Source organism: Yersinia kristensenii, assembly GCF_900460525.1.
GTDB classification, from domain to species: domain Bacteria; phylum Pseudomonadota; class Gammaproteobacteria; order Enterobacterales; family Enterobacteriaceae; genus Yersinia; species Yersinia kristensenii.
The window spans coordinates 1-115,343 of the sequence record NZ_UHIY01000001.1 but is presented as its reverse complement, the minus strand read 5'-3'; the positions used below and the strand labels follow the sequence as shown (position 1 = coordinate 115,343).

Below are 115,343 nucleotides of genomic sequence, written 5' to 3'. Positions count from 1 at the left end.
ATTGGTTGGGCTGGAAGTGGATGGTACAGATGATGAGATTGACCAACTGATTCAAGAGGCCGGTAATGTGGCCAGTGACCATGCACCGGATGATGGCCCGGTAGATTTTTGCGTAGTGAATGAGAAAGAGCGGGGAGTCAGTCATTACCTGATGACGCACACCCAAGCATTTTACCAGCGCAGATGGGGCAGTTGGCTGAGAAATATCATTCCTTCGACTAGCCATTAATGAGAAAAGGGAGCCAATTTGGCTCCCTTTTTATGACACATAATCATCATTGCTACATGAAGAAATTACTGTGTAATTTAGAAGGTATAAGCAACGCCCATATTAATAGTCATTGGGGTGGTAATGTTTTTACCTTTAGAAACTTTAACTTCTGAGCCGATAGACAGGTTAGACGTCAGGTTTACATTGATACCCACACCGGCGTTAGCACGAGTCCCTTTCAGGCTATTATCAAACATCTCGTTGTTAATCATCACCTTGTTACTTGCCATCAAGTCATGGTCTACCGAGAAAATTGCATAAGGCCTTATTTCTGCGCCGCTATTCAACACAAAGCGATAACCCGTGTTCATGCCCAGAGTGCCGGTTGTCGTACGTGAACCTTGGTTCTGCGCCTCCATGCCGTTAGACAATTTATATTGGCTTTTACCCGAGCTGAAGGTGTTCAAGGCCACATAAGGGGAAACATACATCGCATCAATATTGATATGTTTACCCGCTTTTACTGCCAGCCCCATGCCGGAGAAGTTAGCTGCTCCAGTCGCGTTATTAGCTTGTGATGTCACACTGAGGTTCTGTTTAAACTGGTTGGTTTTGAACACACCATTCAGGTAATAGCCGCTGTTTGCCAAATATTGGACGTAAGCGCCCAATGAGTTGCTTTCCACACTGCCGCTGCTCTGGTAATCAGATTTGATATTGGCGCTAGTATGGCTGGCGAAGCTACCCACACTGAACACGGCATCACCCAACTCAATGGCTTTATCGCCACCTAAAGTCATGCCACTTAACTTCTGATTGAAGTTGGTTGCGGTGCCTTTCACGTCGTAACTGTCATTCAGGTAAGTTAACCACACCCCACTTTCGTTGGTTGCTGAACTTTGTTTATCTAAGCGATTGTGAATTGAGCTTAATTCGGCGTTAAAGATAACGGGCATGGTATTGGCGACGGCTAAAATACCCGCCGTATTTGACGTCAATTTCGTTTTATCTGCGACCAGTTTGAAGCCGCCTTTACCATCACTGACCAGTGAGTGTTTATAGTTACCTAAGTCTACCGGCCCATTAGCCAGGACGAAGCGGGCAGTATTTTTCCCTTTTACATCAATAACATTCAGATTCGCTGGGGCCACGCCACTGGTGTTTATCTTAATGGAAAAAGCCCCATCGGCACTACCCGTGATATTCAATGGTGCGCTGGTATGATTAACCAGTGTTGAACCCAGATTAAAACTACCGTCACCCGCCAGCGATGCCATAGTCAGTTGAGCCGCAGACCGGCTCATATCAATATTACCACCCGCCAATTTCACATTTTTAAAGGCGAATTGTGCTGGCTTGCCGTTGTTACCAGCAAAAGCAGCGCGGGAAGCCGTGCGCACCGCGGTGAGTGGTGCATCTGCGGAGAACAACTGCATATTACCGGCTAAGTTCAGGTCTGCATTTTGGGTGGTTGCGCCACCCTGCACGCTGAGAATACTGTCTTTATTGGCATCAATAGTGCCGCTAATGTTTGCGGTTCTATCAAAAATGACGGTGCTGCCAGTGAATGCGGCATTCACTAAATGACCTGAAATCAAGGCACGGCCATTTTCAACTACCAGCTTATGCGCTTGTGCACGCGCCATCAGATCAAATTTACCGCCTTTGACCAGACTATTGTTAGCAATGGCACCTTTATTAATCGTCAATTTGCTGCCGTTAACGGTGGTGTTATTGGCAGTTGCCTTGTCAACCAGTGTGAAATCAACTGTATTGAACAGGGTATCTTCGATAGCAGCACCCTCTTGAACATCAAATGTGCCGCCATTGATTGTTGTTGCTGTGGCTTTCGCACCTGCTTTTACGGTGAATTCACCCTCATTCAAGGTGGTCTTGTTGGCTGTGGCACCTTTATTCAGCGCAAATTTGCCGCCTTTAACGGTGGTGTCTTTGGCTGCGCCATCAACAATAAAGTCGCCGGAATTCAAGGTGGTAGTGTTGGCTGTCGCACCTTTATTCAGCGCAAATTTGCCGCCTGTCACGGTGGTGTTATTGGCTGCGCCATCAACAATAAAGTCGCCGGAATTCAAGGTGGTCGTGTTGGCTGTCGCACCTTTATTCAGCGCAAATTTGCCGCCTGTCACGGTGGTGTTATTGGCTGCGCCATCAACAATAAAGTCGCCGCCATGTAAGGTAGTCGTGTTGGCTGTTGCACCTTTATTCAGCGCAAATTTGCCGCCTGTCACGGTGGTGTTATTGGCTGCGCCATCAACAATAAAGTCGCCGCCATTTAAGGTGGTCTTGTTGGCTGTGGCACCTTGATTCAGCGCGAATTTGCCGCCTTTAACGGTGGTGTTATTGGCTGCGCCATCAACAATAAAGCCGCCGCCATTTAAGGTGGTCGTGTTGGCTGTTGCACCTTTATTCAGCGCAAATTTGCCGCCTGTCACGGTGGTGTTATTGGCTGCGCCATCAACAATAAAGTCGCCGGAATTCAAGGTGGTCGTGTTGGCTGTGGCACCTTTATTCAGCGCGAATTTGCCGCCTTTAACGGTGGTGTCTTTGGCTGCGCCATCAACAATAAAGTCGCCGGAATTCAAGGTGGTAGTGTTGGCTGTCGCACCTTTATTCAGCGCAAATTTGCCGCCTGTCACGGTGGTGTTATTGGCTGCGCCATCAACAATAAAGTCGCCGGAATTCAAGGTGGTGCTGCTGGCCGTTGCACTGTCATTAACAAAAAACTGGCTGTGACTGACAACGGTATCTTTAGTTTTTGCACCCTCTTGCAGGGTAAAGACTGAACCTGACGTCAGTTTGGTCGCATCCGCTGTTGCACCTTTTACCAACTCTAATTCGGCAAAGTCCAGCAGAGTGTCAGTGGCTGTGGCACCACTTTCGAGGGTAAATGTGGTAGCTCTATTAGATATATGAGCGTTTTCGACTGTGGCACCAGATTTGAGAATCAGTGTACCTTCACCAGATACATTGACTTCATCCGCACTGGCACCGTCATTAACGGTCATCGTGCCATTGAGCACATGAGTTAAAAAGGCTGACGAACCTTTTTCCAAGGTAAACTCACTATTGTCAGCACGCACCTCAGTTCCGCTGGTTTTAGCATTAGCCTTTAAAGTAAATACCGCGTCTTCACCGACTTTAGTGCTATCAGCCGTTGCTCCCTCGATCAACTCCAGATTGGCTCCATTCAGTGAAGTATGTTGCGAGTTAGCCCCTTTTTCGATAGTCAGCGTGCCACCATCAATAGTGGTTTTAGAGGCTTTGGCACCCTCTTGCAGCTCCACCGTCCCTTTTGTGCTGCTAAGTTTATGAATTTCGGCAAATTTGCCAACCGTTGCAATACCGCCTTCAAGGATTTTCGCGTCGTAGGATTTAGCGGCGTTTATGACATCCTTGCCATTTGCATCTTGTGTCTTTGTCCCTGTTAGTATCAGTTTGCCACCATCATGGATGACTGAATTGTGATCAGTCCCGCCATTGTTATTAATGATACCTTTGTTGATAACCGTGCTATTCGCCAGTGCGCCAGCAGCTAGGTTTATGGTGCCATCTTCGCTAATAATGCTATCAAGGATCTGGCCGCCTTTTTCCACATTTTGCACCCCGCCTGCCACGTGAGTGGCAAATGCAAGAGTGTTTGCTGCGACTGTTTGCTGTTCACTTTTGCCAATGATTTGCTCAAATACCGGCATATCAATAGTAGGATCCGTCGCTTTATCTAACTTAGCGAGCGCTGCTACTGCATTATTCATTTCGGTTGTTTTGGTTGCCAGTTCGGCATTTACGTCAAGTTTATGCTGTTGGGCAGCATTATACTGAGTGGCTGTGTTTTGGGCGGCATTTTCGGCTGCTGTGTGTGCAGTAGTCGCATCCTGAACTAACTGATCTGCAGCTTCTGCTTCTGCGATAGCCTGTTGGGCTGCTTTAGCTTCCGCTATTTTTAACGCGGGAGTCGTTGAGGTATTAATCAGATCCTGTAACTCTTTTGCGAGATTTAACGTATTTACATCCCAATTTTGATCTACCGCTGTAATCGCCGCCGCTTTTTCTTTATTAAGTTTTGTTAACTCATCTTCAGCTTTAGTTTTCGCTTTTTCTGTTTTTGTAGCGAGTGTATCAAGAACGCTTGATTTAACACCGAGAAGAAACTCGTTCGATTTTGCCTTAGTGTTTGCTTGCTTTGCTGCTTCCTGTGCCTGTTTAGCCGCTACTTGCGTATCTAATTTGGCTTTTTTATCGGCGAAGTTGATTGCCAGTTTTTCTTTTTGTTCTGGGGTAATCACACCTTGATTTCGATAATCCTGAAGCTTATCCAGGGTATCAGCGGTTGTTGATGCGGCTATCGCCCCACTCGATACCAACGAAGAGATCAATATCGATAAAGGTAATAAACGCGTATTTAATATATTGCGATGACTCATGATTTTATAATTTCCTATTTAAAAGTTACCATTTAATAAATAGCCACCCAGTAGGGTTAATGGTAAAAATATGAGGGCAATATATTCATGGGGAGGTTATTTTCCTATTTATTAAAATATTAATTTTGGTTTTAATATTAACTTTGTTTTTTGGGTGGTTTTTTTAGCGATCTTAATTGTTGTATCAAGCTGTTTTTAATGTAAAAATTAATTGGTTATTATGGTTTTTATATTATTGTGGGATATTTGTTTAAAATTTTTTTAAAAAAACATTAAATATAAAGTAAGCATGCTGTACATATGAAATTTTAAATTTTACGGCGTAACATAACGTTCAATTTGGCAAGAATAGTCCGGCTCACTCACTCCCTATATTCCCTTTCAGGTGAATGCTATAATCTTGCCATCAACCAGGGAGAGAGATATGAATCACAACGGTTTGCATCGGTTAATGTCGAGAATAAAAGGGCGCCAGATGGCTCTCTTGGTCAGTGCCGTTTTGTTAAGTAGCGTGCTGTTATTAGCGGGCTGTGATGATGAGAGTAAAAATAAGGATGTTGCCGCTCCAGCTGCCCCAGCCACGACACAGACCAGTGAACCTGCAGCCGAAGCAACGGTGAGCAAAATAGACGATGCAAACAAGTTGGCGGAGCTAACAAAACAGCATGCGGGTCAGCCGCTAACTTTACTGGATGCCTCTGAACTACAACTCGATGGTGCCAGTGCCATGGTGCTGACTTTCTCGCAACCATTGGATCCCAAACAAGACTTTTCCTCTCATGTGCATCTGGTTGATACCGTTAGCGGTAAAATCGACGGTGCCTGGGAGTTATCCGACAATCTGATGGAGCTGCGGTTACGTCATCTTAAACCTGAACGTAAATTACTGCTGACCATTGATAGCACTTTGCGAGGGATTGGGGGAGCCCAACTGGGTAAACAACAGCAGCAGCAACTCACTACCCGCGATATCAAACCGAGTGTCGGATTTGCCAGTAAAGGTTCTTTATTGCCGGGTAAATTGGCACAGGGCTTGCCGGTGATGGCGCTCAATGTTGATAGCATTGATGTTAACTTTTTCCGTATTAAGCAAAGCAGCCTGGCTAATTTCCTGGCGAACTGGCAATACCGCAGCGCACTGTCAAATTGGGAATCGGACGAATTACTGAAAATGGCTGATCTGGTGTATACCGGCCGTTTTGATCTCAATCCTGTCGCCAATACTCGCGAAAAACTATTACTCCCCTTAGCCGATATTAAGCCGTTGCAAGAATCTGGTGTCTATCTGGCTGTGATGCAACAAGCCGGGCGTTATAGCTACACCAATGCCGCCACCTTATTTACCCTGAGTGATATAGGTGTTTCGTTACACAGTTACCACGACCGGATGGATGTTTTTACCCAAGCATTAGCTGGTGGGGCAGCCTTGAAAGGGGTGCTGCTGCAATTGCTGGATGAAAAAGGCCAAGTGCTGGCACAGGCTGAAACTGACAGTCAGGGCCATGCGCAGTTGGAAAAGAATGCCAAGGCGAAATTGCTGCTGGCTTCGCAAAACGGCCAAACCAGCTTGATTGATCTCAACACACCGGCGCTGGATCTGGCTGAGTTTGATATCGCCGGGCCGGAAGGTTTCCAGAAGCAGTTTTTTGCTTTTGGCCCGCGAGACCTGTACCGCCCGGGAGAAACCTTAATTGTCAATGGGTTACTGCGTGATGCTGATGGTAAACCACTGACCACTCAGCCGGTTAAAGTCGATATTCTCAAGCCCGATAACCAAGTGGTGCGCAGCTTTGTTTGGCAGCCGCAAGACGGTTTGTATCAATATCAATACGCCATTCCGGAAGGCGGCCCCACCGGTGAATGGTCTTTGCGTATGAATTTGGGCGATAACCAGCCGCGCCTCTACAAATTTAAAGTCGAAGATTTCCTGCCAGAGCGCATGGCACTAGAGATTGCCACCCGTAAAGAACCCATCGCCATCGACAGCGAAGCCAGCTTTGCTATCACTGGCCGCTATCTTTATGGTGCTCCAGCATCCGGTAACCGGCTGCAAGGGCAATTATTCCTGCGCCCACTGCGGGAAGCGGTGGCATCATTACCCGGTTTTGAATTCGGGTCAGTTATTGAAGAAAATCTCTCGCGCACCTTGGATGAGTTTGATACCACACTCGACAGTGATGGTCAGGCTGACATCGAAGTCGATAACAGTTGGCAGAATGCGCAATCGCCGCTGAAACTGATTTTACAGGCCAGTTTGCTGGAATCCGGCGGGCGGCCTGTCACACGGCGCGCTGAGCAAGCATTATGGCCAGCCGATGCGCTAGCGGGTATCCGCCCCTTGTTCAATAAGCAGCAAGTTTATGATTACCGCAGTGACAGCTATAAATCACAGGCTATGGTCGATCAGGACACTACCGCTGATTTCGAGATTGTCTATGCCAATGCCGAGGGTGAAAAACTGGCGGCCAATGGCTTGAAGGTAAAGCTGGTGCGTGAACGCCGCGATTACTATTGGCAGTGGTCGGAAAGTGATGGCTGGCAGTCATTGTATGATAAAAAAGATCTGACATTGGCAGAGCAGTCGGTGAATATTCCCGCCGACGGTAGCGCTAAAGTCAGCTTCCCGGTGGAGTGGGGCGCATATCGGATTGAGGTGAGTAATCCAGATAATGAATTAGTCAGTAGCTCCCGTTTCTGGGCCGGTTATAGCTGGCAGGATAATACCGGCGGCAGTGGCGCGGTTCGGCCTGATCAAGTCAAACTGACACTGGATAAACCGGCTTATCGCCCGGGCGAAAAAGTAAAATTACACATTGAAGCACCGGCTGCTGGTAACGGCTATTTGCTGGTGGAATCCAGTGACGGCCCATTATGGTGGCAGGAAGTGACCATTCCGGCGGGGGGCGCTGAGGTTGAAGTGCCGATTAACACACAGTGGAATCGTCATGACCTGTATTTTAGCGCGACAGTGATTCGCCCCGGTGATAAGTCACAGCAGGCGACCCCAAAACGCGCTATTGGTTTGCTGCATCTGCCGTTGGTGGATGAAACCCGCAAACTGGCGCTAGAGCTGGAATCACCAGCGCGTATTCGTCCGAATCAAACCTTGATGGTCAAAGTGAAAGCCAGCCGCACCGGTGCGCCGTTGCCCGAAAAAGTGCAAGTATTGCTGTCAGCGGTTGACAGTGGAATTCTTAATATCACGGATTACGCCACACCCGATCCCTATGACGCTTTCTTTGGCCGCAAACGCTACAGTGCTGATCAATATGATGTTTATGGGCAGTTAATTGAAGGGCAGGGGCGCTTGGCGAGCTTGCGCTTTGGCGGGGATGGTGATGACGAAGATGCGCTCTCCCGCGGCGGTAAAAAGCCAATCACCGAAGTTACGATTGTGGCGCAACAAGCCCAGCCGGTGACATTAAACGCCCAAGGTGAGGGCACCATCGAACTGGCTATTCCTGACTTTAACGGCGAGCTGCGCTTGATGGCACAAGCCTGGAGCGAAGAAGATTTCGGTAAAGCGGAAGCCAAAGTGGTGGTTGCGGCCCCACTGATTGCCCAACTCGCCACTCCACGTTTCTTGGCGGGCGGGGACAGTACCCAACTGGCATTGGATTTGAGTAATTTATCCGGCCAACCGCAAACGCTATCACTCCAATGGGCCGCTAACGATTTACTGGCACTTAATGGCGCGAAAAACCAATCTATCTCGTTGGCCAATGGTGAGCGCAAAACAGTGCTGATCCCGGTGCGGGCCTTGAATGGCTTTGGGCAGGGTGATATCGGCCTGACCATTACTGGCATGGTTTTACCGAATGAGAAGCTGCCGGATTACCAGCATCATTGGAAAATTGGAGTGCGGCCCGCGTATCCGGCTCAGACTCGCCATTTCGCCAATGTGCTACACAGCGGTGATAGCTGGAGTTTGCCCGCAGAGGCTACCGCAGGGCTGGCCGCTGAAACTCTACAAGGGAAATTGCTGATAAGCAGCCGGCCGCCACTGAATTTAGCGCGTTATATCAGTGAGTTATATGCCTATCCTTATGGCTGTCTGGAACAAACCGTCAGCGGGTTATATCCCTCTTTGTACAGCAATTATGCCCAATTGACGGCGCTCGGTATCAAGGCCGATAGTGATGAAAAACGACGCCAAAGCATTGATGTCGGTATCGAGCATCTGCTCAGTATGCAGCGTTATAACGGCGGTTTTGGCTTGTGGAGCAATGATAGCCCGGAAGAGTTTTGGCTGACGGCCTATGCCACAGACTTCCTCTATCGCGCTAGTCAGCAAGGGTACAGTGTGCCGGTGGCGGCGCTCACGGCGGCGAATAATCGTTTACAGCGCTATTTACAAGACCCAAGTCAAATTGAAATTCGCTACAGCGAACAAACCAAACATACTCGTTTTGCGGTGCAGGCCTATGCTGGCTTGGTATTGGCACAGCAGCAGCAAGCCTCATTGGGCGCTTTGCGCCAATTATATACCCACAGCAATGATGCGCGTTCTGGTTTGCCGTTGGTGCAACTGGGTGTGGCGCTGAAATTGATGGGGGATATGCCACGGGCTAAAGAAGCGATTACCCAAGGGCTGAACACCCGCCGCAGTGATAAAGATTACTGGCTGGAAGATTACGGCAGTTCACTGCGCGATGATGCACTGATTTTAGCATTGCTGACGGACAATAATCTGCAACCACAAGCACGCGATACGCGGCTGTTGGCACTGTCTGATGCGTTGACCAGCCGCAACTATTTGTCCACGCAGGAGAGCAATGCGGTATTCCTCGCGGGTCGCACATTGATGAGTGGCGCTGAAACGCCGTGGCAGATGGCGATAGCTCCGCAAGTTGAGCCGATTGCCTCGGTAGCGGCATTGACGCAAAGCACGGCATTGAACCAAAACTGGTCGGCACAGCAGTTGGCAGGCGGAATGCAATTACAAAACCGTGGCGATGTTGCCCTGTATAGCCGCGTGGATATCGTGGGATATCCGCAGCAAACGCCCGCGCCATTCAGCAATAATTTGCATATCACCCGCAGTTATATTGGGCTTGATGGTCAGCCGTTGCGCTTATCACAGTTGAAAAGTGGCGAGTTGGTTTTGGTGCATTTAGATGTCTGGGCTGATAAACGGGTGCCAGATGCGCTGGTGGTCGATTTGCTGCCTGCCGGTTTGGAGCTGGAAAACCAGAATTTGGGCGACAGCAGCGCCAGCCTGGGGGAAAGCGCCAGCAGTGTGACTGAGTTGATGCAAGATATGCAGCAGTCGGATATCAAGCATCAGGAATTCCGCGATGACCGCTATGTTGCCGCAGTCAATGTCGATGGATATCGCCACACCACCTTGCTCTATCTGGCGCGTGCGGTTACACCGGGAGTCTATCAGGTGCCTGCGCCACAGGTGGAATCTATGTATGTTCCGGACTGGCGAGCGCTGGGCAGCACGGTGTCGCAGCTTGAAATAGTTAAGTAAACACTTACTCCCCTTTTGCCACTACGGGTAAAAGGGGAGGCTAAATCGTCTTGATGCTAAAAATAGGCTTTTCCTGTCATCGCCGTAAACTTTGGCTGCTGGCGCTTATTGTTGTGCTGTTTCCGGCCCTATTGTGGCTGGCGGATAAACGTTGGCCGCTTCCACTGGCTGAAGTACAGGTCGCGCGGGTGGTCACCGCTGAAGATGGTACGCCGTTATGGCGCTTTGCCGATGCTGACGGGGTGTGGCGCTATCCGGTCACCCTAAAACAGGTTTCACCTTATTACTTGCAAGCGCTGCTGACCTTTGAAGACCGCTGGTTTTATGCTCATCCCGGAGTGAACCCCTTGGCGTTGGCCCGCGCGGCCTGGCAGGATGTGCGGGCGGGTAAGATTCTTTCCGGCGGTAGCACACTATCTATGCAAGTTGCCCGCTTAATCGACCCACATCCCCGCACGTTGGCCGGTAAACTGCGCCAAGTTTGGCGAACCTTTCAGTTGGAATGGCACTTTTCTAAAGACCAAATTCTCGAAATTTACCTTAATCGTGCTCCTTTCGGCGGCACGCTACAGGGGATTGGTGCCGCCAGTTGGACTTATTTGGGCAAACCGCCCTCAGAATTAACCCCCGCAGAAGCGGCATTATTGGCCGCGTTGCCGCAAGCACCAAGCCGTTTGCGCCCAGATCGCTATCCGCTGCGGGCTAAAGCTGCACGCGATAAAGTATTAAGTCGGTTGGCGGATTATCAAGTGTGGTCGGCTAAACAAGTGGCTGATATCAAACAAGAAGATATCTGGCTAGCCCCACGTCAGGTGCCGCAATTAGCGCCATTATTGGCTCGGCGCTTGACGACAGGCAATCAGCGGGAAGTGATTCAAACCACAGTAGATGCCGGTTTACAGCGGCAATTGGAAAATATGGCGGCAGGTTGGCGTCACCAACTCCCCGAGAAAACTTCATTGGGGTTGCTGGTGGTAGACCACAGCAACATGAAAGTGCGTGCTTACCTCGGCTCGGTCGATTTTCAAGACAACCGCCGCTTCGGCCATGTGGATATGGTCAGCGCCTGGCGCTCGCCGGGGTCAACACTCAAGCCATTTCTGTATGCGATGGCCTTGGATGATGGCCTGATCCATGCAGAATCACTGTTGCAAGATGTGCCGCGCCGTTTTGGTGATTATCGCCCCGGTAATTTTGATACCGGATTCCACGGCCCGGTGAGTGCCAGCGAGGCATTGGTGCGCTCATTAAATCTACCGGCGGTGCAATTACTGGAAGCCTATGGCCCTAAACGTTTTACAGCTAATTTGCGTAATGGCGGTTTGAACTTACGTTTTCCTCTTCACAGTGAACCCAGTTTGGCGGTGATTTTGGGAGGAACGGGGTCACGGCTGGATCAGTTGGTTGCAGCGTACAGTGCTTTTGCGCGAGGCGGAATGGCCGCTAGTTTGCGGTTCGAACCCCAACAGAAGGTACAGGAACGGCGGTTATTCTCAGCGGGCGCGGCATGGATTACCCGGCGAATTATGGCGGGGGAAGCTCGGCCATTACCGGATGATATTTTACCTGCTACTGTGCCGCTGGCATGGAAAACCGGCACCAGCTATGGCTATCGTGATGCTTGGGCAATTGGCATTAATGCGCGTTATACCATTGGCGTGTGGGTCGGCCGGCCAGATGGCACACCGGTCGCTGGGCAGTTTGGTTACGCCACTGCCATCCCTATTCTCAATCAGGTCAATAATTTACTGATGACGGGGGTACAGCAAAATGGTCGCCAGCTACCTCTTGATCCCCGCCCGTCTTCTGTCAGCCGCGAAGAGATTTGCTGGCCAGGGGGGCAACCGCTCGCTGCGGGTGATAGCAACTGCCGACAGCGGCGGCAAAGCTGGATTCTGGATGGTACTTTGCCTCCAACCTTGGCAGCACCGGGTCAGGAAAATAGGCAGGGTAGCCAACTCAGTGTATGGCTAAATCCCCAGGGCAAGCGAGTTGCGGCAGATTGCCCTGGTGCTAAGCCAGCACAATTAACACTTTGGCCGTTGCCGCTTGAACCTTGGCTACCGCTGGCAGAGCGCCGCAGCCAAAGACTCCCCGTAGCCAGCAGTGAATGTCCGCCACAAGGTGATAGTGAGGCAGCACCCTTGTTGGTTTTAGGTATACGTGATGGTGCGGTTGTAAAGCGATTGCCGGGCCAAAATCGTCTCGATCTCCGTTTAGAAGCACAAGGTGGGCGTGGACAAAGATGGTGGTTCCTCAATGGGGAGCAGGTGGCGGTGACTGAGAATAATCAGTCGTGGGTACAAACACTTACAACTCCGGGCCGCTATCAACTTAATGTATTGGATGAGAGTGGGCAGGTGAGTAATTTGGTATTTAAATTAAATTAGCAATTATGTTTATGACTTTAAATGATAGTCTATTTCTTCTATTTCTTCTATTTCACGAAAATAATATGCTTGTGATAAAAATCATATTAATGACCTTCTTTATTTTAATGTAATATGTTTGAAGTTGTTTTTATATGATTGCCTTTAATTTTAGGTTAATAATTCGCTTAATTTTGTTAATAAATTTACTATAATAAAATAATGCAATTTCATTATAATGAATGAAATATTGGAGGATGTATGATAAGAAATAAATTTCCATTCATATTATTTCCGTTAGTTTCAATGTTAAGTTTTGATGCATTTTCTAATGACCCTAAAATTTGTTTTTTCGTTGATGATAATTATCAAGGGGAATCTCTTTGTACTACAGAGGGTAATGCTATTAATGATATGCCTCTTAAGTGGAATGATCGTATATCGTCAATTTCTGTTCCTCATGGATTAGTGGTTTCTGTTTTTAAAGATATTAACTTTTCTGGCAGAACATTAACATTGAAAGATAGTGTGGATTCATTGTCATCTCTGCGCTGGGCAAATTTAGATGATGAGATTAGTTCTTTTAAGGTCAGAAGTGCCGCGTGTTTTTATGAACTTGATGCATTTGCTGGTGACTCGTTTTGTTTGTCCGGTAATGAGAGTTTAGACCTTTATCATGCTAGTGATCCTGCGGATCGTAAATATCATGTCGTCAATATATTTAATGACAGAATCAGTTCTATAAAGCTACCGCCGGATACTCAAGTAACTCTTTATGAACATGATAGTTTTACTGGGAAATATTATGTAATAACAAATGATTTTTCTGCTGGCGATTTAGAAGCAATTGGTATGAATAAAAATATAACCAGCATGAAGGTTTCTCAACAGGAGTATTTTACTTGTGACCAATATTGTATTGTAAAAGACACAGTTTCTATTCCTCTAGGACATGCGTTTGGGGATTATTGGTTAGATGAGAGAATTAAATATAAAGAGGTGCTAATTAGTTTTAGTCTTAGTGGCGAAGATAATTATGCCCTTGAACTTTTTGATGGCGGCCTTATCAAGGTTATGGGGCTGGTGATATTGTTGGTGCATAAGGCTCACCAAGAAAATAGTTATATATTTGAATTAGATGAGCATAGTGATACACTATCATTTCTATTTAGGTTTAATGGTGGTTATTCTGAAGTTCAGTTTATTGAATCTGTGGGGAGCAAAGCAATATATGTATCACCTTTGGTTGGGGATTTATTTTCTGTTGGGTTTACTAATATAAAATTAGTTATTAAAAATGATAATAATACTAATGGGAGCACACCTCTAATTATTAATAAAATCGTCTTGGCAGCAGAGAAAGTATTGTCTCGACAGGAACGAAGTTTTGTTGGAAATGCTGCCTGTTGGCTTATACCTATCATTAGTATTTATAACTATGTTGTCCAAGGTAACTGCAATCAAGCCGACAGGTTTATAAATAATACTGTTGCTTTCTTTGCTAATAACGACAATAAAATATTACAAATATCTGGTTCTGCAAAGCCGTTGCCGAAAAAAAACACTAATAAAACTATGGAGTTTGAAACGAGCATTACAGATATTGCTTCTGACATTGAGACAACATTAACACATATAAATGTTGATATGTGGAGCAAAGCATTAGCCATACCGGCGACTGCATTAGCCTGCAAGGTGCCGATGAAAGAACAATTATTGCCTAATTTACGTATTCGGCGTGATCTAATCCCGAATTGTGTTGATTGGACATTAAGTATTTTGACTGATTTCACTTTGCTGTTTGGTGACAGTGTAGATCATTGGAATGCTGAAAATTTTGGCCGGATAATTGAACGTATTATTAAAGAGGGGGATCTCGGTCATGGGCCACCGAATAACCCAGTGGAAACGCGTTTGATCGAAAGTGTTCAGATGCATTTGGCTGAAAATGCTGCGGATTTTTTACACATCAAAACGGCGTTTGATTTTTCACAGCTCAGTTATGCCAATTATTTGTTCCACCATGACGTTGACAATAGCGCCCATTCGCCAGCGGTAACACAGGAGTTACCCTTGGGGCGTTATGAATTAGCGCTGCCAAATTTTCAATTTACCGTGACCCCGGCCCGTATACGCCGAGGGGGGAGCTGGGTAGAAGATCCCGAATTAAATTTTGATATCGAGGTTATTAGTGGGACGACGGATGACACACTGGTTGCTCGGCAAAACGTCATACCAGTGATTAACCAATGGCGAGGAGTGTATCGCCATGCTAAGAAACCGCCTGTGGCGGTGTCTGCATTAGGCGGAAATGGGGATGATCCGGTTAGCGGGGATGATAAGGTTGTAGCTGATACTGGTGCTAGCAGTAGTGCCGGTAGGGGGGGAGAAATTGATGATGCGGTCACGGCTGGTGATGGAGTGATTGAGGCTGCGCGCATCGTTAGTGATGTTGCGCAAAGTTGGTTGCGAACCAGCAGTGATGACTATATCTATGTGATTGTCCGCATGTCCGGGCAGATAATTAGCATCACAATGGCTATTGATATCAATGAGTTTGATGTTGGGATCGCGGGTTCACTGACTCATCCGGATTATGTATTACACCCCGAGGCAGAAGGCACAATAAGAGGGGCAGGAACTGCTGCGATCAGGGCTTTGGCTGATTACTTGAGTAAAAAAGGAAAACGCGCTTTGATATCAGACGTTATCAGTAAGCCTTCGGCAATTGTCAAAAAGAAAGTGGGATTTAAGTTTATTGATGAGCTCTGATCCCAGATTTACCTGTGCCGCCAGTATGTTACCTTTAAATGGGTGGCGGTGAGAAAACAGGTTTGTAGGTAAAATGTGAGTTGTGCATAAAAATAAGTAATTAAGATAAATATTTTTTAATAAAATGTTGTAATTCCCGTATGCAAGCGCCAACCACACACATATAATCGGCGACCACTGTACAGGGTCGGCATAATTTTGTAGTAAAAGGAACCATCCGCCAGCCAAGTTTATGTGCTCATTTACTGCACTTATCGGGGTGGATTCCGAGTCCGGTCAATATTAAAAATCCAATAGAGGTTATCATGGCTTTAGAACGTACTTTCTCCATTATCAAACCCAATGCTGTTGCCAATAATGATATCGGTGCCATCTATGCGCGTTTTGAAAGAGCTGGTTTCAAAATCATTGCTGCAAAAATGCTGCATCTGACCAAAGAACAAGCAGAAGGTTTTTACGCTGAACATAAAGGCCGCCCATTCTTCGATGGCTTGGTTGAGTTTATGACCTCAGGCCCAATCATGGTTCAGGTTTTGGAAGGTGAAAATGCCGTTCAGCGCCACCGTGATATTATGGGCGCAACTAACCCTGATAACGCGCTGGCGGGTACTCTGCGTGCTGATTTTGCTGATAGCTTCACTGCTAATGCCGTACACGGTTCTGATGCGGTTGAATCAGCTCAGCGCGAAATTGCTTATTTCTTCGCTGCGGATGAAATTTTTCCCCGCAGCTAATTAATTGATTCGATGCAGAAATGGCCGCTATTTAATCAACTGAAACAATAAAGTTGCTTGTGCGCCTTTCCAATCATGGAATCCCTGCTTTAAAATTCGTACAATGCCGCGCCCCGGTGGAGACAACTCCGCCGGGGCGTTCTATTATTTATTCATCGCCGTTTCGAAAGCCGTACCCGGTTTAAAGCGCAGCGCCGTAAAGTGTAACAACGAGGCCACGACAACTCATGTCTGAACAATTATTAACTGCATCAACGCCAATTGATGCTGCTCCTCAGTCTGACAACGCGGTTGTGACCGCAGCATCAGCCACCAGCAAAATTAATCTGCTGGATTTAAATCGTCAGCAAATGCGCGAATTTTTTGCCGAGATGGGCGAGAAGCCTTTCCGTGCCGACCAGGTCATGAAGTGGATGTATCACTATTGCTACGACGATTTCGAGCAAATGACCGACATTAATAAAGTGCTGCGCGCCAAGTTACAGCGTGTGGCAGAAATCCGTGCACCTGAAGTGGCGGAAGAACAGCGCTCAACCGATGGCACCATTAAATGGGCCATCAAAGTTGGCGATCAACAAGTCGAGACGGTGTACATCCCTGAGGGGGACCGCGCGACCCTGTGCGTGTCATCACAGGTGGGTTGCGCTTTAGAATGTAAATTCTGCTCAACGGCACAGCAAGGTTTTAACCGTAACTTACGGGTATCTGAAATCATCGGCCAGGTGTGGCGTGCGGCCAAGATTATCGGTGCAGTAAAGGCAACCGGTATCCGCCCTATCACTAACGTGGTAATGATGGGCATGGGTGAACCCTTATTGAACCTGAATAATGTGGTACCGGCCATGGATATTATGATGGACGATTTTGGTTTCGGTTTATCCAAACGTCGTGTGACATTGTCCACTTCCGGTGTGGTTCCTGCGCTGGATAAATTGGGCGATATGATTGATGTGGCTTTGGCCATCTCGTTGCATGCCCCTACTGACGATATCCGCGATGAAATTGTGCCTATCAACCGTAAATACAATATTGAAACCTTCCTGGCCGCAGTTCGCCGCTATTTGGCGAAATCAAATGCCAATGGTGGGCGGGTTACGGTTGAATACGTTATGCTGGATCACATCAATGACAGCACCGAGCAAGCTCATCAGCTAGCGGAATGTTTGAAAGATACGCCGTGTAAGATTAACTTGATTCCATGGAACCCGTTCCCGGGGGCACCTTATGGCCGTAGCTCCAACAGCCGGGTGGATCGTTTCTCTAAAGTATTGATGGAATACGGGTTTACGACAATTGTTCGTAAGACGCGTGGTGATGATATTGATGCGGCATGTGGTCAATTGGCCGGTGAAGTCATCGACCGTACTAAACGTACTCTGAAAAAGAAAATGGCCGGTGAACCTATCGCCATTAAAACAGTCTGATTCATAATGCTAATTGTTTGTGTATAACTATTTGTTATTCAACTTATAATTTTGTTATTCAACTTATAATTCGTCGAGTGCGCTATACCCAGAGAGTTTGAAAGATGACGGGTATCTTCACATATAAGGATCATTGAGAGAGCATGAAGCTGATAAGACTGTGGAGAGTTTGCCTGGTGGCGGGCGTATTGGTGGCTGGCTGTTCTGGTTCATCGCCGGAAAAAGTGAGCCAATCCACCGCGGGGCAGACACGTTTGCAACTGGGTTTAGAGTATCTGGCGCAAGGTGATCTTAATGCTGCGCGACAGAACCTTGAGAAAGCTGTAGCGGCAGATCCACAGGATTATCGCGCTCAATTAGGTATGGCTTTTTATGAGCAACGCATCGGTGAAAACAGCGCCGCAGAGCAGCGTTATCAACAAGCGATGAAACTGGCACCGGGAAATGGCACTGTACTGAATAATTACGGTGCGTTTCTGTGTAGTTTAGGGCAGTATGTATCGGCCCAACAACAGTTTAGCGCAGCGGTGCTGTCGCCTGATTACGGTCAGGTTGCAGATAGTCTGGAAAACGCGGGATATTGCTTTTTACGGGCGAATCAAAATGACCAGGCTCGGGTACTGTTGAGCCGGGCATTGAAGTATGATCCGGATAAAGGTGAGCCGCTGCTCGCAGAAGCTCAAAGGCATTTTGGAGAAGGGAATCGCGCTCAGGCGCAATTATTACTGGATGTATATCAACATATCCTTCCAGCCAGTGCTGAAAGTTTATGGTTACAAATTCGTTTCGCCGCGCTAGCAGGCCGTCAAGATAGTGTTCAACGCTATGGCAAGCAGCTTGCGCGAAGTTTTCCACAATCCAAACAGTACCAGCATTTTCTAGCTAATGAATACTGAAGCCTCCCAAGATCAAACTGTTCCAGAGACGACAGGTGTGCGCCTGCGTCAAGCCCGTGAAGCACTAGGGCTAACTCAGCAGATGGTTGCAGAACGTCTGTGTCTGAAAGTATCCACAATCCGTGATATTGAGGAGGATAAAGCACAAGCTAATCTCGCCTCGACATTCCACCGTGGTTACATTCGTTCTTACGCTAAATTGGTTCACCTTCCTGAAGATGAACTTTTGCCGATGTTGGAAAAGCAAGCGCCGATCCGAGCGGCAAAAGTGGCTCCAATGCAAAGTTTCTCATTGGGCAAAAAGCATAAAAAACGTGATGGCTGGTTGATGAGTTTCACCTGGCTTATTGTGTTGGTTGTGCTCGGCCTGACGGGGGCATGGTGGTGGCAAAATCATCAGGCGCAGCAAGCAGAAATAGCCACAATGGCTGATCAATCCTCTGCTCAGTTGTCGCAAAATGACGGGCAATCAGTGCCGCTCACTGATGATAATAGCGATCCTGCGACTCCGGCGGAGACTCAAGCTCCGCTGGCCAATAGCCAATCATCTACTCCAATAGAAAACAGTACTGCGTCAGCGACGAGCAGTGCAGCGCCGGCAGATACGGCGAGTAATCATATTGCCGCAATTGCTCCTCAAGGAACGGCTTCAGCGGAGTCTGCGGTCGTTTCACCCAGTCAGGCACCTATGCCTGATGTCTCTACCGCGCAATCACCATTACCTACAGCAGACGCTGGGGTAACGGGTGCTGCATCATCTGTCGGCTCATTGGTCATGAATTTCACTGCTGACTGCTGGTTACAGGTGGTTGATGCGAGCGGAAAGACATTATTTAGCGGTATCCAAAAAGGAGGCGCGACCCTCAATCTATCAGGAAAATCGCCCTACAAACTGACCATTGGTGCACCTGGTGCATTGACGATTATGTATCAGGGTAACCCAGTAGATTTGAGCAAGTACATTAAGGCTAATCGCGTAGCCCGCCTGACTGTCGGTGTAGAGTAATATTGTGTTTTTGACAAACAACTCTGTGGTTCTAACAAACTGCCATTGTCTTGAGAAAGACAGTCGTTTGGGAAGACCGCTTAGTTGCGAAAACTACACGACTGTAAAGGAGAGTGTGTAATGCATAACGAATCCCCTATTATCCGACGTAAATCGACTCGGATTTACGTCGGTAAAGTACCGATTGGTGATGGTGCACCGATAGCTGTGCAATCGATGACCAATACCAAGACCACTGATGTTGCTGCAACTGTTGCCCAAATAAAGGCGTTGGAACGTGTTGGCGTAGATATCGTGCGAGTCTCAGTACCGACCATGGATGCGGCTGAGGCGTTTAAGTTAATCAAACAGCAGTCAAATGTGCCGCTGGTTGCCGATATCCATTTCGATTACCGTATTGCGCTGAAAGTCGCTGAGTATGGTGTTGATTGCTTGCGAATTAATCCCGGGAATATCGGTTCGGAAGATCGTATTCGTTCTGTGGTTGATTGTGCCCGCCACCACAATATCCCTATCCGTATTGGTATCAATGGTGGATCGCTGGAAAAAGATATTCAGGAACGATATGGCGAACCTACGCCAGAAGCCCTGCTTGAATCCGCGATGCGCCATGTTGATATCTTGGATCGCCTCAATTTTGATCAGTTTAAAGTCAGCGTAAAAGCCTCCGATGTTTTCCTGGCGGTAAATTCCTACCGTTTGTTGGCCAAGCAAATTAATAACCCTTTGCACTTGGGAATAACTGAAGCGGGTGGTGCGCGCAGTGGCTCGGTAAAATCAGCTGTAGGATTGGGCTTGTTGCTGTCAGAAGGCATTGGCGACACTTTGCGCATCTCGTTGGCTGCCGATCCGGTCGAAGAAGTCAAAGTCGGCTTTGATATCCTGAAATCGCTGCGGATCCGTTCTCGTGGGATTAACTTTATCGCCTGCCCAACCTGCTCCCGCCAAGAGTTTGATGTCATCGGTACTGTTAATGCGCTGGAGCAGCGGTTAGAAGATCTGATTACCCCAATGGATGTCTCTATTATTGGTTGCGTGGTCAATGGGCCGGGCGAAGCATTGGTGTCGACTATCGGTGTGACGGGTGCACATAATAAGAGTGGTTTCTACGAAGATGGTGTTCGTCAGAAAGAACGTTTTGATAACGAAAAGATGATCGACCAGTTAGAAGCGAAAATTCGTGCAAAGGCATCGATGCTTGATGCGAATAACCGTATAGTTATCAATATGCTGGATGATAAATAAGTATATCGGGCTATTTATCATCAATGAATACAAAAAAGCGGGCACGGCCCGCTTTATATTGAGCCTGTAGAGCTATACCCTAAATAATTCGAGTTGCAGGAAGGCGGCAAGCGAGATAATCCCAGTGAGCTTACATCAGTAAGTGATTCGGGTGATTGAATGTCGTCAACGTATATGTTGCTTGAAGTCTGACGGGTATAACAAACTGTTGCCATTGAATATGTGGGTGGCAAGCCTCTATAATCGGCTTTATTTTTTGCACTATGCCCAATGTCATTGGCGTTGCTGCCGATACCGCTGCAACATCAAGTAGACCGGACATAAAACTACAGAGAACAGACGTGGCAAAGAACATTCAAGCCATCCGTGGTATGAACGATTACCTGCCAGCCGATACGGCGATATGGCAGCGTATTGAAGGCATTTTAAAACAAGTGCTGGCGGGCTACGGTTATAGCGAAATCCGCATGCCGATTGTAGAGCAGACCCCGTTATTCAAGCGCGCTATCGGTGAAGTGACCGACGTGGTTGAGAAGGAAATGTATACCTTCGACGATCGCAATGGCGAAAGTCTGACCCTGCGCCCTGAAGGCACTGCAGGGTGCGTGCGCGCAGGCATTGAACATGGTCTGCTGTACAATCAAGAACAGCGTCTGTGGTATATCGGCCCGATGTTCCGCTATGAGCGTCCACAAAAGGGCCGCTACCGTCAGTTCCATCAGTTGGGGGCAGAGGTCTTCGGTCTACAAGGGCCAGATATTGATGCAGAATTGATTCTATTGACCGCCCGCTGGTGGCGCGCTTTGGGGATCTCAGAGCATGTACAGCTTGAATTGAACTCCATTGGTTCATTGGATGCGCGCGCAGACTATCGCGAAGCATTGGTCACTTTCCTGGAACAACATGTTGACGTGTTGGACGAAGATTGTAAGCGCCGCATGTACAGCAACCCGTTGCGGGTGCTGGATTCTAAGAATCCAGATGTCCAGTTGTTACTTAATGATGCGCCTAAGCTGTCTGATTATCTGGATGACGAATCAAAACAACATTTTGCGGGCTTGTGTGAACTTTTAGACCAGGCCAGTATCCCATATACCGTCAATGAGCGTTTGGTTCGTGGTTTGGATTATTACAACCGCACGGTATTTGAGTGGGTGACCAACAGTTTGGGCGCGCAAGGTACAGTGTGTGCCGGTGGGCGTTATGACGGTTTGGTAGAGCAACTGGGTGGTCGTGCAACACCTGCTGTTGGTTTTGCTATGGGGCTTGAACGTTTAGTCTTATTGGTGCAGGCAGTGAATCCTGACTTCCAAGTGCCAGCAACAATTGATGTGTATCTCATTTCATCGGGCGAGGGGGCACAAAGTGCTGCGATGCAACTTGCTGAGCGCCTGCGTGATGATTTACCCACGCTAAAGTTGATGACTAACTACGGCGGCGGTAATTTCAAAAAGCAAATTACTCGCGCTGATAAATGGGGTGCCCGCATAGCATTAATACTTGGCGAAAGCGAAGTGGCCGCACAGCAAGTGGTCGTAAAAGATTTGCGAAAGGGTGAACAAGAAACGCTGGCGCAAGCGGATGTTGCTGCGCGTCTGGCTTTGATGTTGGTTTAAGGAGAGAGACACCGTGGAAGTCTATACCACTGATAATGACCAGGTTGATGCAGTGCGCCGTTTCTTTAGTGAGAATGGTAAAGCGCTGGCCGTGGGTGTGGTGCTCGGGATTGGTGCATTAGTGGGTTGGCGTTACTGGCAGAGTCATCAGAACACTGTCTTGACGGAAGCCTCCTCTGCCTATCAGCAAGCCAGTGATGCTTTATTAGCCAATAGTGCTGATAGCGTTGCTCTTGCTGAAAAATTTGTTCAGGGCAATAAAAATAACTACGGCGTACTGGCCGGGTTAGAGCTGGCTCACCACTTTGTTGAGCAAAACGAGTTTGATAAAGCGGCGCAGCAACTTACCCAAGCATTGGGCCAGACAAAAGATGAAAACCTGTTGTCGCTGATTAACCTGCGTCTTGCTCGTTTGCAACTGCAATTGAAAAAACCAGATGAGGCATTGAAAACACTGGATGCAGTGCAAGGTGATGGTTGGACTGCGATGGCGCAAGATGTTCGTGGCGATGCATTATTAAGCAAAGGTGATACCGCAGGTGCACGGGCAGCTTACAGTAAAGGCGTCGAATCAAATGCTTCTCAGGCGCTGCAAGCTTTGCTGCGCATGAAATTGAATAATTTGTCCAGCTAAGGGGTATTCCCATGCAATTGCGTAAAACACTCTTAGTAGGACTGGTATCTGTTGCCCTATTGAGTGGTTGTTCACTGTTCAACAGTGAAGAAGATGTGGTTACCATGTCGCCACTGCCAAAAGTTGAGAATCAATTCACACCGACTAAAGTGTGGAGTACTTCTGTAGGGGGCGGGGTCGGTGATTATTACTCTCATTTGCGCCCCGCGTGGCAGGGAACTTCTGTCTTTGCGGCAGACCGTAAAGGTCTGGTGAAAGCCATGGAAGCTGATACAGGTAAGCCAATTTGGCAAACCGACCTGTCCGAGAAAACCAACTTCCTCTCCAGTAACCGCTCTGCAATGTTATCTGGTGGTGTAACCGCTTCAGGTGCTCATGTATATGTTGGCAGTGAAAAAGCGGTAGTTTATGCTCTTAATTCTGACGATGGTAAGGTTGCATGGCAGACAGTAGTCGCGGGCGAAGCTTTGTCCCGCCCGGTAGTCAGCGACGGCGTGGTATTGATCCATACCTCCAATGGTATGCTGCAAGCATTGAATGAGTCTGACGGCGCGATTAAGTGGACTCTAAACCTCGATACTCCAGCATTGTCTCTACGTGGTGAATCAGCACCAACAGTGGCATTCGGTGCAGCTATTGTTGGTGGCGATAATGGCCGCGTCAGTGCAGTGATGATGGAACAGGGCCAGTTGATTTGGCAGCAACGTATTTCCCAGGTGACCGGGACCACTGAAATTGACCGTCTGAATGATGTTGATACCACCCCAGTCGTTGTTGATGGTGTGGTTTATGCTCTGGCATACAACGGTAATCTGACCGCACTGGATCTGCGCTCTGGCCAGATTTTGTGGAAGCGTGAAATGGGCTCAGTCAATGACATTATTGTCGATGGTGGTCGTATTTATCTGGTCGATCAGAATGACCGTATTGTTGCGCTGAAAACAGATGGTGGCATAACCCTTTGGAGTCAAAGCGATTTATTACATCGTAACTTGACTGCGCCAGTGATGTATAATGGTTATCTGGTTGTAGGTGATGCCGAAGGTTATCTGCACTGGGTGAATACCGATGATGGCCGTTTTGTCGCTCAGCAGAGTGTAGACAGCTCCGGCTTCCTGAGTGCGCCTGTGGTTGCCAGCGATAAGTTGCTGGTGCAGGCAAGAGGCGGCACGGTATACGCGTTCACCCGTTAATCCTGATTTAGCGCCTGTCTAACAGGTCAGCAATAGATCAATACCTAAAGTCATTGGCGTTGCAGCAAGGCAGCAAACGAATAAATCCCGATGAGTTGACACCGGTCAGTGACTCGGGTGAGTGAGCGCCGCTAATACTGCTGCAACTTCAAGGACAAAGGTTTTTAAACGGCTCCTGAGGTTCAGGGGCCGTTTGTATTCTAAAAACTGCGCTGTTGAATATTCGATACAGCGCTGTAACGCTTTGAAAATTAAGTAATGAGGCTTCAAAAATGATACCTGTCATCGCGCTGGTCGGGCGCCCGAATGTGGGTAAATCCACTTTATTTAACCGCTTAACGCACACCCGTGATGCGCTAGTTGCGGACTTTCCCGGGCTAACGCGTGACCGTAAGTATGGTCGTGCCGAGGTCGAGGGTCATGAGTTTATTGTTATCGATACCGGAGGTATTGATGGCACAGAAGATGGCGTAGAAACCAAGATGGCGGGTCAATCGTTATTGGCGATTGAAGAAGCCGATATTGTCCTGTTTATGGTTGATGCGCGCGCCGGGTTGATGCCAGCGGATCAGGGCATTGCCCAGCATTTACGCAGTCGTGAGAAAGCCACCTTCCTGGTTGCCAACAAAACTGATGGTATTGACGCAGATACTGCCGCCGCTGATTTCTATTCATTAGGCTTAGGTGAAGTTCATGCGATTGCGGCTTCCCATGGCCGTGGTGTGACTCAGCTGATTGAAGATGTTATGGCGCCTTATATGGACGCCGAAGAGCCTGAAGTTGAGTTGACAGATGAAGAAGCTAATGCGGCCTATTGGGCCGCGCAGGAAGCTGACGAAGACGAAATCCCAGAAGACGAAGAAGATGATTTCGACCCGCGAACTCTGCCAATCAAGCTGGCAATCGTGGGGCGTCCCAATGTGGGTAAGTCCACACTAACTAACCGTATCCTCGGTGAAGATCGTGTGGTGGTTTATGACCTGCCGGGTACCACCCGTGACAGTATTTATATTCCAATGACCCGTGATGAGCGCGAATATATTCTGATTGATACTGCGGGTGTGCGTAAACGCGGTAAAATTACTGAAACAGTTGAAAAATTCTCAGTGATTAAAACGTTACAGGCAATTGAAGATTCCAACGTGGTGCTGTTGGTTATTGATGCCCGTGATGGTATTTCAGATCAGGATTTGTCTCTATTAGGCTTTATCCTCAATAGTGGGCGCTCACTTGTTATTGCTGTCAATAAATGGGATGGCATGACAGAAGAAGCGCGTGCTCAGGTTAAAGATATGCTTGACCTGCGCCTTGGCTTTGTCGATTTTGCCCGCATTCACTTTATCTCTGCCTTGCACGGCAGTGGCGTGGGTAACCTGTTTGAATCTATTCAGGAAGCTTATGACTGTTCAACCAAGCGAGTGGGTACTTCCTTACTGACTCGCATCATGCAAATGGCAGAAGAAGACCATCAGCCTCCGTTAGTGCGTGGTCGTCGTGTTAAGTTGAAATATGCTCACGCCGGTGGCTATAACCCGCCTATCGTGGTTATCCATGGCAATCAGGTTACTGATTTGTCTGACTCTTATAAACGCTACCTGATGAATTACTTCCGTCGTTCATTGAAGGTTATGGGTACGCCCATCCGTATTCAGTTTAAAGAGGGTGAGAACCCGTTTGCGGGTAAGCGCAATACCCTGACGCCAAATCAGATGCGGAAACGTAAGCGCTTGATGTCGCACCTGAAAAAAGGCAAATAAAAACAGCAAAGCGCGGATATCCCGCGCTTTTTGCATTTTTAGCGCACCATCTTAGGGGATTGCTCTCAGGGATGAGTTGCGCAAAATAAAAGGAGTTGAACGTCGGCCATGTCTTGGGAAACCTGGAGTTTCGCGTTTAGTGTAACAGTACCCAACTTATTGATGATGTTACTCGGCGTGTTATTACGGCGCTGTGGCCTGATGGATGATCGATTTTGCGATGGTGCGACCCGGGTGGTCTTCAACCTGGCGCTTCCTTGCCTGTTGTTTTTCAGTGTTGCGACTAATCATGTCAGCTTGATGGATAACTTGCCTTTAGTTATCTATGGTGCTGTTGGCACGTTAGTGACATTTTTATTACTCGAAATTGCGGCCAAGTGGCTGGTAAAAGACCCGCGTGAACGCGGTGTGTTCGTACAGGGCGGTTTCAGAGCCAATACTGCGATTGTCGGTTTGGCATTTGCCATGACAGCCTATGGCGCTGAAGGGGTTGCTCTGGGGTCGATGTATCTGACGGTGACAGTGATATTATTTAATATGCTGTCCGTGATAACACTGACCCGCAGCTTACAAGGTGGGCAGGGCGGGAAAATCAGCCAATTGGCATTGCTACGCAGCATTGTCACCAATCCTCTGATTATTGGTTTGGTGTGCGGTTTGGCCTATGCTCAAACCCGTTTACCTATTCCGCAGGTCATTGTCCAGACAGGCAGTTATATCTCTGCCTTGGCACTCCCACTGGCATTACTCTGTACTGGCGCGAGCCTGGATTGGCACGCGATGTTCCGCTCTTCTAATGTGGCTGCATTATCCTCGGTGGCAAAACTATTCGTCGTACCAATATTGATGACTTTTGGCGGCTTACTGATGGGATTCCGTGGTGCAACCTTAGGGATTGTTTTTCTATTTTCTGCTACCCCGACCGCCGCGGGTAGTTATGTCATGACCCGGGCGATGGGGGGGAATGCTACGCTGGCCGCGAATATTATTGCGATTACTACTGTCGGCTCATTTTTCACGACTGCTATTGGGATTTATTTCTTACGCGCGCTGGGCGTGATGTGAGTTTTTGAGTGAAATCGAGGAGATAAATAATGGATGCGTTATGTCCAATTTGTCAGCAGGCAATGACGCAAGTGAGTGGTCACTTTCACTGCTCAAGCTGTCACGGCAACTATCAGCAACAGGCCGATTGTCCTGATTGCGCCAAACCGCTCCAAGTGTTGAAAGCGTGTGGGGCCGTTGATTATTTTTGCCAGAATGGCCATGGGTTGATTTCGAAAAGCCGCGTTCGTTTTAGTTATCTGCCGATTGTCTGATTGAGCACCCGAATCACTTATTTAGATAAATGATTCGGAATTGATGAGCTTCATCCTGCGGGCGAGCATAAATGCTGTTCAAATCGGTTCCCGACCAATTTGTCTCTCTTGCCGTCTACCTGAAACATCAAATTCTTTCAAAGATGGCAACTTTTCTAATTGGTCTGCTTACGCTGACGGGGCTTTTTTGCCACATTGATTTGAGTGATTTCACTTTCCACCCAGCCATCTTGTAGCCGAGTTGTCAGCTTGTCGCCGGTATGCACTTGTTTGGTGGTCTTAAGTAAGGTGCCTTCGGGGGTCTGTGTGACACTGTAGCCGCGGGCCAAGGTGGCCAATGGGCTGACCGCCTCTAATTGCGAGCAAGCAATACCAAAGCGCTGACGATAACCATTAAGCTGGCGCTCAAAGGCTTGGCGCAAGCGGTATTCCTGCTGTTGTACTCGCTGGTTATAACGGTGAATTTGCCCTTGCGGTTGAACTTGAATCAAGCGCTGTTGCAGCCGTTCAGTGCGCCGACCTAATGAGCGAATTTGGTTTTGTGCACTGTCTTCCAGGCGGCGCTGCAACTTCAACAAGAGGGTTTGCTGACGAGCCAAGCGCAAGTGCGGATGTTGCTGTTGGAGCCGATGCTCAAGGTGGGTAAATTGCTGGCTACGTTGCGCCAGATAATAATCCATCGCCATTTCCATGCGCTGCTGCTGGCCCTGAATTTGCCTGATCAACTCAATCTGGTTGCGGCTGACCAGCTCTGCTGCAGCTGAAGGGGTTGGGGCGCGTAAATCTGCGACGAAGTCCGCAATGGTGACATCGGTTTCATGGCCGACCGCACTGACAATAGGAATACGGCTGTTAAAAATGGCGCGGGCGACCCGCTCGTCATTAAAACTCCACAAATCTTCCAGTGAACCGCCACCCCGCCCGACGATCAATACATCACATTCTCCGCGCAGATTAGCCAAGTGAATGGCTCGGACTATCTGTAGTGGGGCATCGGCACCTTGCACTGCTGTAGGGTAAATAATCACTGGCAGTGATGGGTCACGGCGCTGTAAAACGTGTAAAACATCGTGCAGTGCAGCGCCGCTAGATGAGGTAATCACCCCAACTTGTTTGGCTGGGCTGGGCAGTGATTGCTTGTGACTTTGATCAAAAAGTCCTTCTGCGGCCAGTTGTTGTTTAAGCTGCTCAAACTGTTGTTGCAGTAATCCGTCACCGGCAGGTTGCATACTTTCGGCAATTAACTGGTAGTCACCGCGCGGTTCATACAGGGTGATGGATGCCCTGACCAAAACTTGCTGGCCATTTTGCGGGCGGAAAGTGGTTCGGCGATTACTGTTGCGAAACATTGCACAGCGTACCTGCGCCCGGTCATCTTTTAAGGTGAAATACCAGTGACCAGACGACGGCTGAGAAAAATTAGAAATCTCGGCCGTGAGCCAAATTTGGCCCATTTCCATTTCCAGCAGTTGTCGCACCGTCTGATTAAGGCGGCTGACGGTAAAAATTGATGACGCAGAAGTTTGTGACATGTGACCTGGATCAAATTTTAAAACAAGTACTTAATTGATCGATATTACCTGCCTCAAACCGCATAGCAAGAAAAATAATGAGAAAGTGCTGGAGGCAACCGATTACGCTCTGTATAATGCCACGGCAATATTTTATCTTTTTCACATTCACCTTGGTGAGATATTGCCCATGCTACGTATCGCGAAAGAAGCTCTAACATTTGACGACGTTCTCCTGGTTCCAGCCCACTCCACAGTCTTGCCTAATACGGCAGAACTTGGTACCCAACTGACTGCAACTATCCGCCTGAATATCCCTATGCTGTCCGCAGCAATGGATACCGTAACCGAAGCTCGTCTGGCCATTGCGCTGGCACAAGAGGGCGGTTTAGGTTTCATCCACAAAAATATGTCCATTGAGCGCCAGGCTGAAGAAGTCAGCCGCGTGAAAAAACACGAAAGTGGCGTTGTGACTGAGCCACAGACTGTAACGCCAACAACAACTCTCCGTCAGGTTAAAGAACTGACCGCCCGTAACGGTTTCGCCGGTTATCCGGTAGTGACCGAAGACTACGAGCTGGTTGGAATCATTACTGGCCGTGATGTGCGCTTTGTGACTGATCTGGACCAACCGGTGACGGCGGTGATGACACCGAAAGAGCGTTTGGTGACGGTCAAAGAAGGTGAAGCCCGCGAAGTTGTATTGCAAAAAATGCATGAAAAACGTGTCGAGAAAGCACTGGTCGTGGACGATAGCTTCCATCTGCGCGGCATGATTACCGTTAAAGATTTCCAAAAAGCAGAACGCAAGCCAAACGCCTGTAAAGACGAGCATGGCCGCCTGCGTGTTGGTGCTGCTGTGGGTGCTGGTGCAGGCAATGAAGAGCGTATCGATGCGCTGGTCGCTGCGGGTGTTGATGTTTTACTCATCGACTCATCCCATGGTCACTCCGAAGGCGTGTTACAGCGTATTCGCGAAACGCGCGCCAAATATCCTAACCTGCAAATCGTGGGCGGCAATGTTGCGACAGGGGCTGGTGCGAAAGCATTGGCCGATGCTGGCGTGAGTGCGGTCAAAGTGGGTATCGGCCCTGGTTCAATCTGTACCACTCGCATTGTGACTGGCGTTGGTGTGCCACAGATTACTGCGATTGCTGATGCCGTCGAAGCGCTGGAAGGCACCGGTATCCCGGTTATTGCGGATGGTGGTATTCGTTTCTCTGGTGATATTGCTAAAGCCATTGCTGCGGGTGCTTCATGTGTCATGGTCGGCTCGATGCTGGCAGGGACTGAAGAGTCACCCGGCGAAATCGAACTTTATCAAGGCCGTTCATTCAAATCTTACCGCGGTATGGGGTCATTGGGCGCGATGTCCAAAGGTTCCTCAGATCGCTACTTCCAAACCGATAATGCGGCCGATAAATTAGTGCCGGAAGGTATTGAAGGGCGTGTGGCATACAAAGGTTTGTTGAAAGAGATTGTGCATCAGCAAATGGGGGGCTTGCGCTCCTGTATGGGGCTGACCGGCTGCGGCACTATCAATGAATTGCGCACCAAAGCTGAGTTTGTGCGTATCAGTGGTGCTGGGATTCAAGAAAGCCATGTGCATGATGTGACTATCACCAAAGAGTCACCAAACTACCGCATGGGCTAATAACAAGTTAATTAGTCATCTGGTGCTAGTCATCAGATGACTATTTTTTATTTTAATATTTGGAATACGCCGCACATGACAAAAAATATCCATAAGCATCGCATCCTTATCCTCGATTTCGGCTCGCAGTACACTCAACTGGTGGCGCGCCGCGTTCGTGAAATTGGTGTCTATTGTGAACTTTGGGCGTGGGACGTGACTGAAGCCCAGATCCGCGAATTTAATCCAAGCGGCATCATTCTTTCTGGCGGCCCTGAAAGCACCACTGAACACGACAGCCCACGTGCGCCGGATTACGTGTTCACTGCCGGTGTCCCTGTGCTGGGTGTGTGTTATGGCATGCAGACCATGGCCATGCAACTGGGCGGTAAGGTTGAAGGTTCAAACCAGCGCGAATTTGGTTATGCGCAGGTCGAAATTAAAACTGACAGTGCACTGATTCGTGATATCAAAGATGCCATTAATCCAGCCGGTGAAGCCGTATTGGATGTGTGGATGAGCCATGGCGACAAAGTGACTGCGATCCCGTCTGATTTTGTGACGGTTGCCAGCACTGATACCTGCCCGTTTGCCATTATGGCCAACGAAGAAAAACGTTTTTACGGTGTGCAATTCCACCCTGAAGTGACACACACCAAGCAAGGCCAACGCCTGCTGGAGCGCTTTGTGCTGGATATCTGTGCTTGTGAAGCACTGTGGACACCGGCCACCATTATTGAAGATGCTATCGTGCGCCTGCGTGAGCAAATCGGTGAAGACCACGTGATTTTGGGGCTATCCGGTGGGGTTGATTCATCCGTCACTGCAATGCTGTTACACCGTGCGATTGGCAAACGCCTGACGTGTGTGTTTGTTGATAACGGTCTGTTGCGCTTGAACGAAGCCGATCAAGTGTTAGAAATGTTCGGCGATAAATTTGGTCTGAATATTGTCCATGTGGCAGCGGAAGATCGTTTCCTTTCCGCGCTGGCGGGTGTTGATGAACCAGAAGCAAAACGCAAAATCATTGGTCGCGTGTTTGTTGAGCTGTTTGATGAAGAAGCGTGCAAACAAGAGCAGGTGAAATGGCTGGCGCAGGGCACTATCTATCCAGATGTGATTGAATCAGCAGCCTCCGCTACCGGTAAAGCCCATGTGATTAAATCTCACCACAATGTGGGCGGCTTGCCGAAAGAGATGAAGCTGGGCTTGGTCGAGCCGTTAAAAGAGCTGTTTAAAGACGAAGTGCGTAAAATTGGTCTGGAATTGGGACTGCCGTACGACATGTTATATCGTCATCCATTCCCAGGCCCAGGTTTGGGTGTGCGCGTATTGGGCGAAGTGAAGAAAGAATATTGCGATTTACTGCGCCGCGCCGACGCCATCTTTATCGAGGAGCTGCACAAAGCGGACCTGTACAATAAAGTCAGCCAGGCCTTTACTGTCTTCCTGCCGGTTCGTTCCGTCGGCGTGATGGGTGATGGCCGTAAATATGACTGGGTTGTTTCACTGCGTGCAGTTGAAACCATTGATTTCATGACTGCGCATTGGGCGCATCTGCCCTATGATTTCCTTGGCCGCGTATCAAACCGCATCATTAATGAAGTGAATGGTATTTCTCGCGTAGTTTACGATATCAGTGGTAAACCACCCGCGACAATTGAGTGGGAATAAGCTTTACCCCTAAACATTGTCGCTAGTGTAGATGAAGCCTCCGATAGTTCGGGGGCTTTTTACTTTGTATTTCAGTTGTAAGAAAAACTGTATTTATTATTTTTTCTTTAAATATCAATAAAAAATGAATTCATTTTATGTGGATTGTTCTTTGTCGTCGTTTATGTCTGTGTGAATATAAAAAATCAAATTATTACATATTGGCTCATACAAAATAGCCTGTATTTGCCAGCTTACTCTTTAAAGGTGATACATGAATATCAATAATCAGGTGAGCAAGATACTTTATAGTTTAATTTTTATCTCATTCAGTGCGATATCCAATCATTTTAATGATGACAATGTTTGTTTTTATTCTGGTGATAATTATACTGAAAAGGGGGACTCTAAAAAATTTTGTGTGCCCTCCTACACTGAAGATGAATGGCTATTTAGTCAGTGGAATAATAATATTTCATCTATCAAAATACCGTTAAATTTTCAGGTTGATGTTTTTAGTGATTTTTCATTTTCCGGAAAATCAGTTTCGCTTTATAAAAGTACTAATGCCGCTGAGTTGGAAAAGTATGGGCTGATCTCTGATATCAGTTCTTATCGTGTGTCACCCAAAAGTTTATACCCGAGTAATAAACGAGTTATCTTTAACTATCACTCTAATTTGTTCCCAGAAAAGTATATTGGCTACAATTATTATTTGAGCCGCGGGCACAGTATTTTATTAAGTCGAAAAGATAAACCTTCAGATATCGACAGCAAAAGTTCCTCCGTTTTTTATAGCTATACCGGGCAGATCATGACGGCCTTTAGTGGGCAAGGGTTTGATCGCAATCTCTATTGTTTATTACCAACAGATCTGAGGGCTGGCAAATTAACGGCTGATGTGGCATTTAGTTATTGTGATTTTGGTACTCCTGGGCAGAGGTGGTTTCCGCAAAAAATAGCGGAGAAAATAGTATTAGTTAATCAGGGGACAGGTACGGCATTGTCACTGGATGAAGAAGGGTTTTATGTTAGTTTAAAAATCAGGTCCAATATAAATAATCAGTTGCCCGGCCGAGAAAAACAGGATTATCAACCGGAGGTTGAAGTTAACAGCAATACAGTGGAGTTTAATGACAAATATATTGAGGAAATGAAGTCTTCCGCAGTAAGGCCTTTTTTGCAATATAAAGAGACATTCGCGTCGTTAAATGAATTTGGTCATAGAGATTTTGTAGTTAATCATTTAGATAAGACGGATGATACTAATATCTATTTGGGAGGGGATAAAATTGGGGAGCATGTTTACTATAATTCAGAGACCAAGTCTTTAATTGCTTATAATAAATCGAATAATGAACAGATGTTAACAGAGTCATCCTGTCTTTCATTGGTTAATAATCCTGTAGGACCATATTTACCGGTCAGTTTTACTTATAATCGCAGTAGTTATAGCGACAACTCCATTGAGTATCGTTGTGATAATGGTATCGCCTATAATCCTTATACTCAGCAGTGGCGTTTTATAGCGGACCATCAATCTCTTTATTTAGTTAATGGCCATGAAAATAAAGTTCTACATTTCCATAACAATGAAAACCCGCAGAAAATGAATTATCGCGGTGTATTGTTCGGCCCTGAATTAGGCGCTCTTATTGGTTATGCCGTTAATTTTAATGAACGAAAGCCTGAGGGGGCGATATTTATCAGTAGTCTGCCATTAGGATATATTTTGGATATGGAACAGGGGGTTTGTGAACTGAGAGTCATGCGCGATAAAAATGGCGATCAATGTGGAGGGCGAGATACCACTTGGTCTTCAACTGATTATCAGGTACAAAATATTAGCCTCAGCCGCGATTATATCCCCTGGTTGCTGCCGCGAATAGCAAATAGGCTACATAGCGATGAATGGACGGATGAACTGGCTGCTTTCTTGCAAGAAGTTGAAACACTGGAAACTCTTTTTGAAAAAAATAGCAACCAGCCAGCTAGCAAAGCGGCGCTGGAAAAAACAAAAGCGCTATTAGTCACGTTTTTACACACTTACAACTCAACTGAGTACACCCAAATTTGGCATCAGGCTGCGCATGTCCTTAATCGTGTTGATGTATTAATCGAATGGGGTAATAACTCGGCATCATAGTTACAAAATGTGACTTGCGTCACATTTAACTTTACCCTCCCATTAAGAGGGGTATAATCTTGACGAATCTTTACAACTAAACTAAATGTTTAACATCTTCATCTTATAATTCACATCGCCATAAGGCGGGAATTCCATTCATTATTCGTCAAGATTGCCACTGCCGAGAGGATTTACTCGGTGGTTTAGCCCGCAGTCACCCGTATCTGTTAGCGCCATGTCGATTAACAGCATGGTCACATAATCAACAGATAAACACTGCGTGTGTGCTCTTTTGTGGAGAAAAAATATGTCGGTAACTCGTACTCCGCTCCCTCAGTTACGTGGTATTTCACGTCGACGTTTGCTGGGGTATGTCGGTGTCGGGCTGGTCAGCAGCCTGATGAATCCTCTTTCTTTAGATGCTTTCGCAGCATCAACTCAAACTTCGCCGCAGAACTTTGAAAGATTCATGTTGGTCTCCCGCGCCCTGACCGGCAAGCGCCAACTTAATGCGCAGGTTGGGCAGCGCCTCTATCAGGTTTTACTCGGTAAAATCGGTGGTTTTGACCAGAAACTGGCCTTATTACAACCTTTACCTGGCGGTGAACCGCAGCAATGGCCGCCATTACAACAGCAGATTGCCCGGCAAATTTTGCAAGGTTGGTATGTGGGAGTGATTGGTGAAGGAACTGATGCGGCAGTCATCAGTTATGAAAATGCATTAATGTTCGATGCGGTATCCGATGTGTTGGTTATTCGCTCTTATTGCCCGAATAAACCCGGATACTGGGCTGTAAAGCCTGATGTCGCCTTATAATTTTGGAGGATACATTTATGGCTGACACACTCAAGGCGGACATCGTCATTATTGGTTCGGGCGTTGCTGGCGGTTTAGTTGCACATCAATTGGCGATGGCTGGCAAGTCAGTATTGGTTTTAGAAGCGGGTCCGCGTCTTTCTCGCTGGGAAATTGTGGAAAACTTCCGCAATCAGCCCGATAAATCAGACAATATGGCACCTTACCCTTCAACATCTTATGCCCCTCATCCTGAATCTAACCCTAATAATAACTATTTGATTCAAAAGGGGGAACACCCCTACGATGTACAATATATTCGCGCTGTAGGGGGGACTACTTGGCACTGGGCGGCATCGGCCTGGCGTTTTCTGCCGAATGATTTCAAGCTAAAAACCATTTATGGCGTCGGGCGCGATTGGCCGATTGACTATGCGACGTTGGAAAAATGGTATTTACGCGCAGAGCAGGAACTGGGTGTTTGGGGGCCGAGTGATGAAGATCTTGGCTCCCCGCGTAGTGCGCCTTACCCGATGGCACCGCTGCCGTTATCGTGGAATGAACAGCGTATTAAAACCGTGCTCAATAGTCACACTTTTAATGGCAGTCATTTTGATGTGGTGACTGAGCCGGTGGCGCGCAACAGTCGCCCTTATGATGGCCGTCCCACTTGCTGCGGCAACAATAACTGTATGCCAATTTGCCCGATAGGGGCGATGTATAATGCCATTACTCATGTTGAAAAAGCCGAGCTAGCGGGGGCGATTATCCGCCCACAAGCCGTGGTTTATAAACTAGAAGTGGATGATCAGCAGCAAATTACCGCCGCCCTGTTTAAGGATGCACAAGGTAATGAGCACCGTGCTGAGGGCAAGTATTTTGTGTTGGCAGCCAATGGCATTGAAACGCCGAAACTGATGCTGATGTCCACCAGTGATAAAAATCCGCTCGGTGTGGGGAATAGCTCCGATATGGTCGGGCGTAATCTGATGGATCACCCTGGCACTGGCGTCACCTTTATGGCTAGTGAGCCGCTCTGGCCGGGGCGTGGCCCGCAGGAAATGACCTCTTTGATTGGGTTCCGCGATGGCGCATTCCGTGCTGAATATGCGGCGAAAAAGATTCATTTATCTAATTTGTCCCGCACAGATCAAGTCACCATTGAGTTGCTCAAGCAGGGTGAATTGCAACTCGGGCCGCAGCTTGACGCCAAAATCCGCGACCGGGCGGCGCGTTTTGTGCAATTCGACAGTTTCCATGAAATCTTGCCGCATGTGGAAAATCGTATTATTCCCAGCTCGACAGAGAAAGACGCGATTGGCATTCCGAAGCCGGAATTTTACTATGCAATGGATGATTATGTGCGCAAAAGTGCAGTGCATACTCAGCAAGTCTATGCCGAAGCGGCCAGATTGATGGGCGGCACTGAAGTGCAGTTCCACAATAACTTTGCCAATAATAACCATATTACTGGCACCACCATTATGGGCAATGACCCCAAAGATTCTGTGGTGGACAGTGATTGCCGCACCCATGACCACAAAAATTTGTTTATCGCCAGCAGCAGTGTGATGCCAACTGTCGGTTCAGTGAACTGTACTTTGACGATTGCCGCACTCTCTCTGCGCATTGCTGAAACGCTCAAGGCCGAGGTGTAATATGAAAAAGCAAACCCTGGGTCACTCAGTGAAATTCTTGTTTATAGCATTAGGATTAGCTGCAACCGGATATGCCAATGCGGACGCTAACCTGATTGCGCGTGGTGAGTATCTGACCCAAGCTGCGGACTGTGTGGCGTGCCACACCACCAAAGATGGCAAACCCTTTGCCGGTGGATTAGCCTTTAAAACCCCGATGGGCACCTTATATTCGCCGAATATTACCCCCGATAAAGAAACTGGAATTGGCAGTTGGACGGATGAAGAGTTTTTGCGCGCATTGCATGAAGGGAAAGGTAAAAACGGCGAGAATCTTTATCCTGCTTTCCCTTATACCTCATATACCTTGCTGACCGATGACGATGTCAAAGCCATCAAAGCTTATTTATTCAGTTTACCGGCGGTGCATCAGCCAAACCGCGAAAATGACATGCCATTCCCATTCAATCAGCGCTGGGGGTTGTGGTTCTGGAATTTGGTGAACTTTGAGGGGCAGCGCTTCCAGCCTGATGCGAGCAAAGATGCACAATGGAATCAGGGCGCATATTTTGTTGAGGCGCTGGGGCATTGTGGTGAATGTCATACTCCGCGTAATATCACCATGGGAATGAAAGACAGTAAAGCTTATTCCGGTGCGGATATTGATGGCTGGACGGCATTCAATATTACCTCAGACCCACATGCTGGGATTGGGGGCTGGAGTCAGCAGCAGGTGGTGCAATATCTGCGCAGTGGCCATGTCGATGGTAAAGCGCAAGCCGCTGGGCCGATGGCGGAAGTGATTGAAAACAGCACCCGGCATTTGACTGACAGTGATCTGAATGCAATGGCAGTTTATTTGCGCACCCTGAAGCCATTGAATCCAAATGACGAAACTAAGAGCCGTTCGGATTGGGGGCAGTCGGCGACCAGTGTTAATACATTACGTGGCGTACCTTTCACGGCGAATAATAACACTGACGGCGCGCGCTTGTATTTGGGAAACTGTGCCAGTTGCCACAGCTTTACCGGTGAGGGCGTAAAAGACGGTTATTATCCATCATTGATGAAAAATTCGGCGGTGGGTGCTTCCACACCTAATAATATGATTAACGTGATATTGCATGGCGTATCGCGCAAAACTAATGACGGCGAAGTCTTTATGCCCGGTTTTGCCAACACATTAACGGATGAGCAGGTTGTCAGTTTGAGCAATTATCTATTGCAACAGTTTGGCCAACCCACTCTGAATATCAAAGCCGATGATGTTAAAGCATTACGCGGAGAATAGAAGATAAAACAAAGGGAACCAAGTTCCCTTTGTTTGCTTAACCATTTTTTTCAAGTTCATTTACCAGTTTGTGTGCATTGATTTGCATATTGGGTGTGACTGTATCGGTGCTATCAAAGATTTTGGGGAATTCCTCACAAAGTTTTACCGCATCCTTACTGGAACAATTGATGTTTCTGGAGGTGCAGTTTTTTAATAACTGTATTAATTCTGGTTTTTTTTCATTAATAATACTATTTATTAATTTTGACTTTTGTTTTATTTCATTTTCGTCAAGTCGTGATTCATGTAACGCGAATTTAATTGTCTGGTGGCAGTGTACATAATAAATATCGTCAATTTCTTCTGTCTTTTCGGTCGAAAGATTCATGCCAATGGGAAAGGTATTGGAAGAGAATTCAGAGCCGAAAATAAAAACCACGTGACGTATGTTATAGTCTGTAATAGATAAATCCTTCATATTCCATTGATTGTCAAAGCTATCTTCAATATAGAAATATTTCCTGGGATCCATTTTGGCCGTAGCAAAATATTGCTTTTCACCACTCGCGAGTTCAATCGACCTTAGTGGGACTTCTGTTTTACCATTTAAGCTGCCAATAGTGTTTTCCACTTCAAATAGTTCGCCATATTTATCATGGGTCAAGGTCTTAATATGGTCTATTGCTTCATATCGAGTGCCAATTTTCTGCTGTTCACTATTTATTCCCGATGAGATGTTATTGATTTTGGCGAGATTTACTGTGAATGAATTTGAACTTCCAGATACGGTCAGCATAGTTATCCTTAATTAAGTTTATTCAAGTGACATTTGAGTTTAACTGTAGCATGACGTGTTATAGGGAGGTAGCCAACTGCACATTAATCAGGTTTTTACCTTATTTAAATTTCTACTCAATATTATCAATATTATCCTTATTTAACTTTTTAATTATGCCAATGCATCAAAATATAGTCGCCATCATGGCTTTTCCCCGTAGCAATTTCCACCCAACCATGCTTTTGATAAAATACCCGTGCTTGCTGGTTTTTTGTCAGGCACTTTAATGAACCCTGGCCGGTAAATAGATTTTGTGCCGCCAGCAATAAAGCCTTACCGACCCCACGTTGCTGAATGTGAGGGGCAACAAATAGATTATGCAGGAAGTTCTCCGCTATAAATATGGAAGCAAAACCCAGATGATTATCGCCGTCAATAGCGACCAAAATGGTCTCGTCAAGGATGGCGCTATCAAAATCCTCCAGATGAAAACGCTCCCCATCCAGCCAGCTAAAAGCTGCCCGACGTGATGCCAAATACAAAGTGCGCAAAAATGGCCGGTCACTTTCCTGATACTGACGAATCTGGATGCTCATTCTTCGGTTATCTCTCCAAGATTGCTGAGTTGAACATTGATTTGGTGAATGCATGATTGATCTTCTATCACTTGCCCGTGATAATAACAATTCTGACTCGGGGTGCCTCCACAAAGAGTGGTATGGCTGAGATATTACCCGTATTACCTGATCTGGATTATGCCAGCGTAGGGAAGTATATTAATGAAGCGAATCAATGTGTTAACTATTGCCGGAACTGACCCAAGCGGCGGTGCCGGTATCCAGGCTGATCTAAAAACCTTTTCTGCATTACAGGCCTACGGCACCAGTGTTATTACCGCTTTAGTGGCGCAAAATACCCGTGGTGTGCAGTCGGTCTATCCCATCGAACCGGCCTTTGTTGCTGCTCAATTAGATTCTGTTCTCAGTGATGTGCGTATCGATAGCGCTAAAATCGGCATGCTGGCAAATGCGGAAATTGTCGATATTGTTGCTATGCAACTGCGCCGTTATCCTATCCCATTTGTAGTGTTAGATACCGTAATGGTTGCCAAAAGCGGGGATCCGTTGCTCGCACCTGAGGCCGTTGATGCCGTGCGCCGCTTACTGCTCCCGCAAGTTGCTTTGATTACACCTAATTTGCCGGAAGCCGCAGCACTACTTGATTGTCAGCCCGCACATAATGAGCAAGAAATGTGTGAACAGGGACGAGCGCTGTTGGCTCTGGGCTGTCAGGGGGTATTGATGAAAGGCGGGCATCTGAGCGGCCAAGAAAGCCCTGATTGGTTATTTACCGCGCAGGGTGAGCAGCGCTTTGTGACGCGCCGGGTTAATACCCGACATACCCACGGCACCGGTTGCACCTTATCGGCAGCACTGGCGGCATTGCGCCCACGGCACGCGAGTTGGGCCGACACCGTGAGAGCAGCCAAAGACTATCTACAAGGGGCGCTGGAGCAGGCCGATACCCTCGAAGTGGGGCAGGGGATCGGGCCGGTGCACCATTTCCACCCATGGTGGTGATACCCTGCTCCCTTGAAGCCGCAGGGGTGTTAGCTGCGCTCACGTACCCGAATCACTGACTGATGTCAGCTCATCGGGATGTATTCACTTGCCGCCTACCTGCAACTCCAATGGCTTTGGGTATCTTTTTGCCCTTGAAGCCGCAGGGGTGTTAGCTGTGCTCATGTACCCGAATCACTGACTGATGTCAGCTCATCGGGATGTATTCACTTGCCGCCTACCTGCAACTCCAATGGCTTTGGGTATCTTTTTGCCCTTGAAGCCGCAGGGGGGTTAGCTGTGCTCATGTACCCGAATCACTGACTCTGGGTGCTGAAGCCGATGGGATTATTACGCCAGTAAATAGCGCTGTGTCATGGTAAACATCGCGACGGCACGCTGCAAATGCTGAGCATCAAAACGGTTAAGCAGGTAACTTTTAGCCCCTTTGCGCGGGCGAATGCACAATAGCAACTTCGGCTCGCCTGCTTCATCTTTTATCAGATCGAACTGATAGCTACCGATGTCTTTTTCGCCTTCCCGCCAGGAAATTTGCATCGCTGGCAAGGGGTTATCTGCCGTAGGTTGTCTGACGGCAAAAAAGTATTCTCCCGCCCAGAAACCGGCATAATTACCATCAGTTTGCAAATGTTTGGTCCGAAAAATGGAGGCTGCCGCGAGTTGGTTGATGGCATCCAAAGTTATTTCTCGATGCGCTTGCTGCCACAAAGGAACATTATTTTCGATTTGCCAACAAGCCGCGCCCAGATAATCGTTCAGTTCGCGCCAATCTTCATCCAGTTGCTGGCGTAATTCCTCTTCGAGAATATTACGATATTGCTGCATACCACTGGGTTGGTCGCCTAATGTTTCGTAAGTTATTAACTCCATGGTGCGGGGCTTGCGGCGAAAACTCATCCACAACACCATCTTGGGGATACGAAACTCAATCGACTGAATACTCAGCCGATATTGATCCCCTTTGTTCAGCACAAAACCATTGGCGGTACCGCGCTTATTTTGATAATTCCGTATCACCACCACGCTATTTAGCCCCATCCAGCCGGTAACATAGTGCTCACTGTCAGAGTTGGCAACATCCAGGTCGATCACCATTTGGACGATTTTATCGCTCTCAAGCTTATCTAGCGGATGGGCATCCCCAGCAGAGTAATACAGCTTCTTGGGGGCTTCGGGCAACTCAAGGGTCAACATAGCAGGGCCTTCTGGAGTAGGTTTATCAACTGAACATTGTCTGGTTTATAGCTTACATCAAGCTGTCATACAGATTGCGCTATAACGAGAATTAGGATGAAAATTCGTGCTATAGATCAACTTTTCCTACAGTTAAGGGTCATAGACATGCAAACTACTATCACGCATGCCAATGAGGCCTATTCAATACTTGGCGAGTAGATTAACCAGATAATAAGGATTTCGATAATGAAAGGTCACAAAACCCTCCATTGTCTTGTTGCTGCGGCGATACTCAGTGCCAGCTCCTGGGCTTTCGCGCAGCCAGCGATGAATGTTACTTCGGCTCCATCAAATTCAACGCCTGTTCAGCCCGAGCCAGATAAACTCCCTCCTACCACAGCAGACTTACTGCAACAGCCGGTGTATAAAAATAGCTGGCAAAAAATGGTGAAGAGCCAGAAAAATTTGCCCGCATGGGCGCGTAAAGGGGTAGGGACATCCGCGCCGTATGAAATCATCAACTGGGAAGGGCAGCAGTATAAAGTGGGGCGAATTTGTAAACCTCATGATTGCAGTTATAACTTTATGTGGGTGGCTTTTAGCAAGGATAAAAAACAAGTTTGGCAGGCATGGGGAATGCGAGTGTCGGTAGAGGATAAGCCAGAAGCGATCAATACTCCGAGCAAGTTCGCCACTTATCAATGGCTTGGCCGCCCGAGTGAGAGGGTTCAGGCGCTGTTGAAAAAACAATTAGAGCAAGATCCTAACTGGCACTGATTGTTGATGGTGTTCAAGTTGCAGGTAAGCAGCCAACAAAAGTTTCCGATAAGCTGACATCAGTCAGTGATTCGGGTAAGTGAGAGCAGCCAACACACCTGCAACTTGAAAGATGACAACAAACATATCCCCAATAGATTTCAAATTGCAGGAAGGCGGCCAACGAGAATATCCCGATGAGCTTACACGAGTAAGTGATTCGGGTAAGTGAGAGCAGCCAACACACCTGCAACTTGAAAGATGACGGGGATATCAACCGACGCCCGCCTGGTGCAAGTCATGCAGATTGATCGCGCCGACCAATTTCCCATCAAGGTTAACCACCGGTGCCGCACTGATATGATGCTGATGCAGTGCTTCCAATGCTTCTCCTGCCCGCCATTGTTCTGGCAAGCGGTAACCTGGGCGAGTGATCGCGCCGCCGAGCGGCTGTTGTAAAGTGCCGCCTTTAACCAACCAGCGGCGTAAATCACCATCAGTGAATACCCCGACCACCCGTTGGTTCGGATCACACACTGCCACCAGCCCTAATCCGGTGCGGCTTAATTCCAGCATGGCTTCCATCACGCTATCGGATTCATTCACTACCGGCAAACGGTCACCGGTTCTCATTAAATGATGAACTCGGTTGAGCAATCGCGCACCCAAACTGCCACCGGGGTGTGAGCGTGCAAAGTCTTCTGCGTTGAAACCGCGATGGCGCATTAATGCCATTGCCAGCGCGTCGCCCATCATCAGGGTATTGACGGCGCTGGATGTTGGCGCTAGCCCCATCGGGCAAGCTTCATGCTCAACACTGATATCCAGCACGCAAGCTGCTGCCAACGCTAATGGCGACTCTAAACCGCCGGTAATCGCAATCACTGGAATATGGCTGTCGGCCAGCAAGGGCAGGATCAGATCCAGTTCTTTGGCACGACCCGAATAAGAGATAAAAATCAGCACATCTTGCGGGCCAATCATACCCAAATCACCGTGCAATGCCTCGGCAGGGTGCACGAAAAAGGCCGGGGTGCCGGTGCTGGCCAGTGAGGCGGCAATTTTTTTGCCAATATGGCCGGATTTGCCAATGCCAGAAACCACCGCTTTACCGGTACAGGCCAACAATAACTCACACGCACGAACAAAATTATCATCCAAACGTGATAATAGGCGCTGGGCTTCTGTCAGCTCAATTTCCAGTGTTTCACGGGCATAGGTAAGCAATGAGTTAGTCATCTTTATCAACCAGAATGATGTTAATGCCCATTTTTTGTAGTTCTTGCAAATACTCGTCACTAATACCTTTATCAGTAATCAGGGTATCGACGGCACTCAGCGCACAAACGACATTGGGGCTTTTACGGCCAAATTTGGAAGAGTCGACCAGCAGAATAATGCGACTGGCGGCGTGACACATAGCGGTGCTGACATGATAAACTTCGTTAAATGTGGTGACACCCGCTTTGATATCGACGCCATCTGCGCCGATAAAGAGCTTGTCAAAGCTGAAATTATCAAAGGCTGATTCTGCCAGGCTGCCATGAAAAGAAGCCGAACCTTTACGATAAGTCCCGCCCGGCATCAAGATAGTCTGATCGTTATCCAGCTCAACCAGTTCATTGACGATATGCAAACTGTTGGTCATCACCGTAATATTGTTAAATTTGGTGAGATGGGGAACCATTTGCAACACAGTACTGCCCGCATCAAAAACCAGGCTATCGCCGTCTTTGATTAACTTGCTGGCCGCTTTGGCGATTTGCTTTTTCTTCTCGGTATTAATATGAGTTTTACGGTCGATGGGTTGCTCAACATCATCACGATTTAATACCACCCCGCCGTAGGTGCGAATAACGGCTCCTTCATTTTCGAGACTGGTTAAATCTTTGCGGATTGTGGTACCAGTGGTCGAAAAATGGGCGGCAAGTTGATCAACTGCCGTTTTACCGTGTTGCTGGAGATATTCCAGGATAGCGACTTGTCGCTGCTTTGGTTTCATAACGATACCTGTTCAAGTATTTCCATTGCCTCTTTTTCAGGCATAACTTTCACATGAAAAAGAATAACTTTCATTATGAAAATATCATGATTTCGGTTTAATCGCTAATGATAGTGCAGTTTGACATGCTGTATCCGTAGGGAAGATCACATCCGGGATTAAATCCTGCTGATGTAATCCATGAAGGTGCGGTAATGCGCGTGGGCGGGCAAAAACACTGATTCCGCGCATGATCATGCTGTCACTGACGCGCATATTTTCATCAAAAGCCAGTGCCATCACCACTCTCGGTTTAAAACGCCCGCCAGAACGGCCGACTCCGACTGATTTACTGTTTTGGCAAAGCCGATCAAAAGCACGGTTAAAGCGGTTGATTTGCCACCATCCCAGCAATATCTGAAGTACCCAGGCGATGATAACAATGCTGATTAGTGCTGATGTAGGAGCCATCTTCTCTTTCCTCTTCGCCCTTGACGCCGCAGCGGTGTTAGCTGCACTCATGCACCCGAATCACTGACTGATGTCAGCTCATCGGGATTTATTCGTTGGCTGCCTTGCTGCAACGCCAATGGCTTTGAGTCATATCTTTCGCCTTGACGCCGCCGCGGTGTTAGGTGCATTCGGCAGATTTATCACCCGAACCACTGGTGCGAGTCAGTGATTCGGGCTTGATAACTTATTACTTTAAAACATCACTTGTCCGCCGGTAATGTTAATAGATTGGCCGGTACAATACGCGGCTTTATCACTGGCGTAGAACAACAGGGTATTAAGCACATCTTGATAATCGCAGCCACGTTTTAGTGGCACTTTATCGGTATAATATTTTTCAACCTCTTCCGGTTTAATGCCCAATTTTGCAGCGTATTGCGGTAAAAGTGATTGGAACATCGGCGATTTTAACAAATTACCTAACATCAGTGAATGGACGGTGATGCCGTAATCCGCCAAATCCAGTGCTAATGATTGTGTCAAACCCACACCACCAAATTTCGCTGCACTGTAACCTGAGTTGTGTTTGCTGCCCACTTTACCCGATTTAGAATTGATTTGGATGATGCGTCCGGCAATACCATCACGGATCATTAGGCGGGAGAATTCACGTGCGCATAAGAAGTAACCCACCAGGTTCACTTGTAATGAGCGGTCAAAATCATCTAGCGGGAAATCAGTGATAGGTGCGGCCTTGGCAATACCGGCACTGTAAACCAGTAAGTTTGCTTGATGGAAGCGCTGATCGACCGCTTTTGCCAACATCTGTACACTGCTTTCATTGGTTGCATCAACCTGGAAACCTTGTGCGCTATCAGCACCATATTCGGTATTAATCTGATCGGCGACCAGCTGTGCGTTATCTGAATTCAAATCAGCAACCGCCACTTTATAACCCGCTTCGGCCAGGCCATGGCACAAAAATGCCCCCAGAGTTTGCCCACCACCAATTACTACTGCTACTTGTTGTGACATATACACCTCCAAAATTATCCTTCGTACTTGAAGCCGCAGCAGTGTTAGCTACTCTCACAAACTCGAATTACTGACGGGTGTCAGCTCATCGGGATTTGTTCACTTGCTGCCTTGCTGCAACTTCAATTACTTTGGCTAATACCCTTGGTACTTGGCGTTGCCGCGGTGTTAGCTGCAACGCCAATGACGCCGGATATAAATAAATTAACGAATAAATTTCAATGAACTACCGACGGAAATATCAGTCGGTGTCGGGCCAATCACATGAATGGAACCTGGGAACTCTGGCTGCTCATCACCATTAAATCGGATAGTGATGTGGCCCAGTTCACGCAGGTTTTGCGTCGCCACTTCGCCCACGGCGGTGATGACATAGCGTATCTCTGCCAATTCCATAATGTTGCCAGCCTGTAATTCCCCATCAGTGGTGCTGTGCTGGTGGATAAAACAGAACTCTTCAATATCTTTAGGTGCCCCTTCGCGGAAGGTGATGAGCATGTCATCCAGCAGCGCCTCACGGGCGCTGTCTCCGATATTGGTAATGGTTGTCTGATAAATAGTATTCATACGTACATCCTTAACCGTTGAATTTATTACAGAAAATCTAATTCTTCTCTCTTGCTGATAAGGTCTTATTGATAAATAAAGGCAGATGCTGCCCAAGCAATCAATACTGTCGGTGCACCCGTCAGGAAGCGGCCAACCAAGACGGATGGGACACCTACGCGGACGGTATCTTGCTTCGCTTCAGCCAGAGACAGGCCGACTGGGATAAAGTCACAGGCCGCCTGAGCATTAATCGCAAATAACGCTGGCAGAGCTAATTGAGGTGGAATATTCCCCAAACCAATTTGTACCCCGACCAATACGCCGATAACTTGTGCGATAACGGCCCCTGGGCCTAAGAACGGTGACAACAGCGGGAAAGAACAAATCAGTGCCAAAAGCACTAATCCAATCGGGCTACTGGCCAGCGGTGTTAAGCCGTGGGCAATAAAATCACCTAAACCGGACGCCATGATGATGCCGATTAATGCCGAGACGAAGGCCATAAACGGCAGAATAGTTTTCAGCACGGTATCAATGGTGTCGCGGCCTGACTGGAAGAACACGGCCACAACAGAGCCCATGCCCATCCCCACTTTTGCTAGCAAACCATCACTTTGTTCAGTGATTTTCTTGGTGGTATCGTAATCACGGCCCCCTTTAGCTGTAGGGGTTTCCGCCGCTTTGGGTGTGGTTTCTACTGTCGGAGCTGCCGCAGTGTCGGTTTTACTGATTTTCTGGATATTCTTTTCACGGACGCCGGAAACATAGATATCTTCCAGTATGTATTTCGCCATCGGCCCAGATTGACCGGTTGAATGGATGTTGACGGTAGGTATACGGCGCTTAGGGTACAAACCACAGCGCAGAGTGCCCCCACAGTCAATAATGGCAATGGCGATTTCTTCTGCTGGTGGCTCGCCTTCTTTGAACCCATCGACGGCTTCCCAGCCAGTCAGTTCGCTGATGCGGTCAATAATGGCCGGGCGGGTACCGGCAGTGATATAGACAATTTTTTTACCGGGGACGATTGGCAACTCTAATGGGCCGCCCCAACCGCCTTCGCCTTTTTCAATCCGGATAAATTCACTCATGATCTGCTCCACACAGTATGTATTTGAATTACATATTAAAGTTGTACGTTACGATCCAGGCGGATGCCCATTTTGCGTTCGAAAATGGATGTCGTCAGGTCAGTAATCCAGCCGCGGAAGAAGTTGGTAACCATCCCGACCAAGAAGTAGCTCACCGCCAGCGGGCCTAATGGCAAGCCCAGTGTGGTTAAACCACTGGCTATACCGAGGTAGACGAACAACTCACCTGGGTTGATGTGTGGGAACAAACCATTCATTGAGTGACAGCTGTAAGACGCTGCGGCGTAATAGCTCGGTTTGTATTTTTCTGGCATAAAGCGCCCGAGACTTAATGTCATCGGGTTACAGAATACAAAGGTGCCAATCACTGGCAGCAACAGATAACGAGAAACAGGGTTCCCCGCGCAACGTTGCGCCAATCGTTCAATTCTGTCCTGACCGACAAATTTGATCAGCGCATTCATGATGACTAACAAACTAATTAATAAAGGTAAAATCCCGGTGACCATTCCAACAAAAACTTCTCCCCCTTTTTGGAAGAGCCCGATAAACCACTCGGCTCCATGGGTTATAAGTTCAATCATTCTTCTTCTCCTGTAATCGAGGTTATGGCTGTTTTTATATACTTTTGTTATCAAACTAGTTGTTATCAAAAGGAATTTAATGTTCCGCGTGCTAAAGCGGTTTCAAAATGCTGAAATATCAGAGTGAACCTCAGCATCTTGTTTGTCGCCATGTGCACTACCATAATCATTTTTTAGATCTATTTATTGCATATAGATCACACTTTGAAAGAAAAAGCTTTCAAAGTGAATATTAAAAATAAAAGAAAATCAGATCGAAATGAAAGGTTTTGGTGTGATGATAATGCGGTAGCCTACGCTGAGGTCGGATTTGAAATAGAAGATTCAGAAGCCGAAGTAGGGATAAAACAGAGGATAATCAGGGGCTAACTGGCGCTAGCCTCTGTGCAGATAGTTAGCCTAGCAGCTCACAATTCGGGGGGAGGCGACATTGAATAGCATTGGGGATTATCTCAATATGAAAGTTTTTTCCTGATAAGGGTTCACCATCCAGATTGAAGGTGATGTCATGGGGCGCAGTGATGTCGAGCCAGGGTAGCGATGTTTCAATCACATTTTTGTTTTTCTCACCACTGAAGACGCTGCTCAGCAGTGCGGGAAGTAATTCTTCGGCGATCAACAAGCGTAATTGCAACAAACCATCATTAATCAGAGCATCGGGGCAGAGAGGTTGTCCACCACCGGCTTGTCGGCCATTGCCAATTCCTATTACCAAGGCATCGCCAGACCATTCAAAGCCAGGGCCACGAATTTCACAACTGTCCGCTTTAATAGCGTCCATACGCATCAGGCCGTGAATAAAGTAAGACGCGCCACCTAATACCGCCTTGAGTTTGTCCGGCGTCTCGGTCGTTATGCGAGTCCCAAAGCCCCCTGTGGCCATATTGATAAAATAGTGTTTATCATTCACTTGTGCTAAATCAATGGCAACCGCGCGGCCTTTCACCGCGAGCTGCAATGCGTTTTCTATTTGCAGAGGAATGCTGCAACTGGTAGCGAAATCGTTGGCTGTCCCCAGTGGCAGGATACCCAAACTGGGGCGATTTACCTCAGGTAATGTTATCAGTGCGCTGGCGACTTCATTGATAGTGCCGTCTCCACCACCGGCAATGACTGTCTCGACCGCCAATAATGCGGCTTCTTCAACATAGCGTTTTGCATCACCGTGCTCCCAGGTGACGCGAACATGGAGAGTCGCACCTTCCTCGCGCAAGTTTTTGACAGCATTGCGAACATCTTGGTTGCCCGCTTCTTTACCATTAAGGATGAGAAGTGTTTGTGGCATTGAAGTCATAACTTGCTCCAGAGAGTTTCTGCAATAAACTTAACAATAACCCACACTGGTTTAATTTATCTATCAGATTATTCAATAAATAACGGACAATATCAGTAATAGTTGCCCCTAATAAAATAGTTTTTATTTTTACTGGAATATTTATTTAGCTAAGATAATTTTTATTGGGTGTAGGATTATTCATGCTGGGAGGTAACTTTTGTTATTATCCAACAGTATAACAAGAACCACTAATAATAAATGAATTAGGAAATCCATATATAATCAATATGTTAGGATAACTAAAAAGAAAAGGCCAGCCCAAGGGAGATTGGGCTAGCCAAGGAGGTGGTTCCTAGTCTTGCTGTAAAACTTTTTTAGTTCTTGATTGTACTCGAGCTATCCTACCCCAGTGCTATTATAATTGATGTGATCCATTTCTAATATTTGCTAAAAATGCCATCTTAGTGATGGCATTATTTTGTATTGCTGCTTCCTAGGCTTTTTCGTGAGGATTACGGCTATTTGTTCCGTTCAAATTCCGTATCAGTAAGCCATATTCTACATTAATGTCTTCAGGAATCGGTAAATACATGATATGCCCGTTACCCGGTGCGATATCTGCTGGTTGGCCCTTTTTATCCTGCATCCTTTCAAGGATAAACTGGATATTACCCTGGGGAGTCATCAACTCAACACTGTCACCGGCTGAGAATTTATTTTTGACTATCACTTCAGCCAGCCCATCACGGCGTACACCGGTAAATTCGCCGACAAATTGCTGGCGTTCTGAAACTGAATAGCCGTAGTCGTAAGTTTGTTGATCTTCATGCACATGGCGGCGTAGGAAACCCTCGGTGTAACCGCGGTGAGCCAATCCCTCCAATGTCGTCAGCAAAGTCGGGTCGAAAGGTTTACCTGCTACGGCGTCATCAATCGCACGGCGATAAACCTGCGCGGTGCGGGCACAATAATAGAATGACTTAGTGCGGCCCTCGATTTTCAGCGAATGCACGCCCATTTGGGTCAAGCGCTCGACATGTTGAATCGCACGTAAGTCTTTAGAGTTCATGATGTAAGTGCCATGCTCATCTTCAGTCGCCGTCATATACTCACCCGGGCGCTGGGCTTCTTCTATCATAAAAACTTTATCAGTTGGGGCGCCGATACCTAATGTAGGTTCGACATTCTTCACCGCAATAGGTTGATGGACATGCACGATATTGCCAATATCATCTTCTTTACCTTCCTGGACATTATATTCCCAGCGGCAAGCATTGGTGCATGTTCCCTGATTCGGGTCACGTTTGTTTATGTAGCCGGAGAGTAGGCAACGGCCGGAATAGGCCATACAGAGTGCACCGTGCACAAAAATTTCCAGCTCCATGTCGGGCACTTGTGCGCGAATTTCAGCGATTTCTTCCAATGATAATTCACGGGAAAGTATTACGCGGGTCAAGCCCATTTGCTGCCAGAATTTAACGGTCGCCCAGTTAACGGCATTGGCTTGCACCGACAGGTGAATATCCATCTGTGGGAAAGTCTCGCGCACCATCATGATTAAGCCGGGGTCAGACATAATCAGGGCATCTGGCCCCATATCAATCACCGGTTTTAAATCACGCAGAAAGGTTTTTAGCTTGGAATTGTGGGGGGCAATATTCACCACCACATAGAAGCGCTTGCCCAGAGAGTGGGCTTCCTGAATACCTAATGCCAGATTCTCATGATTGAATTCATTATTACGCACCCGCAGGCTATAGCGCGGCTGACCGGCATAAACGGCATCTGCACCATAAGCAAAAGCATAACGCATGTTTTTCAGGGTGCCGGCCGGGGAGAGTAATTCCGGAGTAAAAGGCAGATTGGGTGAAGATATTGATGATGACGATTCTTTTGGTAAGGACATATCACGGCTCTCAGTCTGAGTTCAAGTCAGAACCACGCCCGAGGGGGTGGCTAAAAACCGAGGATTGTAACCTTGCTTACCGTGAAAATCAGCCATTGCACAATTTTTGTAAGCTTTAAATGATTTGGATCAATATGAAGAGAAAATGCGCGGTCAGATGTCCCGCGCAGGTACATTTTTAGTAGGAATAGCTCGGCAAAATAGTGCTATCAAATCAATAAAATTACAGCGTTAGGTCTTTAATAATGGTAGTCGGGCCATTTTTTACGACAGAAGCAATACCCTTTTTAGCGGCAGCTTCGGAACTGTAGGATTCACTGACCCCAATAATCTGATGATTTTTTGCTTTCAACACGAAGTAGGGTTCATTTTTAGTGTTGAGCTTTAGCTCATATTGGCTTTCCAGTGGGGAGTTACTTTGTACCGATGCTATGCCATTTTCAGCAGAGGCTTTGCTGGCATACATCTCACTGGTGAGAATAATTTCGCCATTGCTGGCTTTCAGATTGAAATGGTACTGCCCATTTTTTGCTTTCTTAATCTCATAGTGACCGGTGGACATAATATTGCTCCTTTGGGTGATATACACTATTAGAGTGTAGTCAACGACTGATACACCACCAACATAATGCAGATATCTCCCCGTCAGACCTCAAACTGCATGGGCGTTGGCTGTAATTCGAATTATTTGGGGCAGAGTGACGGTTACCTTACAATAAACGGCAGATCTCAGCTTCCCAGCGATACCCCATGCCATAAACCGCGCGAATAAAGGGCTTCTCGCCATCGAGGGATTCCAATTTACGGCGCAGATTTTTGATATGGCTGTCGATAGTGCGGTCAGTCACCACGCGGTAATCGTCATACAGGTTATTCAGCAGTTGCTCGCGGCTAAAGACATGGCCCGGTTGGGTTGCCAGGATTTTCAACAGGCGAAACTCCGCCGGGGTCAGCTCCAGAAAATGGCCTTGGTAGCTGGCCTGGAAGCGGGATTCATCAATCAGCAGCGGCGCACTTTCACTGGGTTGTTCCCGCTGTTGTTGGCAGCGACGCAAGATAGTTTTGACCCGCGCCACCACTTCCCGCGGGCTATAGGGTTTGCAGATATAATCATCAGCCCCAATTTCCAATCCTAATAGTCGGTCAATCTCTTCCGTTTTCGCTGTGACCATCATGATAGGAACATCGGAAAAACGGCGGATTTCACGGCAAATACTGATGCCATCACTGCCGGGTAACATGAGATCCAGCAAGATGATGGCCGGAGGGGCCTGGCGTACTGCGGCGACCACTTCGGCCCCATTGGTGAGCCACTGGGTGCTGTAACCTGCTGCTTGCAGGTAATCGACCAATAACTGGCCGAGTTTGGGCTCATCTTCAACAATCAATACAGTGCCAGATTGGCTGGTCGATTGCAGTTGTTCGTGCATGAGATGAATTACCCTATTGAATGGAATAGCGGAAATACTACCGTAATCTGTAGGCCGCCCATAGGTGAATGTTCGGCACTGATTTTACCGCCATGCGCATCGACAATATTGTGGCAAATCGCCAAGCCCAGCCCTGACCCGCCACTGGCGCGGTTACGCGAGCTTTCCGTGCGGTAAAAACGCTCAAAAATACGTTGTAACTGCTCATCGCTAAGACCCGGTTTACTGTCCTGCCAGCAGAGCGTTAGGGCATTTTCTGCCAACTGAGCGCTGATTTCTAATTGCCCACCCTCGTTGGTGTAGCGCAGGCTGTTTTCCAGCAAGTTGTGAAACAGCTGATTTAGCCGGTCGGGGTCGCCAAACATCACGGCATGTTCAGGCAAGTGGGCGGTGATAGTGATGTTTTTGCTGTCAAAACGGCCACGGAAGCTGGCAATGGCAATTTGTAACAGGCGAGCGGCATCCAGTTGGGTTTTACGATAAGCCAATGCTCCCCGGTCAGAGAGTGACAGTTGGTGTAAGTCATTGACCAGTTTGGTCAATATTCCGACCTCGGCTTGTAGCGAAATCAATGAATCGGGGGTTGGTGCGCGCACGCCATCTTGTAATGCCTCCAGTTCGCCGCGTAATACTGCCAGCGGGGTGCGTAACTCGTGGGAGACATCGGCCATAAAGTCACGCCGATTTTGTTCGTTTTTCTCCAGTGAGCTGGCTAACTGGTTAAAATCTTGCGCTAAACGGCCCAATTCATCGCGGCTACTGACGGCCACGCGCGCACTGAAATCACCCGCAGCCAGCCGATGAGTCCCTTCCACTAAGCGTTTTACTGGAGCCAACATACCGCGAGATAAAATCCAGGTCACCGCAGCGGCCAATAAGGTCGACAAGGCGACAATAATCCAACTGGTGCGGCGTTGTTGCTGATCAAAGTTAATATCAGCATTGCGGGTCAGTTTTTCCGGTGGGGTAGATATCACCCAGCCAACCACTTGTTTATTCACGGTTATTGCCCGGTTGCTGGCCTCTTTGGGCAGTTTTCCGGTGTGCCCTACTAGCAGATTATTATGATTATCGACCACCCAAAATTGAGTACGCCAACCGCGTGGCGGTAAGCTGCGGCTGTTATCACCACTTTGCTCAAGTGATTTCATTATCTGATAAATAACTTGATCATTATTGCGCAGGAAATCCCAGTTACCGTAGTGTTGGTATTGAACTTCAAGCGCATCCCCTAGCATGGCTATCCGCTGCTCATTACTTTGCTTGATATAATCAATAAAACCGCGCTCGAAGCTGGCTCTTATTCCCCAGTGCATGGTAATGAGCACCAACATGCAGGTGGCAAATATCGCCATAAACAGTTTTCCGGTAATGCCGATTCTCATGATATTTCCACCTGTTTTATCGGTTGGCCGGTTTCGCGGACGGGCGGGGTAGATTACGATTAATGCCGGTATCCGGTGGCACGCGGTTAAATATCAGGGCGGGCAGCGCGATAATGATGGCCATACAGATATAGCTGTATAAGAACGCACTGTGAGTCGCCGGGGTGTTTGTCACCACCTGATTGTGGGCAAATACACCGAGTAATATCCCGGCAGTACTGACCCCTAAGCTCATAGACAACTGCATGACCATCGACAACAGGCTATTGCCGCTGCTGGCCAGGCGGTTGGGTAAGTCTTTTAGGGTAAAAGTATTCATCGTCGAGAAGCGCAGTGCATTAAGCATTCCCTGGAAGAATAACACCACCGGCAGCAGTAAAATCCACCCCATTAGCGCCATCATGGGTAAGCTTAAACTGACGACCGCCAGCAATAATGTGGCGCTGACCAGTACCCGCCGGTAGCCGAACTGGTTGACCACGCGCACAATAACCCGCTTCATGCCCATACTGCCGATAATCATCGGGATCATCATCAAACCGGCATGAAATGGGGTAAATCCCAACCCAATTTGCAGGAAAACCGGCGTCATAAACGGCAACATACCACTACCGACACGGGCGCTCATGCTACCTATCAGGCCCAGAGTGTAGGATTTATTGTTGAACAGTCGCAGTGTGAACAGCGCCGAATGGTTACCTTTGGCATGCCACCAGTAACCCGCCAGCGCTACTATTCCGCACAATACCAGGCCAACAATCGCCAGCGGCGGCAAACCCAGTCCTTTGTGCCCGTCCAATGCTAATGTCAGCGTTGCCATACCGATAGCCAGCATAACAAAGCCACTGATATCAAAGCGCCGAGTGCGGGTGGTGTAATTGGGCATCAGCCATAAAGTGGCGATTGCACCGACCACCCCAACCGGCAGGTTGATCAAAAATATCCAATGCCAACTGGCATATTCCACCAGAAATCCCCCCAGCGCAGGCCCAACTAATGGTCCAATCTGACCGGGCAAGGTGACAAACGCCATCGCCGACATATATTGCTCGCGCGGCACGATCTTCATCACCGTCAGACGGCCCACCGGCACCATCATCGCGCCGCCAATTCCCTGAATAACGCGGGAAGCAATCAGCTCATTCAGGGTTCCAGCTTGCGCGCACATCAATGAACCGAGGGTAAACAAGATAATGGCGGAGAAAAATACCCATTTAACGCCAACTTTATCAGCCAGCCAACCACTGGCGGGCAGCATCACCGCCACTGTCAGCACATAAGAGACAATCACCGACTGCATGCGTAATGGATTTTCGCCCAAACTGGCCGCCATTGAGGGCAGGGCGGTGTTGACGATGGTGGTATCCAGCGTTTGCATAAAAAAGCCGAAGGCCACTATCCACAGTTGCGCACGTATACCCGTCATCTTTCAACCCGCTGCTGTGTTGGCTGCAACTTAAAAGCTATTGGGCCTTTCATAATAAATTATTCCAACCTCATTAACGGTTTTTTGCTAAAGCGGGTGCGCAGGCGGTCAAAATAGAGGTAAACCACTGGAGTGGTATATAAGGTGAGCAACTGGCTCATGACCAGCCCGCCGACAATAGTAATCCCGAGTGGTTGGCGTAATTCCGCGCCATCTCCACTGCCCAATACCAGCGGCAGTGCGCCGAACAAAGCGGCCAGAGTGGTCATCATAATCGGCCTAAAACGTAATAGACTGGCCTGGAAAATAGCATCGCGGGCGCTGAGGTTGCCATTACGTTGTGCATCGAGAGCAAAGTCGACCATCATGATTGCGTTCTTTTTTACTATTCCAATCAATAGCATAATGCCAATCAGGGCGATAAGGCTAAAGGGCGCATCGAACAGTTCCAGCGCCAGTAACGCGCCGACTCCGGCGGAGGGCAATGTGGAAAGAATGGTCAGCGGGTGAACATAACTTTCATACAAAATTCCCAGCACGATATACACCGTGGCGATCGCCGCCATAATCAGCCATAGCTGAGATTTCAGTGTCTCTTGGAACACTTGTGCGGTACCGGCAAACACACCGCGCACTGTGCTCGGCACTCCAAGCTCGGTCATGGCCCGCTCAACCGCGGCGGTCGCTTCAGACAGGCTACCGCCATCGGGTAAGTTAAATGAGATAGTCGAGGCGGCTGATAAACCTTGATGATTGACCGCCAGCGGGGCATTCGCTGGCTGCCATTTAGCAAAATAAGACAGTGGAATTGACTGGCCGTTGCTGTTAATCACAAACATTTTGTCCAGTGAACTCACATCCTGCGTGTATTGAGGCGCGACTTCCATCACCACTTTGTATTGATTCAACGGTTGATAAATAGTAGAAATCTGCCGCTGACCAAAGGCGTTATTGAGCAAGGCATTGGCATCAGACACATCAATACCCAGCCGCGCCATGGTTTCGCGGTCATAGGTCAGCGCCATTTCTGAGCCTTTATCTTGTTGGTCGGAGTTCACATCAGCTAACTCCGGTAACTTGCTCAAAGCAGCCCGCACTTTCGGTTCCCATTCACGCAGAGCCGCTAAGTCGTCGGCTAATAACGTAAATTGATAGCTGGCGTTGGATTGACGACCACCGACGCGAATATCTTGCACCGGAGAGAGGAACAGATTGGCCCCCGGTTCTTTTGCCAACTTGCCGCGTAGCCGGGTAATCACTTGTTGCGCGGTTTCGCTGCGTTCACTCAATGGTTTCAGTGAGATAAACATTGAGCCACTGTTAGTGCGCGAACCGCCGGTAAAGCCCGTCACATTGTCAACCGCCGGGTCGGCACTGACAATTTTCATGAAATCTTTCAGTTTTTGCTGCATCGCCTGGAACGAAATACTCTGGTCGGCTTGAATAAAGCCCATCATGCGGCCGGTATCCTGCTCAGGGAAAAAGGTTTTTGGAATGCTGATATAGAGCCAAACATTCAGCGCGATCGTGGAAAGCAGCACGACCATTACCCAGCGCGTATGGCCGAGCACCCAATTGAGTGAGCGGCCATAACTTTGCTGAATAGTCAGAAGCACTTTGCCGAAACCACGAATACGTTGCTGCTGACCCGCCGGTTGGGCGCGTAGCAAATGGGCACACATCATCGGCGTTAAGGTCAACGAAATAACTAACGAGATACCGATAGCTACCGACAATGTAACGGCAAACTCACGGAATAACCGCCCCGGTAGCCCCTCCATCAGCAGCAGCGGAATAAACACCGCCACCAGAGAAATACTCATCGACAGCACGGTAAAACCGACCTCGCGTACCCCGCGCAGGGCGGCAACCATCGGCTTCACCCCCGCTTCCAAATGGCGGGAAATATTCTCCAGCACCACAATGGCGTCGTCGACCACAAAGCCGGTGGCGATGGTCAGCGCCATCAATGACAGATTATTAAGGCTAAAGTCGCACAAATACATAGCGGCAAAAGTGCCAATCAGCGAAACCGGCACCGCCACTGCGGGGATCAAGGTGGCGCGGCCTGACCGCAGGAACAGGAACACCACCAGAATCACCAATGCCACGGCGATCACCAGCGATTGCTCCACTTCATCCAGCGAGGCGCGGATGGTCGGCGAGCGATCTTGCGCAATATTTAATTGAATCGAGGCCGGGATCGAGGCGCGCAGAGCCGGGAGTTCCGCCCGAATCCGGTCGACGGTGGCGATAATGTTCGCTCCCGGTTCACGGCTGATCACCAATAGAATCGCCGGTTTGCCGTCAGACATCCCGGCATTGCGCACATCCTGCACCGAATCGACAACATTGGCGACATCTTGCAGCCGCACTGCCGATCCGTTGTTGTAGTGAATGATAAGCGGGCGATACCCTTCGGCAGTTTTGATCTCGTCATTGGCCTGCACCTGCCAATGTTGCTCACTGCTATCAATGGATCCTTGTGGGCGGCGCACGTTAGCCGCGCTGATCGCCTGACGCACCGCATCCAGTGACACGCCCTGATTGAACAGCGCACTCGGATTCAGTTCTACCCGCACCGCTGGCAAGGAACTGCCGCCGACCGAGACGTCACTGACGCCCTCGGTTTGGGCAATTTTTTGCGCCAATTGGGTTGAGGCGAAATCATATAATTGGCCCTGACTGAACGTATCCGAGGTCAGCGTCATTATCATGATTGGCGCGTCTGACGGGTTCATTTTGCGGTAAGTCGGGCGATTGGGCATTCCTGAGGGGAGCAAGCTCTGGGCCGCATTAAGCGCCGCCTGCACATCACGCGCCGCGCCGTTAATATCGCGGCTGAGATCAAATTGCAGAATGATCCGTGTGCTACCCAGTGAACTGGTTGAGGTCATCTCATTGACGCCAGCAATTCTTCCCAAGGCGCGTTCCAGTGGCGTAGCAATGGATGACGCCATGGTTTCCGGATCTGCACCGGGCATGGAGGCACTCACGGCAATCACCGGGTAATCCACCTGCGGCAGCGGTGATACCGGCAATAAACTAAAGCCGATAATCCCGCTGAGAGTGATGGCCAGTGTCAGCAGGGTAGTGGCGACCGGGCGCTGGATGAACAGAGCAAAGAATTTCACGGCTGTTCCCGCCCATCCGGCAATTCTGACGTCTCAATATCTTGATGCTGATAGCGATTTTTGCCATGGGAATTGCGCGCCAATTTATCAAATAACAGATAGATAACCGGGGTAGTGAACAGGGTTAGCACTTGGCTGACAATCAGCCCTCCAACCATACAAACCCCGAGCGGCTGGCGCAGTTCGGCTCCGGTGCCGGTACTGAGCATCAGGGGCAGTGCCCCAAACAGCGCCGCCAATGTGGTCATCAGGATTGGGCGAAAACGCAATAAACAAGCTTGATAAATCGCGTCATACGGCGTCATGCCCTGATCCCGTTCGGCGGCCAGCGCAAAGTCGATCATCATGATGGCGTTTTTCTTCACAATGCCGATCAGCAGGATGATCCCGATAATGGCGATCACATCCAGCTCATTGCCGGTCAACATCAGGGCCAACAATGCCCCGACACCGGCGGTCGGCAGGGTGGATAAGATAGTCACTGGGTGAATAAAACTCTCATACAACACGCCGAGCACGATATACATCGCCACAATCGCGGCAATAATCAGCCACAGGGTGCTGCCCAACGCGGCCTGGAATGCCAGTGTTGACCCTTGGAAGCGAGTCATAATATCCGCCGGTAGTTGGATAGCCTGCTCCGCTTGGGTCACAGCATTGACGGCTTCCCCCAGAGAATAGCCCTGCGCCAAATTGAATGAGATGGTGGCTGATGGGAACTGATTCAAATGGTTGATAGAAAGCGGCCCGAAGCGCTCTTCAATAGTGGCAATGCTGCTCAGCGGCACCCCTTTACCGTCACTGCCGGTCAGGCGGATATCATTGAAGGCCGCCAGCCCCGGAGTGGCTTTGACATCATGCTCCAACACCACCCGATACTGATTGGCTTGGGTATAAATGGTGGAAATTAGCCGCTGACCAAAGGCGTTATAGAGCGCGCTGTCGATGGCTGCCATGGTGATCCCCAAGCGGCTGGCGCTGTCGCGGTCGACATTGACAAACGCCACCAACCCCTGATCTTGCCAGTCGCTGGTGACATCCTGGAATGGCGCTTGTTGTTGCAATTCACTGACCAGTTTCGGCACCCAGGTGCTCAGTTCCTCCAGCGAGGTGGCTTGCAGAGTGAACTGATATTGCGTGCGGCTCAGTTGGGTATCAATGGTCAAGTCTTGCACCGGCTGCAAATAGAGCTTAATCCCCGGGATTCCGGCCACACTTTGCTGCAAGCGGGTAATAATTTCTGGGATGCGATCCTCTCGGCTGCTCAACGGCTTAAGGTTAATCTGCAACCGGCCATTGTTGAGGGTCGCATTGGTGCCGTCGACCCCGACAAATGAAGTCAGACTTTCGACCGCCGGATCTTTAAGGATAATCGCGGCCACTTGCTGCTGGCGTTCCGCCATATTACTGAATGAAACAGATTGTGGCGCTTCCAGCGTGCCCTGAATCAGGCCATTGTCCTGCAAGGGGAAAAAGCCTTTGGGGATAATCAAGTAAAGCAATACCGTCAGCACCAATGTACTTAGCGCGACACCCAAGGTTAGCCATTGATGATTGAGCACTTTTTTCAGCGCGACGGCATAATGGGCTATCACCCAATCAAAGAATTTTTCACTCGCCCGCGACAGGCGGTTTTGCTTGCGCAGGGATTCATAACTGAGCATCCGTGCGCACATCATTGGCGTCAGTGTTAAGGAGACCACGGCTGAAATTAGAATCGCCACCGCCAGTGTGACGGCAAATTCGCGGAACAGGCGGCCGACGATATCGCCCATAAACAGCAGTGGAATCAACACCGCAATCAATGAGAAAGTCAGTGAAATAATGGTAAAGCCAATCTCACCGGCCCCTTTTAGCGCGGCATCCAGCGGTTTCTCGCCCTTTTCGATATAGCGCGAGATATTTTCAATCACCACGATGGCATCATCGACCACAAAACCGGTGGCAATGGTCAGGGCCATTAATGTTAGGTTATTGATTGAAAAACCGAGGAAATACATCGCCGCAAAAGTCCCGATCAGTGACAGCGGCACGGCAATACTGGGGATAATGGTGGCCGCAGCATTCCGCAGGAACAGGTAAATCACCATTACTACCAATACAATCGCCAGCATTAATTCAAACTGCACATCACTGACCGAGGCGCGGATGGTGGTGGTGCGGTCGGTCAGCACTTTGACATCAACCGATTTCGGCAGGCTTTTGATCAAATCCGGCAGCATTTCGCGAATACTGTCGGCGGTGGCAATCACATTGACCCCCGGCTGGCGCTGGATGTTCAGCACAATTGCCGGCTCAGTATTGGCCCAAGCGGCGAGTTTGTTATTTTCTGCCCCCTGTTCAATGGTGGCGACATCCTGCAAGCGAACTGGCGCGCCATTTTGGTAAGCCACAATCAGGTCGCGATAATCCTCAGCGGATTTCATCTGGTCGTTGGCAGACAATGTGACTGAGCGGGTGGGCCCATCCAGACTGCCTTTGGCGGAGTTGACGTTGGCATTGCTGATGGCGGTGCGAATGGTTTCGCTGTCCAGCCCCAAAGCAGCTACCGCTGGGGCATTCAATTTCACCCGCACGGCTGGGCGCTGGCCGCCAGAAATGGTCACCAGACCGACGCCGGTGACTTGCGAGATTTTCTGCGCAATGCGGGTTTCCACCATATCTTCCACTTGCGTCATCGGGAGCGCGGTGGAGGTCACCGCCAGTGTCAGAATGGGCGGATCCGCCGGATTCACTTTGCTGTAAATCGGCGGATAGGGCAGGTCAGTTGGCAGCAAGTTGGTGGCGGAGTTAATTGCCGCCTGCACTTCTTGCTCGGCAACATCCAGCGGCAAAGTGAGCTGGAATTGCAAGGTGATGACCGACGCGCCACCGGAGCTTTGTGACGCCATTTGTTTCAAGCCAGACATCTGGCCAAATTGGCGCTCCAATGGCGCGGTAATGGAGGAGGTCACTACATCCGGGCTGGCACCGGGGTAAAGTGTCACCACCTGAATGGTGGGGTAATCGACTTCCGGCAGGGCGGAAACCGGCAAAGCGCGGTAGCCGATAATCCCCGCTAACAGAATGGCGACCATAAACAGTGTGGTGGCAACTGGGCGCAGGATAAACAGCCGTGATGGCCCGCCACCGGGTGTTGGAGGCATCACTTGCATCAGGATTTCTCCACTGCTGGGGCCGTGCCAGCCGGTGCATCAGCCGCCGGTTTTCCACCACGGCGGTGTGTGCCTTTTTCGGTCGCAGCTGATTTTTCTGCCGCGTCGGTTTGGTCGGCATCGGCAGAACGCGGAGTCACCACTTCAACTTGTAAACCTTCAGTCAGGCGATCAATACCGTCAGTCACTACACGCTGACCGGCATCCAGCCCGGCGCTGATAACCACCTGTTTACTATCTTGAATTCCGGTGGTGACTAAGTGCTTACTGACTTTATTCTCATCATTTAATGTCCAGACGAAGCTTCCTTCGTTGCCCATTTGCACGGCAGCCGTCGGCACCACCACGGCATTTTGCAGTAAATCCACTTTGATACGCGCGTTGACAAATTGATTCGGGAACAGCACGTCGTCTTCATTGGCAAAACGGGCTTTTAACTTAATGGTGCCGGTGGTGGTATCAATTTGGTTATCAATACTGAGCAGATAACCTTGAGCTAGCATCTGTTTATTGGTGCGGTCCCAGGCTTCAACCGGCACGGTAGTCTTGTTTTTCGCTGCATTTTTCTGCGCTTGCATAATAGCGGGGATATCACTTTCCGGCAGGGTAAAGACCACATCAACCGGATGTGTTTGGGTGATAACCACAATCGGGGTCGCGGTGCCGCTGGTAATATAGTTGCCGACATCCACTTGTTTTAGCCCGACTTTACCGGAAATGGGCGCGGTAATGCGGCTATAAGTCAGTTGCAGTTGGGCGCTGTCAATCGCCCCTTGATCGGCTTTAACACTGCCCTCGCTCTGGCGCACTAGCGAAGCTTGGGTATCCAAATCTTGCTGTGAAATCAGGCCGGTCTTAGCCAGTTTTTGATAGCGAGCCAAATCGCGGCGAGCATTGTCCAGTGTGGCTTGATCTTTGGCAAGCTGCCCTTGAGCTTGAGTCAGTTGGACTTGGTAAGGGCGCGGATCAATTTCGACCAGTAAATCACCGGCGTTAACCTGCTGGCCTTCGGTAAAGTGGATAGCCATTAGTTGGCCATCAACCCGGCTGGTGACTGTCACGGTGTTCGCGGCAATCACTGTCCCTAAGCCGGTGAGATAACGCGGCACCGTTTGTTCGGTGGCGGTGGCAGCTTGCACTGGGGACATCGGCATATTGCGGCGGCCCCCGGCGCGTGCGGGGCTGCTGCCTCCGCCATGCTGCTGTGCCCCTGGCGCACTGTTTTGTGGGGCTGCACTGAAATGACGCCAGACAAACACAGCAACAATAATCGCCACCACGATTCCCAATAAAGTCAGTAATCGGGAAGTGCGTTTGGTTTGAGCTTTCATGATGCGGTGAGTCCCTTTTGTTTATCTTGTTATGCGCACACAGGTGCAAAAAATAAAAATTCATACCCCGTAGATTTCGAGATTCAGGAAGGCTGCTTGCAGCGGCCTCGCAGAGGCGAGGCTCAGGGATGGGCTGAGTATTGAACGCAGCCAACACACCTGTATCTTGAAAGATGACGGGTATAGATATGTTACTAGTTTAGCGGGGATTTACCGGATAAAAATGGAGGAAATATGAAAATATTGTCAGGGTTTGGGGTGATTTGTGTTTTAGTTGATTAAGTATTTGATCATTGATTTGGTTGATAGTCGATTTGGTGATTAGTGATTAGTGATTAGTGATTAGTGATCGGGTTCGGTTGTTAAAGCACCGAACTCACTTATCCCCCGATGAACCAACCGCCAAAGGGTGCGGGCGTGCACCCTTGTGGAATCCCGCGCTTCGCACGTATCGCCTGCCCACTCCGTGGGTTCCCTCATTCATCATTTCGCTAACGGACCGGGCCGATTCGCATCCATGCTCAAGCGGCCCTCGCTCGGCATCCATGCCTCGCGTCCTACCTTCATTCTTCACTCGGCGGCTCAAATGTGCTTTTAACATCAAGGTCAAAACCATAGTTTTGATTTTGATGTTGAGCGCAATCAGGAATATTACCGACAAAGACGATGGCCCGAGTGAGCCGCCATGGACGGCGGCGACTGGGATTAAGTAATCACTGAATGACTATCAACCGAAACAATGCTCCGGTGCTCTAACAACCGAACCCGATCACTTAATCAATATCAACATCAACATCAACATCAACATCAACATCAATATAAAAACATCACCGATAAAGTGTCTGTGCCCAGCGCGCCAACCCGGCGGTGACAGAGCCAAAATCATTGCCCCCCACCAGTGGAATACCCGGCAATTGCTGCTGTAAGGCCGCACGCAGTAATGGCGAACGCGCGCTGCCGCCAGTCAGGTAAATGACGTCCGGTGTGACGTGGCTGGTGGCTAGCGCCAGGCTGACTTGCTCTTGAATGCGCTGTAGTGGCTGAGCGATAGCTTCAGCAAGCTGCTGCTGATTGATAGTTTGCCCTAACTCCGGTTGCACAAAATCCAGTGCCGCGGCGACTTGTTGTTGCTCGGAAAGTGCAATTTTGCTCTCTTCTGCGGCGCGCACCAGTCGGTAGCTCAAACGCTGTTGATAGACTTTCAACAGGCGCTGAACTTGCTGTGGATTAGCCGCATCACGGATTAAATCCCGCAGGAAACGGCCATTGACGGTGCTATAGAAATCACTCTGGGCGGGAACATCGTTGGTGGCAACCGCATTCCAGTAGGGCAATGACGGCATCGCAATGCCTTTTTCGGTCTCGCCGCCCATACCAAACAGCGGCATCAATTGCTTAAACGCCAACATGATATCCAGGTCATTCCCCCCGACCCGGCAACCACTGTGGCCCAGCAGACTTTGCTGGCGATCGGCTAAACCTTGCCATTTTGGCCCCATTAATAACACTGAGCAGTCGGTGGTTCCCCCGCCGATATCCACCACTAAAACGGTTTTCTCACTCGTCAGTGTGGCTTCAAAATCCAGCCCTGCCGCCACCGGCTCAAATTGAAAGGCGATATCGCGAAAACCGGCGCGTTGCGCAGCGCGCAGTAAAATCCCTTCTGCTTGTCGGTTGGCTTCTTCCCCGCCGGAACCCTGGAAGTTAACGGGGCGGCCAATCACTGTTTGGCTAATTTCTGATGACAATACAGATTCCGCCTGGCGCTTGATGTGGAACATCATGGCGCAGACTAAATCCTCAAACAGCGCCAACTGTTGCGGTTTCAACCCATTGGCACCCAGGAAAGATTTAGGCGATTTTACAAAGTAAACTTCTTCGGGATCTTCAATATAGTGGGCCAGTGCAGATAAGCCAAACATCAGGCTGTCGGCGGTGACTGGAATATCTTCTTCGCGGTTGAACGCCATGGCCCGACGTAATAGTTGCTGGTTTTCGTCACTGCCTGTTGGCACCTGCCAATGGCGGTGTAGGCACTCACTTACGGCTTCCCGCGTCGGGGCACACAGCATAGAGGGCAAATAGACGTCATTATTTTCCAGCACCAGCAATTCGGGCGCATCGTCCCGCATCACGGCAACCGAGCAGTTTGCTGTGCCGTAGTCAAATCCAATGAACATAATTGCCCCCAGGCCAAATAAAGGGGGGCGACTTTACCCCAGAGTGAGCAGCGGGGCAATCGTCAAGTCAGGTTATCGCGCTATTTTATCATGAGATGCCGCGGTTAAGTGCCTCTGACAAGGGTAGCGTGCGGCCAATTGTTTCGCCGTCGGCTAAATCAACACCGATATCAATTAACTTACTGAGGATCGGCGGTAATTCTGCCGGGCCAGCCAGTGTGGCGATTTTCGCCCGATGTGCCGTGCCATTAATGATGGATATCAGTACTTCATCCATTTGATTAATATGAATATGGGCAATTAAGTCACTGTTAAATTTAAGATAATCAATAGTATGCGCCGCTAATAATTCAAAATCATTCAAGCTATGGCCAAACTCTTTCACAATGAGTTTGCAGCCCTGTTGTTGCAGTTTGGCGAGGAAATTACCAATCGCAAACGGATATTGCAGCAAGGTGGATTCGTCGACCATCCAATAGAGACTTTGTGGCGGCAGGGGGGTCTGTTGCAGGAATATGAGCAGTGACTGGCGGAAATCTTCTTTAAGTAGAGCCACTTCCGACAGTGGGATAGCCAGTGATAGCCCTTTGTGATGTAGTGTGGGGGCATGCTTGACTAACAGTTGCTCACAGATCCAATGGTCTATTTCCGGCCGCAAATTATGCAATGCCGCCGCTTCCTCAAAGGCAGACTGACTGAGAGCAATATTTTGTGGCCGATTAATCTTGAAACTGACCTGATAGAAGCAGACCGATAGTGGCGTTTTCGGTGGTGCTGTCGGGGTTATCTGTAGCAATAATTGGTTTTCACGGAGAATACTTTCGACATCTTCTCGGCTGATCAGCGGGTGCTGGCGGGTTAACAGCTGTTTTTGTCGTGGCTGATAGAGATAAACCTGACCGCGCCCACTGTGCTTTGCGGTATAACACGCGATATCCGCCTGCGCCATAATTTCACTGCGTTGACTGTTGCTGCTACTGATTTGAGTGACACCGGCACTGGCACCAATACGGTACAATTTATCTTCCCAGTAGAAATGATAGCCATTGATAATGGATACCAGACCTTGGGTAATCGCTTTGGCGTGAGGCAGGGTGCAATTAAGCATCAGTAAGCCGAATTCATCGCCCCCTAGCCGTGCAACACAGTCACTATTGCGTAAATGCTGACGCATTAACTGACTGAGTTCTTTGAGCAGCGCATCGCCAGCAGGGTGCCCGGCAGTGTCGTTAACGGCTTTAAAATAATCCAGATCCAAGAAAGCCAGCGCGTGTTGTTGGTCAAAATCGACACTTTTCTGGATAGCTGCTTTTAATTTATTGTCGAAATTGGCGCGGTTTGGCAAGCCGGTGAGATTATCATGTGACGCGCTGTGGCTGAGTTTGCGGATCATCGCGCGCGATTCGCCGACATCCTGGAACACCAAAACCGCCCCAACAATAGTTCCTTCCAGCGTTTTCAGCGGGGCGACAGACTCTTGAATGTCATAATAATGCCCGTCGCGATGATGTAACACCATCGACTCATTCAGCGAAGAGTATGGGCGATGGGTGAGACAATGTTCTATCGGCTTATCAATTTTCGGCCCATCGACGCCGTCGGTCAGCTTAATAATATGGTGCACCGGCTGGCCTAGCGCGATGGTATTGGCCCAACCGGTCATTTTCTCCGCGACAGGGTTCATAAAGGTGATCTTCATATCCTGATCAGTACAGACCACCGCCTCGCCGATGGAGTCCAGAGTGATATGTAGCCGCTCTTTTTCTTCATGCAGCGCTTCAGTCAGATTTCTGATTTCGGTCATATCCAGTGTGGTGCCCATCAGGCGCAGAATATTGCCCTCTTTATCGCAAACCATATTGGCCTGATTGCGCAAATGAACAATATCGCCATTCGGTAACAATAATCTGAATTCGAGCCGGTAGGGTTTGCGTTGATTAAGCGCAGCGCTGTATTCGCGATTAACGCGGTTGATATCATCAGGGTGAATGTATTGCTGCCAAATATCATTATCAACCAGGGTGTCGAGCGGGACATGATAAAGCTCATACATTCGCTTATCCCAACTGATTTGCTGCTTTCTGATATCCAATTCCCAGATACCAATTCCGCTGGCCTCGTTCGCCAGCGTAATGCGCTCCATCAGGCGGCGGTTAACGATTTCACTCTTTTTTAGGTCATTAATATCTTCGACCTGTGAAATGTAATAAAGCGGCTGTTGCTCATGGTCGCGTACTACGCTCACGACTAAAAGTGCCCACACGACCTCGCCATCACTGCGGATATAGCGTTTTTCCATCGAATAACTGGGGATGCGGCCATAATACAGGTCATCGAGTAACTTTAGGTCGGCGGTGAGATCTTCCGGATAAGTGATTTGCTGAAAAGTCAGTGTGAGCAAGATTTCCTGGCGATAACCCAGTAACTTGCACAGCGCCTTGTTGACCTGCATCCATTGGCCTTCCGGCGACACCAATGCCATGCCGATGGCCGAATATTCCATGGCATTACGAAAGCGGTTTTCACTTTCAATAATATGTTTTTTTTCCATGTGAAAGGCGTGCATCACCATGGCCATGGCGTGCGGAGGAATCAACACCATCAATAATGGGATAAAGGAAAAGGCCTGGATAGACAGTTTGGGGTCAGCCTGAAGGGTAAACAGGTTGAAATTGATCATCATCGCAATCAGCAATGTGGCCAGAAAACAGAGCGTAAAAGTCTCAAAACGGGGCAGGCGGATAGATGTCCAGATCAACGTCATAATGACGAAAGTGAAAGGATAAGGTAGATAAATTAGGCTGATATAACAAGCTGTTAACGAGAATATCATTATCCACGTCATATCGAACAGCGCTTTGGTTTTGGTTGCGATATTGAAATAACCGCGGCGATAAAGCAGGCCAACCGGGCCTAAGGCCAACATGCCGATGGCTTCGGACATAAACCACAGGGTCAGCACTTGGGTAAAGCTGCCGTTTTGCGGGGCTAAATACCAAGCCGCTGCCAACCCACTTATCAGCGGAACCAAAATTACGGTACAAAGGGCGAATTTTAGCCAACTAAAAAGGTTATTAAGGGGGTCTTTGGGTTGCAAAATTTTACGCAGTAACCACGCGCCAGCGGCCGACTCCGCGAGGTTAATGAATGTCAGTGGCAGTGGGAACCAACTGATGCCATATAAAATAAAATTGGCGGCGACAATACATATTCCAGCGGCCAATAATTGCCAAGACCAATAGCGTGTTGGGAGATGGAATAATGCTACGACCAATACTGCGGTCGGGAACCATAACGGGGCCAAATTTTCTGACTGTTCAGAAAGACGGATACAAAAGAGTGCGAGCAAAAACACGACTATGCCGATGATAGTAATGTGAATAATAGCTTTATTATCAGGAGCTGGTTTTTCGGCTGCACTGAGATCCATATAGCGCCTTATTTTGCTCGCAAGAATTTTGATTATGATAGGGAAAACCCATCACATAAAAATATACTGCATTTGAAATGCGGTCATATTCAATAGTTTAGTATAACTGTGCATGGATGGATGTTATTCGCTTACTCCATGCACAATTAATTATTTGTTTATTATCATAATCATTAAACTAAGAATAGGGTGGCGAGTCCCAGAAAAATGAAAAAGCCACCAGTATCGGTGATTGCTGTGATCATGACACTGGAACCGATAGCCGGATCACGGCCTAAACGGGCCATGGTCATCGGGATAATGACGCCCATTAGCGCGGCCATTAACAAGTTAAGCATCATCGCCAATGTCATCACGCCGCCCATGGCCGGATCGCCATAGAGCAGATAGGTGACCACCCCCATAATCCCCCCCCAGACCAGACCATTGATTAGTGCTACACCCAATTCTCTGAACATCAGGAAGGTCACATTACCCTGCTGAATATGGTGCAATGCCAAGGCGCGGACAATCATGGTGATGGTTTGATTACCGGTATTACCGCCAATACCTGCGACAATCGGCATTAATGCCGCCAATGCGACTAATTGCGAGATAGTATCTTCAAATAACCCGATGACCCTTGAGGCCACAAACGCGGTGCAGAGATTGATTGCCAGCCATGACCAACGGGTTCGCACTGCCCGGCCCACCGGGGAGAATACGTCTTCTTCCGGGCTCAAGCCCCCCATGCGCCTCAACGTGGTATCGCTCTCTTCATTGACCACGTCGACTATTTCTTCGATGGTCAGACGGCCCATCAGTTTGCCTTTGGCATCAATCACCGCGGCGCTGATTAAGTCATAACGTTCAAAGGCACCCGCCGCATCTTCAGCTTTTTGCTCCGGCTGGAAAGTGGTCGGGTTGCTCTCCATCACTTGGAATACTTTCGTATCCGGTGAGTTGAGGAGAATTGCGGTCAGAGGCAGTTCACCGAGTAAGGTATTCTTGCGATCAATAACGAAGATTTTATCTGTAGCATCGGGGATATTTTTCCGATAGCGCAAATAGCGGTGTACCGTGCCGAGGGTGACATCCGCCCGCACCGTCACCAGTTCGAAATCCATCATCTGACCGACAGTATCACGGCCATATTGGATAACTTCCCGCACTCTAGCCCGTTGATCCGGGTCCAGTGAGGTGAGTAAGCGGCCCATCAAGTTACGCGGCAGATATTCGGCCAGATAAGCCTGTTCATCGACATGCAAAGTGCGCATCGCTTTTAACAGGTCTTTATCGCTCATCTCTTTGATAAGCGTGTCCCACACTGTCTCAGAGACTTCGACTAGCGTTTGTCCGCGTTTCTCGTTTTTGACTAACCGCCACAATGCCAAACGTTCATCATTGGGTAAGGCTTCGAGTAAGTCGGCAAGGTCAGCTGCGTGTAAATCGTCGAGCAGCGTTTTGATTTCTAGCGTTTTTTCAGCAAGTTGCTCATCACTGATTTTCTCGCGGTCTTCCTGACGGCCAAGAATACCGTCGACCAAAGCTTTATTATTCAGTAATAGAGAAAGTATTCGATTGCGGATTTCTGCCAGTTTTTTCGCATTATTTTTAGTACTTTTTTTTACCGCAGCAGAAAACGAAACCGGAATGATAGGTACTGGCATAGTGTGTGGTGTCCGTGTCTATGAAACAAACGCATGAGTACGAAAATTTAGGGGCTAAAGTCAGTTTCATGAGGGCCAGGGAGTTCACCGTCCACGGACTGCTCGACCCGTTGTGCTTCACGCCGCTCTTGATGATGAGAAATAGAGGCAATCCCGGCAAACAACAAGCGGCCAAACAGAATGAGAAAGCTCACCAGCAAGATGATTTTTGTTAGTTGTGTCGATGGCCTTCTTTTCATATTTCCCTGTGCCCTTGAAATTGCAGCTTGTTTGGTATCAGCAACAGTTAGCTGTGCTCAGATTCAGCTTCTTCCGGTGTTTCTTCTTCGATAATCAGCTTCCAGCCCACCACGTCATCCCAATAAGCCTGCTCACGTTCAAAATCCAGTTGCACCAGATTATTTTGTGCCAGATAACCCGCAGGGAAACGCAATGTCCAGTGGCTATCATCAGTTATCAGCCGCAGAGTTTCCGGTGTGGTGGTAGATTGACGCTGATTATTCAATAAAGTGCTTAAGCGCAATAATTGAATGAGCGGCAAATAATACTTTTTCTTGAATAAATTCAAGCGCGGCAACTCATCAAGCTTAATCCCTTTTCGATGCATACGCACCAAAGTTGCCAACAGTAATTGCTGTTCCTGATTGAAGCCCGGCAAGTTAGTATTTTGCAAAATATAGGCAGAATGGCGATGCATCCCGCTGTGATTAATACTGAGACCCACCTCGTGTAGCATTGCCGCCCATCTTAACAATGCTTCAAGTTGCGGTTGTACTAGTTTGGTATTTTGCGCCAACCATTGGGTGTAAAGCTGCTCAGTGGTTTCCAGCACTCGGCGAGCTTGTTCCCGGTCAATATTATAGTGTTCTGCTAAACTTTTTGCCGTGCGCTGACGGATATCCTGATGACGGAAGCGGCCTTCCATCTCATACAGCACCCCCTCACGCAGCGCACCGTCGGATAAACGTAATTCTTTGACTGCCAATGCATCAAACACACCACACAAGATAGCCAAACCGGGCACAAATACTGATTGGCGGTCTTCCGATAACCCCGGCAAGCTCAGTGCTGAAAAGTGTTTGTATTGCAGCACTTGCTCAACCAGCATGTCGAGGCGCTCTGGGGTGATCAAACCGTCTTTCTCGCCCATTTCCACCAATACTTCATAAGTGGCTTTAATGGTGCCGGATGCCCCCAGAGCATATTGCCAGCCCTGAATTCGGTATTGCCAGGCGAGGTTTTCCAACTTTTGTGCGGCAGCCAAACGGGCGCGTTTGAAGTTGGCTTTACTGATTTCGCCGTGTGGGAAAAACTGTTGAGCAAAACTGACGCACCCCATACGGCGGCTTTCGACCAGCAGAGGTTCAAAATCTTCGCCAATAACCAATTCGGTTGAACCACCACCGATATCAATCACCAGTTTGCGGCCTTTCTCCGGCTGAGTATGTTCGACTCCCATGAAAATCAGACGCGCTTCTTCCTGACCAGAAATGATTTCGATCGGATAAGGGATAACTTCGGCGGCGCGCTTGAGGAAAGTCTCTGCATTCGCGGCTTGTCGCAGTGAATGCGTACCCACAATACAGACGTTGTCTGGCGAGAAACCTTGCAAGCGTTCTGCAAACAGGGCCAGACAAGCCAGGCCCCGTTCAATAGCTTCTTCGCTGAGCATATTATTGCTATCCAGACCATCAGCCAGATGCACGCGCTGCTTCAGGCGCCCTAAAACCTGCAATGCGCCGTTAACGACACGGGCAATAACCATATGAAAACTGTTAGAACCCAGATCGATAGCAGCAATTTCTTGCGGTTTTGTGGTAGTCGAATTATTGGTTAGCGGCATAGTTTTAGCTCGACGCGTCTGGTTGTTCCAGCGCTTTTAAATAATCATAGATGGCAATCTGTGCACGTACTTTGCGCCTATTTCCACGCGGTACATAACGATTACTCAGTTCTTTATCAATATAACGGGCTTTTACCGTGTCGTTGAATAACAGCTCTAAAATATCCAGCACCCGCTGTTTTAACCTCGGGTCCAGTAATGAAACTGCTACCTCAATACGATAATCAATGTTACGGGTCATCCAGTCAGCAGAAGAGAGATAGACCAGTTTGTCGCCTTTATTCTCAAAAACGTACACTCGGTCATGCTCTAAGAAGCGGTCAACAATACTGGTGACCTGAATATTATCGCTGATCCCCGGCATATTGGGGATTAACGAACACATCCCACGGATTAATAACCGGATCTTTACCCCCGCACTGGAGGCGCTATATAACCTATCTACCAGCCCTTTATCCACTAAATTATTTATCTTCAGGGTAATACCGGCGCTTTCGCCCGCCTGAGCATGAATAATTTCCTGGTCGATCAATTGATACAGCATCAAACGTGAGTTCTGCGGGGACACCATCAGATTATCGAATTTGACCGGGCGGTACGGGTTTTCAATAAAGTTAAATACCCGCCGCACTTCATTGGTAATACGGGCATCAGCCGTCAGCAAGGAATAGTCGGTATAAATCCGTGCTGTTTTCTCATTAAAGTTACCGGTACCAATATGGGCATAACGCACGATTTCCTCGCCTTCAAGGCGGGAGATCAGGAATAACTTGGCGTGGATTTTTAGCCCCGGCGCGGAGAAAATAACGTGTACACCGGCGGCTGTTAAGCTTTTGGCCCAATGAATATTGGCTTCTTCATCGAAACGCGCTTGTAATTCGACCACCACCGTCACTTTCTTGCCATTATGGGCCGCATGGATCATCGACTCAATAATGCGCGAATCTTTCGCAACGCGATAAATATTGATTTTAATGGCTAAAACGCTGGGGTCGAATGATGCCTGACGCAGTAATTCCAAGACATGCTCGAAAGTATGATAAGGGTAATACAGCAGCACATCTTGTTCGCGAATAGCATCAAACCCATTGCGGAATTTATCAAACCAAATATGGCGCAGGCGCGGTAAGGGTTTATTTACCAGATTACTTTTGCCCACATTGGGGAAGTTGATAAAGTCTTTGAAATTGTGATAACGACCACCGGCAATCACCGAGTCATCATTAGAAATACCCAGCTTATTGCGCAGCAATTCTACCATTTCATCCGGCATATCGCGTTGATAAACAAAGCGTACTGGCTCCGCCGTCAGGCGCTGTTTTAAGCTCGATGACATCAATTCCAGCAAGCTGGATTCCATTTCAGTGACCAAATCATATTCCGCATCGCGGGTCATTTTCATGGAGTAAGCATTCAGCGCGTCGTAATCAAAGAAGCCTTTAAAAATCTCATCGAGACAATACCTAAGAATATTATCAAGTAATATCATTGGCTTGCGGCGACGAGGGGCTTCTGGTGGTAAGTTAACGAAGCGCGGTACTTTATCTGAAGGAATTTCTAGCAGGGCATAGGCAATATCCTGGCCGCGAATGATTTCTACCGCCAGATAGGTGTAATCGTCTTTTAAAAATTGCACCAGATTGGTGTCGTGGTTAATCAGAATCGGCGTGATGTGCTGGCGCAAATGCTGTTTAAAATATTGCTTTAACCAGATTTGCTGGTTTTCGGAAATTTGCCGCTCATTAATCAAAAAGATTTGATTACGCGCCATTTCCAGCAAGAGATCATTATAAAGCCCGTCGAATTCTTGATCAGCTTTCACCACTTTGCTTTGGATTTTTTTTAGCAAATGGCGGGAGGTCACGGCAGAGCCTTGCTCCTCGCTAATCAGAATGCGCCGTTTCAGATCGGCAAAACGGACTTTATAAAATTCATCGAGATTGTTGGAGTAAATGCCAAGAAATCGCATCCGCTCGATAAGTGGATTGCTCTTATCCGCCGCTTCCTGCAATACCCGCTCATTAAAAGATAACCAACTGAGTTCTTTTTCGGTGTAGAGCTTTTCCTGACCCATTGCAACTCCAGTAAGATTATTGTGGGAGTATTTAGTGTCCTCAATCATTATTGCGAAAGTTTGACAAGAAAGTCCAACAGATATCATGAGTTAACTTTGTTAGTTAATAACGCCAACATAGTCATGCAAACGCCACAAAACTGACATAAGATGCACGGTTATCTGGCGGTATATCTATTATAGATGGACGCCTGGATTGGCAAAATAGACGGAAAACACGGTAAGGGCATGGGGCAACAGCAGATTATGCAGCAAGCGGGCGTGGTAACAACATCAGGGAGAGATAAGCGCCGGGCTGTCATTGAACGTCTGGTGCGTATGTTAGTGACGGGCAGTGGCCTGTTGGTTTTGCTGACATTAATGCTGATTTTTGTTTATTTATTGTACGCAGCGCTGCCTCTGTTTAAGCCAGCTTCAATCAATTTAGATAGTCAGTTTGCCGTGGATCGCACAGCACCCACGCTTGCTCTGGGGGTAGGTACCCAAGGGAAGGTCGGATATCGCATTGATGATAAAGGAAAAGGCTATTTCATCCGGTTAAGTCCGCAGGGGAAATCGCCCGCCGGGAGTCTTATCAGTGAACAACAGGTATCACCGCCGCCGGTGTCAATCAGCCGCGCCGTGGGTGGGCAACCTTTGTATGGCATTGGCCTGAGTAATGGCCGCTTCATGCTACTGCAACCCGACTTTTCAGCGACCGCACCCCGTTGGCAATTTCCGCTGGGTGAGCAGCCGCGTTTTCTGGATTTGAAAGGCCAAAATCTGCGTCATTTGGTGTTGGCTGAACCGCAACCTCAGCACTTTTCTCTGGCCGCCACCACAGATGATGGCCGTTTAATGGCCGGCAGATTTACCGCTCAAGGGCAGCAGGTCATCGAGATGACGGAGGTGCCCAAGGTCATTGACCAGCTGTTATTGACGCCCGACGGGCGTTTGCTCTATCTGTTATCCGGTCATCAGCTCTATATTTACCAATTTGGCACTGAGCTTACCTTGCGTGAAATTGTCTCTTTGTCGGAGGATAAATTGTTGGGTGACAAACACCCATCGCAAGGGCCATTGAGACTTTCTCTACTGGCGGGAGGGAAGTCATTACTGGTTCAAGCGCCGGACGGTGTTGTTACGCAGTGGTTTGATGTGCTCAAAGAGCCGGATAATCAATACCATTTGACCCGGATTCGCAGCTTTATTCCCGCAAGTAAGGGCTTACTGACGGCTGAGAATGCGCGGCGAGTGTTTGCTTCATTGTCGCCACAAGGTGAGTTATCGCTCTTTTCCAGTATCCAGTCTGCGCCGCTATTACAGCATGAACTGGCTGCGGGCATTACCCATGCCGCATTCTCTCCCTGGGGCGAGGGTCTGCTGGTAGAGAATGCGGCCGGGTGGTCTACCTATCAATTAGACAATCGCTATCCTGACATCAATTGGCGCAGCCTATGGCAGCGGGTGTGGTATGAAAATTATCCCGAACCGGCTTATGTCTGGCAGTCAAGTTCGGCACAAGAGAATTATCAAGCCAAATTCAGCCTGATACCCATCATCTTCGGCACATTAAAAGCGGCAGGTTACGCCATGTTATTCGCCGTACCTTTGGCATTGGCCGGTGCTATTTATACAGCTTATTTTATGTCGGCGGGCTTGCGACGAATTGTTAAACCAACAATTGAGATGATGGGCGCATTCCCGACGGTGGTTATCGGTTTGATTGCCGGTATTTGGCTGGCACCGGTCATTGAGCATTATTTGACCGGGATTTTGTTGTTGCCGCCCTTGCTGGCCCTGACAATTTTATTGTGTGGCTGGGGAAGCGCGCGATTGTCGGCAAAAACGCAACGCCAATTGCCCGCGGGCTGGGACATCATTATTTTGCTGCCGGTTATTCTGTTGACTGGCTGGCTGGCGCTCTGGTTGGGGCCGAAACTCACGGTATGGGCGCTGGGCGTCCCGTTACATGAATGGTTGGGCGATAATTATTCTCAGCGCAATGCCTTGGTGGTTGGGGTTGCCATGGGGTTTGCCCTTATTCCGGTTATTTTCTCACTGGCTGAAGATGCGCTATTTAGTGTCCCGCCATCACTGAGCCAAGGTTCACTGGCACTGGGTGCAACCCCTTGGCAGACATTAATTCGTGTTATTTTGCCCTCCGCTTACGCCGGTATTTTCTCTGCGCTGATGATTGGTTTTGGTCGCGCCGTGGGGGAAACCATGATTGTGCTGATGGCGACCGGGAATACGCCGATTATCGATGGCAGTATTTTCCAAGGGCTACGGGCAATGGCAGCCAATATTGCCATTGAAATGCCGGAGGCCGTAATAGGAAGTGGCCATTATCGGGTGTTGTTCTTGACGGCGTTAGTGCTGTTTTGTTTCACATTTTTAGTTAACACACTCGCCGAATCCATTCGTCTGCGGTTACGTGAACGCTATCAGATGGAGCCAACTGCGTGATGACCAGCTTGACCAAAAAGTGGTTTGCGTCCGGTTCGCCATGGATCTGGCTGACTGCCGGGGCGGTGAGTATCAGCTTGTTGGCCTTGCTGGGTGTGGTCTTATTATTGGCGGGGCAGGGGATGCGTTATTTCTGGCCCAGCCCCGTTTATGTGTTTGAACTCAAGCAAACAGCCGCCGGCCCTGTCAGGGTTATTGGTGAAATTTATCAGCAACAGTCTCTCCCTCGCCAGCAATTAGATCAGGCGGGTATTATTTTACCGCCAGAGACGGGTGATACAGTGACCCGCTATCTGATTAAGACCGGTAACCGCGAAATACAAGGGCAAGATTTTCATCGGCTGCTGGACACGGATATTCAACAGCGTAGCCGGCCTAAAGATTTATTGGTATTAGATCGCCAAAACAATGGCACGGCATATGGTTTTATCGCAGGAATGCGGGATAACGGCCAGCCCGTCGTCGGTGATAATTTAGCGCAGGAACTGCAAAAGCGCATTCCGGTGATACAAGCGCTGGTTAGGCAGTCCCAAGATATTCAGTTCCGCCAAATGAACATGCTGAATCAGCAGTTCGAAGCATTGCGATTACAGAAAAAACGCCTGCAAATGAGTGGTGATTTTGACAGTAAATCGCAAGACCGAATTGATGCCGAGTGGGGCGAACTCCAGCGTCGCCATCAGGCGATGATGGAGAAACTGCGGGGCCTGCAAACGGACCAAAACCGCTATACCCTATTGTTGCGCGACATGAATGGGCAAGTTCATCCACTCCCACTTAGCCAAATCAACCGCGCTTGGTATCCCAATGATATGAGCCTCTGGCAGAAACTGCGCCATTTTGCAGTGCAAACGCATAAGTTCCTGACCGATAACCCGCGTAATGCCAATACTGAAGGCGGGGTATTCCCGGCTATTTTTGGTACTGTGTTGATGGTGATATTAATGTCCATCGTGGTTATGCCATTAGGAGTGATTGCGGCAGTTTATTTACACGAATATGCAGGAAAAAATGCGCTGACCCGGATGATTCGTATTTCCGTGGTGAATTTAGCGGGCGTGCCGTCCATTGTTTATGGCGTATTTGGCCTCGGTTTCTTTGTCTATTTAATTGGCGGTTCACTGGATAAACTATTTTATCCTGAAGCTCTACCTGGCCCAACATTCGGTACGCCGGGAGTGTTATGGGCGGCATTAACACTGGCTTTATTGACATTGCCGGTGGTGATTGTGGCGACCGAGGAGGGGCTATCGCGCATTCCGGCTAACTTACGGCAGGGTTCCTTGGCGTTGGGGGCGAGCAAAGCCGAAACTTTGTGGCATATTGTGTTGCCAATGGCCGCTCCCGCCATGATTACCGGGCTGATTTTAGCGGTAGCGCGAGCCGCGGGGGAAACGGCTCCATTGATGCTGGTGGGGGTAGTGAAATCAGCACCGCTCTTGCCGGTGGATGGCATTTTCCCTTTCCTGCATTTAGAACGTAAATTTATGCATTTAAGCTTCCAAATATACGATATGGCATTCCAAAGCCCCAATGTAGAAGCTGCCCGCCCATTAGTGTTCGCCACTGCGTTATTGCTGGTGATTATTGTGGTGGGTCTTAATTTAGCGGCTATTGGTATTCGCCATCATTTGCGTGAAAAATACCGTAGTTTAATGCTATGACGGAACTTTTTAACCTGCAGGATGGAATATGGGACTTTTGATGCCAGATTCGCTGCCGCTATTAGATGTGCAGCAATTAACTCATGAGCAAACTGCACTGGCGGTCAAAAAGCTCAATTTGTTTTATGGCGACAAACAGGTATTGCACGATATTTCTTTTAATGTGCCCAGGCACCGTGTGACCGCGCTGATAGGCCCTTCTGGTTGCGGTAAATCCACTTTATTGCGCTGCTTTAATCGAATGAATGATTTGTTGGATAACTGCCGCCTCGAAGGGCAAATTTTTCTTGGCAGTGAAGCGATTACCGAGAAAAATACTGATGTTGCCGCTTTGCGGCGGCGAGTCGGCATGGTCTTCCAGCGGCCTAATCCCTTCCCAAAATCTATTTATGAGAATGTGGTCTATGGCCTGCGTTTGCAGGGAATCCGAGACCGCCGGGTGCTTGATGAGGCCGTCGAGCGCTCATTGCGGGCTGCCGCTTTGTGGCATGAAGTTAAAGACCGGTTGCGTGAAAATGCCTTTCGCCTCTCCAGTGGTCAACAGCAGCGCTTAGTGATAGCCCGAGCGATTGCGATTGAACCGGAGGTGCTCTTACTGGATGAGCCGACATCGGCGTTAGACCCTATCTCGACGCTGACTATCGAAGAACTTATTACTGAATTAAAACAGCAATATACCGTGGTATTAGTGACTCACAATATGCAGCAGGCGGCCAGGGTTTCAGATTACACCGCATTTATCCACCAGGGATGTTTAGTGGAATATAATGATACTGATGCGTTGTTTACTTCACCACATCAGCGGCGTACTGAAGATTATATTACCGGGCGCTACGGCTAATCAGCCGGATTATAGAGTCATAGCAGACCACCCCACTTTTCTAAGGTGTTCGCTTTATTTATCAATTGCGATTTAAGTTTATACTTTCATGTGCCGCTTGTTATTTAGGTGACTATTGAATGGAAGTATTAAGTGAAAGAGCTATTGATAACTCAGCCTGATTTTATGGAGACATTTAGCTGTGTCGGTACAGCTTGTCGTGAACATTGCTGCAAAGGCCAGAATGTCACGCTGGATAGAAATCGTTATCAAAAATATATTAAAAGCCCTTACGCAGATATCAAGCGCATTGCTATTAACCATATTTCCGTTACCCAGGCCAGCCTTGCCTCTTGGGCTAATATTCACCCCGACAGCCAGGGGAGTTGCCCCTTTCTTGATGAACAACGGTTATGTCAAATTCACAAACATGCAGGCGCTAATGCGCTGAGTCATCATTGTGCGACTTACCCCCGCGTCGAGCATATTTATAAAAATCAGAAAATCAAAAGTATGTCGCTTTCCTGCCCGGAAGTTACGCGGAAAGTCTTATTTTCTCCGGAAGCGTTAACATTGCGATTTTCGACTATCCATCAATGTGATTATTACAAAGCGGCAGATATTGTTATTGATGAGCGGTTAGTTAATCGTGCGTGTGCTGCTATTATTGCCGCGACTGAAGATACGAGTGCTATTGAAGAAAGTCTGTGGGCAATAAATCAATTTTTGCAGATGGATCAAATGTGTTCAGATGTGAATAAAAACAAAATGGCCGAGATCGATAGTTTACGTGTCAGGCTAATATCTGCCGTTGCCTCGGGGAAAGCGGCGGATGCCTTAATGGCTATAGATTACGCTCCAGCTATTCGTTGCGAGTTATTAAATTACTTTCGCCACTTTATGACTCAGATGCCCGATATCCGTGGTGCTAAAGTATTGCTGGCCTATGCCAATACGTTGCAGGGAGTTCTCACCGATAAATTGATGAGCCCGAAGAATATTGAACAGCAATTAAGCGATGCCTGGCATCAGTATGCATTGCCATTTTTCATGCAGCACAATTCAGTATTGCGTAATTATTTTCTTTATCGTATTCATCATGATCAATTAGCGATGGGGGATAAGTCTGCGATTACTGTCTTTAATCTTCAAGTGATAGATTTCTTCTATCTGAAAGCGCTCATCTCAGCCCATGTTAGTCAGCATGGTGAGATAACAGAAGATGACTTGGTTGGTATCATTTATTCTTATCATACCTGTTGTGAATCCATAGATAATTCAAGTTGGCAATTTAAACAACAACTCATGAGTTTGGCACTAAAAGAGGATTTCCCCTTATTATCACTGCTGACGTGAATTGATTTTAGGGCCAACTGAATTGGCCCCAAGATATTAAGCACTCTTTATCGATGGTGTCTTATATTTAGCCAAATATTGCGGCTGGAAAATACACATACGAATTACTGTGCGGTATTCACCATTGATAAAGAACTCTTGTTTCAATTCACCCTCTATTTCAAAGCCTAATTTTGTATAAATATGAATGGCTTTTTCATTTTCTTTATCCACAATCAAATAGAGTTTGTACAGATTGAGGACAGAAAAACCGTATTCCATCGCAAGTCGTGCGGCGGAACCAGCAAAACCTTTGCCTTGATGGGCTGGGTCGATAATAATCTGAAACTCAGCACGGCGGTGAATGTGGTTAATTTCAACTAACTCAACCAGGCCGACTTTTGTCCCCTGGCTTTCAATAATAAAACGGCGCTCGCTCTGATCGTGGATATGTTTATCATACAGATCAGACAGTTCGACGAAAGCCTCATAAGGCTCTTCAAACCAATAGCGCATAACGCTGGCATTGTTATCTAACTGATGGACAAACGGCAGATCATCCCGTTCCAGAGGGCGTAACCGGACGCTGCTAGTGGTAGACATGCTTATTCCTCATATGACGACAGCGGCTGCTGCCTTAAAAATTATACTATTAGCACAAGGTATAAGCACAGGGGAATTAAAAAAGGCGCTCACCTTAAAATGGTAGCGCCTTTAATCAATATCACTTAACCTGTTTTTATTCAGCCGCATAGCCCTGTGTTGGCAAACGCTTATTATCCAACCAAGCTGCATTCTCACGCATTGCCAAACGGCCATCAGTAAACCAACCGACCACTAACGGATAAATACTGTGTTCTTGAGTTTGAACTCTCTCAATCACATCCTCTTCGGTATCATCACTGAAAATCGGGACTTTGGCTTGCAGGATGACCGGGCCACCATCCAGTTCTTCCGTCACAAAATGGACTGAAGTTCCGTGCTCCAGATCGCCGTTTTCTAATGCTTGACGATGGGTATGCAAGCCGGGATATTTCGGTAACAGTGAGGGGTGAATATTCAACATCCGGCCAGCATAATGCTGAACAAATTCTGGGCTGAGAATGCGCATATAACCCGCTAGCACCAGCAAATCAGGTTGATATTGATCAATGGCTTGCGCTAATGCCAAGTCGAAACTGGCACGATCAGCATAGGATTTGGCATCTATTGCATGGTGTGCAATGCCCGCCAATTCAGCACGTTCTAACCCATAAGCTTGCGGATTATTACTAAAAACAGCACTAATCTCGCCTGAAATACGCCCCTGCTGTTGGGCGTCTATCAGTGCTTGTAAATTACTGCCTTGGCCCGAGACCAAAACCACTATCTTTTTCATAATACCCTTCGTACTTGAAGCTACAGGGGTGTTGGCAGCACTCACTTACCCGAATCATTTACTGATGTAAACTCATCGGGCTCATTCATTTGCCGCCTACCTGCCACTCCAATGACTTTGGGTAATACCCTTTACTTGAAGTTGCAGGCTGAGTCAGCAATGTTATTGATTGATAATAACTTGTTCTACACCATCAGCTGCCGCAGCGATCACTCCGATTTTCCAGGCTTTTTCACCGGATGCTGTCAGTAACTCAACCGCTTTGTCTGCCAGCTCCGCTGGGAGCACAACAACCATACCGACGCCGCAGTTAAATGTGCGGTACATTTCGTGGCGGCTGACATTACCGGTCTCTTGCAACCAACTAAATACTGCCGGCCACTGCCAGCTCTTTTCATTAATAACCGCTTGAGTTCCTTGTGGCAATACGCGCGGGATATTTTCCCAGAAGCCACCACCGGTCAAGTGAGCAATAGCATGAATATCAAGTTGCTCAATCAGGTTAAGAATAGATTTCACATAGATTTTGGTCGGTTCCAGCAAATGGTCGGCCAGCGATTTACCGTCCAATTGGGTCTGTTCTGGGTCGGTATTGCTGACTTCCAGAATTTTACGCACCAGTGAATAACCATTGGAGTGTGGGCCGCTGGCACCTAAAGCGACCAGAGCATCACCCGGCGCGACTTTGCTGCCGTCGATGATTTCAGATTTTTCGACCACACCGACACAGAAACCGGCAACGTCATAATCTTCGCCGTGGTACATCCCCGGCATTTCGGCAGTTTCGCCCCCAACCAGTGCACAACCTGACTGTTTGCACCCTTCGGCAATCCCGGTAATCACACTGGCGGCAGTATCCACATCCAGTTTACCGGTAGCAAAGTAGTCAAGGAAAAACAGTGGCTCAGCACCCTGGACCACCAAGTCGTTAACACACATGGCGACCAAATCGATACCGATGGTATCGTGGCGTTTCAGGTCCATCGCCAGACGCAGCTTAGTGCCGACGCCGTCAGTGCCTGAAACCAGAATAGGTTCACGGTATTTTTGTGGCAAAGCGCACAGGGCACCGAACCCGCCCAATCCCCCCATCACTTCTGGGCGACGAGTTTGTTTAACCACACCTTTTATGCGATCAACAAGGTCATTGCCGGCATCAATATCTACACCTGCGTCTTTATAGCTGAGAGAGGTTTTGTTGGTCACTGCGAGGTCCCCGTGGTTGAGCTTTGGAAGAAAACGCGACAATTCTAACAGCGCAGGCAAACGTTTGCGAGTAGCTTGTGATATCACGCTGATTTTTAGCTTGCTTGACTTAATAATGATTTTCTATTGATCTGAATCAGGCTATTCATTGTGGTGTTCAAAAAAAAAGGCGGTATAATCTCGCGATTTTTTTGGCCGCCAGTCGCCTAACCAGGAGAAAAATAATGAAGATCGTTGAGGTGAAACACCCGCTAGTAAAACATAAACTTGGTTTGATGCGTGAGAATGATATCAGTACAAAGCGTTTTCGCGAGTTAGCGTCTGAAGTGGGAAGTTTACTGACTTATGTAGCAACCGCCGATCTAGAAACTGAAAAAGTCACCATCGAAGGGTGGAATGGGCCGGTTGAGATTGAGCAGATTAAAGGGAAAAAAATTACTGTAGTCCCTATTCTGCGTGCTGGTTTGGGCATGATGGAAGGGGTATTGGAAAATGTCCCTAGCGCGCGAATCAGTGTTGTGGGCGTCTATCGTGATGAAGAAACTCTGAAGCCAGTACCTTACTTCCAGAAGCTGGTGTCAAATATCGATGAGCGCATGGCGCTGGTGGTTGACCCGATGCTGGCAACCGGTGGTTCAATGATTGCGACCATTGATTTACTTAAGAATGCTGGCTGTAAGAGCATCAAAGTGTTGGTGTTGGTTGCCGCACCTGAAGGTATTAAAGCACTGGAAGCTGCTCATCCAGATGTCGAGCTGTACACTGCTTCCATCGACCAAGGTCTGAACGAACAGGGTTACATTATCCCAGGATTGGGTGATGCCGGTGATAAGATTTTCGGAACCAAATAAACGATGATAGCCGACTCGATAGTCGGCTTTTTTTTGAATAATTTTTAGCATATACCCTAAATAATTCGAGTCGCAGGAAAGCGGCAACTGAGTAAATCCCGATGAGTTGACGCGAGTCAGTGATTCGGGTGAGCGAAGGCAGCCAACGCACATGCAGCTTGAAGTGTGACGGGTATAAATCACACCATTGAAGAGGATAGAGATAATGAGCCGTCGCACCATTGGCGTCAGCGAGCGTCCACCGCTGCTCCAGACGATCCCCCTGAGTTTCCAACATTTGTTCGCGATGTTTGGTGCCACTGTTTTAGTTCCTATTCTGTTTAAAATTAATCCGGCGACAGTGCTGCTGTTTAACGGTATCGGGACCTTGCTTTACTTATTCATTTGTAAGGGAAAAATCCCGGCTTATCTGGGTTCCAGTTTTGCCTTTATTTCACCGGTATTGCTGCTGTTGCCATTGGGATACGAAGTCGCCTTGGGCGGTTTTATCATGTGCGGCGTGCTGTTTTGCCTGGTGGCACTGATTGTGAAAAAAGCCGGTACCGGTTGGTTGAACGTACTCTTCCCGCCCGCGGCGATGGGGGCGATTGTGGCAGTTATCGGCCTTGAACTTGCCGGTGTGGCAGCCGGTATGGCCGGGTTGCTGCCTGCTGAAGGGGTGACAGTCGATTCCACCACCATCATCATTTCAATGGTGACATTAGGTGTGACCATTCTAGGATCGGTGTTGTTTCGCGGTTTCTTCGCCATTATCCCTATTCTGATTGGTGTGCTAGTGGGTTATGCCTTGTCATTCGTGATGGGAGTGGTTGATTTGACTCCTATTCGCGATGCCCATTGGTTGGCTTTACCCACATTCTATACCCCGCGCTTTGAGTGGTTTGCCATTCTGACCATCCTGCCAGCCGCTTTGGTGGTGATTGCCGAACATATTGGGCACTTGGTGGTTACAGCGAATATTGTGAAAAAGGATTTGATTCGTGACCCTGGCTTGCACCGTTCAATGTTTGCCAATGGTATTTCGACGGTGATTTCCGGCTTCTTCGGTTCCACACCAAATACCACTTATGGTGAGAATATCGGGGTTATGGCAATTACCCGTGTTTACAGCACTTGGGTTATTGGCGGCGCAGCTATTTTGGCGATTATGCTGTCTTGTGTTGGCAAATTGGCTGCGGCAATTCAGGCGGTTCCGGTGCCGGTCATGGGCGGTGTTTCACTGCTGTTGTACGGGGTGATTGCGGCGTCAGGTATCCGTGTGTTGATTGAGTCAAAAGTTGACTATAACAAAGCACAAAACCTGATTTTAACCTCGGTTATCCTGATCATTGGGGTGAGTGGGGCGAAAGTGAACATTGGTGCAACTGAACTGAAAGGCATGGCGCTGGCAACAGTGGTCGGTATTGGTCTGAGTCTGTTGTTCAAGGTGATCAGTTTGATCCGCACGGAAGAAGAGATTATTGAGGCCACGGAAGAAGAGCCCACACTTAAATAAAGTGATATCTGGTTGAGCCGCGCTTGTCGGTTCGGCCAGCTTTTCGCCTCAGATCAGGTTTTTATGCTGTTGTCAGTTTTTGTGGTAAACTTGCCACGTTTTCCCGCCCGTTTTGTTGGTTGAGGTGCTTCTGAATACGCCGGCACAGCTTTCACTGCCACTCTATCTTCCCGATGATGAAACTTTTGCCAGTTTTTATCCGGGGGAGAACCCATCCCTATTAGCTGCGATCCAGTCTGCTGTTCACCAGTCTCATGGCAGTTATATCTATTTCTGGTCGCGCGAAGGCGGTGGCCGCAGTCACTTGTTACATGCTGCTTGTGCTGAGTTATCACAAAAAGGTGAGGCAGTGGGTTATGTCCCGCTGGATAAACGTGCTTATTTTGTGCCGGAAGTGTTGGATGGCATGGAGCAGTTGGCTCTGATTTGTATTGATAATATTGAGTGCATTGCAGGCGACGAACAGTGGGAAATGGCGATATTTAATCTCTATAACCGCATTGTGGAAACCGGTCGTACCCGTTTATTGATTACCGGCGATCGCCCGCCGCGGCAGTTGAACCTCGGTTTACCTGATTTAGCCTCTCGACTTGATTGGGGGCAAATCTATAAATTACAGCCCTTATCAGATGATGAAAAATTGCAAGCTTTGCAATTACGGGCCAAATTGCGGGGTTTTGAATTACCGGAAGATGTCGGTCGTTTTCTGTTAAAACGGCTGGACAGGGAAATGCGCACGCTGTTTATGACACTGGATCAGCTTGATCGCGCGTCTATTACCGCGCAGCGCAAACTAACCATCCCCTTTGTGAAAGAGATCCTCGGATTATAAATATTGAACGAATAAGCAGTCTCGCATTCGTTCAATACTTATCTTTTAACCCCTCATTAAATCACTTCAATATTTCCAATACTTGCTCTGGTGGGCGGCCAATACGCGCTTTGCCGTGATAAACCACAATTGGGCGCTCGATAAGCTTAGGATTATCACTCATGGCTTGCAGCAATTGCTGTTGTGTCAGTGTGTTATCTGCCAGATTCAACTCTTTATAGCGTTCTTCTTTGGTGCGCATCAATTGCCGAGCGTCACTGAAACCCAACTGTTGCAGTAATTCTTTTAACGTTGCCACCGAGGGCGGGGTATCTAAATACAATACCACTTGCGGTTGAATGCCCTGTTGCTCGACTAATGCGAGTGTTTCCCGGCTTTTGGAGCAACGCGGATTGTGGTAAATCGTGACGTCTTTCATAGTAACTTTCCTTAGGACTTCTGGTATTTACGGAAGCGCTCATTCAATTGGCGCAACTGGTCAATACGGGCATCATAGCGAGCCTGTTCTAAACTCCCTAACTTCATCCGCGCACTGGCATCACTGAGCAAGCCAATGGCTTGAGTCAATTTACCACTCAATGCCAGGCTTTCTGCACGCGCTGCCAGTTCTTGATCGCGCAGGCCCAGTGCCGCCGCCGCTTGTGCCAATAAATCCCAGCCGTTAGGGTCATTCGGATAGCTGAAAGTATAACGGCGCAAGATTTTGATGGCCTCTGCCGGTTTTCCGCCCTCAACATAAGCATTAGCCAGATTCAGTTGTAATACCGGCTGCTCATCTTTCAGATTGGCTGTTGCGGCTTGCAGGCGGCTAATGGCGCTAGCGGCTTTATTTTGCCCCAAATCGATATCAGTCATTAAATCGAGGAACCAAATGTTGCCCGGCTGTTGGGTTAACAGCGGTTGTAACTCATTACGGGCTTCATCGTATTTTTTTGCCTGGTACCATAAAATGGCCTGGCCGTATTTAGCGGCCAATTGCTCGCGCGTCGTCCCTTTACTCAGGGTTTCCAATAGATCGGGCGTCAGGCTATTTTCGGTCGAACCATACATGCCCAAAATACGAACTTTGGCGAACAAATAATCTTGCGACGAGGCAATCGGGTGCGGTTTCATCTGATTAGCCCGGTTACGCGCATCAGATAATCGGCTGTCGGGTAATGGGTGAGTCAAGAGCATTTCCGGTGGTTTGGATGCATATCGCGACTGATCGGCTAATTTTTGCAGGAAGTTCGGCATCGCTTGTGGATCAAACCCTGAACGTTGTAGCACTTGAATGCCAATTCGATCGGCTTCCTGTTCATTGCCTTGGGTAAAGCTGATAATCCCTTGCTGAGCACCGGCTAATGTACCGCTCAAGCCCGCCATGCCCGCCTGTGGGCTGGCCATTGTTAGCAGAATAGACCCTAGCACACCCACCCACGTCAGGGGGGCCATGCGCTGCTGTTCTTCCATTGCTCGCGCCAGATGGCGCTGAGTGACATGCGATATTTCATGGGCTAATACCGAGGCCAGTTCGCTCTCATTATCGGTATAGCGGAACAGGGCCGAGTGCAGCACCACATTGCCACCAAAGAATGCAAAGGCGTTTATCTGGTCGTTATTCACCAAGTAGAAATGAAATGGTGTACGCACCGAATAAGCATTGGCGACTAAGCGGTTACCCAGCGAATTGATATATTGTGTCAATAATGGGTCATAAATCAGCGGGGCACTGGCGCGCATCTGGCGGACATAAAAGTCCCCCATGGCTTTTTCCTGATCAATACTTAATGTTGCCCCCGCTGAAGTACCGATATCGGGCAGCAGGTCTTGGGTCTGTGTCTCAGCATTGACAGCTATAGGGTTGGTAAGCAGTAAGCTACTGAGCAATGTAGCTATCACCGTCTTACTTACCCGACCTGTTTTATTTAACTGACCTGTTTTATTTAACTGATATGTCATAAACGAGGTTGCCCCTACTGATGTAATGACAATTAGACTCCGAGATGTGTAAGAGTTCTTCTTCCTTGCACTGCTCTCCAGTACAATCATCACGAAAGCGAGTTATACCCGTCATCTTTCAAACAGCAGGTGTGTTGGCTGCGCTCAATCACCCGAATCACTTACTTGAGTAAGCTCATCGGGGCTCTTTTGCTTGCCGCCGTCCTGCATTTTGAAATCTATTGGGCATAGGATCACAAAAATAGTCTTAAATAGGTCAAAGGTTAAGCTCATCATCCCTAACTGAGACTCGCAACTATCTTAGTCAGCCTATAGGTATAAAGAAATAGTTATATAAAGGAATGGCGACTAAGGCAATGGCGATAAAGAAACCGCTGGCACGTATAACTGACCTGCGGGTTATGCCTCTTGATGGGGCTGTTTAAGGAATTCCCCAATCTGCGGGTTCCTCATGGTACTTAAGGAGCAATTTCGGATGCTAGAGCTGTTGTTACAATGGTATCGCCGTCGTTTTACCGACCCGCAGGTTATCGCTTTACTGGTTATTCTGTTGGCTGGGTTTTGTATTCTCTACTTCTTTAGCGGCATTTTGGCCCCGCTGTTGGCGGCGATTGTTCTGGCGTATTTGTTAGAGTGGCCGACGGCTCGGTTACAACGTATTGGTTGTTCGCGCCCGTGGGCGGCCAGTATTGTGTTAGTGGTATTCGGCGGTATTGCATTGTTGGCGGTGTTTGTTGTTGCTCCCACCGTCTGGCAGCAGGGCAATAATCTGATGTCAGATATGCCGAAAATGCTGAATAAATTCAATGCGTTTGCTCAAACATTGCCCTCGCGCTACCCCGCATTGGTGGATGCCGGTATTGTCGATATGATGGCGGAAAATCTGCGCAGCAAGCTCTCTGGTATGGGCGAGTCAGTGGTAAAAATCTCGCTGGCTTCATTAATCGGCTTACTGACATTGGCTATCTATTTGATTTTGGTGCCGCTGATGCTGTTTTTCCTGCTCAAAGATAAAGAGCAAATGCTGAATGCCGTGCGCCGTATTTTACCGCGTAACCGGGGTTTAGCGGGTCAGGTTTGGTTGGAAATGAACCAACAAATTACCAACTATATTCGCGGAAAAGTGCTGGAAATGGTGGTGGTCGGTATTGCCACCTATTTGGTGTTCTTCGTGCTGGGGATGAATTACGCTCTGTTGCTGTCGGTATTGGTCGGTTTTTCTGTTCTGATTCCGTATATTGGCGCGGTGATAGTGACCATTCCGGTGGTGTTAGTGGCGCTATTCCAATGGGGGATCGGGGCAGATTTCTGGACGCTTTTTGTCGCCTATTTGGTGGTGCAGGGGCTGGATGGCAACCTGTTGGTGCCGGTATTGTTCTCGGAAGCCGTGAATTTGCATCCGCTGGTCATTATCCTGTCAGTGATCATTTTTGGCGGAATGTGGGGCTTCTGGGGGGTGTTTTTTGCCATCCCGTTGGCCACACTGGTCAAAGCGGTTATTCATGCCTGGCCGGAGGAGTTTATCCCCGACGCAGATTAACTATCCCCTGTGCCCTTGATGCCGCAGCGGTGTTAGCTGCACTCACTCACCCGAATCACTGACCGGAGTCAGCTCATCGGGATGAGTTCGCTGGCTGCCTTGCTGCAACAGCAATGGCTTTGGGGATCATTCGATTTATTGCCAATAAAAAAGAGCGTTTGAGCGCTCTTTTTTGCAATTTATCGGTCAGGGCCGGTGTGTTATGACTCAAGCACTTTGGCGTAAATAGTCCAAAACGATATCGTGGTGATTGGTGGTTTTGAAGTTATCAAACACATGCTCAACCTTGCCATCAGTACCTATTAAGAAGCTAATGCGATGGATTCCGTCATAAGTTTTCCCCATAAAGCTTTTTTCGCCCCAGACACCAAATTGCTCTGCAACTTCATGATTTTCATCAGACAGCAAAGTGAAATTCAGCAGCTCTTTTTCGACGAAACGTGACAGCTTTTCAGGTTTATCGGTGCTAATGCCCAGCACTTCAACGCCTGCATTTTTCAATTCATCCATATTATCGCGCAGACCGCAGGCCTGAACAGTACAGCCAGGTGTCATGGCTTTCGGATAAAAATAGACCAAGACACGTTGTCCCTGGAAGTCGGCCAAACTAATTTGCTCGCCATCTTGGTCGAGCAAACTAAACTTCGGCGCAATATCACCGGCTTTCAATGGGCTCATTACTAACTCTCCATTCGTGAGTCATGCTGTGGATAGTTCACAACGCTAATACTGCCTTGTGCGTTGAGTTCTGTACATAGCTGATAAAAAGCGTTTTCGATTATCGAACTGTTTTGGCTGGCGGGGCTGTGGGCACTCACCTGGATATGCAATCGTGCAGGAATATCACCTTCAGCCGGTTGAGTCTTGGAAACCAGCTCCGCAATATTCATATTGTGACAATGGAACAGATTGGTAAACCGTTCAATAATATGGGGGGAATCATTTACTTCAACTTTAACCCATACGGTGTCTGGCATTGCTTTTTGATTTTGCGCATTGGTGCGTTTCATCACAATCAGCAAATCAAGCTCTGCGCCTTTTTGCGGCAAAGTCGATTCCAGTTGGGTAATGGCGTTCCAACTGCCCGAAAGCAGCATAATAAAGGTGAATTCCTCACCGAACATGGCCAGCCGGCTATCTTCAATATTACAACCGCAGCTGCTGACATGGCGGGTGATGGTATTCACTATTCCAGGGCGGTCAGCACCGAGTGCGGTAATGACCAGATAATGTTCAAGCTGCGGCAAAATCACTCTTCCTGTCATGCTCTTTGGGGTTACCATGGTAAACATAAAAAAAACCTGCTGCCAAGCGCTTACAACACAGTTGTTTACTTGCTTTTGGGTAGAGGTCAAAAGTACCATGAGGAACTTGTTTAAGGAGTGGGTGGGCAATGTTTATGGGAAGTCCAGAATTTACAGAAAATCGAATGTTTACAGGAAGCATAGTTGCACTGATAACGCCGATGGACGACAAAGGTGCTGTCGACCGCGCGAGCCTTAAAAAACTTATCGATTATCATGTGGCTAGTGGCACTGCGGCGATTGTTTCCGTCGGTACGACCGGCGAATCTGCAACACTGAATCATGATGAGCATGTCGATGTGGTCTTGCAGACACTCGAACTGGCCGATGGCCGCATTCCAATCATTGCCGGAACCGGCGCTAATGCCACCTCCGAAGCAATTTCTCTCACACAGCGGTTCAATAATACCGGTGTGGTGGGCTGCCTGACAGTAACGCCGTATTATAACCGCCCGATGCAGGAAGGGTTATATCAGCACTTCAAAGCGATTGCTGAAAGTACCGATTTGCCACAAATTCTTTATAATGTGCCATCGCGTACCGGTTGCGATATGTTACCGCCGACCATTGCCCGTTTAGCTAAGATTAAAAATATTGTTGCTGTTAAAGAAGCAACAGGGAACTTAAGTCGTGTAAGTCAGATCCAAGTGCTGGTTGATGATGAAGATTTCATCCTGCTCAGTGGTGACGATGCGAGCGGTTTAGACTTTATGCAACTGGGTGGCAAAGGGGTTATTTCGGTGACAGCAAACATTGCTGCGCGTGAAATGGTTGAGCTTTGCGCATTGGCTGCACAGGGTAACTTTGCAGAAGCACGCCGTTTGAATCAGCGCTTGATGCCATTGCATCAGCATTTATTTGTAGAAGCAAACCCAATTCCGGTGAAATGGGCCGCGAAGAGGCTGGGGTTAATGGCGAATGACACTCTGCGTCTGCCAATGACTCCACTGACTGACCCGGCTCAACGGGTTGTGGAAGACGCGCTAAAAAGCGCAGGTTTGCTGTAACTCTTAGGGAAATTTGATGGCAATAACATTGCAAAAGTCGACGGTGGTAACGGTTGTGGGGGTTTCGCTGGCGATGTTGCTGGCAGGCTGTACTACCGACCAACGCTACAAACGCCAGGTTAGCGGTGACGAGTCTTATCTTGAAGCTCCGGCGCTGAAGCCGCTGAACTCACCCGCTGGGATGATTCTGCCGGTGCAAAATGGTGATTTTGATATCCGTTCCGTCAACACTCAAGGCGCGGTGGGCAAACAGTTGGACATCCGTCCTCCGGTACAACCCTTGGCATTGTTAAGCGGCTCGCGCGCTGAAAATGCTAACGATACCAGCAAGCTATTGTTAGAAAATAGCCCGCAAAATCGTAATCTGTGGGCGCAGGTTACTCGCGTTCTACAAGATAAAAACTGGGCGATCGCCAGCCGTCAGGATGCCAGCCAAACGTTGACAACTGACTGGGTTAAATGGAATCGCGCAGATGAAGACGTCCAGTTTGAAGGCCGTTATCAGATAAGTGTGCAGGAGCAAGGTTATCAGTTAGCTCTGGTGGTGAAATCCCTTGAATTACAACAAGGTGGTAAACCGGTTACCAGTTATACCGAAATCCAGCGCTACAATGGCGCAATGCTGAATGCCATTATCGAAGGTTTGGATAAGGTGCGTTCTGATAGCGAAAGCAGCCAGGCGGCACGTAAAGTCGGCACCTTGGATGTTCAAAGTGGTAGCGATGATACTGGCTTACCGCAACTGATTGTTCGCGCACCTTATGCTGTGTTGTGGGAACGTCTGCCAGCTGCGCTTGAAAAAGTCGGTATGAAAGTGACTGACCGCAGCCGTCCACTGGGTACAATTAATGTGACCAGTAAATCCATGAGTAGCAGTAGCTGGGATGCGTTGGGTGCCAAAGACCCAGAATTGCCAACAGGTGATTATAAACTGCAAGTCGGTGACCTCGATAACCGCAGCAGCTTACAATTCATCGGCCCTAAAGGGCAGCCTCTGACTCAGTCGCAGAATGATGCACTGGTGGCAGTGTTCCAGGCGGCGCTTAGCCAGACAAGTGCTACAAGTACCAATTAAAACCAAAGGGGCCTCGGCCCCTTTAAACCTGTCATACTTCAAGCTGCATGTGCGTTGGCTACGTTCAATTACCCGAATCACTTACTACAGTAAGCTCATAGGGATTATCTCACTTGCCGCCTTTCTGCAACTCGAATTATTTAGGGTTTATTCATTTTATGGCGAGTTACACTTTCACATTACTGGAGTAATAAGATGCAAAAGCTAGCTGAGTTGTATCGTGGCAAGGCGAAAACCGTCTATACCACCGAAAACCCTGATCTGTTGGTATTGGAGTTCCGTAATGATACGTCAGCACTGGATGGTCAGCGCATTGAGCAGTTCGATCGTAAGGGCATGGTAAACAACAAATTTAACCATTTCATTATGGCTAAATTGGAAGCAGCAGGGATTCCCACCCAGATGGAAAGATTGCTGTCAGATACCGAAGTGCTGGTGAAAAAACTGGAAATGATCCCTGTCGAGTGTGTTATCCGTAACCGTGCCGCAGGTTCTTTGGTCAAACGTCTGGGCATCGAAGAAGGTCTGGAACTGAATCCACCGCTGTTTGACTTGTTCTTGAAAAATGACGCCATGCATGACCCGATGGTCAATGAGTCTTACTGCAAAACATTCGGTTGGGCGACAGAAGCACAACTGGCGCGGATGAAAGAACTAAGCTATTTGGCCAATGACGTACTGAGCAAGCTGTTTGATGATGCGGGTTTAATCTTGGTGGATTTCAAATTGGAGTTCGGCCTGTTCAATGGTGAAGTGGTGTTGGGCGATGAGTTTTCTCCTGATGGCAGCCGTTTGTGGGATAAGAAAACCCTGAATAAAATGGATAAAGACCGCTATCGCCAAAGTTTGGGTGGTTTGATTGAAGCCTACGAAGAAGTTGCGCACCGTATCGGCGTAAAATTAGACTAACTGCGCAATCGATTACGTTGTCTCTGACATAATCGTTTTATACCTTAAATAATTCGAGTTGCAGGACGGCGGCAATTGAGAGACAAATCGGTCGGGAACCGATTTGAACCGCATTTATGCTAGCCCGCAGGGTGAGCCTCAAGGATGAGGCTCATTGATCTCGATGTGTTGACACCAGTCAATGATTCGGGTGAGCGAGAGCAGCCAACGCACATGCAGCTTGAAGTCTGACGGGTATAGGGGGAGATAACCTCTATATCCCCCTATTATTCTTATTTCCCCGCGGTATTAATCATTTGTTCTTTTAATGGTATTTGCCTTACAGATTTCCTACGATAATACATAAGGAATATCTCTGGGAGTAAAGCTATGCGTTGGCAAGGTCGTCGTGAAAGTGACAATGTAGAAGACCGGCGGGGTGATTCTTCTGGCGGCGGCGGTGGTTTTCGGCCACCCATTGGCGGTAAAGGTGGCCTTGTCATCCTGATTGTCGTGCTGGTGGCAGGCTACTACGGGGTTGATTTGACGCCGCTGCTAAACGGCAGTGATCCTATGTCTCAAACCCAAACTCAACCTCGCTCGCAAAGCGCTGTTAGCGCCAAAGATGATCAATATGCCAAGTTTACCTCCGTAGTCCTGGCTGATACCGAAGATACCTGGAAACCTATTTTTCAACAGATGGGCCGCAGCTACCAAGAACCTAAATTGGTGATGTACCGTGGGGCAACACGCACCGGTTGTGGTACCGGTCAGTCGGTGATGGGGCCATTTTATTGCCCGGCAGACAGCACGGTTTATATCGATTTATCTTTCTATGAAGATATGAAAAACAAACTGGGTGCGGGCGGTGACTTTGCCCAAGCCTATGTGATTGCGCATGAAGTTGGGCATCATGTGCAACATTTGATGGGCATTGACACGAAAGTGCGGCAACAGCAGCAGGGGGCCTCGGAAGCAGAAGCCAATCGCCTTTCAGTCAAAATGGAATTGCAAGCAGATTGCTTTGCTGGCGTGTGGGGCAAAGCGATGGAAAAGCAAAATGTATTGGAAATCGGTGACTTACAAGAAGCGTTGAATGCCGCGCAGGCCATTGGTGATGACAGATTACAGCAACAACGCCAAGGGCGGGTGGTGCCGGATAGCTTCACTCATGGTACTTCCGCACAACGTTATACCTGGTTTAAACGGGGTTTTGACAGTGGCGACCCTAATAGCTGCAACACCTTTGCCGCTCGCTAATAGCGCTAGAACCTCACGTAAGCAGAGACTATCATACGATGACTTTTTACCGGCGCACTTGTCGCCGGTATTTCATTGCAAGGCAGGGATAGGCATGGCCGCTCTTGATCCAACTTTATTAATCCTCTTAGTGCTGGCTGCACTCGGCATTATCAGCCACAACATGACTGTCACACTCGCTATTTTGACATTAATCGCGGTGCGTATTACTCCGCTGAATCAGTTTTTCCCGTGGATAGAAAAATACGGTTTAACCATCGGTATATTGATTCTCACTATTGGTGTTATGACGCCGATTGCCAGTGGGAAAATCAGTGCCAGTGAAGTGCTGCACTCCTTTGTCCAGTGGAAATCTATTTTAGCTATTGTGGTCGGGGTAGCTGTTTCCTGGCTCGGTGGTCGGGGTGTTTCACTAATGACTCATCAACCCTCAGTAGTGGCGGGGTTATTGGTCGGAACCGTGCTGGGTGTGGCCCTGTTCCGCGGCGTACCGGTCGGGCCATTGATTGCCGCCGGATTGCTTTCATTGGTTATCGGTAAATCCTGAGGTGATCAACAGTATTACCGCCAGCCAGACGCTAATGGCGCAGCAGGGGCATCGGCGCTTACTGGTGCTCAGTGGCAGTGCTGATTGGGCGCGGCAGCAGGCGATAAATCTATCCGAACAATTGCCTGGCGATTGGCTATGGGTCGGCGAGCACCCGCCCCCCCATATCCATGGCATTCGGCCTACTGCGGCCAAAACTTTGCTGGGGCAGGAGGGGTTACATGGCGTGTTTGATGCCTGCGATGGCCTGAATACAGAAGCGCTGGCGGTATTGGCAGGGACATTGCGAGCTGGCAGTTGGTTGGTGATGTTGGTGCCTGAGTGGGGCAGTTGGCCACAGTTACCCGATGCCGACAGCTTGCGTTGGAGTGAGCAGAGTGCCCCAATCACCACGCCGAATTTTATCCGCCATCTACAGCGCCAACTTCTAGCCTCTCCCGATGTCGTTTTGTGGCGGCAGGGGCAGTTGCCGTTAGAACGGCCGTTTTATATTCGGCCATATTGGCAGCAACCTGACGGCATGCCCACAGCCGAGCAGCAGAATATTCTGCTGCGCTTGATGCAGACCAGACAAGGTGTTTGGGTACTGACGGCGGCTCGTGGGCGCGGTAAGTCGACATTGGCCGGTATGCTGGTGGCGCAGTGGCCGGGTAAGTGTTGGGTCACCGGGCCGGGCAAGGCGGCAACTCAGGTATTAAGCCAGCGAGCCGGGGAGCGCGCGCGTTTTTGGGCGCCAGATGCGCTACTGGATTTCTGTCAGCGCCATGATGTCAGTGATGTCGACTGGCTATTGATTGATGAGGCCGCAGCTATCCCCACCGCGCTACTGTCGGCGCTGTTGGCCTACTTCCCACGGGCATTATTAACCACCACCGTGCAAGGCTATGAAGGCACAGGGCGTGGATTTTTATTGAAGTTCTGCTCGACCCTAAGTGATTGGCATCACTTAACATTGACCAACCCGATCCGCTGGGCCAGCGATGACCCACTGGAGCAGATTATCGACGACATCATGCTGTTTAATGATGACTGGGTGATTGATACATTGTCGCCGACAGTGTCTACCAGCGCACAGGTCGAGATCTCCGCTTGTAAACAGTCTGATTGGCTGAGTAATCCCGAGCTATTGCGCCGCTTTTACGGTTTGCTTTCCAGCGCCCATTACCGTACCACACCGCTGGATTTACGGCGTTTGATGGACGCGCCGGGTATGCATTTTTCTGCCGCCAAGATGGCGGATTCAGTGATAGGCGCTTTGTGGCTGGTGGATGAAGGCGGGCTGGATAGCCGATTAGCACACGATGTTTGGGCGGGCAGGCGGCGGCCAAAGGGCAGTTTGGTGGCTCAATCGCTGGCTGCTCACAGCGGGCAATGGCAAGCTCCGACCTTATTATCCCGACGAATTAGTCGGGTCGCTGTTGCCCCATCCTGGCGACAACAAGGGATGGCTCGACAGATGATTGCTGCCGAACAAGCTCGTGCGCAGCAGGAAGGGCTGGATTTTCTTTCGGTCAGTTTTGGCTATACCACAGGATTAGCCTGTTTTTGGCGTGCCTGCGGCTTTCAACTGGTGCGCATGGGCAGCCACAAAGAGGCGAGTAGCGGTTGTTACGCGGCCATGGCGGTGTTACCCCTGAGTTCGGCGGGGCAACGGCTCACTGAGGCCGCGCGGCAGCAATTAGTGCGTGATTGGTATTGGTTGCAGCAATGGATTGGTCTGGAAACGCCAGTGTCTTTACCCCAGCCTGAACAACCTGATCTCACCTTAAATGATGATGATTGGCGTGAGCTTGCGGGATTTGCTTTTGCTTTTCGTCCGTTAGAGGCGAGCCTGCCCGCGTTACAGCGCTTGCTATTAAGGAGCAAATTACCTCTTCCAGCCTTGCAGCAATACTTGCAGCAAGGGCATGCGGCAGCGGAAATTGTTCATCATCAGGGGCTTTCAGGACGCAAAGCATTGATTGCCAAGTGGCGGCAGGAGGCCGCCGAGGGGATGGCGGCGATTGATATTGATAAAATGACGGAGTTCAGCCGGTTCCTGTCATGAATGAGTCATTAATGGGCGCGGGTAGAATTGCGCCAATGAATATGTGCGTGGAGCAGCGTTGCCATTGATGATTGGTCACGATCATTTAGTCGGGAAAGTAACCGGGCGACAATATGTTCAGTCAACACATCAATCTGAACTTCAGCGGTGGTTAATGAGGGTAAATAACCTTCGGCATCCGCCAGCCCATCGAAGCCGGTCACCGCAATATCGCGCCCCGGCTTCCGTCCCATATAATGAATAGCGTTTATTGCCCCAAACGCCACTACATCCTGATAGCACACCAGCGCGGTTATCTGCGGCGCTATATCCAGTATTTTGGCTGTCGCCTTAGCCCCGGCACTCATACTCGACGCACAATCAAGGATATGTTCTTCAGCATAATGCAGGCCCGCATCATCATGGGCATCTTTCCAGCCTTGTATGCGCTGACGCCGTAAACGAGACTCTAGACTGCCGCCAATAAATCCCAAATGTTTATGCCCATCAGAGATCAATCGACGGGTGATATCATAAGCGGCTTGATAATTATTAATACCAATAAAATCAATGTCGGCGGAGGCCACTGGGCGCAAAAAGGTAATGGTGGGGCTGAGAGCATTCCAGGCCTGCAAATGCTCTGAGGTCGTATCCCAAGTGGGGCATAACAAGATAGCCAGCGCATTATGGCGTTGCATCAATTGCAGATAACTTTGCTGGCTGTCCAGATTTTCATCTGAACAGGCCAGAATAGTCGCAAAGCCATGATCCGTCAGTTTACGATTGATTTTAGCAATCAGCTCGGTGTAGTAAGGGTTACTCAGATCATGAATCACCAGACCGACAATGTTGGAGCGGTTACTGCGTAATGTTGCTGCATTCTCATTGTAAGTATAGTTAAGTGCCGTAATGGCATCTAACACGCGCTGACGGGTTTTGGCAGAGACTTTGCCAGGCCGATTGCCCAACACATTTGAGACAGTGGCGGACGAAACCTTGGCCAAAGCCGCGACATCAGAAACCGTTGCACGTTTTATCATCTAAAATACCTTGTTAAAAAATGCCGATAAAAGCACCCACGCCAGAAATCAAAAGAGTTACAAGCATGGTTTTAACCACCGACAGCTTGAACTTAGTTAACAGCAACCAGACACCCAAAACAGCTAATAGCGGTAATAAATTAGGGAAAATACCGTCAAGGATCTTTTGGGCATCAATATTAACACCGCCAGAGGTGAATTTAAGCGGTGTCGACAGATTAATGTAGGAAGAGGCGATCCCGCCAATCACTGTGACACCAATTATCGACATGCATTCGCGTATTTTATTTGCATTTTCGCTGACAAAATAATCTACCGATTTGACCCCTAGCCGATAACCTGAGTGGAAAGCGCGGTAGCTTAATGAAATAATTAACACGTTGAAAACAATAATATAAAAGAGTGGGCCAAGCATCGAACCGCCGTAAGACAGAGAAATGGCAATACTCAGCAATATAGGAATTAATGTTCCCTGAATCGAGGAGTCACCAATACCAGCAATCGGCCCCATTAAGGAGTTTTTAATAGTTTGGATAGAGTTGGCATCGACTGGTTCACCATTAGCTCGCTGTTCTTCCATACCGACGACAATACCTGTCACGATCGCGCCTAATTGGGGTTCGGTATTAAAATAGGCGGTATGAGGTTTTAATACTTCAACCTGTTTGGCGATGTCGCCGGGATACATTTTTTCTACAGCGGGCATTAATGCTTTAACAAAACCATGCCCTTCCATGCGGTCATAAGATGCCACTGTAATATTATGCATTGCCCAATTAAGCCAGCACCGATTAAGTGTCGATTTATCCAGTTTTATAGCTGTGGACGGAATGCTGGGCAGAGCTTGGTTATTCTCTGATAAAGTTTCATGGCTCATTAGAATTCATCCTCATCAGTATTGGCATTATTAGCGGCTGCTTTGCCCGGTTTATATTTATAGTGAATAAGTGCCAGCAAGAAGCTAATGATCACCAAGGCAATCATATTCACTTTCATAAAGACAACGCACACAAAGCCAAAGAGAAAATAAATCAGCATCGATTTTTCAACAATCGCCTGGCGCATCAACATGGCAATGCCCACCGCCGGTAATACACCGCCAAATACACTTACAACGTGCATCACAGTCACTGGCATAGCATTAACCAGCGCCTCGATATATTGTGGGCCATAAAGACAGGCGACAAATACCGGGACGAAACGCACAATAAAATTACTCAGTTGCGGGATCCAAATAACATTGCGCTCCCACTTGCGTTTATTCCCTTCGGCTAATGCTTTATCCGCCCGGGTATTCCAAATTACGTTCGACAGCATGGTGAAATTGAAAATAATTGTCCCGGCTACGCCAATAGTGGCCGCTAATGTTACCGCGACTTTAGCATCCTGCCCGGAAATAATGGCCAGCGGTAGAGCGAGCCAGGAGACAAAGTTAAGATCCTGCGGCATGGCATTACCGGGGGATACAAAAGCGATGTAAACCGTTTGTACTGCGACCCCAACAATAATGGCATGCTCAACATCGCCGATAATCAGCCCGGTAATAAAAGCGGCGACCAAAGGGCGTGATAATGTGTACCAGCCACCGGTTAAACCGATTAACCAAGGGGTCGTTAACGCCCCGAGATAACAGAACAGACCAATTAATGCTGCCTGAAAAAGAGTTATTTCAATCATATGGTTATCTCAACTTTGACGTTATCCGGGTAATTTGGCTGCTACTGAATCCCAGCTTACCGCGGTGGTATCGGGCAGTAAGCGGAACTCGACGGAAAAACCTAATTCTTTGAGTTGACGAAACGCCGGGATCTCTTCCGGTACAATTCCTTGCCCCTTATTCACTTGAATTGCATCATTACGTTTGGATAACGGGCCAACATTGACACGTTTATGTACGGCGATTAATTGCGGCACTTTTTCGGCTAATTTCACCAATGCCGAAGCGCTACGGACAATCAGGTAATATTTTTTCTGAGATTCAATCACCTTATCCAATTTTTCTGTTGCGGTATCAATACTAAATACCCAGGTTTTAATCGAGGGCAGAATAGATAACAGAACTTTTTTCTGGATTTCATTATTGGCGGCGTCATCATCGACCACTATGATGCCATCACAAGGACTGGAACCAATCCAGCAAGCGGCCATCTGACCATGTATTAAACGATCATCAATGCGTAAAAAAGAGATAGCCATAATTAAAAATCCTCCTCTGCGGCATCAATCGCAATAAAGCGATTAATTGCTTCCCGACCCGTTTCAATCACCAGTTCAGTTAGCTCAGATAGCGGCAGGTCAGCTTGATCCAAGGCAGTTAATACCATAGGAAAATTTGTACCTGATAATACGTCAATATCATTATTTGCCAGCGCAATCTGCACACTCACGTTATAGGGGGTACCCGCGGGCATATCCGTTAAAATAAGAATGCCGCCAGCCGAGTGTTCGCGTATTTCATTTACTAATTGCGTGAGCTGGGCCTGAAAGTGATTAATCCCATCATCATGTGTTAGCGATAACACATGAAAGTGATTATTTTCCCCCAGAACCATCTCGACGCTGTCTTTCATCCCCGTTGCTGCCAATCCGTGGGCAGCAAAAATGATGTTGATCATGATGCTTCCTCTAGTTTTTTTATAATTAAGGTATTTTCGATGGTGTTGAGTGCTTGCTGTCGTGCCTGGCTGGGATTTTCTTGTTGCATGGCCCAGCCATTGATTAGTGCATTTACAAATGGGATAGCGCGGTCAATATTGATATCCCGACGTGCCAGTTCAATCAGGGGATAAATAAAACGTTCCCCGGCGGTTATTTTGGCCAAAAAATTACGGGCAACGGTATCAAGAGGGCGCTTAATGGCCGTGTTAGCCAAACGCTGACGATGCCGCTGCTCCATGGTATCCAGATGTTGTGGGCTCAAATGACAGACCTGCTGCAAATAGATTTTCATCACCTGCATATAGTCGTCGATCAGGTGATTAATGCGCTGATCGGCGGCTGCCTGATAAAGAAATTCCAGCCCCATCGCGCGGCCGATAAAACTGATGCCGTCGGCGTAAGTATTGACCAGAATACGTTTTTCCTGAAAGCGTGCTGCGATGTTCTCTGTAATCTCAAATTTGTCGGGGATAATCGCATTTTCCAGCGCCTGGACACAGATGGAACCATAGGACTCCGCTTCAATTTCCAGCGTTTGCGGCCAGTGGGAAGAACAAATTCGGTCAACCATACAATCTGGCAATGACCAGTGTTGGTCATCAACGCCGGCCTCTTGCAACAGAGAAGCAAAGAAAGCGCCGCTTTGTTCAATGTTTTCACAGCAAATCACGGTTTTGGGTGCACAGTTTTTCAGTGCCGACGCCACATGATGCAAATTCTCTTTGCGCACCGAGGTGGTAATAACAGTCGCTTGCGCCAGCCATTCCTGAAGTTGTGGATCTGCTGGATGTAAGGCCGCCGCCAACGGAATGTGTTGTTGTTCATCAATATCCGTCAGCAGAATGTCATAGCCGCGTGCACTCTGGAGGCGGTCAATTAATTGTAGGTCGGCATCAACGGTGACAACGTCATAACCGCTGGCAACCAAAAAAGGGATCGTTAGCCCTCGCCCTAATGCGCCTGCTCCAAAATGTATGGCTATCGATTTCATTTTTACTCTCCAATAAATCCTTAACGATAAGTTATTCGATTTACCTATTTTAAGTCTCTCTGTTTTGATTAAAAATTAGACTTCAATCACATTTTTAGCAACGTAAATAGTATGATTAATTAACATTTCCTTTTAAATCAATCTTGTTTGTAGATTGCAGCTAATTTTCCACTTGAAAATCAGTTTGGTTCTAAATACTCTCATTACAAATATTAAGTTAATCGTTTAACTTCGAGGGGAACCCTATGTCTTATTTAAATCATCCAGCTAATTACGATAAATTTCCTGCCATTTCGGTGCCAACAGCTGCAAATCCAGCGGTCATAGGTTGGCAGGCTATTGCGGAGAAAATCAGTGAGTTACTAGCGACTCGCGATGGGGTTACTGTCGCCATTGATTGTTATCCCGGTGTGGATATACAGAGCATCAAGCAACATTTGAGTCTTTATAGTGGATTTGATCAGGCTCAATGGCGAGAGATGGACGATTGTTATCTCAGCGGTCAAGCTTTGGATATTCGTTTGACGGATACGCTGACGGACGATCGGGTTTTTGGTGTGATGAGTTGCGCTAATCTGGCTGATTATTTATTACCTGAAAAGATAAAGTCACTTCAGACCGCCTGTGAGAATCAGGGTGAAATTAACGTAATTATCGGTACCGGTGCCGCACTGGCCGGGGTTCATGATGTGCTGGTCTATATTGATTATCCGCGTTGGCAACGTCAGTTAGACTGGCGCGCGGGTGGGAGTAATTGGCTCACTCATAACCCTGATGAAGACGTATTAAGAAAATATAAGCGCGGTTTCTTCTGGGAGTGGCGAATTGCTGACCGTCACAAACGTGAACTGTTCCAATCGTTTGATTTTTATCTTGATTCACTGGCAGAACCCGCAGTTATGATTGATCAGGCGGCATTCCAGGTTGGGGTAGAGGCCTGTCTGGCTGCCCCTTTCCGCCTGAATCCATTCTTTGACCCCGGGGTCTGGGGCGGAAAATGGATGGAAGAGGTTTGCCAACTGCCACCGAGTGAGAAAAATTACGCCTGGTGTTTCGATGGGGTGCCGGAAGAGAACAGTGTGACGCTAAATTATGGCGGCAGCCGTATTACTATGCCCGCCATTAATCTGGTGTTGGCTCGCCCGCGTCAACTGCTCGGTGCGCAAAACTACGCCCGCTTTGGCGCGGAGTTCCCCATTCGTTTTGATTTTCTCGACACCATGGAAGGCGGCAATCTCAGCTTACAAGTTCACCCTCTCACCGACCATATTCAGCAGCAGTTTGGTATGCATTACACCCAAGATGAAAGTTATTACATTTTGGATGCCAGAGCAGGGGCTAATGTTTACCTCGGATTAAAAACCGGTGTTCAACCTGAGGAGTTGATCAGCGCGATTGAACAGGCACAGCATACCGGACATCTTGATGACGAGAAGTTCGTGAATAGTTTTCCCGTTAAAAAACATGACCATGTATTGATCCCCTCCGGCACGGTGCACTGTTCTGGCAGTAACGCCATGATTCTGGAGATATCGGCGACTCCGTATATTTTTACCTTCAAACTGTGGGATTGGGGCCGTCTGGGGTTGGATAACCGCCCACGACCGGTGCATATCGAGCATGGTCGCAAAGTGATACAAGCTGAGCGGGATACCGCATGGTGCCGTGAGAATTTGCTCGATCAGGTTGAAATAAAAGAGGAAAACGCCGATTACACCCGTGAGCGCACCGGTTTACATGCGCTAGAGTTTATCGATACCCACCGTTATTGGGTACGTTCTGCCGTAACCATTGCCACTCACGACGGTTTCCAGATGTTGAACCTGATTGAAGGACAGAAAGCCATTATTGATAGCCCGGATGGTGCCTTTGCCCCCTATACCCTTCATTATGCTGAAACTTTGGTGATTCCTGCATCGGTCACTCAATACCGCGTCACTGCCTGTCAGGGTGAACAGATCGGCATTATTGTGGCCAATGTGCGCCAACCGGGAGCACAATAATGCTAAATGCAGCGCAAAAATTCAGTCAGTGGATGCGGGCAGAAGCATTGCCACGGTTCTTACATGAGGGCATGGCGGATAACCGTTTTGCCGAATCCTTACCCGCAGGATCATCAGTGATACGCAGCCGGGTACAAACCCGGCAGTTGTATGTGTTTGCCCATGCAACCAGAACCGGTTGGATTGACGGGCGTGAGCAGGTGCTAACCGCCGCGCTGAAAGGACTCACCGATTTTCAGCAGCCGGGCGGTGCATTGTGTTTTGCGTTAGGGGCGGTTGAGGGCGCTGATGACATTAACGCCTATGAACAAGCATTTGCGTTACTGGCTTACAGCGAAATTTATCAGCTCACCGGTGACACCGCGTTTCTTCGGCGTGCAACAGCACTCCATGACTGGATGAAAGTGCATCTGGCATTGGAAGAGGGCGGTTACGCGGTGAATACCCGCAAGCCCGCGTGGTTAAGCCAAAACCCCAATATGCATCTGTTTGAAGCTTGCCTCAACTGGTGGCACGCAACTGGCGATGCCCGCTGGGAGCAAGAATGTCACGATTTATTCGGTTTATTTACCCAACATTTATTTAATCAGCAACAGCGGTGTCTGGTGGAGTTTTTTGCTCGCGGTTGGCAGCCCACTTTGGCCGTCTCGCAGCAAGTCGACCCCGGCCATCATCACGAATGGACATGGTTACTGTATGAATATCAAAAGCTTTCGGGCATAGATACCCATGAATTACGGCAGGAATTGCAGCTTTTCGCCCAGACTTATGGTGAAAACCCTGCCACGGGCGCGGTCATGAATGAAGTAATTTGGCACGGGCAGCCATTACGTGCCGCTAGCCGCTTATGGTGTCAGACTGAGCGAATTAAGGCTGATGTGGTGAATTATCGCCACTCTCCTGAGCAAAACCCAGACACTATTATTAGCCGCCATGTGGATAATATGTTTGCCGCTTTTATCGAGGGGGAGGACTCTGGGCTGTATTGTGATGAAATTGATGCCGCGGGCCAGCGCTTGGGCGGTGCTTCGCCGGCCTCGACACTTTATCATCTGTATGTAGCTTGTCGGCAACTGGACGAATTGGCCAGCCAGCGGGGTTAATTTTGCTCTCAATGACCGATAACAAATTGTTTGATTAAAAATAGTTTGATAACAAAACAGGGCCAGGTTTACTCCGGCCCGCCTTGATGGCATGGCCTCCAAAGAGTGGGATGAACAGTGCCACTCTTTCAATTATCCGCACCAACTCCATCAATAAAACCCAATATCCTTTTCAAACCAGCGGCCTATAGTTAACCATATCAATATTTGGATACTAAAGGCTCCTCTATGAATGAAAAACACATTGTGGTGCAGCAACCGGCGCAGCCAGAGCAATTAATTTTGTTATTTCATGGTGTTGGCGACAGTGCTGCCGGGATGGCACCGGTCGGCAGCCATTTTGCGCAAGCTTTTCCTCAGGCGCAGGTGATCAGTATTAATGGGCCTTTTGCCAGCAGCATGGGCGGTGGGCGGCAGTGGTTTTCTGTGCAGGGGATCACCGAGCAGGGGCGGCAAGGGCGTATTGATGAAGTGATGCCCGAATTTATTGCCACTGTGCGCTATTGGCAGCAACAAAGCGGTCTTGGTGCACGGCAAACCACACTGGTGGGGTTCTCGCAGGGCACGATTATGTCATTGGAAGGGGTGAAAGCTCAGCCGCAGTTAGCTGGGCAGGTCATCGGGTTCAGTGGGCGTTTCGCCACCTTGCCACAGCAAGCTATTGTTGACGTGGCCATTCATCTGATTCATGGGGAACAGGATGGCGTTATTCCGGTAGAACAGGCCAACGCCGCCGCGCAGTGCTTAACGGCATTGGGGGCTGCTGTGACATTGGATCTGGATGCCAATACCGGACATGGCATTAATCAGCCAATGCTGGCGCGGGCTATTGCTCATTTGCGTCAGGATCTTGCGGGAAATTAAACCAGGGGGAGCGCTGCCCCCACCCATTTATTTTTTCTTATCTTTATCCGGCCAGTCGTCGTCATCCCACTGCGCATTATTGTCGCGGTGGGGAGGGATCTCCGGCTTATTGCTCAAAAACTTCTTATGATCAAGACGGCGTAACTCTTTGATGCCATTTAAGATCATGCCGACAAGTATGATAAGAACCACCCACCAGTAATCAGCTAGCCAATGCATGTTAAGTTCCTTTACCCGCCATGTATCAAGCCTCTGTCGCTTGAAACTCATTGGGTATAGTTATAAATCGTGAAAAAATCATGGGTAAATGGCTGGAAAGCCACTCACTACCCGCCACATCTTGTGATTGCCAAGCTTCCAGCAGGATTGCTGGTGTCAGTAAATGCTGCGCCGTTACCGCCAGAGGGTGGTAACTTAGGTGCCAAGGCTCTGCGGCAACACCGCCGGTGTCTGTGCTAAAAGGTCGGTAAAAACCAAATTCAGCCATGTGCGCATCAAGCCATTGAGTTAGCTGATAAAAATACCCACCCGCTTGATACTCCCACGGCTCCAGTTGCAGTTTTTCCCCCATGGGTAACAGTGATGGATCGTAAATATCTAAATCACTGCCCCAATGGTGGCGGCTGGCCCCTGGGAGAGCAGACCAGTGTAAAATAGCTTCGCAACGGGCGGCGGCATCAAGCCGAGAAATGTCTATCGGCTGGCTGTCTTTATCTAATACTGGCCGCTCGCCGCGAAATTTACCATTCCAGATAGCCAATTGGCGGTCAAAATCGCGAAAAGTGCTGGCTGGCTGTAAATCCAAACCCGCCACTTTAGCCGCCTGTTGCATGGCCCGAAAGGCATCAACAGCCGCTGGCTGCAAGCGGTGATTGCCCGTTAACACCACTAAATGCTCCGTTGAGCGCCCGGTAAGCATCTGTGGTGTCAATGTATTGGCTGTCATGCGATGAGTTGCTCCATGATTCTCTGATACATCCGGCTCAGCAGTTGTAAATCAGCGGCGTGAACGCATTCATTCACTTTATGGATTGTGGCATTGACCGGCCCCAGCTCAACCACCTGCGCGCCCATTAAAGCAATAAAACGACCATCAGAGGTGCCACCGGTGGTCAACAGCTGTGGTGTGATTTCAGTATAATGCTCGATGGCGTTGACCACAGCATCCACCAGTGCGCCACGGGGCGTCAGGAATGGTTGGCCGGAGAGCACCCATTCGAGGGTGTAATTGAGTTGATGGCGGTCTAGCAAAGCTTCAACCCGCTGCTTAATTATGCTATCAGTCAGTTCAGTACTGAAGCGGAAGTTAAACTGCACATAGAACTCACCGGGGATCACATTATTGCTGCCCGTTCCGGCATGCAAATTGGCTATTTGCATACTGGTGGCTGGGAAAAACTCATTGCCTTCATCCCATTGCGTGGCAACCAGTTCATTCAGGGCGGGCATCGCGCGGTGAACTGGGTTATCAGCCAGATGAGGATAAGCCACGTGCCCTTGAACACCGTGGATATGCAAGTTGGCGGTGATCGAGCCGCGGCGGCCATTTTTCACCACATCTCCGACGTGGTCGGTGCTGGAGGGTTCACCCACCAGACAATAATCCAGCCGTTCATGACGCGCCATTAGAGCATTAACCACTTTAACTGTGCCATTAATGGCTTTGGCTTCTTCATCGGAGGTAATCATAAAAGCCAACCGGCCTTGATGATTCGGATGTGCGGCAACAAAGCGCTCGGCCGCAACCACCATGGCCGCCAGCGAACCTTTCATGTCGGCAGCACCCGGCCATACAGCATGCCGTCGCGAATGGTCGGTTCAAACGGCGGGCTGCTCCAGTGGCTTTCATCACCGGTAGGAACCACATCGGTATGGCCGGCAAACGCCAGTGTTTTACCTTCGCCACGCCAGGCCCAGAAATTAAGGGTATCGCCAAAATTCATCGGCTCAACAGTAAAGCCGATAGCCTCTAAGCGCTGAATCATGATCTCCTGGCAGCCCGCATCATTTGGGCTGAGCGACGGGCGTTTAATCAATTGTTGGGCCAGGTCGATTACCGGACAGATCATGTTATTGCACCTCAATATCGTTTTGGTTATGGGTCATATTTTGTTGCCCCCGATGTTGCTGAATAAATCGTTGGTAACTTTCTATTTTGAAGCCCAATAGCATCTCGCCATTGGCGGCTTCCAGCAGCGGGCGTTTGATGATAGCGGGCTGTTCCAGCATCAGTAATTTGGCCGATTGCGCATCAGTGATGGCATCGCGCTGCGCCTGCGGCAGTTTGCGCCAGGTGGTACCGCGGGTGTTTAGCAACGGCTCCCAACCGAGTTTATCGATAAAACCTTGCAACTGCTCGTCACTCAATCCATCCGCGCGATAATCGTGAAACTGATAGGGAATACCTTGCTCTTCCAGCCAGCGACGGGCCTTTTTTATGGTGTCACAATTTTTGATACCATATACTTTATACAAACTTTTTTGAGCATCATCGAACATGAAAAAAATGTTACCTATATGTGCGTGTTAGTTCAGAACAACAACTATCTGGTGATGGTTTAGATCGCCAAGAATCAATGTTGACTCGATACTTCGATGATAACGCAAGTTGCTACGACTTTGATCCCATTATGAATTAATCGTGGATCCTGGGGTAAGTGCTTAATTGGGAGGGGAGAGGATCGGGGAAGGCTAGAGTTATATACCCAAAAAAATTAAATCTTCCCTTAATCCAAATATTATTACACTCATCAACACGAAAGGACTAAAATCGGCCCATGGAGATGTTATATAAAACAAGGAATAAAGTTTAATGTCAGTTGGCTACTGGATAGTTAAAGGTGACAAAACCAGCTGTGGCGGATAGTACATGAGGGGATGGCAGAGAGGACATTTGCTAATAACCCGGTCGCTGTGAATGGCAGTAAAGTCTCGTGCGGGGAAACACCCCGGCAGCTTACAGCGTGGGTGGAGGGCATCCGGGCGAGATAGTACATGGCATTATGTCGCCAGTACGCTATATAGCCGTTCAACCTGCCGTGCAAAGCTTTTTTTATTCCCTCACAAACATGGGCGTCTCATGGCCCTTATCAAGGAGGGCAACAAGTCGCCACTTCTCGCTCAGTGGTAGAGTCGCCGGTAACTGAGCCACAGCAATTCGCCCAGTCAGCCAAAAAAAGCCAATCTACCGCCGTATCTTACTGGCGACAAGCCCCCCTCCGAATTTGTACCTGATTATCCAGTACTGCGTAATACAAGGGATTTGCCCGATTTAAAAGTCCGTGATTTATTACGCAACAATAACCAAGACATTATGTTCCTGACGGCAGAAGAAGCCTATGAAGTACTAGCCGATTGGGGAACATATCAAAAGGTTGGGTTGATATTACCCAAAGCCCATTAGGTGAGGTTGTCGTAAACTACGGAACAAATATCAAGGATGTGGTCACGACATCAAAACTTATTGTTGATCTCGGTGGTTTGGGTATTCAGGCGACAATGTATATCAATCATAAAGGCACTGAGTTAATTAAATTAACCGGATATCCAGGAATCCGTAAAGTACTTAATGCTCCGGTATTCGCAGCTAAAAATCCCAAGGTTGTTGATTTAGGCATTGGTAAATATGGTTTGAATAATTCAATTGTACAGGGAGCCCGATTAACATTCTATGTGGCTGCGGCTTTCAGAACGCTTGATTATATTCTTAATGACGAAGTCTCCTTAGCTAAATTTATCGGCAGTTTAGCAACCGATATTGTTAAAATCGGGATATCATCAATAATTTCAGGGGGAACTGGTACTGTAATTATGGCCTTCACAGCTTCAGTGACAATGCCTATTGTACTATCTGTTCTTGTGGGTTTTGGTGCGGTATATCTTTTGGGAGTATTAGATAAAAAATTCGGTATAACGGATAAAGTCGTTGAACTATTTGAATCTGCGCAACAAGAAATTGTAACGAAAGCGACCGAAATTCAAGATGGTTTTATCGATATTCTGGAAATGGAAGTATCCAATTTGCTAAGGAAAGGTGTCGGAGTTTACTCAGGCTGAATTGAAAAAATATATTAAAAAATCCATCTCTGACTTATTAAGAGAGGAATGGTAATGATTAAACTTACATTGAAAATACGCATTTTTGCGTTTTTCTTTATCTCAGTTATAATTATTCCTATCTGTGTGTCAGTACTGTATTTATCTCTCGATGAAATTAGGATGTTATTCAGTTATCCTGATGTGATTGTTTTTACATTGTACTCATTGGCATCCATTGTTATAACGCCATTTGTGTTGATCTATTTAATTATTATATCTTGTAAACCTATTTTCCTGGGGAAACGAGTTTCGAATCATATACAAGCTACTACAACAAGGTTCTTGATTGTTGCAATAGTCTTGGGTGTAATTTCTCAAATAGGGTTTAAGGTTTACTATAAAGAAATGTTAAATAATAAAAGTTATGTTGTTTGCTCTGGAATTCCTGGTGGTTTTTTACCCGGAATGGCGACAAAATATGCAAAATCAGAAAGTTTGTGCTATTTGAAATAATCGTCACAATGAGTAAGTATGCTGCAATTTGTTAAGCGGCTAAATTTGGTCTGAGATTCTATAATCTATCGGGACTCAGATCTTTAGGCTTTTCTTTTGATTTCTTGATGATTATAGCCGTATGTATAGTTATCAAGCTCTGTGCGTGTTTAGTTCAGAACAACAACTATTCTGGTGATTGGTTTAGATCGCAAGAATCAATGTTGACTCGATACTTCGATGATAACGCAAGTTGCTACGACTTTGATCCCCATTATGAATTAATCGTGGATCCTGGGGTAAGTGCTTAATTGGGGAGGGGAGAGGATCGGGGAAGGCTAGAGTTATATACCCAAAAAAATTAAATCTTCCCTTAATCCAAATATTATTACACTCATCAACACGAAAGGACTAAAAATCGGCCCATGGAGATGTTATATAAAACAAGGAATAAGTTTAATGTCAGTTGGCTACTGGATAGTTAAAGGTGACAAAACCAGCTGTGGCGGGATAGTACATGAGGGGATGGCAGAGAGGACATTTGCTAATAACCCGGTCGCTGTGAATGGCAGGTAAAGTCTCCGTGCGGGAACACCCGGCAGCTACAGCGTGGGTGGAGGGCATCCGGGCGAGATAGTACATGGGCATTATATCGGCCAGTACGCTATATAGCCGTTCAACCTGCCCGTGCAAAGCTTTTTTTATTCCCTCACAAACGGATGGGGCGTCTCATGGCCCTTATCAAGGAGGGCAACAAGCCGCCACTTCTCGCTCAGGTGGTAGAGTCGCCGGTAACTGAGCCACAGCAATTCGCCCAGTCAGCCAAAAAAGCCAATCTACCGCCGTATCGTTACTGGCGACAAGCCCCCCCTCCGAATTTGTACCTGATTATCAGTACTGCGTAATACAAGGATTTGCCCGATTTAAAAGTCCGTGATTTATTACGCAACAATAACCAAGACATTATGTTCCTGACGGCAGAAGAAGCCTATGAAGTACTAGCCGATTGGGGAACATATCAAAAAGGTTGGGTTGATATTACCCAAAGCCCATTAGGTGAGGTTGTCGTAAACTACGGAACAAATATCAAGGATGTGGTCACGACATCAAAACTTATTGTTGATCTCGGTGGTTTGGGTATTCAGGCGACAATGTATATCAATCATAAAGGCACTGAGTTAATTAAATTAACCGGATATCCAGGAATCCGTAAAGTACTTAATGCTCCGGTATTCGCGCTAAAAATCCCAAGGTTGTTGATTTAGGCATTGGTAAATATGGTTTGAATAATTCAATTGTACAGGGAGCCCGATTAACATTCTATGTGGCTGCGGCTTTCAAACGCTTGATTATATTCTTAATGACGAAGTCTCCTTAGCTAAATTTATCGGCAGTTTAGCAACCGATATTGTTAAAATCGGGATATCATCAATAATTTCAGGGAACTGGTACTGTAATTATGGCCTTCACAGCTTCAGTGACAATGCCTATTGTACTATCTGTTCTTGTGGTTTTGGTGCGGTATATCTTTTGGGAGTATTAGATAAAAAATTCGGTATAACGGATAAAGTCGTTGAACTATTTGAATCTGCGCAACAAGAAATTGTAACGAAAGCGACCGAAATTCAAGATGGTTTTATCGATATTCTGGAAATGGAAGTATCCAATTTGCTAAGGAAAGGTGTCGAGTTTACTCAGGCTGAATTGAAAAAATATATTAAAAAATCCATCTCTGACTTATTAAGAGAGGAATGGTAATGATTAAACTTACATTGAAAATACGCATTTTTGCGTTTTTCTTTATCTCAGTTATAATTATTCCTATCTGTGTGTCAGTACTGTATTTATCTCCTCGATGAAATTAGGATGTTATTCAGTTATCCTGATGTGATTGTTTTTACATTGTACTCATTGGCATCCTTGTTATAACGCCATTTGTGTTGATCTATTTAATTATTATATCTTGTAAACCTATTTTCCTGGGGAAACGAGTTTCGAATCATATACAAGCTACTACAACAAGGTTCTTGATTGTTGCAATAGTCTTGGGTGTAATTTCTCAAATAGGGTTTAAGGTTTACTATAAAGAAATGTTAAATAATAAAAGTTATGTTGTTTGCTCTGGAATTCCTGGTGGTTTTTTACCCCGGAATGGCGACAAAATATGCAAAATCAGAAAGTTTGTGCTATTTGAAATAATCGTCACAATGAGTAAGTATGCTGCAATTTGTTAAGCGGCTAAATTGGTCTGAGATTCTATAATCTATCGGACTCAGATCTTTAGGCTTTTCTTTGATTTCTTGATGATTATAGCCGTATGTATAGTTATCAAGCTCTGTGCGTGTTAGTTCAGAACAACAACTATCTGGTGATGGTTTAGATCGCCAAGAATCAATGTTGACTCGATACTTCGATGATAACGCAAGTTGCTACGACTTTGATCCCCATTATGAATTAATCGTGGATCCTGGGGTAAGTGCTTAATTGGGGGGGAGAGGATCGGGGAAGGCTAGAGTTATATACCCAAAAAAATTAAATCTTCCCTTAATCCAAATATTATTACACTCATCAAACACGAAAGGACTAAAATCGGCCCATGGAGATGTTATATAAAACAAGGAATAAGTTTAATGTCAGTTGGCTACTGGATAGTTAAAGGTGACAAAACCAGCTGTGGCGGGATAGTACATGAGGGATGGCAGAGAGGACATTTGCTAATAACCCGGTCGCTGTGAATGGCAGTAAGTCTCGTGCGGGAAACACCCGGGCAGCTACAGCGTGGGTGGAGGGCATCCGGGCGAGATAGTACATGGGCATTATATCGCCAGTACGCTATATAGCCGTTCAACCTGCCCGTGCAAAGCTTTTTTTATTCCCTCACAAACATGGGCGTCTCATGGCCCTTATCAAGGAGGGCAACAAGCCGCCACTTCTCGCTCAGTGGTAGAGTCGCCGGTAACTGAGCCACAGCAATTCGCCCAGTCAGCCAAAAAAGCCAATCTACCGCCGTATCTTACTGGCGACAAGCCCCCCTCCGAATTTGTACCTGATTATCCAGTACTGCGTAATACAAGGGATTTGCCCGATTTAAAAGTCCGTGATTTATTACGCAACAATAACCAAGACATTATGTTCCTGACGGCAGAAGAAGCCTATGAAGTACTAGCCGATTGGGGAACATATCAAAAGGTTGGGTTGATATTACCCAAAGCCCATTAGGTGAGGTTGTCGTAAACTACGGAACAAATATCAAGGATGTGGTCACGACATCAAAACTTATTGTTGATCTCGGTGGTTTGGGTATTCAGGCGACAATGTATATCAATCATAAAGGCACTGAGTTAATTAAATTAACCGGATATCCAGGAATCCGTAAAGTCTTAATGCTCCGGTATTCGCGGCTAAAAATCCCAAGGTTGTTGATTTAGGCATTGGTAAATATGGTTTGAATAATTCAATTGTACAGGGAGCCCGATTAACATTCTATGTGGCTGCGGCTTTCAAAACGGTTGATTATATTATTAACGATGAAACATCCTTAACTAAATTTATAGGTAGTTTTAGCAACCGATATTGTTAAAATCGGGGATTAGTTCTGCCATTGCATGGGGTGCTGGTGTTGGTGTTGGTGCATTAACAGGGGGAGTGGCAGTAAAATCTAGTTGTGGTAGTTGGTGTTGGCTTGGTTGTTAGTATTGGCTTAAATTATTTAGATAAAAAATTCGGTTTTACAGATAAACTCGTCGAGTATATAGAATCCGCACAACAAGAATTTGTTGAGAAAGCCAGAGAGCTTGAGGCCGATATATGGGATATCGGTGCTATGTATGCGGATAATGTTCTACATAAAGGAAAAGAGATTATTGAATATGAAGTACGGAAATATATCAGACACAAATATTTCAGAGCTGGTAAGGGTGGGCTGGTAATGAACTGGATAAATATAAAAATTAGATTAAAATCACTTTTATCGATTCCTTTTTTTCTTGTATTACCTTTGGTTATATTTTCTCTTTCTGTAGAGGAATGTATTTTCATTACTTGATAGGCCAGATGTAGTTATTGTTAACCGGTTCTTATTTGTTGGACTACTAAGCCCTTTATTCTTGAGTCCTTTACTTGTACTGGCATATCATTTATTTGTATACCTGAAACAGGCTAGTATTAGTTTACAAAAGACCGTTGGTAAAATAATTATCTTTTCTTTTTTATTTTCTCTTATCATTTCTTTTGTTTTTTCTTATGGATACGGTACCTATCTTAAAAATAATGGTTTTACCTCAATGCAGAGGGATCCCGACTGGTTCGATGCCCGGAATGGCGACAAAAATATGCAAAATCAGAAAGTTTGTGCTATTTGAAATAATCGTCACAATGAGTAAGTATGCTGCAATTCGGTACGCGGGAGGGCCACAATCACGTGGCTTTTTGTTTTCTGGTACTGCTTATATTTGTCCATAATACAAAAAATAGGCTTTTAATTCAGATGGTGGTATGATGGCGTAAATACAACCCAGAGTTTTAGCCAATCCGGTCAAGGTCAGCGGCATATTGGCGAATAGCTTTTTGGTAGAGACTGATGTCCTGATGATTTGAGGTTTCAGCCAGCAATA

The 115,343-nt window shown here is 48.0% G+C and carries 90 protein-coding genes, 4 pseudogenes and 1 riboswitch (1 of these 95 running past the window's edge); of the genes and pseudogenes, 49 read left to right on the top strand and 45 right to left on the bottom strand.

Annotated features, from left to right (window positions below):
• Nucleotides 1-229, top strand: partial view of an enhanced serine sensitivity protein SseB gene (sseB, locus tag DX162_RS00470; RefSeq protein ID WP_004393574.1) — the 3' end only. Its footprint begins 671 nt before the window's first position; only the last 229 of its 900 coding nucleotides appear in the window; its start codon lies beyond the left edge, outside the window; the stop codon is at nt 227-229.
• 77 nt (nt 230-306) lie between these two features.
• On the opposite strand, the gene DX162_RS00465 is transcribed toward sseB, so the two are convergent.
• Nucleotides 307-4,650: an autotransporter outer membrane beta-barrel domain-containing protein gene (locus DX162_RS00465; protein WP_227744187.1), complete on the bottom strand. Its 4,344-nt coding sequence runs from the start codon at nt 4,648-4,650 to the stop codon at nt 307-309.
• 424 nt (nt 4,651-5,074) lie between these two features.
• On the opposite strand from DX162_RS00465, the gene DX162_RS00460 reads away from it, so the two are divergent.
• The 14 genes from DX162_RS00460 to DX162_RS00395 all read left to right on the top strand — a co-directional run bounded on the left by DX162_RS00460 (nt 5,075) and on the right by DX162_RS00395 (nt 27,091).
• A complete protein-coding gene (locus tag DX162_RS00460) occupies nt 5,075-10,126 on the top strand; it encodes an alpha-2-macroglobulin family protein (RefSeq protein ID WP_032820128.1) in 5,052 nt (1,683 codons plus the stop codon).
• A 53-nt stretch (nt 10,127-10,179) separates the two neighbouring features.
• Entirely contained in the window at nt 10,180-12,516 is a 2,337-nt protein-coding gene (gene pbpC / locus DX162_RS00455; protein WP_004391222.1) for a peptidoglycan glycosyltransferase PbpC, read from the top strand.
• Nucleotides 12,517-12,756: 240 nt separating this feature from the next.
• Complete coding sequence (locus tag DX162_RS00450; RefSeq protein ID WP_032820129.1) at nt 12,757-15,267, top strand: peptidase inhibitor family I36 protein; 2,511 nt, start codon at nt 12,757-12,759, stop codon at nt 15,265-15,267.
• A gap of 305 nt (nt 15,268-15,572) precedes the next feature.
• On the top strand, nt 15,573-16,001 hold the full coding sequence (gene ndk, locus DX162_RS00445; RefSeq protein WP_004391224.1) for a nucleoside-diphosphate kinase: 429 nt from the start codon (nt 15,573-15,575) through the stop codon (nt 15,999-16,001).
• Nucleotides 16,002-16,228: 227 nt separating this feature from the next.
• Nucleotides 16,229-17,425 (top strand): dual-specificity RNA methyltransferase RlmN, encoded by a 1,197-nt coding sequence (rlmN, locus tag DX162_RS00440; protein WP_004391225.1) that lies wholly within the window; start codon nt 16,229-16,231, stop codon nt 17,423-17,425.
• A 143-nt stretch (nt 17,426-17,568) separates the two neighbouring features.
• On the top strand, nt 17,569-18,321 hold the full coding sequence (pilW, locus tag DX162_RS00435) for a type IV pilus biogenesis/stability protein PilW (protein WP_032820130.1): 753 nt from the start codon (nt 17,569-17,571) through the stop codon (nt 18,319-18,321).
• A complete protein-coding gene (rodZ, locus tag DX162_RS00430; RefSeq protein WP_032820131.1) occupies nt 18,311-19,327 on the top strand; it encodes a cytoskeleton protein RodZ in 1,017 nt (338 codons plus the stop codon). The genes pilW and rodZ overlap by 11 nt, the downstream gene beginning before the upstream one ends.
• 120 nt (nt 19,328-19,447) lie before the next feature.
• Nucleotides 19,448-20,572 (top strand): flavodoxin-dependent (E)-4-hydroxy-3-methylbut-2-enyl-diphosphate synthase, encoded by a 1,125-nt coding sequence (gene ispG, locus DX162_RS00425; protein WP_004391229.1) that lies wholly within the window; start codon nt 19,448-19,450, stop codon nt 20,570-20,572.
• Between the two features lie 341 nt (nt 20,573-20,913).
• Nucleotides 20,914-22,188, top strand: a complete 1,275-nt coding sequence (gene hisS / locus DX162_RS00420) for a histidine--tRNA ligase (protein ID WP_004391231.1) — start codon at nt 20,914-20,916, stop codon at nt 22,186-22,188.
• A gap of 13 nt (nt 22,189-22,201) precedes the next feature.
• Nucleotides 22,202-22,822 (top strand): YfgM family protein, encoded by a 621-nt coding sequence (locus tag DX162_RS00415; protein ID WP_004391232.1) that lies wholly within the window; start codon nt 22,202-22,204, stop codon nt 22,820-22,822.
• Between the two features lie 11 nt (nt 22,823-22,833).
• A complete protein-coding gene (gene bamB, locus DX162_RS00410; protein ID WP_004391233.1) occupies nt 22,834-24,015 on the top strand; it encodes an outer membrane protein assembly factor BamB in 1,182 nt (393 codons plus the stop codon).
• A gap of 272 nt (nt 24,016-24,287) precedes the next feature.
• Nucleotides 24,288-25,772, top strand: coding sequence for a ribosome biogenesis GTPase Der (der, locus tag DX162_RS00405; RefSeq protein ID WP_004391234.1), 1,485 nt, complete (start codon nt 24,288-24,290; stop codon nt 25,770-25,772).
• Between the two features lie 108 nt (nt 25,773-25,880).
• Nucleotides 25,881-26,837, top strand: a complete 957-nt coding sequence (locus DX162_RS00400) for an AEC family transporter (RefSeq protein ID WP_032820134.1) — start codon at nt 25,881-25,883, stop codon at nt 26,835-26,837.
• A 29-nt stretch (nt 26,838-26,866) separates the two neighbouring features.
• Nucleotides 26,867-27,091 (top strand): zinc ribbon domain-containing protein, encoded by a 225-nt coding sequence (locus DX162_RS00395; protein WP_004391236.1) that lies wholly within the window; start codon nt 26,867-26,869, stop codon nt 27,089-27,091.
• Nucleotides 27,092-27,246: 155 nt separating this feature from the next.
• Here DX162_RS00395 and xseA read toward each other — a convergent pair whose 3' ends face one another.
• Nucleotides 27,247-28,623 carry an exodeoxyribonuclease VII large subunit gene (xseA, locus tag DX162_RS00390; protein ID WP_004391237.1) on the bottom strand — a complete coding sequence of 459 codons (1,377 nt, stop codon included), beginning with the start codon at nt 28,621-28,623 and terminating at the stop codon, nt 27,247-27,249.
• Nucleotides 28,624-28,792: 169 nt separating this feature from the next.
• On the opposite strand from xseA, the gene guaB reads away from it, so the two are divergent.
• From guaB to DX162_RS00360, 6 genes are all read left to right on the top strand, one after another.
• Nucleotides 28,793-30,256 carry an IMP dehydrogenase gene (gene guaB / locus DX162_RS00385; protein WP_005172545.1) on the top strand — a complete coding sequence of 488 codons (1,464 nt, stop codon included), beginning with the start codon at nt 28,793-28,795 and terminating at the stop codon, nt 30,254-30,256.
• Nucleotides 30,257-30,331: 75 nt separating this feature from the next.
• Nucleotides 30,332-31,909 carry a glutamine-hydrolyzing GMP synthase gene (guaA, locus tag DX162_RS00380; protein ID WP_032820135.1) on the top strand — a complete coding sequence of 526 codons (1,578 nt, stop codon included), beginning with the start codon at nt 30,332-30,334 and terminating at the stop codon, nt 31,907-31,909.
• A 253-nt stretch (nt 31,910-32,162) separates the two neighbouring features.
• Nucleotides 32,163-34,034, top strand: coding sequence for a hypothetical protein (locus DX162_RS00375; protein WP_004391240.1), 1,872 nt, complete (start codon nt 32,163-32,165; stop codon nt 34,032-34,034).
• 289 nt (nt 34,035-34,323) lie between these two features.
• The gene (locus tag DX162_RS00370; protein WP_004391241.1) at nt 34,324-34,833 is read left to right on the top strand and encodes a sugar dehydrogenase complex small subunit; all 510 of its coding nucleotides are present in this window, start codon (nt 34,324-34,326) and stop codon (nt 34,831-34,833) included.
• A gap of 17 nt (nt 34,834-34,850) precedes the next feature.
• Nucleotides 34,851-36,470 (top strand): GMC family oxidoreductase, encoded by a 1,620-nt coding sequence (locus tag DX162_RS00365; protein ID WP_004391242.1) that lies wholly within the window; start codon nt 34,851-34,853, stop codon nt 36,468-36,470.
• Between the two features lies 1 nt (nt 36,471).
• Nucleotides 36,472-37,740: a cytochrome c gene (locus DX162_RS00360; protein ID WP_004391243.1), complete on the top strand. Its 1,269-nt coding sequence runs from the start codon at nt 36,472-36,474 to the stop codon at nt 37,738-37,740.
• A 37-nt stretch (nt 37,741-37,777) separates the two neighbouring features.
• Here the strand turns inward: DX162_RS00360 and DX162_RS00355 are convergent, their stop codons facing one another.
• Nucleotides 37,778-38,518: a hypothetical protein gene (locus DX162_RS00355; RefSeq protein WP_004391244.1), complete on the bottom strand. Its 741-nt coding sequence runs from the start codon at nt 38,516-38,518 to the stop codon at nt 37,778-37,780.
• 149 nt (nt 38,519-38,667) lie between these two features.
• Nucleotides 38,668-39,096, bottom strand: a complete 429-nt coding sequence (locus tag DX162_RS00350) for a GNAT family N-acetyltransferase (protein ID WP_004391245.1) — start codon at nt 39,094-39,096, stop codon at nt 38,668-38,670.
• A gap of 88 nt (nt 39,097-39,184) precedes the next feature.
• A riboswitch (TPP riboswitch) is annotated at nt 39,185-39,287 on the top strand.
• Here DX162_RS00350 and thiD point away from each other — a divergent pair.
• Nucleotides 39,280-40,080, top strand: coding sequence for a bifunctional hydroxymethylpyrimidine kinase/phosphomethylpyrimidine kinase (gene thiD, locus DX162_RS00345; protein WP_004391247.1), 801 nt, complete (start codon nt 39,280-39,282; stop codon nt 40,078-40,080). It overlaps the preceding riboswitch by 8 nt.
• 330 nt (nt 40,081-40,410) lie before the next feature.
• Here the strand turns inward: thiD and DX162_RS00340 are convergent, their stop codons facing one another.
• A complete protein-coding gene (locus DX162_RS00340; protein WP_004391249.1) occupies nt 40,411-41,274 on the bottom strand; it encodes a hypothetical protein in 864 nt (287 codons plus the stop codon).
• 228 nt (nt 41,275-41,502) lie between these two features.
• Here DX162_RS00340 and DX162_RS00335 point away from each other — a divergent pair, with 228 nt between their 5' ends.
• Nucleotides 41,503-42,033: an inhibitor of vertebrate lysozyme family protein gene (locus DX162_RS00335; RefSeq protein ID WP_004391251.1), complete on the top strand. Its 531-nt coding sequence runs from the start codon at nt 41,503-41,505 to the stop codon at nt 42,031-42,033.
• A gap of 252 nt (nt 42,034-42,285) precedes the next feature.
• On the opposite strand, the gene gutQ is transcribed toward DX162_RS00335, so the two are convergent.
• The 22 genes from gutQ to ppk1 form a co-directional block, all read right to left on the bottom strand.
• Nucleotides 42,286-43,251, bottom strand: a complete 966-nt coding sequence (gene gutQ, locus DX162_RS00330; RefSeq protein ID WP_032820137.1) for an arabinose-5-phosphate isomerase GutQ — start codon at nt 43,249-43,251, stop codon at nt 42,286-42,288.
• Nucleotides 43,244-44,014: a glucitol operon DNA-binding transcriptional repressor SrlR gene (gene srlR, locus DX162_RS00325; protein ID WP_004391253.1), complete on the bottom strand. Its 771-nt coding sequence runs from the start codon at nt 44,012-44,014 to the stop codon at nt 43,244-43,246. The genes gutQ and srlR overlap by 8 nt, the downstream gene beginning before the upstream one ends.
• An 84-nt stretch (nt 44,015-44,098) precedes the next feature.
• Nucleotides 44,099-44,464 (bottom strand): transcriptional regulator GutM, encoded by a 366-nt coding sequence (gene gutM / locus DX162_RS00320; protein ID WP_004391254.1) that lies wholly within the window; start codon nt 44,462-44,464, stop codon nt 44,099-44,101.
• Between the two features lie 234 nt (nt 44,465-44,698).
• Entirely contained in the window at nt 44,699-45,481 is a 783-nt protein-coding gene (gene srlD, locus DX162_RS00315; RefSeq protein WP_098080960.1) for a sorbitol-6-phosphate dehydrogenase, read from the bottom strand.
• A 204-nt stretch (nt 45,482-45,685) separates the two neighbouring features.
• The gene (gene srlB, locus DX162_RS00310; RefSeq protein WP_004391257.1) at nt 45,686-46,048 is read right to left on the bottom strand and encodes a PTS glucitol/sorbitol transporter subunit IIA; all 363 of its coding nucleotides are present in this window, start codon (nt 46,046-46,048) and stop codon (nt 45,686-45,688) included.
• 65 nt (nt 46,049-46,113) lie between these two features.
• Nucleotides 46,114-47,121: a PTS glucitol/sorbitol transporter subunit IIB gene (gene srlE / locus DX162_RS00305; protein ID WP_032820138.1), complete on the bottom strand. Its 1,008-nt coding sequence runs from the start codon at nt 47,119-47,121 to the stop codon at nt 46,114-46,116.
• A 35-nt stretch (nt 47,122-47,156) separates the two neighbouring features.
• A complete protein-coding gene (gene srlA / locus DX162_RS00300) occupies nt 47,157-47,705 on the bottom strand; it encodes a PTS glucitol/sorbitol transporter subunit IIC (protein ID WP_004391259.1) in 549 nt (182 codons plus the stop codon).
• 394 nt (nt 47,706-48,099) lie between these two features.
• Nucleotides 48,100-48,990, bottom strand: a complete 891-nt coding sequence (gene yegS / locus DX162_RS00295; protein WP_080548314.1) for a lipid kinase YegS — start codon at nt 48,988-48,990, stop codon at nt 48,100-48,102.
• Nucleotides 48,991-49,474: 484 nt separating this feature from the next.
• Nucleotides 49,475-50,887: a prephenate-dependent tRNA uridine(34) hydroxylase TrhP gene (trhP, locus tag DX162_RS00290; protein WP_004391261.1), complete on the bottom strand. Its 1,413-nt coding sequence runs from the start codon at nt 50,885-50,887 to the stop codon at nt 49,475-49,477.
• Nucleotides 50,888-51,110: 223 nt separating this feature from the next.
• Entirely contained in the window at nt 51,111-51,449 is a 339-nt protein-coding gene (locus DX162_RS00285; protein WP_004391263.1) for a YegP family protein, read from the bottom strand.
• Nucleotides 51,450-51,597: 148 nt separating this feature from the next.
• Entirely contained in the window at nt 51,598-52,317 is a 720-nt protein-coding gene (baeR, locus tag DX162_RS00280; protein ID WP_004391264.1) for an envelope stress response regulator BaeR, read from the bottom strand.
• Nucleotides 52,318-52,325: 8 nt separating this feature from the next.
• Nucleotides 52,326-53,702, bottom strand: a complete 1,377-nt coding sequence (gene baeS, locus DX162_RS00275; protein WP_004391265.1) for an envelope stress sensor histidine kinase BaeS — start codon at nt 53,700-53,702, stop codon at nt 52,326-52,328.
• 16 nt (nt 53,703-53,718) lie between these two features.
• The gene (gene mdtD, locus DX162_RS00270; protein WP_004391266.1) at nt 53,719-55,128 is read right to left on the bottom strand and encodes an MFS transporter; all 1,410 of its coding nucleotides are present in this window, start codon (nt 55,126-55,128) and stop codon (nt 53,719-53,721) included.
• 59 nt (nt 55,129-55,187) lie between these two features.
• Nucleotides 55,188-58,262 (bottom strand): multidrug efflux RND transporter permease subunit MdtC, encoded by a 3,075-nt coding sequence (gene mdtC, locus DX162_RS00265; protein WP_032820140.1) that lies wholly within the window; start codon nt 58,260-58,262, stop codon nt 55,188-55,190.
• Nucleotides 58,259-61,417, bottom strand: a complete 3,159-nt coding sequence (locus DX162_RS00260; RefSeq protein ID WP_004391268.1) for an MdtB/MuxB family multidrug efflux RND transporter permease subunit — start codon at nt 61,415-61,417, stop codon at nt 58,259-58,261. The genes mdtC and DX162_RS00260 overlap by 4 nt, the downstream gene beginning before the upstream one ends.
• Nucleotides 61,417-62,748, bottom strand: coding sequence for an MdtA/MuxA family multidrug efflux RND transporter periplasmic adaptor subunit (locus DX162_RS00255; protein WP_032820142.1), 1,332 nt, complete (start codon nt 62,746-62,748; stop codon nt 61,417-61,419). The genes DX162_RS00260 and DX162_RS00255 overlap by 1 nt, the downstream gene beginning before the upstream one ends.
• A gap of 827 nt (nt 62,749-63,575) precedes the next feature.
• A complete protein-coding gene (gene yegD / locus DX162_RS00245; protein WP_004391269.1) occupies nt 63,576-64,928 on the bottom strand; it encodes a molecular chaperone in 1,353 nt (450 codons plus the stop codon).
• 88 nt (nt 64,929-65,016) lie between these two features.
• On the bottom strand, nt 65,017-68,358 hold the full coding sequence (locus tag DX162_RS00240; RefSeq protein ID WP_004391270.1) for a diguanylate cyclase: 3,342 nt from the start codon (nt 68,356-68,358) through the stop codon (nt 65,017-65,019).
• 173 nt (nt 68,359-68,531) lie between these two features.
• Nucleotides 68,532-70,007 carry a magnesium transporter gene (gene mgtE / locus DX162_RS00235; RefSeq protein ID WP_004391271.1) on the bottom strand — a complete coding sequence of 492 codons (1,476 nt, stop codon included), beginning with the start codon at nt 70,005-70,007 and terminating at the stop codon, nt 68,532-68,534.
• Nucleotides 70,008-70,054: 47 nt separating this feature from the next.
• On the bottom strand, nt 70,055-70,246 hold the full coding sequence (locus tag DX162_RS00230; protein WP_004391272.1) for a YfgG family protein: 192 nt from the start codon (nt 70,244-70,246) through the stop codon (nt 70,055-70,057).
• Between the two features lie 47 nt (nt 70,247-70,293).
• Complete coding sequence (ppx, locus tag DX162_RS00225) at nt 70,294-71,850, bottom strand: exopolyphosphatase (protein ID WP_004391273.1); 1,557 nt, start codon at nt 71,848-71,850, stop codon at nt 70,294-70,296.
• Nucleotides 71,851-71,854: 4 nt separating this feature from the next.
• On the bottom strand, nt 71,855-73,924 hold the full coding sequence (gene ppk1, locus DX162_RS00220; RefSeq protein WP_049562526.1) for a polyphosphate kinase 1: 2,070 nt from the start codon (nt 73,922-73,924) through the stop codon (nt 71,855-71,857).
• 246 nt (nt 73,925-74,170) lie between these two features.
• On the opposite strand from ppk1, the gene DX162_RS00215 reads away from it, so the two are divergent.
• The 4 genes from DX162_RS00215 to fliB all read left to right on the top strand — a co-directional run bounded on the left by DX162_RS00215 (nt 74,171) and on the right by fliB (nt 80,212).
• Nucleotides 74,171-76,372: an ABC transporter permease subunit gene (locus DX162_RS00215; protein ID WP_032820156.1), complete on the top strand. Its 2,202-nt coding sequence runs from the start codon at nt 74,171-74,173 to the stop codon at nt 76,370-76,372.
• Complete coding sequence (gene pstA / locus DX162_RS00210; RefSeq protein ID WP_032820145.1) at nt 76,372-78,036, top strand: phosphate ABC transporter permease PstA; 1,665 nt, start codon at nt 76,372-76,374, stop codon at nt 78,034-78,036. Before DX162_RS00215 ends, pstA begins: the two co-directional genes overlap by 1 nt.
• 28 nt (nt 78,037-78,064) lie before the next feature.
• Nucleotides 78,065-78,877, top strand: a complete 813-nt coding sequence (gene pstB, locus DX162_RS00205) for a phosphate ABC transporter ATP-binding protein PstB (RefSeq protein ID WP_032820146.1) — start codon at nt 78,065-78,067, stop codon at nt 78,875-78,877.
• Nucleotides 78,878-79,009: 132 nt separating this feature from the next.
• Nucleotides 79,010-80,212 carry a flagellin lysine-N-methylase gene (gene fliB, locus DX162_RS00200; protein WP_004391277.1) on the top strand — a complete coding sequence of 401 codons (1,203 nt, stop codon included), beginning with the start codon at nt 79,010-79,012 and terminating at the stop codon, nt 80,210-80,212.
• A 36-nt stretch (nt 80,213-80,248) separates the two neighbouring features.
• On the opposite strand, the gene speG is transcribed toward fliB, so the two are convergent.
• The 3 genes from speG to purM all read right to left on the bottom strand — a co-directional run bounded on the left by speG (nt 80,249) and on the right by purM (nt 82,775).
• Nucleotides 80,249-80,794: a spermidine N1-acetyltransferase gene (gene speG / locus DX162_RS00195; protein WP_004391278.1), complete on the bottom strand. Its 546-nt coding sequence runs from the start codon at nt 80,792-80,794 to the stop codon at nt 80,249-80,251.
• A 136-nt stretch (nt 80,795-80,930) separates the two neighbouring features.
• Entirely contained in the window at nt 80,931-81,569 is a 639-nt protein-coding gene (gene purN, locus DX162_RS00190; protein ID WP_004391279.1) for a phosphoribosylglycinamide formyltransferase, read from the bottom strand.
• Nucleotides 81,570-81,731: 162 nt separating this feature from the next.
• Nucleotides 81,732-82,775 carry a phosphoribosylformylglycinamidine cyclo-ligase gene (purM, locus tag DX162_RS00185; RefSeq protein ID WP_004391280.1) on the bottom strand — a complete coding sequence of 348 codons (1,044 nt, stop codon included), beginning with the start codon at nt 82,773-82,775 and terminating at the stop codon, nt 81,732-81,734.
• A 224-nt stretch (nt 82,776-82,999) separates the two neighbouring features.
• Here purM and upp point away from each other — a divergent pair, with 224 nt between their 5' ends.
• The 3 genes from upp (at nt 83,000) to hda (ending at nt 85,953) form a co-directional block, all read left to right on the top strand.
• Complete coding sequence (gene upp / locus DX162_RS00180) at nt 83,000-83,626, top strand: uracil phosphoribosyltransferase (protein ID WP_032820148.1); 627 nt, start codon at nt 83,000-83,002, stop codon at nt 83,624-83,626.
• Between the two features lie 205 nt (nt 83,627-83,831).
• The gene (gene uraA, locus DX162_RS00170) at nt 83,832-85,121 is read left to right on the top strand and encodes a uracil permease (RefSeq protein ID WP_004391282.1); all 1,290 of its coding nucleotides are present in this window, start codon (nt 83,832-83,834) and stop codon (nt 85,119-85,121) included.
• A gap of 124 nt (nt 85,122-85,245) precedes the next feature.
• Nucleotides 85,246-85,953, top strand: a complete 708-nt coding sequence (hda, locus tag DX162_RS00165) for a DnaA inactivator Hda (RefSeq protein WP_032820160.1) — start codon at nt 85,246-85,248, stop codon at nt 85,951-85,953.
• 61 nt (nt 85,954-86,014) lie between these two features.
• Here the strand turns inward: hda and arsC are convergent, their stop codons facing one another.
• Both arsC and bepA read right to left on the bottom strand, forming a co-directional pair.
• Nucleotides 86,015-86,371 (bottom strand): arsenate reductase (glutaredoxin), encoded by a 357-nt coding sequence (gene arsC, locus DX162_RS00160; protein WP_004391285.1) that lies wholly within the window; start codon nt 86,369-86,371, stop codon nt 86,015-86,017.
• Nucleotides 86,372-86,382: 11 nt separating this feature from the next.
• The gene (gene bepA / locus DX162_RS00155; RefSeq protein WP_004391286.1) at nt 86,383-87,894 is read right to left on the bottom strand and encodes a beta-barrel assembly-enhancing protease; all 1,512 of its coding nucleotides are present in this window, start codon (nt 87,892-87,894) and stop codon (nt 86,383-86,385) included.
• Nucleotides 87,895-88,369: 475 nt separating this feature from the next.
• On the opposite strand from bepA, the gene DX162_RS00150 reads away from it, so the two are divergent.
• Nucleotides 88,370-89,434, top strand: coding sequence for an AI-2E family transporter (locus DX162_RS00150; protein WP_004391287.1), 1,065 nt, complete (start codon nt 88,370-88,372; stop codon nt 89,432-89,434).
• 207 nt (nt 89,435-89,641) lie between these two features.
• Here DX162_RS00150 and bcp read toward each other — a convergent pair whose 3' ends face one another.
• Together bcp and DX162_RS00140 are read right to left on the bottom strand one after the other, a co-directional pair.
• The gene (bcp, locus tag DX162_RS00145; RefSeq protein ID WP_004391288.1) at nt 89,642-90,112 is read right to left on the bottom strand and encodes a thioredoxin-dependent thiol peroxidase; all 471 of its coding nucleotides are present in this window, start codon (nt 90,110-90,112) and stop codon (nt 89,642-89,644) included.
• A gap of 2 nt (nt 90,113-90,114) precedes the next feature.
• Entirely contained in the window at nt 90,115-90,681 is a 567-nt protein-coding gene (locus DX162_RS00140) for a glycine cleavage system transcriptional repressor (protein ID WP_049563090.1), read from the bottom strand.
• A 182-nt stretch (nt 90,682-90,863) separates the two neighbouring features.
• Between DX162_RS00140 and dapA the strand changes: the two genes are divergently transcribed.
• The 6 genes from dapA (at nt 90,864) to DX162_RS00105 (ending at nt 97,562) form a co-directional block, all read left to right on the top strand.
• On the top strand, nt 90,864-91,745 hold the full coding sequence (dapA, locus tag DX162_RS00135) for a 4-hydroxy-tetrahydrodipicolinate synthase (RefSeq protein WP_032820161.1): 882 nt from the start codon (nt 90,864-90,866) through the stop codon (nt 91,743-91,745).
• A 16-nt stretch (nt 91,746-91,761) separates the two neighbouring features.
• Complete coding sequence (bamC, locus tag DX162_RS00130) at nt 91,762-92,820, top strand: outer membrane protein assembly factor BamC (RefSeq protein WP_004391292.1); 1,059 nt, start codon at nt 91,762-91,764, stop codon at nt 92,818-92,820.
• A 195-nt stretch (nt 92,821-93,015) separates the two neighbouring features.
• On the top strand, nt 93,016-93,729 hold the full coding sequence (gene purC, locus DX162_RS00120) for a phosphoribosylaminoimidazolesuccinocarboxamide synthase (RefSeq protein ID WP_004393557.1): 714 nt from the start codon (nt 93,016-93,018) through the stop codon (nt 93,727-93,729).
• Nucleotides 93,730-94,098: 369 nt separating this feature from the next.
• Nucleotides 94,099-94,968: a KPN_02809 family neutral zinc metallopeptidase gene (gene ypfJ / locus DX162_RS00115; protein ID WP_004393558.1), complete on the top strand. Its 870-nt coding sequence runs from the start codon at nt 94,099-94,101 to the stop codon at nt 94,966-94,968.
• Between the two features lie 94 nt (nt 94,969-95,062).
• Nucleotides 95,063-95,515, top strand: a complete 453-nt coding sequence (locus tag DX162_RS00110; RefSeq protein WP_004393559.1) for a DUF441 domain-containing protein — start codon at nt 95,063-95,065, stop codon at nt 95,513-95,515.
• Nucleotide 95,516: 1 nt separating this feature from the next.
• On the top strand, nt 95,517-97,562 hold the full coding sequence (locus DX162_RS00105) for a tRNA(Met) cytidine acetyltransferase TmcA (RefSeq protein WP_004393560.1): 2,046 nt from the start codon (nt 95,517-95,519) through the stop codon (nt 97,560-97,562).
• 8 nt (nt 97,563-97,570) lie between these two features.
• Here the strand turns inward: DX162_RS00105 and DX162_RS00100 are convergent, their stop codons facing one another.
• Genes DX162_RS00100 through DX162_RS00075 form a run of 6 tightly spaced genes read right to left on the bottom strand, consistent with a single transcriptional unit; the run spans nt 97,571 to nt 102,230 of the window.
• Complete coding sequence (locus DX162_RS00100) at nt 97,571-98,581, bottom strand: LacI family DNA-binding transcriptional regulator (RefSeq protein ID WP_004393561.1); 1,011 nt, start codon at nt 98,579-98,581, stop codon at nt 97,571-97,573.
• Nucleotides 98,582-98,594: 13 nt separating this feature from the next.
• On the bottom strand, nt 98,595-99,458 hold the full coding sequence (locus DX162_RS00095; RefSeq protein ID WP_004393562.1) for a PTS system mannose/fructose/sorbose family transporter subunit IID: 864 nt from the start codon (nt 99,456-99,458) through the stop codon (nt 98,595-98,597).
• Nucleotides 99,458-100,258: a PTS mannose/fructose/sorbose/N-acetylgalactosamine transporter subunit IIC gene (locus DX162_RS00090; protein ID WP_032821277.1), complete on the bottom strand. Its 801-nt coding sequence runs from the start codon at nt 100,256-100,258 to the stop codon at nt 99,458-99,460. Before DX162_RS00090 ends, DX162_RS00095 begins: the two co-directional genes overlap by 1 nt.
• Nucleotides 100,259-100,279: 21 nt before the next feature.
• Nucleotides 100,280-100,777 (bottom strand): PTS sugar transporter subunit IIB, encoded by a 498-nt coding sequence (locus DX162_RS00085; RefSeq protein ID WP_004393563.1) that lies wholly within the window; start codon nt 100,775-100,777, stop codon nt 100,280-100,282.
• Nucleotides 100,778-100,779: 2 nt separating this feature from the next.
• Nucleotides 100,780-101,196 (bottom strand): PTS sugar transporter subunit IIA, encoded by a 417-nt coding sequence (locus DX162_RS00080; RefSeq protein ID WP_032821278.1) that lies wholly within the window; start codon nt 101,194-101,196, stop codon nt 100,780-100,782.
• Nucleotides 101,193-102,230 carry a mannitol dehydrogenase family protein gene (locus DX162_RS00075; protein WP_032821279.1) on the bottom strand — a complete coding sequence of 346 codons (1,038 nt, stop codon included), beginning with the start codon at nt 102,228-102,230 and terminating at the stop codon, nt 101,193-101,195. Before DX162_RS00075 ends, DX162_RS00080 begins: the two co-directional genes overlap by 4 nt.
• Before the next feature lie 245 nt (nt 102,231-102,475).
• Here DX162_RS00075 and DX162_RS00070 point away from each other — a divergent pair, with 245 nt between their 5' ends.
• The 3 genes from DX162_RS00070 (at nt 102,476) to ypfH (ending at nt 106,200) form a co-directional block, all read left to right on the top strand.
• The gene (locus DX162_RS00070; protein WP_004393567.1) at nt 102,476-104,233 is read left to right on the top strand and encodes a class I mannose-6-phosphate isomerase; all 1,758 of its coding nucleotides are present in this window, start codon (nt 102,476-102,478) and stop codon (nt 104,231-104,233) included.
• Entirely contained in the window at nt 104,233-105,336 is a 1,104-nt protein-coding gene (locus tag DX162_RS00065) for an AGE family epimerase/isomerase (protein WP_032821280.1), read from the top strand. Before DX162_RS00070 ends, DX162_RS00065 begins: the two co-directional genes overlap by 1 nt.
• Before the next feature lie 228 nt (nt 105,337-105,564).
• Nucleotides 105,565-106,200 (top strand): esterase, encoded by a 636-nt coding sequence (gene ypfH / locus DX162_RS00060; protein WP_004393568.1) that lies wholly within the window; start codon nt 105,565-105,567, stop codon nt 106,198-106,200.
• A 27-nt stretch (nt 106,201-106,227) separates the two neighbouring features.
• Here the strand turns inward: ypfH and DX162_RS00055 are convergent, their stop codons facing one another.
• The 4 genes and pseudogenes from DX162_RS00055 to DX162_RS00040 all read right to left on the bottom strand — a co-directional run bounded on the left by DX162_RS00055 (nt 106,228) and on the right by DX162_RS00040 (nt 108,699).
• Nucleotides 106,228-106,419 carry a YpfN family protein gene (locus DX162_RS00055; RefSeq protein ID WP_032821281.1) on the bottom strand — a complete coding sequence of 64 codons (192 nt, stop codon included), beginning with the start codon at nt 106,417-106,419 and terminating at the stop codon, nt 106,228-106,230.
• Between the two features lie 25 nt (nt 106,420-106,444).
• Nucleotides 106,445-107,146 carry a M15 family metallopeptidase gene (locus DX162_RS00050; RefSeq protein WP_032821282.1) on the bottom strand — a complete coding sequence of 234 codons (702 nt, stop codon included), beginning with the start codon at nt 107,144-107,146 and terminating at the stop codon, nt 106,445-106,447.
• Nucleotides 107,143-108,269: pseudogene (dapE, locus tag DX162_RS00045) on the bottom strand (succinyl-diaminopimelate desuccinylase). Before dapE ends, DX162_RS00050 begins: the two are co-directional and overlap by 4 nt.
• A gap of 1 nt (nt 108,270) precedes the next feature.
• The gene (locus tag DX162_RS00040) at nt 108,271-108,699 is read right to left on the bottom strand and encodes an ArsC family reductase (RefSeq protein ID WP_004393572.1); all 429 of its coding nucleotides are present in this window, start codon (nt 108,697-108,699) and stop codon (nt 108,271-108,273) included.
• Between the two features lie 313 nt (nt 108,700-109,012).
• Between DX162_RS00040 and DX162_RS22820 the strand changes: the two are divergent.
• From DX162_RS22820 to DX162_RS22230, 9 genes and pseudogenes are all read left to right on the top strand, one after another.
• Nucleotides 109,013-109,380: pseudogene (locus DX162_RS22820) on the top strand (PAAR domain-containing protein); the annotation flags it as partial.
• A 174-nt stretch (nt 109,381-109,554) separates the two neighbouring features.
• Nucleotides 109,555-110,256: a hypothetical protein gene (locus DX162_RS00030; RefSeq protein WP_115155825.1), complete on the top strand. Its 702-nt coding sequence runs from the start codon at nt 109,555-109,557 to the stop codon at nt 110,254-110,256.
• A 54-nt stretch (nt 110,257-110,310) separates the two neighbouring features.
• Nucleotides 110,311-110,751, top strand: a complete 441-nt coding sequence (locus DX162_RS00025; protein ID WP_098080950.1) for a hypothetical protein — start codon at nt 110,311-110,313, stop codon at nt 110,749-110,751.
• Between the two features lie 438 nt (nt 110,752-111,189).
• Entirely contained in the window at nt 111,190-111,306 is a 117-nt protein-coding gene (locus DX162_RS23020; RefSeq protein ID WP_479681845.1) for a PAAR domain-containing protein, read from the top strand.
• Between the two features lie 155 nt (nt 111,307-111,461).
• On the top strand, nt 111,462-111,635 hold the full coding sequence (locus DX162_RS22485; RefSeq protein WP_244916307.1) for a hypothetical protein: 174 nt from the start codon (nt 111,462-111,464) through the stop codon (nt 111,633-111,635).
• 9 nt (nt 111,636-111,644) lie between these two features.
• Nucleotides 111,645-111,995 (top strand): hypothetical protein, encoded by a 351-nt coding sequence (locus DX162_RS00015; protein ID WP_115155824.1) that lies wholly within the window; start codon nt 111,645-111,647, stop codon nt 111,993-111,995.
• A 265-nt stretch (nt 111,996-112,260) separates the two neighbouring features.
• Nucleotides 112,261-112,488: a hypothetical protein gene (locus tag DX162_RS00010; protein ID WP_115155823.1), complete on the top strand. Its 228-nt coding sequence runs from the start codon at nt 112,261-112,263 to the stop codon at nt 112,486-112,488.
• 872 nt (nt 112,489-113,360) lie between these two features.
• Nucleotides 113,361-113,769: pseudogene (locus tag DX162_RS22235) on the top strand (PAAR domain-containing protein); the annotation flags it as partial.
• A 625-nt stretch (nt 113,770-114,394) separates the two neighbouring features.
• On the top strand, nt 114,395-114,775 hold the full coding sequence (locus DX162_RS22230; RefSeq protein ID WP_172460421.1) for a hypothetical protein: 381 nt from the start codon (nt 114,395-114,397) through the stop codon (nt 114,773-114,775).
• 476 nt (nt 114,776-115,251) lie between these two features.
• On the opposite strand, the pseudogene DX162_RS23015 reads toward DX162_RS22230, so the two are convergent.
• Nucleotides 115,252-115,343: pseudogene (locus tag DX162_RS23015) on the bottom strand (tetratricopeptide repeat protein); the annotation flags it as partial.

Excerpts from the sequence above, each read along its gene's own strand:
- DX162_RS00465 (WP_227744187.1), bottom strand. The coding sequence starts at position 4,650 with ATGAGTCATCGCAATATATTAAATACGCGTTTATTACCTTTATCGATA.
- DX162_RS00460 (WP_032820128.1), top strand. The coding sequence starts at position 5,075 with ATGAATCACAACGGTTTGCATCGGTTAATGTCGAGAATAAAAGGGCGC.
- pbpC (WP_004391222.1), top strand. The coding sequence starts at position 10,180 with ATGCTAAAAATAGGCTTTTCCTGTCATCGCCGTAAACTTTGGCTGCTG.
- DX162_RS00450 (WP_032820129.1), top strand. The coding sequence starts at position 12,757 with ATGATAAGAAATAAATTTCCATTCATATTATTTCCGTTAGTTTCAATG.
- ndk (WP_004391224.1), top strand. The coding sequence starts at position 15,573 with ATGGCTTTAGAACGTACTTTCTCCATTATCAAACCCAATGCTGTTGCC.
- rlmN (WP_004391225.1), top strand. The coding sequence starts at position 16,229 with ATGTCTGAACAATTATTAACTGCATCAACGCCAATTGATGCTGCTCCT.
- pilW (WP_032820130.1), top strand. The coding sequence starts at position 17,569 with ATGAAGCTGATAAGACTGTGGAGAGTTTGCCTGGTGGCGGGCGTATTG.
- rodZ (WP_032820131.1), top strand. The coding sequence starts at position 18,311 with ATGAATACTGAAGCCTCCCAAGATCAAACTGTTCCAGAGACGACAGGT.
- ispG (WP_004391229.1), top strand. The coding sequence starts at position 19,448 with ATGCATAACGAATCCCCTATTATCCGACGTAAATCGACTCGGATTTAC.
- bamB (WP_004391233.1), top strand. The coding sequence starts at position 22,834 with ATGCAATTGCGTAAAACACTCTTAGTAGGACTGGTATCTGTTGCCCTA.
- der (WP_004391234.1), top strand. The coding sequence starts at position 24,288 with ATGATACCTGTCATCGCGCTGGTCGGGCGCCCGAATGTGGGTAAATCC.
- DX162_RS00400 (WP_032820134.1), top strand. The coding sequence starts at position 25,881 with ATGTCTTGGGAAACCTGGAGTTTCGCGTTTAGTGTAACAGTACCCAAC.
- DX162_RS00395 (WP_004391236.1), top strand. The coding sequence starts at position 26,867 with ATGGATGCGTTATGTCCAATTTGTCAGCAGGCAATGACGCAAGTGAGT.
- xseA (WP_004391237.1), bottom strand. The coding sequence starts at position 28,623 with ATGTCACAAACTTCTGCGTCATCAATTTTTACCGTCAGCCGCCTTAAT.
- guaB (WP_005172545.1), top strand. The coding sequence starts at position 28,793 with ATGCTACGTATCGCGAAAGAAGCTCTAACATTTGACGACGTTCTCCTG.
- guaA (WP_032820135.1), top strand. The coding sequence starts at position 30,332 with ATGACAAAAAATATCCATAAGCATCGCATCCTTATCCTCGATTTCGGC.
- DX162_RS00375 (WP_004391240.1), top strand. The coding sequence starts at position 32,163 with ATGAATATCAATAATCAGGTGAGCAAGATACTTTATAGTTTAATTTTT.
- DX162_RS00370 (WP_004391241.1), top strand. The coding sequence starts at position 34,324 with ATGTCGGTAACTCGTACTCCGCTCCCTCAGTTACGTGGTATTTCACGT.
- DX162_RS00365 (WP_004391242.1), top strand. The coding sequence starts at position 34,851 with ATGGCTGACACACTCAAGGCGGACATCGTCATTATTGGTTCGGGCGTT.
- DX162_RS00360 (WP_004391243.1), top strand. The coding sequence starts at position 36,472 with ATGAAAAAGCAAACCCTGGGTCACTCAGTGAAATTCTTGTTTATAGCA.
- DX162_RS00355 (WP_004391244.1), bottom strand. The coding sequence starts at position 38,518 with ATGCTGACCGTATCTGGAAGTTCAAATTCATTCACAGTAAATCTCGCC.
- DX162_RS00350 (WP_004391245.1), bottom strand. The coding sequence starts at position 39,096 with ATGAGCATCCAGATTCGTCAGTATCAGGAAAGTGACCGGCCATTTTTG.
- thiD (WP_004391247.1), top strand. The coding sequence starts at position 39,280 with ATGAAGCGAATCAATGTGTTAACTATTGCCGGAACTGACCCAAGCGGC.
- DX162_RS00340 (WP_004391249.1), bottom strand. The coding sequence starts at position 41,274 with ATGTTGACCCTTGAGTTGCCCGAAGCCCCCAAGAAGCTGTATTACTCT.
- DX162_RS00335 (WP_004391251.1), top strand. The coding sequence starts at position 41,503 with ATGAAAGGTCACAAAACCCTCCATTGTCTTGTTGCTGCGGCGATACTC.
- gutQ (WP_032820137.1), bottom strand. The coding sequence starts at position 43,251 with ATGACTAACTCATTGCTTACCTATGCCCGTGAAACACTGGAAATTGAG.
- srlR (WP_004391253.1), bottom strand. The coding sequence starts at position 44,014 with ATGAAACCAAAGCAGCGACAAGTCGCTATCCTGGAATATCTCCAGCAA.
- gutM (WP_004391254.1), bottom strand. The coding sequence starts at position 44,464 with ATGGCTCCTACATCAGCACTAATCAGCATTGTTATCATCGCCTGGGTA.
- srlD (WP_098080960.1), bottom strand. The coding sequence starts at position 45,481 with ATGTCACAACAAGTAGCAGTAGTAATTGGTGGTGGGCAAACTCTGGGG.
- srlB (WP_004391257.1), bottom strand. The coding sequence starts at position 46,048 with ATGAATACTATTTATCAGACAACCATTACCAATATCGGAGACAGCGCC.
- srlE (WP_032820138.1), bottom strand. The coding sequence starts at position 47,121 with ATGAGTGAATTTATCCGGATTGAAAAAGGCGAAGGCGGTTGGGGCGGC.
- srlA (WP_004391259.1), bottom strand. The coding sequence starts at position 47,705 with ATGATTGAACTTATAACCCATGGAGCCGAGTGGTTTATCGGGCTCTTC.
- yegS (WP_080548314.1), bottom strand. The coding sequence starts at position 48,990 with ATGCCACAAACACTTCTCATCCTTAATGGTAAAGAAGCGGGCAACCAA.
- trhP (WP_004391261.1), bottom strand. The coding sequence starts at position 50,887 with ATGTCCTTACCAAAAGAATCGTCATCATCAATATCTTCACCCAATCTG.
- DX162_RS00285 (WP_004391263.1), bottom strand. The coding sequence starts at position 51,449 with ATGTCCACCGGTCACTATGAGATTAAGAAAGCAAAAAATGGGCAGTAC.
- baeR (WP_004391264.1), bottom strand. The coding sequence starts at position 52,317 with ATGCACGAACAACTGCAATCGACCAGCCAATCTGGCACTGTATTGATT.
- baeS (WP_004391265.1), bottom strand. The coding sequence starts at position 53,702 with ATGAGAATCGGCATTACCGGAAAACTGTTTATGGCGATATTTGCCACC.
- mdtD (WP_004391266.1), bottom strand. The coding sequence starts at position 55,128 with ATGACGGGTATACGTGCGCAACTGTGGATAGTGGCCTTCGGCTTTTTT.
- DX162_RS00260 (WP_004391268.1), bottom strand. The coding sequence starts at position 61,417 with ATGCAAGTGATGCCTCCAACACCCGGTGGCGGGCCATCACGGCTGTTT.
- DX162_RS00255 (WP_032820142.1), bottom strand. The coding sequence starts at position 62,748 with ATGAAAGCTCAAACCAAACGCACTTCCCGATTACTGACTTTATTGGGA.
- yegD (WP_004391269.1), bottom strand. The coding sequence starts at position 64,928 with ATGTTCATTGGATTTGACTACGGCACAGCAAACTGCTCGGTTGCCGTG.
- DX162_RS00240 (WP_004391270.1), bottom strand. The coding sequence starts at position 68,358 with ATGGATCTCAGTGCAGCCGAAAAACCAGCTCCTGATAATAAAGCTATT.
- mgtE (WP_004391271.1), bottom strand. The coding sequence starts at position 70,007 with ATGCCAGTACCTATCATTCCGGTTTCGTTTTCTGCTGCGGTAAAAAAA.
- DX162_RS00230 (WP_004391272.1), bottom strand. The coding sequence starts at position 70,246 with ATGAAAAGAAGGCCATCGACACAACTAACAAAAATCATCTTGCTGGTG.
- ppx (WP_004391273.1), bottom strand. The coding sequence starts at position 71,850 with ATGCCGCTAACCAATAATTCGACTACCACAAAACCGCAAGAAATTGCT.
- ppk1 (WP_049562526.1), bottom strand. The coding sequence starts at position 73,924 with ATGGGTCAGGAAAAGCTCTACACCGAAAAAGAACTCAGTTGGTTATCT.
- DX162_RS00215 (WP_032820156.1), top strand. The coding sequence starts at position 74,171 with ATGCAGCAAGCGGGCGTGGTAACAACATCAGGGAGAGATAAGCGCCGG.
- pstA (WP_032820145.1), top strand. The coding sequence starts at position 76,372 with ATGACCAGCTTGACCAAAAAGTGGTTTGCGTCCGGTTCGCCATGGATC.
- pstB (WP_032820146.1), top strand. The coding sequence starts at position 78,065 with ATGGGACTTTTGATGCCAGATTCGCTGCCGCTATTAGATGTGCAGCAA.
- speG (WP_004391278.1), bottom strand. The coding sequence starts at position 80,794 with ATGTCTACCACTAGCAGCGTCCGGTTACGCCCTCTGGAACGGGATGAT.
- purN (WP_004391279.1), bottom strand. The coding sequence starts at position 81,569 with ATGAAAAAGATAGTGGTTTTGGTCTCGGGCCAAGGCAGTAATTTACAA.
- upp (WP_032820148.1), top strand. The coding sequence starts at position 83,000 with ATGAAGATCGTTGAGGTGAAACACCCGCTAGTAAAACATAAACTTGGT.
- uraA (WP_004391282.1), top strand. The coding sequence starts at position 83,832 with ATGAGCCGTCGCACCATTGGCGTCAGCGAGCGTCCACCGCTGCTCCAG.
- arsC (WP_004391285.1), bottom strand. The coding sequence starts at position 86,371 with ATGAAAGACGTCACGATTTACCACAATCCGCGTTGCTCCAAAAGCCGG.
- bepA (WP_004391286.1), bottom strand. The coding sequence starts at position 87,894 with ATGACATATCAGTTAAATAAAACAGGTCAGTTAAATAAAACAGGTCGG.
- DX162_RS00150 (WP_004391287.1), top strand. The coding sequence starts at position 88,370 with ATGCTAGAGCTGTTGTTACAATGGTATCGCCGTCGTTTTACCGACCCG.
- bcp (WP_004391288.1), bottom strand. The coding sequence starts at position 90,112 with ATGAGCCCATTGAAAGCCGGTGATATTGCGCCGAAGTTTAGTTTGCTC.
- dapA (WP_032820161.1), top strand. The coding sequence starts at position 90,864 with ATGTTTACAGGAAGCATAGTTGCACTGATAACGCCGATGGACGACAAA.
- bamC (WP_004391292.1), top strand. The coding sequence starts at position 91,762 with ATGGCAATAACATTGCAAAAGTCGACGGTGGTAACGGTTGTGGGGGTT.
- purC (WP_004393557.1), top strand. The coding sequence starts at position 93,016 with ATGCAAAAGCTAGCTGAGTTGTATCGTGGCAAGGCGAAAACCGTCTAT.
- ypfJ (WP_004393558.1), top strand. The coding sequence starts at position 94,099 with ATGCGTTGGCAAGGTCGTCGTGAAAGTGACAATGTAGAAGACCGGCGG.
- DX162_RS00110 (WP_004393559.1), top strand. The coding sequence starts at position 95,063 with ATGGCCGCTCTTGATCCAACTTTATTAATCCTCTTAGTGCTGGCTGCA.
- DX162_RS00100 (WP_004393561.1), bottom strand. The coding sequence starts at position 98,581 with ATGATAAAACGTGCAACGGTTTCTGATGTCGCGGCTTTGGCCAAGGTT.
- DX162_RS00095 (WP_004393562.1), bottom strand. The coding sequence starts at position 99,458 with ATGAGCCATGAAACTTTATCAGAGAATAACCAAGCTCTGCCCAGCATT.
- DX162_RS00090 (WP_032821277.1), bottom strand. The coding sequence starts at position 100,258 with ATGATTGAAATAACTCTTTTTCAGGCAGCATTAATTGGTCTGTTCTGT.
- DX162_RS00085 (WP_004393563.1), bottom strand. The coding sequence starts at position 100,777 with ATGGCTATCTCTTTTTTACGCATTGATGATCGTTTAATACATGGTCAG.
- DX162_RS00080 (WP_032821278.1), bottom strand. The coding sequence starts at position 101,196 with ATGATCAACATCATTTTTGCTGCCCACGGATTGGCAGCAACGGGGATG.
- DX162_RS00075 (WP_032821279.1), bottom strand. The coding sequence starts at position 102,230 with ATGAAATCGATAGCCATACATTTTGGAGCAGGCGCATTAGGGCGAGGG.
- DX162_RS00070 (WP_004393567.1), top strand. The coding sequence starts at position 102,476 with ATGTCTTATTTAAATCATCCAGCTAATTACGATAAATTTCCTGCCATT.
- DX162_RS00065 (WP_032821280.1), top strand. The coding sequence starts at position 104,233 with ATGCTAAATGCAGCGCAAAAATTCAGTCAGTGGATGCGGGCAGAAGCA.
- ypfH (WP_004393568.1), top strand. The coding sequence starts at position 105,565 with ATGAATGAAAAACACATTGTGGTGCAGCAACCGGCGCAGCCAGAGCAA.
- DX162_RS00055 (WP_032821281.1), bottom strand. The coding sequence starts at position 106,419 with ATGCATTGGCTAGCTGATTACTGGTGGGTGGTTCTTATCATACTTGTC.
- DX162_RS00050 (WP_032821282.1), bottom strand. The coding sequence starts at position 107,146 with ATGACAGCCAATACATTGACACCACAGATGCTTACCGGGCGCTCAACG.
- DX162_RS00040 (WP_004393572.1), bottom strand. The coding sequence starts at position 108,699 with ATGTTCGATGATGCTCAAAAAAGTTTGTATAAAGTATATGGTATCAAA.
- DX162_RS00025 (WP_098080950.1), top strand. The coding sequence starts at position 110,311 with ATGATTAAACTTACATTGAAAATACGCATTTTTGCGTTTTTCTTTATC.
- DX162_RS23020 (WP_479681845.1), top strand. The coding sequence starts at position 111,190 with ATGTCAGTTGGCTACTGGATAGTTAAAGGTGACAAAACCAGCTGTGGC.
- DX162_RS22485 (WP_244916307.1), top strand. The coding sequence starts at position 111,462 with ATGGCCCTTATCAAGGAGGGCAACAAGCCGCCACTTCTCGCTCAGGTG.